112 protein-coding genes, 5 pseudogenes and 1 riboswitch (2 of these 118 only partly in view) are annotated in these 115343 nt (G+C 38.4%); of the genes and pseudogenes, 24 read left to right on the top strand and 93 right to left on the bottom strand.

Annotated elements, in window-relative coordinates; all coding sequences use genetic code 11:
- On the bottom strand, positions 1–537 hold the beginning of the coding sequence (locus SanJ4206_RS02860; RefSeq protein WP_003028174.1) for a C69 family dipeptidase. 1173 nt of this gene lie to the left of the window's left edge; 537 of the gene's 1710 nt are visible here — the first part of the coding sequence; its start codon is at positions 535–537; its stop codon lies beyond the left edge, outside the window.
- 467 nt (positions 538–1004) lie between these two features.
- Here SanJ4206_RS02860 and SanJ4206_RS09910 point away from each other — a divergent pair.
- Positions 1005–1351 (top strand): annotated as a pseudogene (locus SanJ4206_RS09910) (ISL3 family transposase); the annotation flags it as partial.
- Between the two features lie 132 nt (positions 1352–1483).
- Here the strand turns inward: SanJ4206_RS09910 and SanJ4206_RS02855 are convergent.
- The 10 genes and pseudogenes from SanJ4206_RS02855 to SanJ4206_RS02810 all read right to left on the bottom strand — a co-directional run bounded on the left by SanJ4206_RS02855 (position 1484) and on the right by SanJ4206_RS02810 (position 11587).
- Complete coding sequence (locus SanJ4206_RS02855) at positions 1484–2818, bottom strand: dipeptidase (protein WP_003028178.1); 1335 nt, start codon at positions 2816–2818, stop codon at positions 1484–1486.
- 24 nt (positions 2819–2842) lie between these two features.
- On the bottom strand, positions 2843–4345 hold the full coding sequence (locus SanJ4206_RS02850; RefSeq protein WP_022525370.1) for a YfcC family protein: 1503 nt from the start codon (positions 4343–4345) through the stop codon (positions 2843–2845).
- 237 nt (positions 4346–4582) lie between these two features.
- Positions 4583–5530, bottom strand: a complete 948-nt coding sequence (arcC, locus tag SanJ4206_RS02845) for a carbamate kinase (protein WP_003028182.1) — start codon at positions 5528–5530, stop codon at positions 4583–4585.
- Between the two features lie 289 nt (positions 5531–5819).
- Complete coding sequence (argF, locus tag SanJ4206_RS02840; protein ID WP_003028184.1) at positions 5820–6836, bottom strand: ornithine carbamoyltransferase; 1017 nt, start codon at positions 6834–6836, stop codon at positions 5820–5822.
- Between the two features lie 23 nt (positions 6837–6859).
- Positions 6860–8089: an arginine deiminase gene (arcA, locus tag SanJ4206_RS02835; RefSeq protein WP_003028185.1), complete on the bottom strand. Its 1230-nt coding sequence runs from the start codon at positions 8087–8089 to the stop codon at positions 6860–6862.
- A gap of 309 nt (positions 8090–8398) precedes the next feature.
- Positions 8399–9085: a Crp/Fnr family transcriptional regulator gene (locus SanJ4206_RS02830; RefSeq protein ID WP_003028187.1), complete on the bottom strand. Its 687-nt coding sequence runs from the start codon at positions 9083–9085 to the stop codon at positions 8399–8401.
- 133 nt (positions 9086–9218) lie between these two features.
- Positions 9219–10274 carry a serine hydrolase gene (locus SanJ4206_RS02825; RefSeq protein ID WP_022525371.1) on the bottom strand — a complete coding sequence of 352 codons (1056 nt, stop codon included), beginning with the start codon at positions 10272–10274 and terminating at the stop codon, positions 9219–9221.
- A gap of 214 nt (positions 10275–10488) precedes the next feature.
- Positions 10489–10818: a hypothetical protein gene (locus SanJ4206_RS02820; RefSeq protein WP_003028191.1), complete on the bottom strand. Its 330-nt coding sequence runs from the start codon at positions 10816–10818 to the stop codon at positions 10489–10491.
- A gap of 51 nt (positions 10819–10869) precedes the next feature.
- A complete protein-coding gene (locus SanJ4206_RS02815) occupies positions 10870–11121 on the bottom strand; it encodes a hypothetical protein (RefSeq protein ID WP_022525199.1) in 252 nt (83 codons plus the stop codon).
- A 181-nt stretch (positions 11122–11302) separates the two neighbouring features.
- Positions 11303–11587, bottom strand: a pseudogene (locus SanJ4206_RS02810) (bacteriocin immunity protein).
- A 247-nt stretch (positions 11588–11834) separates the two neighbouring features.
- On the opposite strand from SanJ4206_RS02810, the gene SanJ4206_RS02805 reads away from it, so the two are divergent.
- Positions 11835–13985 (top strand): peptide cleavage/export ABC transporter, encoded by a 2151-nt coding sequence (locus tag SanJ4206_RS02805; protein ID WP_003028194.1) that lies wholly within the window; start codon positions 11835–11837, stop codon positions 13983–13985.
- 10 nt (positions 13986–13995) lie between these two features.
- On the top strand, positions 13996–15357 hold the full coding sequence (locus SanJ4206_RS02800) for a bacteriocin secretion accessory protein (protein ID WP_003028197.1): 1362 nt from the start codon (positions 13996–13998) through the stop codon (positions 15355–15357).
- A 273-nt stretch (positions 15358–15630) separates the two neighbouring features.
- Here SanJ4206_RS02800 and SanJ4206_RS02795 read toward each other — a convergent pair whose 3' ends face one another.
- The 10 genes from SanJ4206_RS02795 to rplK all read right to left on the bottom strand — a co-directional run bounded on the left by SanJ4206_RS02795 (position 15631) and on the right by rplK (position 26516).
- Entirely contained in the window at positions 15631–16236 is a 606-nt protein-coding gene (locus SanJ4206_RS02795; protein WP_022525198.1) for a superoxide dismutase, read from the bottom strand.
- Between the two features lie 70 nt (positions 16237–16306).
- A complete protein-coding gene (gene holA, locus SanJ4206_RS02790; protein WP_157622023.1) occupies positions 16307–17344 on the bottom strand; it encodes a DNA polymerase III subunit delta in 1038 nt (345 codons plus the stop codon).
- An 81-nt stretch (positions 17345–17425) separates the two neighbouring features.
- The gene (cvfB, locus tag SanJ4206_RS02785) at positions 17426–18280 is read right to left on the bottom strand and encodes an RNA-binding virulence regulatory protein CvfB (protein ID WP_003028203.1); all 855 of its coding nucleotides are present in this window, start codon (positions 18278–18280) and stop codon (positions 17426–17428) included.
- A 351-nt stretch (positions 18281–18631) separates the two neighbouring features.
- Positions 18632–19189 carry a ribosome recycling factor gene (gene frr, locus SanJ4206_RS02780; RefSeq protein ID WP_003028205.1) on the bottom strand — a complete coding sequence of 186 codons (558 nt, stop codon included), beginning with the start codon at positions 19187–19189 and terminating at the stop codon, positions 18632–18634.
- A 3-nt stretch (positions 19190–19192) separates the two neighbouring features.
- Entirely contained in the window at positions 19193–19933 is a 741-nt protein-coding gene (gene pyrH, locus SanJ4206_RS02775; RefSeq protein ID WP_003028206.1) for a UMP kinase, read from the bottom strand.
- Positions 19934–20103: 170 nt separating this feature from the next.
- The gene (gene icd, locus SanJ4206_RS02770; protein ID WP_187152430.1) at positions 20104–21306 is read right to left on the bottom strand and encodes an NADP-dependent isocitrate dehydrogenase; all 1203 of its coding nucleotides are present in this window, start codon (positions 21304–21306) and stop codon (positions 20104–20106) included.
- A complete protein-coding gene (locus tag SanJ4206_RS02765) occupies positions 21293–22411 on the bottom strand; it encodes a citrate synthase (protein WP_157622021.1) in 1119 nt (372 codons plus the stop codon). Before SanJ4206_RS02765 ends, icd begins: the two co-directional genes overlap by 14 nt.
- Positions 22408–25077, bottom strand: coding sequence for an aconitate hydratase AcnA (acnA, locus tag SanJ4206_RS02760; protein ID WP_003028211.1), 2670 nt, complete (start codon positions 25075–25077; stop codon positions 22408–22410). The genes SanJ4206_RS02765 and acnA overlap by 4 nt, the downstream gene beginning before the upstream one ends.
- A gap of 233 nt (positions 25078–25310) precedes the next feature.
- On the bottom strand, positions 25311–26000 hold the full coding sequence (rplA, locus tag SanJ4206_RS02755; protein ID WP_003028216.1) for a 50S ribosomal protein L1: 690 nt from the start codon (positions 25998–26000) through the stop codon (positions 25311–25313).
- A 90-nt stretch (positions 26001–26090) separates the two neighbouring features.
- Positions 26091–26516, bottom strand: a complete 426-nt coding sequence (gene rplK, locus SanJ4206_RS02750) for a 50S ribosomal protein L11 (RefSeq protein ID WP_003025466.1) — start codon at positions 26514–26516, stop codon at positions 26091–26093.
- A 161-nt stretch (positions 26517–26677) separates the two neighbouring features.
- On the opposite strand from rplK, the gene SanJ4206_RS02745 reads away from it, so the two are divergent.
- Positions 26678–27031 (top strand): DUF3397 family protein, encoded by a 354-nt coding sequence (locus SanJ4206_RS02745; protein ID WP_003028219.1) that lies wholly within the window; start codon positions 26678–26680, stop codon positions 27029–27031.
- Positions 27032–27075: 44 nt separating this feature from the next.
- Here the strand turns inward: SanJ4206_RS02745 and SanJ4206_RS02740 are convergent, their stop codons facing one another.
- The 4 genes from SanJ4206_RS02740 to SanJ4206_RS02725 all read right to left on the bottom strand — a co-directional run bounded on the left by SanJ4206_RS02740 (position 27076) and on the right by SanJ4206_RS02725 (position 32842).
- Complete coding sequence (locus tag SanJ4206_RS02740) at positions 27076–29427, bottom strand: HAD-IC family P-type ATPase (protein WP_003028221.1); 2352 nt, start codon at positions 29425–29427, stop codon at positions 27076–27078.
- Positions 29428–29774: 347 nt separating this feature from the next.
- A complete protein-coding gene (locus tag SanJ4206_RS02735; RefSeq protein ID WP_003028222.1) occupies positions 29775–32072 on the bottom strand; it encodes a DNA translocase FtsK in 2298 nt (765 codons plus the stop codon).
- An 86-nt stretch (positions 32073–32158) separates the two neighbouring features.
- On the bottom strand, positions 32159–32368 hold the full coding sequence (locus tag SanJ4206_RS02730; protein ID WP_022525195.1) for a PspC domain-containing protein: 210 nt from the start codon (positions 32366–32368) through the stop codon (positions 32159–32161).
- Between the two features lie 108 nt (positions 32369–32476).
- Positions 32477–32842 carry a DUF2798 domain-containing protein gene (locus SanJ4206_RS02725; RefSeq protein WP_022525194.1) on the bottom strand — a complete coding sequence of 122 codons (366 nt, stop codon included), beginning with the start codon at positions 32840–32842 and terminating at the stop codon, positions 32477–32479.
- Between the two features lie 307 nt (positions 32843–33149).
- Between SanJ4206_RS02725 and SanJ4206_RS02720 the strand changes: the two genes are divergently transcribed.
- Entirely contained in the window at positions 33150–33953 is an 804-nt protein-coding gene (locus SanJ4206_RS02720; RefSeq protein ID WP_003028228.1) for a peptidylprolyl isomerase, read from the top strand.
- Between the two features lie 189 nt (positions 33954–34142).
- Here the strand turns inward: SanJ4206_RS02720 and SanJ4206_RS02715 are convergent, their stop codons facing one another.
- The 13 genes and pseudogenes from SanJ4206_RS02715 to SanJ4206_RS02655 all read right to left on the bottom strand — a co-directional run bounded on the left by SanJ4206_RS02715 (position 34143) and on the right by SanJ4206_RS02655 (position 44244).
- Positions 34143–35684, bottom strand: a complete 1542-nt coding sequence (locus SanJ4206_RS02715) for an ABC-F family ATP-binding cassette domain-containing protein (protein ID WP_003028230.1) — start codon at positions 35682–35684, stop codon at positions 34143–34145.
- Positions 35685–36014: 330 nt separating this feature from the next.
- Positions 36015–36707, bottom strand: coding sequence for a 5'-methylthioadenosine/adenosylhomocysteine nucleosidase (locus SanJ4206_RS02710; RefSeq protein ID WP_022525193.1), 693 nt, complete (start codon positions 36705–36707; stop codon positions 36015–36017).
- A gap of 53 nt (positions 36708–36760) precedes the next feature.
- The gene (macP, locus tag SanJ4206_RS02705) at positions 36761–37069 is read right to left on the bottom strand and encodes a cell wall synthase accessory phosphoprotein MacP (protein ID WP_003028238.1); all 309 of its coding nucleotides are present in this window, start codon (positions 37067–37069) and stop codon (positions 36761–36763) included.
- A 10-nt stretch (positions 37070–37079) separates the two neighbouring features.
- Entirely contained in the window at positions 37080–37631 is a 552-nt protein-coding gene (locus tag SanJ4206_RS02700) for an NUDIX hydrolase (RefSeq protein WP_003028241.1), read from the bottom strand.
- Positions 37632–37639: 8 nt separating this feature from the next.
- A complete protein-coding gene (gene glmU / locus SanJ4206_RS02695) occupies positions 37640–39019 on the bottom strand; it encodes a bifunctional UDP-N-acetylglucosamine diphosphorylase/glucosamine-1-phosphate N-acetyltransferase GlmU (RefSeq protein ID WP_157622020.1) in 1380 nt (459 codons plus the stop codon).
- Positions 39020–39112: 93 nt separating this feature from the next.
- Positions 39113–39553 carry an ASCH domain-containing protein gene (locus tag SanJ4206_RS02690; RefSeq protein WP_157622125.1) on the bottom strand — a complete coding sequence of 147 codons (441 nt, stop codon included), beginning with the start codon at positions 39551–39553 and terminating at the stop codon, positions 39113–39115.
- A complete protein-coding gene (locus SanJ4206_RS02685; protein WP_022525191.1) occupies positions 39553–40242 on the bottom strand; it encodes a hypothetical protein in 690 nt (229 codons plus the stop codon). The genes SanJ4206_RS02690 and SanJ4206_RS02685 overlap by 1 nt, the downstream gene beginning before the upstream one ends.
- A gap of 11 nt (positions 40243–40253) precedes the next feature.
- Positions 40254–40586, bottom strand: coding sequence for a DUF7716 domain-containing protein (locus tag SanJ4206_RS02680; protein WP_003028249.1), 333 nt, complete (start codon positions 40584–40586; stop codon positions 40254–40256).
- A pseudogene (locus SanJ4206_RS02675) lies at positions 40583–41320 on the bottom strand (GNAT family N-acetyltransferase). Before SanJ4206_RS02675 ends, SanJ4206_RS02680 begins: the two are co-directional and overlap by 4 nt.
- Positions 41321–41340: 20 nt before the next feature.
- A complete protein-coding gene (locus tag SanJ4206_RS02670; protein ID WP_003028257.1) occupies positions 41341–42039 on the bottom strand; it encodes a 3-oxoacyl-ACP reductase in 699 nt (232 codons plus the stop codon).
- On the bottom strand, positions 42032–42268 hold the full coding sequence (locus SanJ4206_RS02665; protein ID WP_003028259.1) for a DUF2829 domain-containing protein: 237 nt from the start codon (positions 42266–42268) through the stop codon (positions 42032–42034). The genes SanJ4206_RS02670 and SanJ4206_RS02665 overlap by 8 nt, the downstream gene beginning before the upstream one ends.
- 95 nt (positions 42269–42363) lie before the next feature.
- A complete protein-coding gene (locus tag SanJ4206_RS02660) occupies positions 42364–43509 on the bottom strand; it encodes a tyrosine-type recombinase/integrase (protein ID WP_022525189.1) in 1146 nt (381 codons plus the stop codon).
- A gap of 120 nt (positions 43510–43629) precedes the next feature.
- The gene (locus tag SanJ4206_RS02655; protein ID WP_080554321.1) at positions 43630–44244 is read right to left on the bottom strand and encodes a helix-turn-helix transcriptional regulator; all 615 of its coding nucleotides are present in this window, start codon (positions 44242–44244) and stop codon (positions 43630–43632) included.
- A gap of 232 nt (positions 44245–44476) precedes the next feature.
- On the opposite strand from SanJ4206_RS02655, the gene SanJ4206_RS02650 reads away from it, so the two are divergent.
- The 12 genes from SanJ4206_RS02650 to SanJ4206_RS02595 all read left to right on the top strand — a co-directional run bounded on the left by SanJ4206_RS02650 (position 44477) and on the right by SanJ4206_RS02595 (position 52533).
- Positions 44477–44659, top strand: a complete 183-nt coding sequence (locus SanJ4206_RS02650) for a helix-turn-helix domain-containing protein (protein WP_003028264.1) — start codon at positions 44477–44479, stop codon at positions 44657–44659.
- 17 nt (positions 44660–44676) lie between these two features.
- Positions 44677–45294 carry a Rha family transcriptional regulator gene (locus SanJ4206_RS02645; protein WP_003028265.1) on the top strand — a complete coding sequence of 206 codons (618 nt, stop codon included), beginning with the start codon at positions 44677–44679 and terminating at the stop codon, positions 45292–45294.
- Positions 45295–45296: 2 nt separating this feature from the next.
- Complete coding sequence (locus SanJ4206_RS02640) at positions 45297–45581, top strand: hypothetical protein (RefSeq protein WP_003028266.1); 285 nt, start codon at positions 45297–45299, stop codon at positions 45579–45581.
- Between the two features lie 313 nt (positions 45582–45894).
- On the top strand, positions 45895–46293 hold the full coding sequence (locus SanJ4206_RS02635) for a hypothetical protein (RefSeq protein ID WP_003028267.1): 399 nt from the start codon (positions 45895–45897) through the stop codon (positions 46291–46293).
- On the top strand, positions 46286–46486 hold the full coding sequence (locus SanJ4206_RS02630; protein WP_003028269.1) for a hypothetical protein: 201 nt from the start codon (positions 46286–46288) through the stop codon (positions 46484–46486). Before SanJ4206_RS02635 ends, SanJ4206_RS02630 begins: the two co-directional genes overlap by 8 nt.
- Before the next feature lie 480 nt (positions 46487–46966).
- Positions 46967–47290, top strand: coding sequence for a MerR family transcriptional regulator (locus SanJ4206_RS02625; protein WP_003028271.1), 324 nt, complete (start codon positions 46967–46969; stop codon positions 47288–47290).
- 2 nt (positions 47291–47292) lie between these two features.
- Positions 47293–47823 carry a hypothetical protein gene (locus SanJ4206_RS02620; RefSeq protein WP_003028274.1) on the top strand — a complete coding sequence of 177 codons (531 nt, stop codon included), beginning with the start codon at positions 47293–47295 and terminating at the stop codon, positions 47821–47823.
- Between the two features lie 82 nt (positions 47824–47905).
- A complete protein-coding gene (locus tag SanJ4206_RS02615; RefSeq protein WP_037582589.1) occupies positions 47906–49357 on the top strand; it encodes a DNA primase family protein in 1452 nt (483 codons plus the stop codon).
- A 312-nt stretch (positions 49358–49669) separates the two neighbouring features.
- Positions 49670–49828, top strand: a complete 159-nt coding sequence (locus tag SanJ4206_RS02610) for a DUF2292 domain-containing protein (protein ID WP_003025520.1) — start codon at positions 49670–49672, stop codon at positions 49826–49828.
- Positions 49829–49910: 82 nt separating this feature from the next.
- A complete protein-coding gene (locus SanJ4206_RS02605) occupies positions 49911–50594 on the top strand; it encodes a head maturation protease, ClpP-related (RefSeq protein WP_003028282.1) in 684 nt (227 codons plus the stop codon).
- A 23-nt stretch (positions 50595–50617) separates the two neighbouring features.
- Positions 50618–51514 (top strand): hypothetical protein, encoded by an 897-nt coding sequence (locus SanJ4206_RS02600; RefSeq protein WP_003028283.1) that lies wholly within the window; start codon positions 50618–50620, stop codon positions 51512–51514.
- An 815-nt stretch (positions 51515–52329) separates the two neighbouring features.
- Positions 52330–52533, top strand: a complete 204-nt coding sequence (locus SanJ4206_RS02595) for a cold-shock protein (protein WP_003028284.1) — start codon at positions 52330–52332, stop codon at positions 52531–52533.
- 144 nt (positions 52534–52677) lie between these two features.
- Here SanJ4206_RS02595 and SanJ4206_RS02590 read toward each other — a convergent pair.
- The 17 genes and pseudogenes from SanJ4206_RS02590 to SanJ4206_RS02515 form a co-directional block, all read right to left on the bottom strand.
- A pseudogene (locus SanJ4206_RS02590) lies at positions 52678–53311 on the bottom strand (RpiB/LacA/LacB family sugar-phosphate isomerase).
- Positions 53308–53769 carry a GNAT family N-acetyltransferase gene (locus SanJ4206_RS02585; RefSeq protein ID WP_003028287.1) on the bottom strand — a complete coding sequence of 154 codons (462 nt, stop codon included), beginning with the start codon at positions 53767–53769 and terminating at the stop codon, positions 53308–53310. Before SanJ4206_RS02585 ends, SanJ4206_RS02590 begins: the two are co-directional and overlap by 4 nt.
- Positions 53770–53781: 12 nt before the next feature.
- Entirely contained in the window at positions 53782–54210 is a 429-nt protein-coding gene (locus tag SanJ4206_RS02580) for a GNAT family N-acetyltransferase (protein ID WP_003028288.1), read from the bottom strand.
- A gap of 60 nt (positions 54211–54270) precedes the next feature.
- Complete coding sequence (locus SanJ4206_RS02575; protein ID WP_022525187.1) at positions 54271–55212, bottom strand: S41 family peptidase; 942 nt, start codon at positions 55210–55212, stop codon at positions 54271–54273.
- Positions 55213–55326: 114 nt separating this feature from the next.
- Positions 55327–56715 (bottom strand): APC family permease, encoded by a 1389-nt coding sequence (locus SanJ4206_RS02570; RefSeq protein ID WP_003028290.1) that lies wholly within the window; start codon positions 56713–56715, stop codon positions 55327–55329.
- A 146-nt stretch (positions 56716–56861) separates the two neighbouring features.
- Positions 56862–58850 carry an ABC transporter permease gene (locus SanJ4206_RS02565; RefSeq protein ID WP_003028291.1) on the bottom strand — a complete coding sequence of 663 codons (1989 nt, stop codon included), beginning with the start codon at positions 58848–58850 and terminating at the stop codon, positions 56862–56864.
- Positions 58843–59610 (bottom strand): ABC transporter ATP-binding protein, encoded by a 768-nt coding sequence (locus tag SanJ4206_RS02560; protein WP_022525185.1) that lies wholly within the window; start codon positions 59608–59610, stop codon positions 58843–58845. Before SanJ4206_RS02560 ends, SanJ4206_RS02565 begins: the two co-directional genes overlap by 8 nt.
- A gap of 139 nt (positions 59611–59749) precedes the next feature.
- Entirely contained in the window at positions 59750–59878 is a 129-nt protein-coding gene (locus SanJ4206_RS10040) for a hypothetical protein (protein ID WP_003028293.1), read from the bottom strand.
- A 164-nt stretch (positions 59879–60042) separates the two neighbouring features.
- Positions 60043–60447 carry a DUF3021 domain-containing protein gene (locus SanJ4206_RS02555; protein ID WP_003028294.1) on the bottom strand — a complete coding sequence of 135 codons (405 nt, stop codon included), beginning with the start codon at positions 60445–60447 and terminating at the stop codon, positions 60043–60045.
- Between the two features lie 12 nt (positions 60448–60459).
- Positions 60460–60915 (bottom strand): LytTR family DNA-binding domain-containing protein, encoded by a 456-nt coding sequence (locus tag SanJ4206_RS02550; RefSeq protein ID WP_022525184.1) that lies wholly within the window; start codon positions 60913–60915, stop codon positions 60460–60462.
- A 24-nt stretch (positions 60916–60939) separates the two neighbouring features.
- Complete coding sequence (locus tag SanJ4206_RS02545; protein ID WP_003028297.1) at positions 60940–61803, bottom strand: ABC transporter permease; 864 nt, start codon at positions 61801–61803, stop codon at positions 60940–60942.
- Position 61804: 1 nt separating this feature from the next.
- Positions 61805–62671: an ABC transporter ATP-binding protein gene (locus SanJ4206_RS02540; protein ID WP_003028298.1), complete on the bottom strand. Its 867-nt coding sequence runs from the start codon at positions 62669–62671 to the stop codon at positions 61805–61807.
- 152 nt (positions 62672–62823) lie between these two features.
- Positions 62824–64800: an FtsX-like permease family protein gene (locus SanJ4206_RS02535; RefSeq protein WP_003028299.1), complete on the bottom strand. Its 1977-nt coding sequence runs from the start codon at positions 64798–64800 to the stop codon at positions 62824–62826.
- Entirely contained in the window at positions 64781–65560 is a 780-nt protein-coding gene (locus tag SanJ4206_RS02530) for an ABC transporter ATP-binding protein (protein ID WP_022525183.1), read from the bottom strand. Before SanJ4206_RS02530 ends, SanJ4206_RS02535 begins: the two co-directional genes overlap by 20 nt.
- Before the next feature lie 202 nt (positions 65561–65762).
- A complete protein-coding gene (locus tag SanJ4206_RS02525; RefSeq protein ID WP_003028303.1) occupies positions 65763–66521 on the bottom strand; it encodes a TraX family protein in 759 nt (252 codons plus the stop codon).
- A 122-nt stretch (positions 66522–66643) separates the two neighbouring features.
- Positions 66644–67624, bottom strand: a complete 981-nt coding sequence (locus tag SanJ4206_RS02520) for a sensor histidine kinase (RefSeq protein ID WP_003028304.1) — start codon at positions 67622–67624, stop codon at positions 66644–66646.
- Complete coding sequence (locus tag SanJ4206_RS02515; RefSeq protein WP_022525182.1) at positions 67608–68294, bottom strand: response regulator transcription factor; 687 nt, start codon at positions 68292–68294, stop codon at positions 67608–67610. The genes SanJ4206_RS02520 and SanJ4206_RS02515 overlap by 17 nt, the downstream gene beginning before the upstream one ends.
- A gap of 93 nt (positions 68295–68387) precedes the next feature.
- On the opposite strand from SanJ4206_RS02515, the gene SanJ4206_RS02510 reads away from it, so the two are divergent.
- Positions 68388–69569, top strand: coding sequence for a DUF2974 domain-containing protein (locus tag SanJ4206_RS02510; RefSeq protein ID WP_003028307.1), 1182 nt, complete (start codon positions 68388–68390; stop codon positions 69567–69569).
- A gap of 478 nt (positions 69570–70047) precedes the next feature.
- Here SanJ4206_RS02510 and metG read toward each other — a convergent pair whose 3' ends face one another.
- Positions 70048–72045 carry a methionine--tRNA ligase gene (gene metG / locus SanJ4206_RS02505; protein WP_003028308.1) on the bottom strand — a complete coding sequence of 666 codons (1998 nt, stop codon included), beginning with the start codon at positions 72043–72045 and terminating at the stop codon, positions 70048–70050.
- A gap of 241 nt (positions 72046–72286) precedes the next feature.
- On the opposite strand from metG, the gene SanJ4206_RS02500 reads away from it, so the two are divergent.
- On the top strand, positions 72287–72547 hold the full coding sequence (locus SanJ4206_RS02500; protein ID WP_003028309.1) for a SemiSWEET family transporter: 261 nt from the start codon (positions 72287–72289) through the stop codon (positions 72545–72547).
- Between the two features lie 352 nt (positions 72548–72899).
- Here SanJ4206_RS02500 and SanJ4206_RS02495 read toward each other — a convergent pair whose 3' ends face one another.
- The 5 genes from SanJ4206_RS02495 to SanJ4206_RS02475 form a co-directional block, all read right to left on the bottom strand.
- The gene (locus tag SanJ4206_RS02495; RefSeq protein ID WP_003028311.1) at positions 72900–73532 is read right to left on the bottom strand and encodes a DUF421 domain-containing protein; all 633 of its coding nucleotides are present in this window, start codon (positions 73530–73532) and stop codon (positions 72900–72902) included.
- On the bottom strand, positions 73529–73984 hold the full coding sequence (locus SanJ4206_RS02490) for a DUF3290 family protein (protein WP_003028312.1): 456 nt from the start codon (positions 73982–73984) through the stop codon (positions 73529–73531). The genes SanJ4206_RS02495 and SanJ4206_RS02490 overlap by 4 nt, the downstream gene beginning before the upstream one ends.
- A 189-nt stretch (positions 73985–74173) precedes the next feature.
- On the bottom strand, positions 74174–74809 hold the full coding sequence (locus tag SanJ4206_RS02485; protein ID WP_003028313.1) for an SdpI family protein: 636 nt from the start codon (positions 74807–74809) through the stop codon (positions 74174–74176).
- Complete coding sequence (locus SanJ4206_RS02480) at positions 74796–75077, bottom strand: autorepressor SdpR family transcription factor (RefSeq protein WP_003028314.1); 282 nt, start codon at positions 75075–75077, stop codon at positions 74796–74798. Before SanJ4206_RS02480 ends, SanJ4206_RS02485 begins: the two co-directional genes overlap by 14 nt.
- 206 nt (positions 75078–75283) lie before the next feature.
- On the bottom strand, positions 75284–75532 hold the full coding sequence (locus tag SanJ4206_RS02475; RefSeq protein ID WP_003028315.1) for a hypothetical protein: 249 nt from the start codon (positions 75530–75532) through the stop codon (positions 75284–75286).
- Between the two features lie 115 nt (positions 75533–75647).
- On the opposite strand from SanJ4206_RS02475, the gene SanJ4206_RS02470 reads away from it, so the two are divergent.
- Positions 75648–76475, top strand: a complete 828-nt coding sequence (locus tag SanJ4206_RS02470) for an exodeoxyribonuclease III (protein WP_003028316.1) — start codon at positions 75648–75650, stop codon at positions 76473–76475.
- Positions 76476–76499: 24 nt separating this feature from the next.
- Here the strand turns inward: SanJ4206_RS02470 and nth are convergent, their stop codons facing one another.
- The 7 genes from nth to tmk all read right to left on the bottom strand — a co-directional run bounded on the left by nth (position 76500) and on the right by tmk (position 81078).
- On the bottom strand, positions 76500–77123 hold the full coding sequence (nth, locus tag SanJ4206_RS02465; protein ID WP_003028317.1) for an endonuclease III: 624 nt from the start codon (positions 77121–77123) through the stop codon (positions 76500–76502).
- Between the two features lie 323 nt (positions 77124–77446).
- Positions 77447–77800, bottom strand: a complete 354-nt coding sequence (locus SanJ4206_RS02460) for an arsenate reductase family protein (RefSeq protein WP_003028318.1) — start codon at positions 77798–77800, stop codon at positions 77447–77449.
- Between the two features lie 19 nt (positions 77801–77819).
- Positions 77820–78326, bottom strand: coding sequence for a methylated-DNA--[protein]-cysteine S-methyltransferase (locus SanJ4206_RS02455; RefSeq protein ID WP_022525179.1), 507 nt, complete (start codon positions 78324–78326; stop codon positions 77820–77822).
- 2 nt (positions 78327–78328) lie between these two features.
- Positions 78329–79195, bottom strand: coding sequence for a 16S rRNA (cytidine(1402)-2'-O)-methyltransferase (rsmI, locus tag SanJ4206_RS02450; RefSeq protein WP_003028320.1), 867 nt, complete (start codon positions 79193–79195; stop codon positions 78329–78331).
- Between the two features lie 2 nt (positions 79196–79197).
- Entirely contained in the window at positions 79198–79515 is a 318-nt protein-coding gene (yabA, locus tag SanJ4206_RS02445) for a DNA replication initiation control protein YabA (RefSeq protein WP_003043534.1), read from the bottom strand.
- Between the two features lie 34 nt (positions 79516–79549).
- Complete coding sequence (locus SanJ4206_RS02440) at positions 79550–80443, bottom strand: DNA polymerase III subunit delta' (RefSeq protein WP_003028322.1); 894 nt, start codon at positions 80441–80443, stop codon at positions 79550–79552.
- On the bottom strand, positions 80440–81078 hold the full coding sequence (gene tmk, locus SanJ4206_RS02435) for a dTMP kinase (protein ID WP_003028324.1): 639 nt from the start codon (positions 81076–81078) through the stop codon (positions 80440–80442). Before tmk ends, SanJ4206_RS02440 begins: the two co-directional genes overlap by 4 nt.
- 154 nt (positions 81079–81232) lie before the next feature.
- Here tmk and SanJ4206_RS02430 point away from each other — a divergent pair, with 154 nt between their 5' ends.
- The gene (locus SanJ4206_RS02430) at positions 81233–82096 is read left to right on the top strand and encodes a YitT family protein (protein ID WP_003028325.1); all 864 of its coding nucleotides are present in this window, start codon (positions 81233–81235) and stop codon (positions 82094–82096) included.
- Between the two features lie 66 nt (positions 82097–82162).
- Here SanJ4206_RS02430 and SanJ4206_RS02425 read toward each other — a convergent pair whose 3' ends face one another.
- From SanJ4206_RS02425 to SanJ4206_RS02360, 13 genes are all read right to left on the bottom strand, one after another.
- Positions 82163–82819 (bottom strand): CBS domain-containing protein, encoded by a 657-nt coding sequence (locus tag SanJ4206_RS02425; RefSeq protein ID WP_003028326.1) that lies wholly within the window; start codon positions 82817–82819, stop codon positions 82163–82165.
- Positions 82820–82965: 146 nt separating this feature from the next.
- Complete coding sequence (locus SanJ4206_RS02420; RefSeq protein ID WP_003028327.1) at positions 82966–83676, bottom strand: ABC transporter ATP-binding protein; 711 nt, start codon at positions 83674–83676, stop codon at positions 82966–82968.
- Positions 83676–84440 (bottom strand): ABC transporter ATP-binding protein, encoded by a 765-nt coding sequence (locus SanJ4206_RS02415; RefSeq protein ID WP_003028328.1) that lies wholly within the window; start codon positions 84438–84440, stop codon positions 83676–83678. Before SanJ4206_RS02415 ends, SanJ4206_RS02420 begins: the two co-directional genes overlap by 1 nt.
- The gene (locus tag SanJ4206_RS02410; protein ID WP_003028329.1) at positions 84440–85390 is read right to left on the bottom strand and encodes a branched-chain amino acid ABC transporter permease; all 951 of its coding nucleotides are present in this window, start codon (positions 85388–85390) and stop codon (positions 84440–84442) included. The genes SanJ4206_RS02415 and SanJ4206_RS02410 overlap by 1 nt, the downstream gene beginning before the upstream one ends.
- Before the next feature lie 3 nt (positions 85391–85393).
- On the bottom strand, positions 85394–86263 hold the full coding sequence (locus SanJ4206_RS02405) for a branched-chain amino acid ABC transporter permease (RefSeq protein ID WP_003028330.1): 870 nt from the start codon (positions 86261–86263) through the stop codon (positions 85394–85396).
- Between the two features lie 390 nt (positions 86264–86653).
- Positions 86654–87817: an ABC transporter substrate-binding protein gene (locus SanJ4206_RS02400; protein WP_003028331.1), complete on the bottom strand. Its 1164-nt coding sequence runs from the start codon at positions 87815–87817 to the stop codon at positions 86654–86656.
- An 82-nt stretch (positions 87818–87899) separates the two neighbouring features.
- Positions 87900–88169, bottom strand: a complete 270-nt coding sequence (locus SanJ4206_RS02395; RefSeq protein ID WP_022525177.1) for a YlbG family protein — start codon at positions 88167–88169, stop codon at positions 87900–87902.
- A 91-nt stretch (positions 88170–88260) separates the two neighbouring features.
- Positions 88261–88875, bottom strand: coding sequence for an ATP-dependent Clp protease proteolytic subunit (locus SanJ4206_RS02390; protein ID WP_223349572.1), 615 nt, complete (start codon positions 88873–88875; stop codon positions 88261–88263).
- Between the two features lie 88 nt (positions 88876–88963).
- A complete protein-coding gene (gene upp / locus SanJ4206_RS02385) occupies positions 88964–89593 on the bottom strand; it encodes a uracil phosphoribosyltransferase (protein WP_003025639.1) in 630 nt (209 codons plus the stop codon).
- 97 nt (positions 89594–89690) lie between these two features.
- Positions 89691–92345, bottom strand: coding sequence for a magnesium-translocating P-type ATPase (gene mgtA / locus SanJ4206_RS02375; protein ID WP_003028333.1), 2655 nt, complete (start codon positions 92343–92345; stop codon positions 89691–89693).
- A gap of 260 nt (positions 92346–92605) precedes the next feature.
- Positions 92606–92758: riboswitch (M-box (ykoK) riboswitch) on the bottom strand.
- 68 nt (positions 92759–92826) lie between these two features.
- Positions 92827–93993 carry a MalY/PatB family protein gene (locus SanJ4206_RS02370; protein ID WP_003028334.1) on the bottom strand — a complete coding sequence of 389 codons (1167 nt, stop codon included), beginning with the start codon at positions 93991–93993 and terminating at the stop codon, positions 92827–92829.
- Between the two features lies 1 nt (position 93994).
- The gene (locus SanJ4206_RS02365) at positions 93995–95089 is read right to left on the bottom strand and encodes a cystathionine gamma-synthase (RefSeq protein WP_003028335.1); all 1095 of its coding nucleotides are present in this window, start codon (positions 95087–95089) and stop codon (positions 93995–93997) included.
- 233 nt (positions 95090–95322) lie between these two features.
- Positions 95323–96951 (bottom strand): putative polysaccharide biosynthesis protein, encoded by a 1629-nt coding sequence (locus SanJ4206_RS02360; protein ID WP_003028336.1) that lies wholly within the window; start codon positions 96949–96951, stop codon positions 95323–95325.
- Positions 96952–97036: 85 nt separating this feature from the next.
- On the opposite strand from SanJ4206_RS02360, the gene SanJ4206_RS02355 reads away from it, so the two are divergent.
- Positions 97037–98482, top strand: a complete 1446-nt coding sequence (locus SanJ4206_RS02355) for a UDP-N-acetylmuramoyl-L-alanyl-D-glutamate--L-lysine ligase (RefSeq protein ID WP_003028337.1) — start codon at positions 97037–97039, stop codon at positions 98480–98482.
- A gap of 113 nt (positions 98483–98595) precedes the next feature.
- Here SanJ4206_RS02355 and SanJ4206_RS02350 read toward each other — a convergent pair whose 3' ends face one another.
- From SanJ4206_RS02350 to treP, 8 genes are all read right to left on the bottom strand, one after another.
- The gene (locus SanJ4206_RS02350) at positions 98596–99354 is read right to left on the bottom strand and encodes a CPBP family intramembrane glutamic endopeptidase (RefSeq protein ID WP_003028339.1); all 759 of its coding nucleotides are present in this window, start codon (positions 99352–99354) and stop codon (positions 98596–98598) included.
- Between the two features lie 101 nt (positions 99355–99455).
- Positions 99456–100127, bottom strand: a complete 672-nt coding sequence (locus tag SanJ4206_RS02345) for a DUF1803 domain-containing protein (RefSeq protein ID WP_003028340.1) — start codon at positions 100125–100127, stop codon at positions 99456–99458.
- Entirely contained in the window at positions 100120–100632 is a 513-nt protein-coding gene (locus SanJ4206_RS02340) for a YiiX/YebB-like N1pC/P60 family cysteine hydrolase (RefSeq protein WP_003028341.1), read from the bottom strand. The genes SanJ4206_RS02345 and SanJ4206_RS02340 overlap by 8 nt, the downstream gene beginning before the upstream one ends.
- A gap of 49 nt (positions 100633–100681) precedes the next feature.
- A complete protein-coding gene (locus tag SanJ4206_RS02335) occupies positions 100682–101617 on the bottom strand; it encodes a manganese-dependent inorganic pyrophosphatase (protein ID WP_003028342.1) in 936 nt (311 codons plus the stop codon).
- A gap of 140 nt (positions 101618–101757) precedes the next feature.
- A complete protein-coding gene (pflA, locus tag SanJ4206_RS02330) occupies positions 101758–102555 on the bottom strand; it encodes a pyruvate formate-lyase-activating protein (RefSeq protein WP_003028343.1) in 798 nt (265 codons plus the stop codon).
- A gap of 168 nt (positions 102556–102723) precedes the next feature.
- Positions 102724–104934: an endonuclease/exonuclease/phosphatase family protein gene (locus tag SanJ4206_RS02325; protein WP_022525176.1), complete on the bottom strand. Its 2211-nt coding sequence runs from the start codon at positions 104932–104934 to the stop codon at positions 102724–102726.
- 159 nt (positions 104935–105093) lie between these two features.
- Positions 105094–106725: an alpha,alpha-phosphotrehalase gene (gene treC / locus SanJ4206_RS02320; RefSeq protein WP_022525175.1), complete on the bottom strand. Its 1632-nt coding sequence runs from the start codon at positions 106723–106725 to the stop codon at positions 105094–105096.
- Between the two features lie 206 nt (positions 106726–106931).
- Positions 106932–108944: a PTS system trehalose-specific EIIBC component gene (treP, locus tag SanJ4206_RS02315; RefSeq protein ID WP_003028346.1), complete on the bottom strand. Its 2013-nt coding sequence runs from the start codon at positions 108942–108944 to the stop codon at positions 106932–106934.
- A 177-nt stretch (positions 108945–109121) separates the two neighbouring features.
- Between treP and treR the strand changes: the two genes are divergently transcribed.
- On the top strand, positions 109122–109832 hold the full coding sequence (gene treR, locus SanJ4206_RS02310; protein WP_022525174.1) for a trehalose operon repressor: 711 nt from the start codon (positions 109122–109124) through the stop codon (positions 109830–109832).
- 152 nt (positions 109833–109984) lie between these two features.
- On the opposite strand, the gene SanJ4206_RS02305 is transcribed toward treR, so the two are convergent.
- The 4 genes and pseudogenes from SanJ4206_RS02305 to SanJ4206_RS02290 all read right to left on the bottom strand — a co-directional run bounded on the left by SanJ4206_RS02305 (position 109985) and on the right by SanJ4206_RS02290 (position 114996).
- A complete protein-coding gene (locus tag SanJ4206_RS02305; protein WP_003028348.1) occupies positions 109985–111325 on the bottom strand; it encodes a hemolysin family protein in 1341 nt (446 codons plus the stop codon).
- A gap of 113 nt (positions 111326–111438) precedes the next feature.
- Positions 111439–113088 (bottom strand): phosphoenolpyruvate carboxykinase (ATP), encoded by a 1650-nt coding sequence (locus SanJ4206_RS02300; protein WP_106382580.1) that lies wholly within the window; start codon positions 113086–113088, stop codon positions 111439–111441.
- A 221-nt stretch (positions 113089–113309) separates the two neighbouring features.
- On the bottom strand, positions 113310–114434 hold the full coding sequence (locus SanJ4206_RS02295) for an AI-2E family transporter (protein ID WP_003028351.1): 1125 nt from the start codon (positions 114432–114434) through the stop codon (positions 113310–113312).
- Positions 114435–114558: 124 nt separating this feature from the next.
- Positions 114559–114996: pseudogene (locus SanJ4206_RS02290) on the bottom strand (GNAT family N-acetyltransferase).
- Between the two features lie 63 nt (positions 114997–115059).
- On the opposite strand from SanJ4206_RS02290, the gene SanJ4206_RS02285 reads away from it, so the two are divergent.
- Positions 115060–115343, top strand: the 5' portion of a protein-coding gene (locus SanJ4206_RS02285) for a MarR family winged helix-turn-helix transcriptional regulator (RefSeq protein WP_003028354.1). It continues 130 nt past the right edge of the window; the window shows 284 of its 414 coding nt (coding positions 1–284); the start codon lies at positions 115060–115062; its stop codon lies off the right edge, out of view.

Raw genomic sequence — 115343 nt, 5'->3', positions numbered from 1 at the left:
TTCAGCAGAGCCTTTTTCTTCGATAGCCTTAGCGACAATTTCAATTCCTTCCCGAGCTGTTTTAGCACGAGGTAAAACTAAATCAATCATCGATGCTTCAGGCAGCCCGTCTTTCACAAGCGGGTCAGCCTTCAAGACCTTGTCATTTGGTGTCGCAGAAACGGTTCCTGTCATTGATACACCAACTTCATTAAAACCATGAGCTCCAAAATTACCGTTGCTACCGTCTCCACGCGCTGCATCATAGGTTGCTGTATATTTCATCTCATTGGCCAAATGTGGATAAGTAAATCCATTTGACTCATCTTCGATCTTATCGCCTTCTTTATAAGTTGCAGCTGGCACAACAACATAGTTCTGATTATGTTTACCTCCATCTGGCGGATAAGGATAATCTTCCGTACGACCATAGAGAGTAGAACCATCTGCGGTTAGTCCCTTACCTACAATGAAACCGGAGCAGGCCTGTGCTACCTGAATAGGTAATAAGGACAGCAACATAACACCGAACATCAGTTTTAGTAAAATTTTCTTCATAGTCTATCTCCTTTTTGACTATAAACAAAACTAAGAATATCTTAGCATAAACAAATTGAACCGTAATACCAACATTTCGTCTTAAGTATATCCTTTCAACACAGGAATTGCAAGCGGTTACACAATGTTTACAAAAAATCTTTTTTATGTAGAATATGTATGCTGAAAGACCAAAAGCATAAGAAATATCTATAGATTATATGAAAAAAAATAAAGTTCTATAATTTCTGTAGGGGTCACTCTACTTCAGAAATTATGGAGCTTTTTTAAACACAAAAAATGTCCTATATGACCTATCATGAAAGCAACTAAACTGACAATAAAAAGCATCTTAGGTATAGTCCCTGCCTAAGTAGCCATTTCCTTGCGCTTTCATCATTCTGAATTGTTTCTAAATTATCCAGCAGGACAGTCGGAAATCTTAATCATAAACGGTGTTATAGCCTCGCTTTTCGAATGTATAAATCCTCAACAAATTACTCTGCTATTCTGATTAATTCAGACAGCTCTATAAGCTTTATTCAGCTCCTGCTCTTTCATTTCCAGAAGAAACAAGCCAAGCATTTCTTCGAGCTCGTTGAAGAAACTCTTTCAGACAGTCTTTCGGAATTTTTTAAAAGATAGAATCAAGTTTATCAACACTCTTACCTTGCCCTACTCCAATTTCCAACAACCTCATCAAGGTTATTCAGCTAAACGCATTTAGTTTTAAGAACTTTTGAAGACTTTTCCCATTCTCATCGCTTTCAACATCAAAAGAGAGAGAATGAAGACATCCTCTCTTGTTGTTCGCAGAGTCAACCCACTACAATGACATTGAACTACCTTTGTTCAATCTCAGCTTTTCGCTATCAAAACCACATTGACGCAATGATTGATTGCTAGTTAGGTGGAAAATAAACTCTTGTGCAATTTACAAGTTCTTCTCATTCCCACTTTCTTCTAACTATTTTCCAGCTAAGCGATAAATCGTTTCAGCATAGATATCCATTGCTTTATACAAATCCTCAATCACAGTTCGTTCATTAGCTTGATGTTCTGTTTGCAAAGCACCAGGGAAAAGTGCGCCAAAGGCCACGCAATTTGGCATGGTGCGAGCAAATGTAGCACCACCAGAGGACACAGCAGGTCTGTCATCATTGGTTTTTTCTTTATAGACAGCCATTAACGTGCTGACCAATTCACTATCAAGCGGCACATATAATGGTGCAAGATAGTCAAACTCTTCATAACACAATTGATATTTTTCAGCAATTTGGCTTAATTCTTGTACTAATTTATTTTTGTCTGCAAGAACTGGAATCCGCATGTCAATCCGAATTTCAGACTTGTCTGGATTTATGGTTAATCCAGAGATATTGAAGGACAAGGTTCCTGAAGGCTCATCTGAAATTTCACCAAACAAGCGGCTGCCTGTGGCAACTTCCCCAACTACTTCAGCGATAAATTGAATGGCAGAGTGTTGAACAAGCGGATTTAGTCCTGTAGTCAAACGTACAATGGCGTTCACTCCTTCAGCCGCATCTTTTGAATGCTTAGGAACACCGATGACAGTGACTGTATCGCCTGACCGTTCATATTCAAATGTAGCTTTTTTTAACTCTGCTTCTAACGAATCTGCTAAATTTCCCGTATAGCTTGCTTTTGCAGGTACAACATTAAAGGCTTCTCCTGCCTCGATAGCAAGCGCTTGTGAACCAGGACCATGCAATTTAATTTGCAGCAATCCTTTTTCGGCATAGGTTAATGGAAAAGATGAGTCAGGCGCAAAACCAAGTGTTGCTGTTTCTTCTAGCTCATTGTAACGAGCCATACAGCGCCACAGCGTTTCTTCGTCTGTACCATAGATAAAACGAATCCGCTTGTTAAATGTCACACCCGCATCCATCAGTGCTTTGACAGCATAAAGTGCAGCTAGGGACGGACCTTTATCGTCCTGGACCCCACGCCCATGTATCCAACCATCTTTTATCGTCGCTTCAAATGGAGGAGTTTCCCAATCAGACAAATCTCCCGCAGGAACAACGTCTAAATGGCAGAGAACGGCCAGGAGTTCTTCTCCCTGACCGATTTCTGCATATCCATAATAGCCTTGAGGATCAATGTAAGTTTTAAAACCTAAACTCCTAGTGATCTCTAGCATTTTTTCTAAGACGTTTTGAATAGATTGTCCGAAAGGTGTTCCGTTTTCTCCTTCATTAAGAACTGATGGGTAGGAAACGATTGTTTTCAGCGATTCTAAATAATCAGACTTAATTTCTTCGGTTAAAAATTGTTTCATAAAGAACACCTCGTTATTTTCCTATTATAAGAACGTTCCTAAAATAAGAAGTAGAATACTTACTACAAAGATTCCTGCAACCAATTTTGCAACGAATTTCCACCAAGTACCCAAATCAATACGTCCAAGAGCAAGTGCCCCCATAACGATACCAGATGTTGGAGTAACAAGGTTCAAAAGACCAGAAGCAGATTGGTAAGCAGTGATAATCAAGCTTGCTTGCACATTGACGAATTTTCCAAGAGGTGCCATGATACCCATTGTTGCACTGGCAAGACCAGATGTTGATGGGATAAGGAATGACATTGGCAGATAGAAAATGTAAGTCAATACGATAAATACTTGAGATGATAGACCTTTCAGTCCTACTTCACCCCAGTGAAGGATTGTAGCCGTAATCATACCATCGTTCATGATGACTTGAATACCACGAGCAACAGCTACGATAAGCGCAACACTTAGAAGATCAGCCGCACCATTGATAAAGACAGTGATAAAGCGGCTTTCTTTCATGCGGTAAACAAAACCAATGATGATACCCATTACCATAAAGAGCATTGCCCCTTCTGGGAAGTACCAAGTACCCAAAGCAGATGTTGAACTACCAACAATCTTACCAATGAACGGAAGTCCAACCAACCATTTATTGAAACTTTCAAAAATAGTTACCTTCAAGTCTGTCCATGGAATGAAACTCATAATCATGAGAACAAAGGTCAAGACAAAGAGTACCAACACTTGTTTTTGTTTCTTGCTAAGAGTGGATTCTACATTAGCAACTGCATCTACATTAAAGTGCTTCAAATCTTCTTCACGATGACTGTAAACCAAAGATTTTGTAGGATCTTTTTGAATCTTATCTGCATAACGATATACGAAATAAGTACCCAAAGCTGTCATCACAACAAAGAAGATTAACCGAAGAACGATACCGTCACCAGTACCTACACCTGCTGTCGCAGAAGCTATACCTGTAGCAAATGGATTCAGAGTAGAAGCCAAACATCCAATTTGAGAACCAAGAAGGATAATAGCCACCGCAGTCAAACTATCAAATCCTACTGCCATCATAACTGGCACAAGAAGTGGATAGAAAGCCATGGTTTCTTCACCCATACCATAAGTTGATCCACCAAGGGCAAACAAAGGCATCAAGACTAAAATCAACATCTTTTCGCGACCCTTGTACTTCTTGACGATAGAAGCAATCCCTACATCAAGGGCACCTGTTTCATTCACTACTCCAAGGAAACCACCAACCATCAAGATAAAGAAGGCGACATCAATCGCTGCTGAAGTTGGTTCTTTTCCAAGCATAGCACGAATAGGAGCCATCAAGACATCCCAAATCCCTTGTGGATTTTGAGCAACGGTCTTGTAAGTTCCTGTAATCAGATTACCAGCTTTATCAGCATCGTATTGACCTGCTGGGATAATCCAGGTCAACACAGCCATAATTGCAATGATAATCATCAAAACGGTATAAGATGACGGCATCTTAAACCCTTTTTTTGCTTTTTCACTCATTTGTTTTCCTCCTAAATGTAACAAATTGTAAAAATTTAACCGAATCCCATTTTCAGAAAGCGCTTCCTTTGACTATATTTTAACATATTCATCTGGAAAAAACTAGTAATTTCCAAAAAAATTATCATTTCACAACAGTAAAATAGATCAAAAGAAAGCAAATCTAAAAATAGGAAACACTAACGTTGTTTTAAAAAGTTTTATTACAATTTTAAACGAAGCAATAATAACACTCTGTTATCCTTTTTCAATAATCGTTCCGCTTTCAGACTCAATTAAAGCGCCTAAGTTTTCAAGAGAAGTAATGACCGCTTCACCTTCTGGTCGATCATTTACAAAGGCAATAGCTGCTTGCACTTTAGGTAACATACTTCCTGGGGCAAATTGATTTTGCTTGATGTATTCTTCCAACTGAGCTACATTGACACGCTCTAACTTGGCTTGATCTGGTTTATTGTAGTTGACATAGACATAATCTACACCGGTCAAAACGATGAAGAGATCTGCTTCGACCAATTCCGCCAGACATTGTGAAGCAAAGTCTTTGTCAATTACTGCTTCTACGCCTGCAAGATGACCATTGTCTTCCTTGATGACGGGAATACCACCACCACCAGCAGCCACAACGACGTGTCCTGCATTGATGAGTGTACGAATGGTTTCAATTTCTTTAATTCCAACTGGTTTTGGTGACGCAACTACTTTTCTCCAGCCACGTCCAGCATCCTCTTTAAAAGTAGCTCCGCTCTTTTCAGCTTCTGCTTTTGCTTCTTCTTCTGTGTAGAATGGTCCGATTGGTTTGCTTAAATTTATGAAAGCAGGGTCATTTTTATCAACCACTACTTGTGTCACAACAGAAGCAACTTCTTTTTCAATTCCTTCTTCATGAAGTGCATTTTGTAGAGCGTTTTGCAACCAATAGCCAATACTTCCTTCTGTCATTGCAACAAGCGAATCTAACGGAAATGCTGGATTTTTTTCAGAATCTGCCGCTAAATGTTGCAACAAAAGATTTCCAACTTGCGGTCCATTTCCGTGAGTGATAATCAAGTCATCACCATTTTTAATCAGTTTTACAAGATGACTTGCTGTTTCTGCTAATGCTTCTTGTTGTGCTTTTGCTGACGGATCAGATGAAAGGATGGCATTCCCTCCCAAAGCCACAACGATTTTCCGATTTGCCATAAATAATTAGCCTCCTTAGAGTTTTCTCATTATAGTGTTTCAATTTCATTTTAGTAGTCCAAGATAGAATCCAGCTGCAACAAACGTAGGAATGAGGTTAGAATAGCATTGTCTCAGACTACATTTCTCTGAGAGTGACTGCATCAGTAATTATGGTTGTTTGTTCTATCGCCTTTTTCCTCTATTAACATCATACTAAAATGAACACGAGCACTATCAAAAATGAGGACTGGACTAAAGCTATTAGTCGCAGCCCTCATAGCTGTTGGTAAACGGTTTTGGTTTTAAATTATACTTTTGGAATATAAAGGTTACCAAGAGTTGCTGCCATAACTGCTTTAATAGTATGCATACGGTTTTCAGCTTGGTCAAATTGGCGAGCGTATTTGCTGCGGAATACTTCGTCAGTTACTTCCATTTCTTCAACACCGAATTTTTCAGCAACATCTTTACCATAAACAGTATTTGTATCATGGAAAGCTGGTAAGCAGTGTAAGAAGATCAAATCTTCATTGTCAGCTTTCTTAATCAAATCCATATTTACTTGATAAGGTTTCAACAGTGCAACACGTTCTGCGAATTTGTCTTCTTCACCCATAGATACCCAAACGTCTGTGTAAAGGACATCTGCACCTTTAACAGCTTCATCTGCATTGTCAGTAATTAAGACATGTGCGCCACTTTCTTTTGCATATCCTTCTGCCAATTTCACGATATCTTCAGCAGGGAAGAGTTCTTTTGGAGAGAAGATGTGCACATTCACACCAAGGATAGCACCTGTTACAAGAAGGCTGTTTGCAACGTTATTGCGTCCGTCACCACAGTAGACAAGAGTCAAGCCTTCCAAACGACCAAAGTTTTCTTGAACTGTCAAATAGTCAGCTAACATTTGAGTTGGATGCCATTCGTCTGTCAAACCATTCCATACAGGAACACCTGAGAATTCTGCTAATTCTTCTACCATGCGTTGGCTGAATCCGCGGAATTCAATTCCATCAAACATACGTCCTAATACTTTAGCTGTATCTTCAGTAGATTCTTTCTTGCCAAGTTGGATGTCGTTAGCTCCTAGGTATTCTGGATGAGCACCAAGGTCAATCGCTGCTGTTGTGAAAGCTGCACGAGTACGAGTTGAAGTTTTTTCAAACAAGAGAGCAATATTTTTACCTGCTAAGTAATGATGTTCAATATTGCGCTTTTTCAAATCTTTCAAATGAGCTGCTAAACCGATAAGATATTCTAATTCTGCACGTGTAAAATCTTTTTCTGCCAAGAAGCTGCGTCCTTGGAACACTGAGTTTGTCATTCTAATTATTCCTCTTTCTAATCTTAAAGTTCTTCACGTTCAAATGGCATTGACATACAACGAGGTCCACCACGACCGCGAACCAATTCACTTCCGCGAATCTTAATCAAACGAAGTCCGTATTCTTCAAGAATCTTATTTGTAACAACGTTACGGTCATATACCACTACCACGCCTGGTGCAATTGTAAGGGTATTTGAACCGTCGTTCCATTGTTCACGAGCAGCAGCAACAGTATTTCCACCACCACAACGAATCAAATGAACTTTGTCAATACCAAGATTCTTAGCTAACAATTCAGCCAAATCGCCTTTTTCTTCTGCAATATGAAGTTTTTCATTTTCATAAGTAACAGAGTAAACGCGAAGGTCGCCTTCAATTTCTGGGTGAATCGTAAATTTGTCATAGTCAACCATTGTGAAGACTGTATCTAAGTGCATGAATTTACGATTATTAGCAAATTCAAATGCAATCACTTTCTTGAAGCCAACATTCTTCTTGAAAATGTTAACCAAAAGTTTTTCAATAGATGCTGCGTCTGTACGTTGTGAAATACCTACTGCAAGGACATCTTTAGAAAGAACGAGTTCATCTCCACCTTCGATACGAGTTGTTTCTTCACGGTTATAAACCAAGTCAACATTGCCACCATATACTGGGTGGTATTTGAAAATGTATTTACCATAAAGTGTTTCACGATTACGTGTATCTGAGTACATGTGGTTCAATGACACCGCATTACCAATTGTAGCAAATGGGTCACGTGTGAAGTACAAGTTTGGCATTGGGTCAATCGCAAATGGATAGTCGGATTCTACCAAGTCTGTCAAGCCTTTAGCTTCTTCAGGAATTTCTGGCAATTCTGCTTTTTGGAAGCCTGCCATTGTCTTTTCAACCAATTCAAGGTTGTCTTCTATACCATGAAGAATGTCGCGAATAGCAACTTTGGTTTGTGCCCCGCGAATATTTGCTTCATCAAGATATTCTTCAATAAATTCGTTACGAATTTCTGGAGAAGTCAATGATTCAGCGGCCAACTTTTCAAGGTAAAGAACTTCAATACCTTCTTTACGAAGAGCGTCTGCAAAAGCATCATGTTCTTTTTGAGCGTCTTCCAAAAATGGAATATCGTCAAAAAGCAGACGTTCCAAGTGATCCGGCATCAAGTTTTCCAACTCTTTACCAGGACGATGTAGCATAACTTTTTTCAGTTTTCCTATTTCTGAGAAAACATGAATAGGATGTGTAGACATCTTATGTCCTCCTCTTTTTCTTTGTGACTTAAGTTTCCTTAAGTTCTATTTACATGTTATATTGTAATATCTTTTGTTTGCGCTTTCACAATCAATTGTACATTCAAAATGCCAAATCCTTTGCTTTTTTTAAAAGAAATTCTAATATTATTTCAAAATAAAACGCTTTCTATAAATATTTTATGCATTTTATTGGTTTTATGAATAATTATTTTTTAGAAATAAATCAAATTCTTAAGCTCATATTTGTCTAAATGAAAAAGAGGACAAGAAATTGCATTTTCGACTGCAATTTCGCCCTCTTTTGCATTACATATCTTCAAAATATTTTAAAAAGTATTCTTTATTCAAAAAGACAAGTTTCTTTCGTTTATATTGAATAATGTTTTCTTCTGTTAATTTTTTCAACACTTGATTAACTGTTTCACGAGTAGTTGCACCTAGTTTAGCTAGTTCTTTCATACTAAGTGCAAAAGGAATATCATCTCTATCTTGGCAAAAATCAATACATAAAATTGAAATCGCTTGAATAACTCGCTCTGTCGCACTAGCCAAAACAGAGTTTCGCAAGCGTAATTCATGGAAACGCAAAATATTTGATAACTTATGTGTAATGAATAACGTTTGCTTTATAGTTTGCTTAGAATAATATTCATACAAGTCAACAGGAATTGAAAAATATTCCAAATCTGTCACAGAAATCCCAGAATAATGATAATCTTTATCTTCAAACATACCACCATAAGGAAACATGGTATTTTCTTTCACATAATCAATGTAATTAAATGAATCTGTCTGGTCGTACTGTTCAATCCGAACATAGCCCTTATAAATCAAAAAAAGTCGCTCTCGTTTGTCTCCAGAAAAGAAAATAATTTGCCCTTTTGGCACTTTGCGAAATTGAATCTCAACCGCTATTTTATCAAAAAATTCAACTGGTAAATTTTTAAAAGCAGGATGTTCTCTAATGTAACGATAATGCTCTTTGTTAATCATGATATTCTTGTAGTCCTCTTTACATTCTGTTTTTATTATAACATAAAAGGCCCTCCTCTAAAAGAGAGCCTTTACATTTTTAATAGAACCTTATCTTTTGCAGCACAATTTTTGGAATTTGCGTCCATTCGCTTTAATTCATATTCACACGATGCCATTCATTGATAACATAAGCTAATTGACCAACTTGTGTAATACCAACACCGCTAATTTCATTACTCTCAGGAGTTGTCCCACCCAGCCCCGCTGTATAAAGAGCAATCAAATAAGGCTTTTCTTCACATACAATTGCGTCTATATTCAGGGCTTCTGCAACATAACCTGGCTTTTGATAAATTGGAATATCTCTTACATACCGTTTATAGTATTCGTTTGGAAAAGATTCACCGATATAATACAAAAGATCTTTATACTTTTCCTGATGTTTCCAAAGGTAATCCAAAACCTGAATATAATAGTCAGTCGTGGTTTGATTTTGTTGGTTGATCGTCTCAACGTCCCCCTTGCCTTTTCCATAGTGCTGATACATTGTATAGGCTTTATCCAAGCCACCTAAGCGCTCAGCTAAGGCATAAGCTGGCGTATTTTCAGAATAAAGAAGGGAATACTCCTGCATTTCAGGGATGCTCATGGTCCCATTAAATGCTGCTACATAGTTATTATGTTCACCGATATACTCATAGCGAGTATGGGTAATATCAAACCGCTCGGTCATTGATAAATTTCCTTTTTCTACCTCATCAACGACCAACATATTTAATGGCAATTTGTAAGTCGAGCCCGCTGTCATCGGTTGCGTTTCATTCATAGCGTAGATTTGTCCACTCGTTAAGTCCTTATAAGAAAATGCAACCTGCGAATGCTCTATTCCCATCTCATCTAGATAAGCCTTTACAACTTGAACCAAATTTAGATTAGCATAATCATAATATAAACCATAGGCTTCCATTACAGGCAAATCAGATTCCATGACTTTCTGCTTTTCTTCCATACTCTTTGACGAAACACGAGTGACTAATTTCGATTCTTTTGACGAATTTTTTGGCTTTTCTTGACTGGTAGGATAATTTGCAGCTACTTTCGTAGGATGTGCCTTTCTAGCTTGTCCAGAGTATACAGCACTTGATACTAATACACCACACATCATAAAGCAACCAATCAAACAAAGAATCATTGTCTTTCTACTCACGCACTCCTCCTAACTTATATACCTCATTATATAGGAAGAATAAAAAAATAACAAGATATGATAAACAGAATCATTAACTATTTTCAACTTCCTTTATTGTATATATACAGTATAAACTAATAATTCTAGTTCATTTAAAAAAATCCTAAATGATAGCTCTGATCCCTTGAATGGTAAAACTATCTCAGCTAGTCTGCTAAAAAGTGATAAAAAATCAATTTATTTTAAAATTTTCTTGAACATGATACTCTTTTTCAAATGTTTTTTGAGAGACGACTCGGTGATTGGTTACATCCAAATAATCATCAATATACCCTAGCACATACATGCCATAACCAGCAAATCCACCGCCTACTGTTCCAAGTGCGCCAATTTTTAAATTTTCTAGCGTAGAAGGATTTAGTCCTGCCATTAAAATCCGAAGATGATCATCCAACCAATATAAATAATTTTTAGCAAAAGCTTCTTTCACCCAATCAGGCTGTTCAGTTTCTTTGCCAATTTTCCAAACATCAGCTACTTGATTTTTATATATTGCTTTCATGGTATTCTCCACTTTTTGATTTATTCTTACCTTAATAAAAGTCTTCCATTTTTATAGGATAAATTGAGGTAAAAAATATAAGCAAACAATCATCACTACAACCGACAACATAACAGCCGACAGCAATGTGAGCCTCTCATTAAACTTCAATATTTTTATGCAGATAAATGTATAGACTGAACTCATCACATAAGTCGCAACAATAGCATAAAGCTGCTTTAAATCGTGTGACCAATAGTCTAAAAGCAAGGTTCCTATTAAGCCACCTAAAATCCATAGTTGTAGTTTCTTTAAATAAGTCATATATTCCTACTTTCTAATCATCTCATCTTTTACGTTTCCAGTACATCATTTCACAGACGTAATTAATCATATCACTAAGAGATTGCTATTTACTGTTACAAATCAAACTGTCTATATGAAGCAATGAAAAAGTTATTATTCGTGTTCTAATACATTTTTATATAGGTTTATATTAGCTAGGTTAAAATATATACCGTATATTTGATAAACTTATTAATCTCTTCAACTGATTAGACTGAACTTCTGATAAATGAATATTCTTCTCAATCAGCTTTTGAGAAAGAGCAAGATTCATACGACTTAATATCAATGGAGTTGCTATTTCCTGCTTTTTCAACTCTTCACGATAAGATAACAAGACTTTCTTCAAATCAGGATTCGTCAAATTTGAAAGCAGATCGTCAATAATAGTGACTGCTTCATCTCGTCTCTCTTTGCCACCTGAAAACTAGTTTATCTCTACCATCAGATTTTCCTCTTTCAATTTATAAGATTGACTTTTAAAATTGTTCAATTGAAATTATCTTGAACATAATTTAAGTATAACCATTTTCTTGGTTTTGTAAATATTAAATTCTTAAACAGTAGCTTTGACATCTTGAATGGTATTTTTTAATCATTTAAGACATCAGAACGACCATTTAAGATTAAAATGCTCTTTTTCTTGCGCTTTTTGAGAAAATAACATTACAAAACGAAAGGAAAACATTATAGTGAATTTTAAAAAATCATTTGTTCCGCAAATAGATGCTAGAGATTGTGGTATTGCTGCTCTGGCTTCCATTGCTAGATACTATGATTCAAATTATTCTTTAGCACACTTGAGAGAGCTCGCAAAGACAGACAAAGAAGGGACAACTGCACTTGGAATTGTCAAAGCAGCAAAAGAAATGGGCTTTGAAACCCGACCAATCCAAGCAGACATGACATTGTTTGATACAGAAGAGCTTCCCTATCCTTTCATCGTACATGTCAACAAGAATGGCAATCTTCAGCACTATTATGTCGTTTATAAAAACGAGAAAAAGCACTTGCTTATCGGTGATCCTGATCCAACTGTCAAAATAACTAAGATTAGCAAAGAACAATTTGTAAAAGATTGGACTGGTGTTGCTATCTTTCTCGCACCGAAACCTAGCTATGAACCTCATAAGGATAAGAAGAACGAGCTTGCTAGCTTTTTACCACTCATCTTTAAACAGCGTTCTTTGATTTTTTATATTGTCTTAGCTAGTTTGCTCGTGACCCTCATCAACATTGTGGGCTCCTATTATCTGCAAGGTGTTTTGGACGAATACATCCCAAATCAGATGAAATCAACTCTTGGGATTATTTCAATTGGGCTTATCATTGCCTACATCTTACAGCAAATGATGAGTTTTTCAAGAGACTACCTGCTAACAGTGCTCAGTCAACGATTAACAATTGATGTGATTTTGTCTTATATTCGGCATATTTTTGAATTACCAATGTCCTTTTTTGCGACGAGACGCACTGGGGAGATTATTTCTCGTTTTACAGATGCCAACTCCATTATTGATGCTCTAGCTTCAACTATCCTGTCTCTCTTTCTTGATTTGTCCATTGTGATGATTGTCGGCAATGTTCTTTTACTGCAAAATACCAATCTCTTTTTACTCACCTTGCTTGCAATTCCTATCTACGCTCTCATTATTTTTGCTTTTATGAAGCCTTTTGAAAAAATGAATAACGATGTTATGCAAAGCAATGCTATGGTAAATTCTGCCATTATCGAAGATATCAACGGAATTGAAACCATTAAATCTTTAACCAGCGAAGAAAGCCGTTACCAAAAGATTGATAGCGAGTTTGTTGATTATCTGGATAAGACTTTCAAATTAAGTAAATATTCCATTATGCAAACAGCTCTCAAACAAGGAGCACAACTTATTTTGAATGTGGTCATTCTCTGGGTTGGAGCTTCTTTAGTCATGTCTCAAAAGATTTCAATTGGTCAGCTGATTACTTTCAATACTCTCCTTTCATACTTTACTAGTCCACTTGAAAGTATCATCAATCTTCAAACCAAACTGCAATCAGCTAAAGTTGCCAATCATCGACTGAATGAAGTTTATCTGGTAGAATCCGAATTCAAAACCAAGCAAGTCCTTACGGAGAAAAAATTCTTAGCTGGAGATATTACTTTCCATAACGTCTCCTATAAATACGGATTTGGACGAGATATTTTATCAGATATTAGTTTGACTATCAAGAAGGGAGATAAAATTAGTCTTGTTGGCGTCAGCGGTTCGGGAAAAACAACACTTGCTAAGATGATTGTTCATTTTTATGAGCCTTATCAAGGACAAATTCGCCTCAATGGAAATGACCTCAAGACAATTGATAAGAAAGTTCTTCGGCAATATATCAACTACTTACCTCAGCAAGCTTACATCTTTAGTGGTTCCATTCTAGACAACCTCACATTAGGAGCCGATCAAACAGTTTCTCAATCAGATATTCTTCGTGCCTGTGAAATTGCAGAAATTCGTTCAGATATCGAACAAATGCCCATGGGATACCAGACAGAATTGTCTGACGGAGCTGGATTATCTGGTGGACAAAAGCAACGAATTACACTTGCACGCGCTCTGCTGACGAAATCTCCCATTCTCATTTTAGATGAAGCAACGAGTGGATTAGATGTTCTAACAGAGAAAAAAGTCATTGATAATCTCATGAAATTACCCGACAAAACCATTATTTTTGTTGCTCATCACCTCAGCATTTCAAAGCGTACAAATCAGATTATTGTCCTTGACCAAGGAAAAGTGATTGAAACTGGTTCTCATACTGAATTGATAGGAAGAAAAGGTTTTTATTATCATCTATTTAATAAATAAGGAGTAAATTATGAATCCCAATCTGTTTAAAAGTGCAGAATTTTATCATCGAAGATACCACAACTTTGCGACTGTTCTCATTCTGCCTTTGGCATTCTTCATTCTATTTCTTGTCCTCTTTTCCTTTGTCGGGCAAAAAGAAGTGACTGTCAAATCCATTGGCGAAATCACACCAACGAAAGTCATTGCCATGATTCAGTCAACCAGTGACAATACGGTTCTGACCAATCATTTAGCTGAAAATAAGACCGTCACCAAAGGAGAGTTGTTGGTTCAATATACAAAAAATATGGAAGCTTCCCAACAAACAGCCATTGAAACGCAACTTGCCACTTACCAGCGCCAAAAAGCAGAATTAGAAACATTAAAGAACAGTTTACAGCAGGGAACAAATCTTTTTACAAACAAAGATGAGTTTGGCTATGCCAACACATTTAACAATTTTATCAAACAATCAGAAGATTTAACTATCGGCATTTCAAAAAATAATTCCGAAGTTAGTAAACAAGCTTCTTTAACCAACCATACGATTGCTGCTATTGATGATCAAATGAACGAATTAACAAAACAAATGAATGATTATCATGAACTGTATCATGCCATTTCTAGCAACGCTTCAAATTTGCCCCAAAATAATCCTCATCAAGCAACCTTTAACCTATATAAAAATGAATATCAAGTCAAACCTGATCCGTCAACTACAAATCAATACCTATCTCAGATTAATACGAATATATCCAACCTCAAATCTTCCCTAGCCAATCTAAACATTCAAAAAGCTGGTACTGGAACTGCAACAACCTATGATAATAGCCTTTCGACTAAAATTGAGGTGCTTCGCACACAATTTATCCAAACAGCAGACCAACAGTTAACAAGCCTTACGACCCAAATTACCGATTTGCAAAATCAATTGAACCAAGCAAATGCTCAACTTCAAAATAATCAACTGACTGCTCCCGAAACAGGGATTCTTCATATCAGCAGTGCGCTCAAAGGGAAGTCTTTACTCCCCAAAGGAACGGAAATTGCTCAGATCTATCCAGATATCACGAAAACAAAAGAAGTTCTTATCACCTATTACGTGCCTTCAGCCTATATGACCAATTTAAAAAAGGGACAAACTTCCCGACTTATCTTAGAAAAAATTGGAAATCAGACAATCACTATTATCGGTAAAATTAATAGCATTGACACTTCTGCTACTGAAACAAAACAGGGAAACCTGTTTAAAATCACTGCAAAAGCTTCCGTATCTAAAAAAGATAGCCAGATCTTGAAGTACGGTTTGCAAGGACGAGTAACGAGTGTCATTGCGAAAAAATCATTCTTTCATTACTACAAAGATAAACTGCTCAATAATGTCGAATGACTGTTTAAGGATTTTACTCATCAGAAGATTGTCTTATATGATAAGACATTTTACAAAGAGGAAAAATTATTATTGTCGGAGAAAATATTGATTATGAGCTATTATTTAAAAATCATTATCTCGTTTTTGGCGTGATTGACAGAACAAACGATCATTCTCTGAATTTCCTCAAACAACAAATCTGGTTTTATTTGGAAGAAATTTATAGGTAATTTTACTATAACAGAAAAAACGAACCTTATCAGATTCGTTTTTTCTATCTCATGGCACACCTTATTTTGCTGCTACGTACAATTCATTGACCTTGTTCCAGTTGATGACTGAAAAGAAGGCTTTGATGTAATCTGGACGAACATTGCGGTATTTCACATAGTAGGCATGTTCCCAAACATCAATTCCTAAAATTGGTGTCTTTCCTTCAGAGATTGGTGTGTCTTGATTAGCAGTTGAAGTCACTTCTAATTTGCCGTCTGGATTGACCACTAGCCAAGCCCAACCTGAACCAAAGCGACTTGTCGCAGCTGTTGTAAATGCTGCTTTGAAGTCCTCAAATGAACCAAATGTTGCTTCAAGGTCTGCTGCTAATGCTGCTGACGGCTCTGTCTTTTCTGGTGTCATCAATTCCCAGAAAAGAGCATGGTTGAGATGACCACCACCGTTATTGATAACAGCTTGACGAATATCCGCTGGAATGGTTTCTACATCTGACAAAAGTTGCTCCAAATCCTCACCGATTTCAGGGTGTTTTGCCAGAGCCGCATTTACATTATTGACATAAGTATTGTGGTGTTTGTCATGATGCAAGTGCATCGTTTCTTCATCAATATATGGTTCCAAAGCATCGTAAGCATAAGGTAGATCAGGTAAAATAATTGCCATTGGTTTGTTCCCCTTTTTCATTTTATATGAAAATGATAACGTAGACCAACAAAATTTTCAACTTATTTGCTTATAAGTTGTGGGTAGCAATCTTTAATAAAGCCAAGTCAAAGAGGTAACCTTTCTCATAAACTCCAGACTTGATTTGGTAATCTGTTTCAATCAAGCAAGCAAGTGCTTTTTTCAGAAAATCAAGCTGTAAAGAACGCACATCACGCAAAGCATATTTGATTTGAAAAGGATTCACCTTTCGTCCCAAATAACTGGACAAATCCGCTACAATCTGACTTTTGTTACGTCCATTTTCAAAGAGAATTTTCACTTGTGTGAATATGCGGAACTGTCCCAGCATAATCGCAATCAACTTGATTTCGTCTTCACCTTGCAAGGTCAAATCTCGTACTAGGCTTCTTGCCGCATCTACCTTTTGCTGCAAAATCATCTGGGTAAGATCAAAAATATTATCCTGTAAAGTTTTTGGAATTGCTTCAGCAATGTCATCGCTTGTAATGATGCCATCTTTTTTATAATCCTTTAAAAAAGCTAAGTTTTTACTAATTTCATTAAAATCGGAACCAGACTTAATAAGCAATTCTTCTAAAACTTGCGAACGAAGTTCTAACCCCTGTTCTTGAACTTGCTTACTAAAGTAGGTGCGTAATTCTTGTTCTTTGGGCTCACTTGCTTCAAAAATTTTACCATCTCGCTTGAGCAATTTTACAATTCGCCGCTTACTGTCTAACTTCCCTTCTGCAAAAATGACTAATTTTGTCGTATCTGCAGGATTTTCCAAATATTGCTCAAAAGATTTTAGCTCATCATCCGTCAAATAGCGTTTTTTAGTTGTTGTCACATCCAAAAAATGATCCAAAATGACGATCTTCTCTTCAGAAAAGAAGGGCAAACTCACTAAATCAATCTCCACATCTGGATAAACAGCTTCTTTCATATCAAAATAAGCCATATTTAAATCTGCCGCATTATATCGAATTTGGCGTAAAAATTGTGATTTCATTGCTTCAAATTGACCTGTATCATCACCACTTAAAATCGTCAGATTAGGTAAATTTGTCACATTTACTGTTTTAATCTCTTCAATCGCTAACACAATGACCTCCTTTTATGAGGTTTCTTTTCTAACATACCTTTTATTCTATCAAAAATCTTAAAAATAAGATAGATTAGTATCTCAAACCAACTCCGTCCCAGTCACATCCTGCTTAATCTTACCAGCTTTCATGAGTCCACCAAGAGCTTTCTTAAACTGTCCCTTGGAAATACCGAAAGTGGCCTTGATGTCCTCCGGAGCTGACTTATCATTGAGGGTCATGAAGCCGCCATTGGTCTCCAGATAAGTCAGAATCATCTGGGCGTCATTTTCCAGCATCTCAAAAGAGCGAGGTTTGAGCGAAAGGTTTAAAGTCCGATCCACCTCTCTAAAACCAATGACACGCGCATCCAAGACCTGACCTAAACGCGGCTCTGTGTAACGCTCGCTGGGGTGGATAAAGCCCAGCATATTATTTTCAGGCAGATAGACAAAGGTTCCAGATAACTTCAAACGATAAACAATAGCCGGCCAATTTTGATTTTGCATATTATTATAAGCTGGACGAGCTAATTTCTGGAAATCTTCTTGGTAGGCTAAAAGCCCCCAAATGCGATCTTTTTTGTCTACATCCAGACGAATATAGAGGCAGTCGCCTTTTTTAGGCCAAAGTTCTTTTATTTCTGGCAAAATGTCAAGAGACACTACAATTTGCTTATCTGGAAGTCCTGTGTCAACAAAAACACCTAAGTCCTTGCGAACATCAGTCACTGTTCCCCAGCCAAAAGTCGTCTGGGTCGCTGTTACATCAAGAGTCGTCAAGCGAAGTTTCTGCTTCATGTCGCTGTAGGCAAAGCCCTTGACCGATTCGCCCAACTGATGCTTACCCTCTTCTTTAGCTAAAGCATACGTTTGCCCGTCTTTTTGGACAAAGTAAAAACGATCATTTTCATCGGTTACAAGACCTGTTATAAATGTTGCAAGATTTGTATTCATTTTTTATCTTTCTATCGTTTGAAGTAGATATGAAACATGTCTTCCCACTTCAAAAGAAGAAGCTGGAACAAAAGTGTTCAGCTTCCTTTGTTTATATAGTTATCATTCTAAGACGCAGTAGTTTGGAGAAACTATGTTGACTTTAGTCAATTAGAGTTTCCCATACACAATTAATGGCACTTTAGTGCCTAATCAATCACTGCTGAGTGAGCTCTAACTCATTGATCAATCAACTTTTACAGCCCTACTCGACTTTACGGAGATGGGACGACAAAATCAAGTTTCTAGGAAACGACTGATTTCTGTCCCATTCTCTTTGCTTTCTATTTTTTACTACATATAGAGAAAAGCTTACACTTCAATCAATTCTTTTTCCTTGCTGGCAGTCATTTCATCAATATGCTTAACTGCTTCATCTGTCACCTTTTGAATATCTTTTTCAAGTGTTTTCAATTCATCTTCAGTAATTTCTTTTGCTTTTTCTTGCTTTTTAGCTTCATCCATGGCGTCACGGCGGATATTACGAATAGCAATTTTAGCATTTTCGCCGACTTTCTTCACTTCCTTAGCAAGATTACGGCGAGTTTCTTCTGTCAAAGCAGGAATAACCAAACGAATAACTGTACCGTCACTCGCAGGAGTAATACCAAGGTCAGAAGCATTGAGTGCATGCTCAATATCCTTGATAGAAGATTTGTCAAACGGCGTCACCAAAAGGACACGCGCTTCAGGAATCGTGATAGACGCGATTTGATTGAGTGGAGTTTCCACTCCATAATACTCAACTGAAATCCGATCCAAAAGGCTGGCGTTCGCACGACCAGCACGAATGCTGCCAAATTCACGCGCTAAACTTTGATGTGATTGGGTCATTCTTTCTTTCGCTTTTTCTACAATTGCATTTGCCATAAATTATTCCTCTTCTTTATCTACATTATTTGAAACGGTTGTTCCGATTTGCTCACCAAAGACAACGCGTTTGATATTACCAGGTTCGTTCATATTAAAGACAACAAGGTCAATGTCATTATCCATTGAAAGAGTTGAAGCTGTTGAATCCATGATACGAAGACCTTTGTTAATCACGTCACGGTGAGTTAATTCATCAAATTTCACCGCAGTCTTATCTTTCTTAGGATCAGCGTTATAAACGCCGTCTACACCATTTTTTGCCATAAGAATTGCATCAGCTTCAATCTCAGCCGCGCGAAGGGCAGCTGTTGTATCTGTTGAGAAGTAGGGAGAACCAACTCCAGCACCGAAAATAACGATACGTCCTTTTTCCAAGTGTCGCAGAGCGCGTCCACGAATATAAGGTTCTGCTACTTGCTGCATAGCAATCGCTGTTTGTACGCGCGTATCCACCCCCACTTGTTGAAGTGAATCCGCCATGACCAAGGCATTCATGACTGTTCCTAACATTCCTGTGTAGTCAGCCTGCACACGATCCATTCCTGCTTCTGCCGCAGGCTCTCCACGCCAGAGATTTCCACCGCCGATAACAAGGGCGATTTCAATACCTAAATCATGTACTTCCTTGATTTCCTCTGCCATTTTTTGAACGGTTGAAATGTTAATTCCGATCCCTTTCTCACCAGCAAGAGCTTCACCTGATAATTTGATTAAAATACGTTTATATTTCGGGGCCACCATTTTTATTCTCCTTATTTTATCTGTACTATTTTACCATATTTTGAGATTTTTATATAGTCAAATTCTGTAAAAAATAAAAATTTCGAAAAAAAAGTAACACTCACAGGATTTAAAAAAACTCCATCCGAAGATAGAGTCCCACGATTTGTTTCATGTGTAAAAATCAGAACCTAAGCTAAAAAATCTAATAAAACCTGAGTGAAATCACTCGTTGAAAGCGCAGGAACACCTTCTATCTGACTAGCAAAATCATCTGTCATCTTTTGAAGTGCTAACGCTTTTTCAATCGCTTTTATAATAACTTGCGCAGCTTCGGACCACCCAATGTAATCAAACATCATGCAGGCAGACAACAAGAGTGAACAAGGATTTGCTTTATTTTGATTTGCGATATCAGGAGCTGTTCCATGCGTTGCTTCAAAAATAGCATGACCTGTTTCATAATTGATATTAGCTCCAGGAGCAATACCAATGCCACCAACTTGAGCAGCCAGAGCATCACTAACATAATCTCCATTCAAATTTGTCAAAGCTACTACTTGAAATTTTTCAGGATTTAATAGAATTTGTTGTAAAAAATTATCTGCAATCACATCTGTCACAATCAATTTCCCAGCTGCTAATTCCTTTGCAAACTCCTTCTCTGAAAGCTCATAGCCCCATTTTCTGAAACCACCTTCTGTAAATTTTTGGATATTCCCTTTATGAACCAGAGTTACGTTTTTTACATTGGCAGATAGAGCATAATGGATCGCTGCACGAATCAACCGTTCACTTCCTTGGCGTGAAATTGGTTTAATGCCAATAGCACTTGTCTTCGGAAAACGAATTTTATCAATTCCCATTTTCTCTTGCAAAAATTGTATCACTTTTTGAGCCTCATCAGACTCACTTTCCCATTCGATTCCTGCATAAATATCTTCGGTATTTTCACGGAAAATTGTCATATCCGTCTTTTCAGGATGTCGTAGTGGGCTAGGAACGCCCGCAAAATACCGTACGGGACGTACACAAGCGTAGAGATCTAGTTCTTGACGCAAGGCAACATTTAAAGAACGAATGCCACCACCAACAGGAGTTGTAAGAGGACCTTTAATCGCAACTAAATGATGATGAATTGTCGTTAAAGTCTCTTCTGGCAACCATTCTCCTGTCAAACGAAAGGCTTTTTCTCCCGCCAATATCTCTTTCCAAAAAATCTTTCTACTGCTTCCATAAGCTATCTCCACCGCTTTATCCAAGACAAGTTGTGCATTTTTCCAAATGTCATGTCCAATTCCATCACCTTCGATATAAGGGATAATGGGATTATCAGGAACGAGCAACTTTTTATTCACAAGACGAATTCTTTCTGCCATTTTATCTCCTCCCAATAGGAATATAATGTAAATTTTGAGCGCCAACATAATGAGAGCGAGGTCTAATCAACTTATTATTTTTGCGCTGTTCTTGAATGTGGGCAATCCAGCCAGACACCCGACTCATTGCAAAAATCAATGTATAGATACTACTGTCAATACCTAAAACATGGTAAACCGTTGCTGAGTAAAAATCTACATTCGGTATTAAATGCTTGGTGTGCTTCATATAACGTTCGATTTCTTCTGAAATCTGGTACCAAATTTCTTTTTCTGTTCCCTTTGTCAATTCCTCTGCCATTTCTCGCAAATATTTTTCACGAGGATCCTGTGTTTTATAAACACGATGACCAAAGCCCATGATTTTTTCATGTGAGGCTAATTTTCGATCCAAATATGCATTCGTATCGCCCTCTGCTTTAATTTCCTTTAACATGTCAAAGACGCATTCATTGGCTCCTCCATGAAGTGACCCTTTTAACGCACCGATTGCCGCCGTCACACAAGAATAAATATCGGTTAAAGTGGAAGCACAGACCCGCGCTGCAAAAGTGGAAGCATTTAGCTCGTGATCTGCATGAAGAACCAAAGCACGATTGAAAACTCGAATTTCTAATTCTGTTGGTTCCTGCCCATTTAACATATATAAAAAGTTCGCTGCAAATCCTAAATCTTTTCTCGGTTCAATCGGAGTTTGCCCCGATCTCAACCTTGTAAATGTTGCAATAATCGTTGGAATCTTAGCCATCAATTGAATACTTTGTTCATAAGTTGCTTCTAGAGACGTCTCTTCAGCATGGATATTATAAACTCCTAAAAGACTAACTGTAGAACGCAATACACTCATTGGATGCAGATGCTTGCGCGATTGGATGAGAATACATTGTTCCACTGCATCACTAATGGCATAATTGGCACGTAAATCGTTCACAAAATGTTTCAATTCAATCTGAGTTGGCAAATGCAAATTCCAAAGTAGGTAAATGACTTCTTCAAAACTTGCATTATTCTCCATCAATTCGGAAATATTATAGCCTGCATAAGAAAGAGTATCATCTATAATCTGACTGATACGAGTCTCACAGGCAATCGTATCTTTTAAACCATTGCTTTGTGTCATTGTTTCACCTCTTGCAATTTCTTTCTAACCACCATTGGTAAAATTCCCCCATTTTCATAATAACGAATATCCGCGTCTGCATCAAAACGAAGACGTGCTTTAAATCGTGTGATTCGATCGCCTTCTTTTGCAATAACCGTTATGATTTGCCCTACCTGTGGCTCTTTCGGCAATTGAATATCAAACGTTTCTTTTCCAGTTAATCCAAGATTTTGAGCATTTTCGCCGTCCAAATATTGAAGAGGGAGAATACCCATCATGACTAAATTAGAGCGGTGAATTCTTTCAAAACTTTCAGCTAAAACCACTTTAACACCCAAAAGATTTGCTCCTTTAGCTGCCCAATCACGACTAGAACCCATACCATAATCGCGACCTGCCAAAATAATCGTATCCACTTTTTCTTTCTTATAACACATAGCAGCCTCATAAATCGGCATCAGTTCATCTTTATACTTTGTATAACCACCAAGTTTTCCAGCTGCTAGTTCATTTTTTATCCGAATATTGGCAAAGGTGCCTCTCATCATCACTTCATGATTCCCGCGACGACTACCATAAGAATTAAAGTCTTGATAGCTTACACCATGTTCCTCTAAATATGATGCTGCTGGACTATTTCTAGCAATATTTCCTGCTGGAGAAATATGGTCTGTCGTAATTGTATCTCCAAATTTTGCTAAAACAGCCAGATTTTTCAACGGTTGAATGCTTGTATCATCTACCAAGCCATCAAAGTAAGGAGGATTTTGTATATAAGTAGAGGCTTGATTCCAGTGATAGATTTTCGATTTTGTCGTTGGAATTTGATTCCATTTTTCACTATCAGTAAAAACATGCTCATACTCTTTTTTAAACAAACTACTGGTAACGTATTTTTGTACATAATCTGCTACCAAATCATGATTTGGCATAAGATCCATGAAGTAAACAGGTAGTCCATTCCTATCATATCCAAGCGGTTCACTTGTTAAATCAATATTTGTATTCCCAGCTAAAGCATAAGCGACCACCAGTGGCGGACTAGCTAAAAAATTTGCTTTAACCAAAGGATTGATTCGTCCTTCAAAATTCCGATTACCTGATAAGACTGCACTAGCAAGTAAATCCGTATCCATAATTGCTTTTGCCACTTCTGGTAACAAATTTCCAGAATTGCCAATGCAAGTGGTGCAGCCATATCCAACAACATTAAAACCTAATTTGTCCAGATAGACTTGGAGACCACTCTCCTTCAAATAAGCCGTAACAACCTTACTGCCTGGTGCAAGTGACGTTTTGACTGTTTTTGAAACACGCAATCCTTTTTCCACAGCACGTTTAGCTACTAAGCCTGCCGCCATTAAGACATATGGGTTGGAAGTATTGGTACAACTAGTAATTGCTGCAATAGCGACATGACCCGTTTTAATTTCTTCTTCATAATCGTCAAACAATACCGTCGCTGTTTTCCTCAATTCCTCTCTCGGCAAACCAAAACCTCGAACACCCGCTTCTCGGATAAGACTCGCTTGAAATTCTTGCTTAGCATTTGTCAATTCAATTAAATCCTGTGGCCGTTTGGGACCAGAAATACTTGGAACAATGGTGGACAAATCAATCTCAACAACTTTTGAATAAATTGGCTCCACTTTTTCATCATAAAATAGATGATTCTTTTGAGCATAGAGCTTCGTTAACGCAATATGTTCTTCTTTCCGATTTGTTAGTCGCATATAACGAAGTGTCTCTTCATCAATAGGAAAGTAACCGCAGGTTGCTCCATATTCTGGCGCCATATTTGCAACTGTTGCGCGGTCTGCCAAACTAAGTGTTGCTAGTCCTTCCCCAAAGTATTCTACAAATTTTCCAACTACATTTTCTTGTCGTAATCGTTGCGTGACTTTTAAAGCTAAGTCTGTTGCCGTTGCAATCTTAGGCAATTTCCCAACTAAGCGTACACCAATCACTTCTGGAACTGGAAAATAAGAAGCTTCTCCCAACATAGCAGCTTCTGCTTCAATTCCTCCAACTCCCCAGCCAAGAACCCCTATTCCATTGATCATTGTTGTATGACTGTCTGTTCCAAACATTGAATCTGGATAAAGCATGCCGTCTTTTTCAATAACAACATCACTAAGGAATTCAATATTAACTTGGTGAATAATCCCAGTTGCAGGTGGAACTGCACGATAATTATCAAAAGATTGCTCAGCCCATTTCAAAAATTCATACCGCTCATTATTACGTGAAAATTCTTTTGTTATATTTTCTTCCAAAGCAGTCTCACAGCCATAACAATCAACTTGCACACTATGGTCAATGACTAAATCCACAGGAATTTCAGGATTGATAAGTTCTGGATCTCCCCCATTTGTTACAACTGCATCGCGCATACTTGCCAAGTCAACAACAACTGGTACTCCCGTAAAATCCTGTAAAATAACACGACTTGGTTTAAAGGGCACTTCACCTCTCGGTTTAACAGCTTGATAGTGCATTAGATTCTCTATGTGATGTTTTCTTACAACATCGCCATCTTCTTTTCGCAAAAGACTTTCTAATAATATGCGAATAGAATAAGGAAGATTGTCTAAGTCTCCACTCATATCTAATGCAGCTTTTTCGAGATCAATATAGCTATATTCTCGCTTATCTTGATATAATATAGATTTATATGTTAGCATGAGAAACCTCCCATTAGGAATAATTATTTTATATTATACAATTTTACGAAAATTCATGCAATAGTTTTTTGAAAAATATGTTATAAAATATAACATAAAAGATTTTTGTTTTAAATATTATTTCCCTGCAAACTTTATTCCAAATATAAAAAGCGATGAATTTCATCACTCCATCGCTATTCGTTTCGTACAAAAGAAAAACTCCATCCGAAGATAGAGCTTTAGATTCTAAATTAAAGTGAGTTAACATCAACCTTAATACCCACACCTTGAGTAGTGGTGATAGTAAGATTTGTCATGTAAGTTCCTTTTACTGTAGCTGGTTTAGCTTTTGCAATCACATCGTGGAATGCTTTGAAGTTTTCAACCAACTTATCAGCATCAAATGAAACTTTACCAATGATAGCTTGTACGTTACCTGCACGATCTGCACGGTAAGTAATTTTACCACCTTTAGACTCTTCAACTGCTTTTGCAACATCCATTGTTACAGTACCAGTTTTAGGGTTTGGCATCAAGTTACGTGGCCCAAGGATACGTCCAAGACGTCCGACAAGTGCCATCATATCAGGTGTAGCAATTACGACATCAAAGTCAAGCCAGCCACCGTTGATTTTTGCAACGAGATCATCTTCACCAACGAAGTCTGCACCAGCAGCTTTTGCTTCTTCTGCTTTTGCACCACGTGCAAAAACAAGCACACGTTGAGTTTTACCAGTTCCGTTTGGAAGAACCATTGCGCCACGGATTTGTTGATCCGCTTTTTTTACATCAATGTTCAAGTTATAAGCAACTTCTACAGTTGCGTCAAATTTTGCAAAGTTTGTTTCTTTTGCAAGTGCTACAGCTTCTTCTACACTGTATGCTTTTGTGCTGTCGATTTTTTCAAGAGCAGCACGAAGTTGTTTGCTTTTTTTAGCCATTTTCTATTCTCCTTGTAAGTGGTTCAATCGATTTTCATCTCCCACGTCCTTCTCGAAATGATGAAGTCTTGCGGGTTTGGGTGTTATTGATTAGTCAACAACAGTGAATCCCATAGAACGAGCAGTACCTTCGATCATACGCATTGCAGACTCAAGGTTTGCAGCGTTCAAATCTGGCATCTTAGTTTCAGCAATTTCTTGTACTTGTGCACGAGTAACTGTTGCAACTTTTGTTTTGTTTGGTGTACCTGATCCTTTTTCAACACCTGCAGCTTTTTTCAAAAGAACAGCAGCTGGTGGTGTCTTTGTTACGAAAGTAAATGATTTGTCTTCATATACTGAGATAACAACTGGGATAATCATACCAGCTTGATCAGCTGTACGAGCGTTGAACTCTTTCGTGAATCCCATGATGTTGATACCGGCTTGACCAAGCGCAGGACCAACTGGTGGAGCTGGAGTAGCTTTACCAGCAGGGATTTGCAATTTTACAAGTTTTTCGACTTTTTTAGCCATCTTTAAATCCTCCTTTGTGGTTTTGGCGGTAATGTAAGATTTTTACCTCCCACAATTATGCTTCTTGCATACCTTTCTATTATACACTAAAACGACTAAATTGCAAGAAAAAATACTAAAAAATTCTCTATCTTTCTCGATTTTTGTGGTAAAATATGTGTATGACATTATTAAAAATCGCATCTATTTTATTTATCTTTTTAACTATTATTTTAACCATTATTATTACTAAATTACTTCGCTTGAAACGATTTGGCTTGAATTTTGCAGATTTGGCTTTTCCACTTTTTGTGTTGGAATTCTATGTCATCTCTGATAGAGCTTTCTACCACAGTTTCTTGCCAGAATTAGCATTAGCCCTTTCTGCCTTAGCAATTGCCATTACTGTCTACTTTCTTCGAGTTAAACGCAGTTTTTACTATCCTAAGTTCTTTAAATTTTTCTGGCGAGCTGGTTTTATTTTGACCTTCTTTCTCTACCTCGCCATGGTGATTGGCTTATTTTTAACAAAATAATAAAAAATATCGGACAGACTCATCTGCTTCCGATATTTTTATATTTAATATTTTGTTGAGAACTTATCAAATAGAGCAAATAACTTATTTGTTATGAATTGGAACAGTCTCATGAGTGATTCTAACATTAAGGAGAGAATGACTGTGAGGATAATGGTAATCGGTGAGATTTTGGATAACAAAAAAATAGAGTGAAATAACAAGCCCGAAATCACTAAGCCGATGATGTTAAAGAGTACGACAATAGTTTTCATTCGATTGAGCGGCTGAATAAGCTTGATGATGATAATGAAACCAACCACTGCTAATAAGATAACAGATGATGTCGCCACTTCTTGCGTGGATAATCGAAAAATCCGACCACAAGCCATGACAATCAAAACGGCCAATAAATCAACAAAAGCTGCTGGTATCGCATTCTGTAAAACCGTTCTGATGAAACGCCCTCGAATGCGCTGCTTGTTGGGCTCCAAAGCTAACATAAATCCAGGTATACCAATAGTGAACGCACTAATCAAGGAAACCTGTGATGCTTGCAAAGGATAGGTAAAAGCAAACAAACTGGACAAAATAGCTAGTGAAATGGAAAAGATATTTTTTACAAGAAATAAACTAGCGGAACGCTGAATGTTATTGACAACCCTACGTCCTTCTGTCACAATATGCGGCATATGCGAAAAGTCAGAATCCAGCAAAACAACTTGTGCAATCTGTTTGGTAGCACCGTTGCCTGACTCCATAGCAATGCTGCAATCTGCAGTCTTCATTGCTAAAATATCATTTACACCGTCACCTGTCATTGCAACTTTATGTTGGTTAGCTTGAAGTGCTTGGACAAATTTTTGTTTCTGTTGAGGGGTTACCCGACCAAAGACCGTATATTTTTCAACTGCTTGAGCGATTTTCTCATCAGTATCCAAGTTCTGCGCATCTACATAATTTTCAGCATGTGGAATCTCTGCTTTGGTAGCAACCGCAGCAACTGTAACGGGATTATCTCCTGAAATAACTTTGACTTCAACACCTTGAACATTAAAATATGAAAAGGTCTCGGCTGCATTTTCTCGAATCGGATTTTCTAATAAGATGAAAAGTAAGGGCTCTACCGTTTGAATCAAAGTGCCTGTAATTAACGGCTCTTTTGATTCAGCAAAAACAAGAACCCTTGAGCCACTTTCTGCATATTGTTGAAAATAGCTGCGATATTCTTCCAACTTTTCTTTTAATACAAACTCTGGAGCACCTAAAATGAAATTACCCTCTTTGAAAGAAATAGCACCAAACTTGGTCTTTGAACTAAACGGAAGGGTCTTCACTACGGTCCAAGCCTTTTCTACTACTTCTGAAGCAAAAAAGTCTCGAATTGCTACAATCGTCTCATTTTCATCTGGACTTGCTACCAAATATTGTTTAAGAGCTTCCTGTGAGGCATTCTTATCTTGCTGAACAGAGAGTACTTGTGCAACTTTCATCGTATTTTCCGTAATGGTTCCTGTCTTATCTACACACAAAACATCTACACGAGAAAGAGACTCAATCCCTTTCATACTATTTAATAAAACCTGCTGTCTTGCTAGACTAGCTGCTCCCAAAGCCAGCGCCAGAGTCATCAAAAGATAAAGCCCCTCTGGAATCATACCGATAATAGCTCCTACCGTGGAGACAATACTAACTTGAAAACTTTCGTGATTGGTCACATAACTTTGGAAAAATAGAAGAAGCCCTAAAGGAATAATCAAAAATCCAATCACTTTAACCAGATTATTGACCGAACGTACCATTTCCGATTCTTCTTTTCCAGAGACTTCTTTTGCTTTCAATGTCAGTTGATTGATGTAGGATTCATCGCCTACTTTTTCCAAGCGAGCATAGGCTTTACCAGATACGACAAAACTGCCTGACATGACAGTATCATCTATTTGCTTTGCGATTTCATCTGCTTCTCCTGTCAACTGTGATTCATTGACTTTCAATTCACCTGATACAATCTTAGCGTCTGCATAGATTTGGTCTCCTGTCGAGAAAAGAACGATATCATCTTGTACTAAATCTTTTGTCTCTAGTTGGATTTCTTTACCGTCTCGCACGACAATCGCTGTATAGTGATGAAGCAACTGCATATTGCTCAATATTTTGCGCGCTCTAAGCTCTTGAACAATTCCAATCAAAGAATTGATAATAACAATCGGCAAAAAGAGTAGATTGTTCCACGATTGTACAATTATCAACAATAGAGCAAGAACAAAAAAGATGAAATTAAAGTAAGTAAAGACATTGGATTGAATGATTTGCCAAGTTGTCTTCTCCGTACTAACCGTTACTTTATTGACGAAGCCTTTTTGAATTCGTTCTTCAACCTCTTGTTGGCTAAGCCCTGTGTATATCTGTTCTGACATATAGCCTCCATTCACAAATCATATTAGTATTCTATCAAAAAAGTCCGGTTTAAGTCATAGAAAACTTACAGAATTGAAAAATGTGAGATTTTCTATACCTTTTCTACAAAACTTTCAAAATAAAACAGCTACAGAAAAAGAGGCTGGGACAAAAGTCCTTAACCTCGTCAGATTTTTATGAGTTTCTTGCAAGTCGCAGTGATTGAGTGGGTTCTATGCGGTTGATAAATCAACCTTTACAGGCCTACTCAACTGTGCGGGGGTGGGACGACAAAATCAAATTTTTTCGAAATTACCGATTTTTGTCCCACTCCCAAGGATGTTACATTTTTTAAACAGCACCTATTTTAGTTATTCAATAAAACTTTTCTTGGCTTGGTGCCTTCTGCTGGACCGATGACACCTGCAGCTTCCAACTCTTCCATCAGTCGAGTCGCACGATTAAATCCGACGGACAATCGACGTTGGAGCATTGAAGCACTCGCTTTTTGCGTCTCTATGACCAAAGCCTTGGCTTCTTCAAAGAGTGGATCACCTTGTTCACTCTCACTACCTGAATCCATATCATTTTCCGATACTTCTCCTGGGTCAAAATTATCATCATAATCTGCTTCGGCTTGATTTTTAACAAAAGTGACAATGCGCTCTACATCTTCATCAGAGATGAACGATCCTTGTAGACGAACAGGATGATTTTCATCAATCGGCTTAAAGAGCATATCCCCACGTCCCAAGAGTTTCTCAGCGCCATTTTCATCTAGAATCGTTCGGCTATCGGTTCCGCTAGATACAGCAAAAGCAATTCGCGATGGGACATTTGCCTTGATGAGCCCAGAGATAACATCAACAGACGGTCGCTGAGTGGCCAAAATCATGTGAATACCAGCCGCTCGAGCTTTTTGTCCCAAGCGAATAATGGCGTCTTCCACTTCTTTGCTGGCTACCATCATGAGGTCTGCCAACTCATCCACAATAACCACAATCAAAGGAAGAGGAATTTGTTTATATTCTGGTTGACTAGCATTGTACTCGGCTACTTTGGCATTGTAACCTGCAATATTGCGAGCACCAACCTTAGAAAAGAGCTCATAGCGATTTTCCATTTCATCGACCACTTTTTGCAAAGCCCGACTCGCTTTGCGAGGATTGGTCACAACAGGGATCAGTAAGTGAGGAATATCATTATAGACAGACAATTCGACCATTTTAGGATCGACCATCATGAACTTGACTTCATCTGGTCGTGCTTTCATGAGAATACTAGCAATAATACCGTTGACTGCAACGGATTTCCCTGAACCAGTCGAACCTGCTACTAGCAAATGAGGCATTTTTGCCAAATCAAACGTCCGAACAGAGCCATTGACAGCCTTTCCTAAAGGAATTTCGAGTAATTTCTTATCATCTGTCTTAGATTGCTCCCAGAGTTCACGGAAAGTGACCATTGCAATCTCGGAATTTGGTACTTCAATTCCGACTAGAGATTTTCCCGGAATAGGTGCTTCAATCCGCACATCTTTAGCTGCCAAAGCCAGAGCTAAATCGTCAGCCAGATTGGAAATGCGATTGACCCGCACTCCGACAGCTGGCTTGACCTCGTACTTAGTCACAGACGGTCCGATTTCAGCACGTTCAACGCTAGCACGAATGCCAAAGCTAGCAAATGTTTCTTCTAAAATCTTGATATTTTCGCGAACAATTTTCTTTTCTTTGGATTGATTTTTAGGCTTGTCTGGCGCAAACAAATTGATTGTTGGAAGTTTGTAATCTAAACTTTCTTTGGGGGTGAAATTAACCTCAACATCTTCATCTGTGTTATCTTGCTGCTCTTCTTTGTGTTGTTTCTCAGACAAACTCTCATCATAATCATAAATTTCTGGTTCTGCTTCTTCAAACTGAATCGGCGTATGAGCTAAGACCTCATCATCTAAAATTTCTCCCGTTTCGGGATCAATTTGTGGCTCGTCTTGCTCTACTTGAATAGCACTCATCGCTGCTTGCGCAGCTTTTTCTTCTTTTTCGATAAAACGTTGCTGACGCCTTGCTTCTCGCTTTTCACTCCAAGCATGATAGGTTTCACTTAATTTTTCAAAAATATCATAAATCGAATATGGACCGATGAGTAGCGCCCCTAGCAATATTAAGAGGAGCCCGATAAAGTAGGTGCCAATATTTGAAAATAAAAAGGCTATAGGAGTATAGAGTGTCGCTCCTAATAAACCACCACCAGCAAAAGCACTGACTTTAACAGCTGTCAAATCCGTTAAAATCCGTGACAAGGTTGTACTTAGAACCTGTCCTTTTAAATTTAAAACATTTACAAAATAAGCTTGAAACATAAGCAGCAAGCCAATAAAAATACTGAAAAAGCCTGATTTATACCCTTCATGCTTATTGACCCACTTAAAAAAGAAAAGATAAATGAGACTGGCTATAATAACTACATAAGCTAAACTTCCTACCAATAAGCGAATGAGATTGTAAAGAGTGATCCCAACGGCACCCCATTTTAATGCTGCAAAAAGAAGCAAAAAAGCGATACCGAAAGTTGCGAGCATCCTCCGAATGGCTTTCTGCCGCTCTATTTCTGCTTTTGTAGGTCGTCTCGTTGTCCGACCTTTTTTACTATTTTTCTTACTTGCCATAAATTTTATTATACCACAAATTGAACACTAATCCAATGCAAGAAAAAAGCAGAAGCTCCATGCTTCCACTTTTGAAACAACATTGCTTACTTCCATATCACATCATCATTCCCATCATCTTCTGGCAAGACAAACCACAAAATCAAATAAGGGATTAGACCGATTCCATATACAAAAAATGCTACTCCCCAGATCAGTCGTACAATGGTAGGATCAATGTCAAAATAATTTGCTATACCTGCACAGACACCCGCAATTTTCTTATTTCGCACATCTCTTGTCAATCGTTTAGCCATTCTCTGTCCCTCCTTTATAAATCTATTATAACATAAATTTTTTACCATTAAATAAATATCATAAAGAATTTCCATGAACCAATTGTCAAACGTTCATCGTCAGCAAGATTAAAAAAGTTGCTGTTGCAGTTGACCTAAAATAAAGCGAGAAATTGGTCCAACAATCAGAAAATTCAAGGGAAAAGCTACAATAAAATTGGTCAACCAAGCTCCAAGGTAATTGGTTACTGAAAGCGGCACGCCGTTAAAAAGCATATCATAAAGAGACATCAATGAAACCATACCACCTGAAACAACGAGGATCTTCTGCCAAGGTTTATGGCGTTCTGTTAAAAATTTAAAAGCAACTCCCTTCACAACTGGTCCTGCCACAAGAAGGTCTAAGAGAAAAGCGGTAATCAATCTAGGAACATATCCCATTGCTAGATGAGCCCATGAAAAATATCCTACAACGGACAGGTTCCAAATGCTCATTCCAAATACCATCATGCTGCACATAAGGGCTGTAAAAAAATAATGATTCCTTAAAATTCTTCGGCATAAAAACTCCATTTCTTTGTTGATAAACGCTATTTTAGCACAAAAAATTTTTTCTCGTAAGCAAATTTACAAAACTTTTCATAAGAAAATGTTTTCATACTTTAAACGATTGAACTATCTTTACATCAAAAAAGTAGCCCGATAGTGCCTTTCAGTTAGCATGGACAAACTCTCAAAAGGTTTGAAAAAGGCTTTTATTTATAGTAAAATGTGAATAGTTCAACATTCAGAAAGGAAATCTATGAAAAAATTACTTATCTTAGGACTGGCTGCTGGTTTATTTTTGACAGGCTGTACAAACTTACAAAGAGCTATTAGAGGAAATGACTATGTAGACTCCAGCCTTGCTTCCGAATCCAGCTCAAGAGCAGCGGAAAAACAAAAAGAAGAGCAAAAAGCTGCTTTGAGCGATAAAAATGCTAACTTTCCACAGCTGTCTGACAAGGTCGCTGACGATGAAGCGGAAGTGAAAATAACCACAACTGAAGGTGCTATTTCTATGAAGCTTTTTCCAAAATATGCTCCACTTGCAGTTGAAAATTTCTTAACGCATACTAAGGAAGGTTATTATAACGGCGTGACTTTCCACCGTGTCATTAAGAACTTTATGATTCAAACAGGAGACCCTAAGGGAGACGGTACTGGTGGTGAATCCATTTGGAAAGGCAAAAATTCTAAGATCGACTCTGGAAGTGGCTTTAAAACAGAGATTTCGTCTTATCTCTACAATATCCGTGGCGCATTAGCCATGGCTCGTTCTTCCAATCCAAATTCCAACGGTAGTCAATTTTTCATCAACCAAAATACCAAGGACAGTTCTAATCAGCTCTCTAGTACAACTTATCCTGAAAAAATCATTGAAGCCTATAAAAAAGGTGGAAATCCAAGTTTAGATGGAAATTACACTGTCTTTGGGCAAGTCATTTCTGGCATGGAGGTCGTGGATAAAATCGCTGCTACCGAGACTGGCGAAAACGACAAACCCAAAAAAGAAATTAAAATTGAGAAAATTGAAGTCATCAAGGACTATACATTTAAGAAATAATCACAAAACGAGTCTGGGCAAAAATGTTCCAGACTCGTTTACTTTCTAGAATAAAACTCATTGAGTGGTCTCTAATGTGCTGATGCTATCAGCTTTTACAGCCCTACTCAACCTTACGGAGTGGTGGGACGACAAAATCGATTTCTTACGAAATACTGATTTTTGTCCTACACCCCGTTTTCTTTACGCCTACGTTAATTGATTAAAATCCCAAATCTGATCTACCCATCCTTTGTAGAAGTCAGGCTCATGGCAGACCATGAGAATACTGCCTTTGTATGCTTGAAGAGCGCGCTTGAGCTCATCTTTGGCATCCACATCGAGGTGATTCGTAGGCTCATCCAGTACTAAGACATTATTTTCTCGGTTCATGAGGAGACAAAGTCGAACCTTAGCCTGCTCACCTCCTGAGAGAACCTGAATCTGGCTTTCAATATGCTTGGAGGTCAGCCCACAACGAGCCAGAGTAGCACGAACTTCCGCTTGATTGAGTGACGGGAAAGCATCCCAAACAGCTTCCAAAGGGGTCTGGCGATTACCACCAGCTGTCTCCTGCTCAAAATAGCCCAATTCCAAATAGTCTCCACGCTCTACTTGACCAGCAAGAGGAGGAATGATTCCAAGCAAACTTTTTAAAAGAGTTGTCTTCCCGATTCCGTTGGCTCCGATAATGGCAACTTTCTGATTGCGCTCAAAGGTTAGATTAAGGGGCTTTGTCAAAGGACAATCGTAACCAATTTGCAACTCTTCTGCTTGAAAAATAAAGCGCCCTGGTGTACGAGCTATTTTGAAGCCAAAGGAAGGCTTAGACTTCTCACCCTGCAATTCAATCAGCTCCATTTTGTCTAATTTTTTCTGGCGGGACATAGCCATATTGCGGGTAGCCACCCGAGCTTTGTTGCGCGCTACAAAGTCTTTTAAACCGGCAATTTCCTTTTGCTGGCGCTCGTAAGCTGCTTCCAACTGAGATTTCTTCATCTCATAAACTTCTTGGAATTGATAATAATCACCAGAATAGCGGGTCAAGTTTTGATTTTCTACATGGTAGACGATATTGATTACATCGTTTAAGAAAGGAATATCATGGGAAATGAGCACGAAAGCATTTTCATAATTTTGCAGATAGCGCTTGAGCCAATCAATATGCTCTGCGTCCAAATAGTTGGTAGGCTCATCTAAGAGCAAGATGTCTGGTTTTTGAAGGAGAAGTTTTGCTAAGAGCACCTTGGTTCGTTGACCTCCAGAAAGAGCGGTGACATCCGTTTCCATACCGTAATCCATAACCCCTAAAGCACGAGCTACCTCATCAATCTTAGCATCTAAAGTATAAAAGTCTCGACTTTCCAATCGCTCCTGCAATTCACCCACTTCTTCCATAAGGACATCAATATCAGCTCCGTCTTCTGCCATAGCTAGATATATCTCATTGATTCGAGACTCAGTCTTGAAAAGTTCATCAAAAGCCGTCCGCAACACATCACGCACGGATTGACCTTCTTTCAACACAGCGTGCTGATCCAAGTAACCAGCTGTCACATACTTGGACCACTCAACCTTGCCTTCATCTGGCAACAATTGACCAGTTACAATGCTCATAAAGGTGGATTTCCCTTCACCGTTTGCTCCAACTAAACCGATATGCTCACCCTTAAGCAAGCGGAAAGATACATCCTCAAAAATAGCCCGGTCACCAAAACCGTGGCTCAAATTTTTCACTTCTAAAATACTCATTCTTATAAAACTTTCTGATTTATTGAGCGTGAGATAGAATCTGCACTTCAAAAATTATATCATCTTCTTGGTCAAATTGGCAAGGACAGAAAAAATAGTCTGGAATAACAGTATTCCAGACTCGATAAAGCTCAATGCACTGTAGTTGAATACCTTCTAATGCTGATACTATCAGCTTTTTCAGACTTACTCAACCTTGCAGGGCTGGGACAACAAAATCAATTGCTGACAAAACGCTGATTTTGTTCCATTCTTATTTCATAATGTTAAACAGCCAACTATAAAGCCTGATAAAGCCAAGCTCTCCATCTACAACTGCTAACTCATTCTTTAAATTAATTCTTTCAAAAACGCTATCAAGGTCTCAGCTGATCGCCTGCCAGCTTCATGGATAAATTCGTCAAAGCTGATATTTGCGTCATGAGAAGCTGTATCACTCATGGCACGAATGACCATAAAAGGCAGACCGATAGAATGGGTTGCTTGCGCAATGGCTGCTCCTTCCATTTCTACTGCTAAAACATCTGAAAAATGCTGCTTAATGGCTTGAATCTTGTCTTGTCCCGCAATAAAACTGTCTCCTGTTGCAATCAAGCCAACGCGACTTGTCTGATGTGTCTTTTCTAAAAGCTTCCTCATCTCAGAAACCAAATAGCGGCTCGCTTCAAAATACAGTGGCTGGCGCGCCATTTGTCCGTATTCATAGCCAAAAGCTGTTACATCTACATCGTGGTACACTAGCCGGTCAGCCACTACAACATCGCCGATTTGCAAGCCTTCGGCTACCGCCCCAGCAGAACCTGTATTGATGACAGCTGTCACTTTAAACTCATTGACCAAAACAGCCACGCTCATAGCAGACATGACCTTTCCGATCCCGCTTTCCACCAGCACGACTTCATGACAACCGATACTTCCCGTATGATAAACATGTCCCAAACGTAAGTGCTTTTCAGCATTTTCCAAGTTTTCCACTAAGATTTTTAGTTCCTCAGGCATAGCCGCAATAATTCCGATTTTCATGTTTTCCTCTCGTTCTATCATAAAAAAAGCGAAAGTCTAAGCTTCTCGCTTTTTTATAGCCAAATAATAGCAGCAATCAAAGCCATCAAAAGCAGGACAATCCAAAATAGAATTTTGTTTAATTTCGCTTGGAATACTCCACGTTTTGCATTTTCAATGCGTCGGCTTTTGGTCACCGTTGGTTCTACATCAATTTGCAGCGTATCTTGATTGAAACCGCTAGTTGGAGAAGAATCACCAAACTGACTTCTAGTCGTTTTTAAAATTTTGGTTTCTTCCTCATCATGCAAAGGTGGACCTGAAATATCTTCACCACGATTTGCCCGTTCAATCATTTCATCTGTTAATAAAGGTCTTCCCATGAGCGTTTCCCTATCTTCGATTCATTTTCATTTCCCAATATTGGAGTGCAATAATGGTTTTTGCATCACAAATATCACCACTAGCAAGGAGAGCTTTCGCTTCTTCCAAGGTCACTTCATAGAGTTCTAAGGTCTCGTCCTCATCTTGTGGACGAGGATTTTCAACTTTTGTTAAATGGCTAGCGCTATAAAGTCTGATTCGCTCATTGCAAAAGCCAATCGCCGAATAGAAATCATAGAGCAATTCCAATTCACCTGTATAGCCGGTCTCTTCTTCCAATTCACGCAAAGCTGCAGCCTCAGGATCCGCATTTTCACCGACTTCTAACTTGCCTGCCGGAATTTCATAAGAGGTTGCTTCAATAGCTTTGCGGTACTGCTTGACCAAAATCAGTTTATCTTCTGGTGTTAGCGCGATAACTGCCACCGCTCCATTATGGAAAATCAAATCACGGTAAGCTGTTCCTTTTCCTGCTGGCAACTGAACTTCGTCTTTTACAAGTTTAAAAATAGGACCTTGGTAAATTTCTGTTCGTTTTAGTGTTTTTTCTTCAAAATCCATAGCAATTCCTACTTATTATCTGGATGATGCGGCAAGCGTTTAGCGTATTCTTCTTTATTGATCTGACGACCACGACCAAGAGCAATCGCATCAGCTGGCACATCCTTGGTAATGGTTGAGCCTGCACCTACAAGAGAATTGTCCCCAAGTTCTACCGGCGCAATAATGGTTGAATTAGAACCTACAAAGACATTGTTCCCAATGACGGTCTTAAATTTGTGCTGTCCGTCATAATTAACTGTAATCGTTCCAGCGCCAAAATTGACATTCGCACCCACTTCAGAATTACCAATATAGGTCAGATGCCCAGCTTTGGTATTTTCACCGATAGAAGAACCTTTCACTTCAACGAAATTACCAACATGTACATTTTTAGCAAGGCTTGAATCTGGGCGAACATGAGCGTAAGGTCCCACCGTTACACCGTCTGCAACTGTAGACTCTTCAATCATCGAATTGGTAATAACCGTTTGTTCACCAATAACAGAGTCAACAATATACGTACCATTTGTCAGAATGCTGCCTGCACCAATTTTCGTTGTTCCTTTCAAGGTAACATTGGCTTCAATTTGGACTTCTGGTTCAATCTGTACGTCTACATCAATATAAGTCGTTTCTGGATTTACAAAACTAACGCCATTCACCATGTGAGCTTGATTGATTCGACGACGCATAATACTTTCTGCCGTTGCCAATGCCACGCGGTCATTGACACCAAGACTTTCATCAAAGTCTTTCAGAGTATAAGCGCCGACTTTTTCGCCATTCTCACGGAAAATGCCGATTACATCTGTGATGTAATATTCTCCTTGCGCATTGTTGGTATTGATATTTTTCAAGGCTTCAAAAAGACGAGCGTTATCAAAAACATACGTTCCTGTATTGATTTCCTTGATTTGCTTTTCAAAATCCGAAGCATCCTTTTGCTCCACAATTTTGATCACTTCTTCATGCTGATTACGGACAATCCGCCCATAACCAAATGGATTTTCCGCTTCTGCTGTCAAAATCGTTGCAACATTTTTGTGGTTGACATGAAAGTTAATCAAATTTTTCAGGTTTTCTCCTGTGATTAAAGGAGTGTCTCCTGCAATGACTAATGTTTGCCCTGCCAAACCTTCCAGCACAGGCTCTGCCATCATCACAGCATGACCAGTTCCTAATTGTTCCGTTTGACGAACAAACTCTGTCTGCCCCGCCAATACCTGCTCCACCAGCTCTGCCTTGTGTCCGACCACTGTCACAGTCTTTTCTGGTGCAATGGCAGCAACACTTCTAAATACGTGTTCTAACATCGAAATTCCAGCAACTTTGTGAAGCACTTTTGGTAAATCTGATTTCATGCGAGTGCCTTTTCCAGCTGCTAAAATAATTGCATAGTTTGTCATAATAGTTCCTTTTATCAAAATAAATTTATTTTATTATAGCATTTTTTATATCATTTGTTAAGATTCTCTCTGTAATGCTTTAATCCGCATCTTTTATATCGGATAAACCTTGCAAAACTCCTCCAAGACCACGCCCGTCTCCTCTGAGAAAGCTAAGCCGGCTTCAGCCATCCATTCCGTGAAGAGTTCCTCATGCACCTGCCGCCAGTAAGCCAAAGATTTATCTCCCTCTCCTTCTTTAAAAGCGTGCTCTGCAAACACTTGATTGAAAGGGACAACCGTTACCTTGGTCACTTTAATGATGCAGACAGCTTGACCTTGACCGTCTAAAATCACATCAAGGGTTCCTACCTGCGGCACGGGCTTATTTTCAAGCTTATAGAGCTCATAGGCCGAAGCCGTCGCTGTCTTTTCACCACGAAGCACTAAGTCGGCAAGCTGATCTGCCAAGGTACCGAAGGCCCAGGCATTAATCTCGTCGCCAATTTCTGGATTGATTTTCTTATATGCCTGCCACATTTCTTTTGGGGTCATCATTTCTCCTGTGTATTCTCATATTTTGTAACATTTCTCCAAAATGATTTAATTAAACGACAATAATCGTTAATCATTTCGGCAAATATTTTTTCATCTTCAATTAATAACGGTCGTTCTGAATGCATAATTATGTTTCTATAACTATTTCCGAATTTATTCTCTTTAGAATAATATCTTTCTTGTATATCCTCCAAAATTTTTCGTAAGTTTATGATATAGCCATTTTTATCAAAACGTGATACTATTAGACGTTCTTTAGGGATACCCCATTCTTGGGAAACATAATCTTTTGCAATATTTATTAGATCTTCAGCATCTGCCTCAGCTAAAATACTCATGGAATTTTTTGAAGTCTGTTCACCAATCTGATAAACAATTTTAGAATTTATATTTTTTAACGGGGAATCATTTGATAGCAATTTCTCCAAAATATTTTTGGGATAAACTTTTTTATTATTATCAATTTCAATTATTTTTTTAAGAATAGATTCCATACTTACCAATATGAATGGAATAAAAATATTATTAGGGTTCCTAATTCCTTCCCACTCTTTTACATACATTTTCTTCATATCTTTAAAATACGTTGGATTTTTTTCAACATTGCCTTCAAAATATAAATTTTTATATAATTTCTCCTCATTCTTAATTATTATATCAAACGTATTATCTAAATCTTGACGCATTTTCACACTCCTCATAAATAATCCATAAAGTCATCACGCTCATAATAGTAAAGCAAAGCCTGTAAACACTCTTGATCAGTCGCTTCTGCTTTCTGCTCCATAACTGACAAGAGAACATCCGCAAAATCTTCACCGTAATAAATCAGCTCCATCTCTTGCTCCCTTACCTGTCTAGGGTAAACATCCCTATTATCCACTATTTGAGGATAATCAGCAAGCAAGTAGCTGTCCTGAAAATTCAGTTCTCCATTTTCCTTAGCATACAAACAGAAATCATCATCTAGCTCTTCCGATTTTACAGCCTCAATGATGTCTTTTAAGAAATAGGTTTGGTTTTTCTTCATTGGTCAAAAGTCCCTTTCCATTCATAAGCCGGATAAACTCCTAGACACTGATAGCCCGAGCTTTCTGCAACCTTCTTGGAAGCTTCATTGTGCGCATCCCAGAGAGGAAAGTGTGAGCGTCTTTGAGCTTCTAAAATCATCTGGGCACCCAAGATTTTGACCAAGCCCTATCTTTGGTAGGTTGGCTTGGTAGCAATTTCAATCTCAAGAGCTCCATGATAGACCAATCCTGTCGATACGCCAGCGATGATTTCCTCTCCTAAATAGAGTAAAAAACCAAAGCCACCCGCCGCTTGAAAATGGTCAAAATCGGAAAAATCACCCTGCAAATCCTGAGACTAGGCTTCCTCAGCCAAACGCTCATAACTCTCCGTATCAATCGGACAAAGGTAGTAGTTTACAGGTAGCCTGCTCTGCCATTTCTCCAAAGCCTCTGTGTCAAAGGCAACCTTGTCCGCAAAAGCATAACGAGTAAACTTGCCCAGCTCACTCTGACTATCTAGAAACTCTTGCCAACTGGGCTCCTCAGAGATAATGACCTTGTCAGCCAAGCTGTATTTTGTGCTATAATCCTGCCAAAAATCCGAATCCGCCTGACCAGCCGGAAAGATGAAATTTCCTAATTGGTATAGGCAGGCTGTCTCAGATTCGTTCATGAAGAGCTTTCCTAGGCCAGCATCCAAGCCGTAAACAACCATGTTTTTAGACCAAGAGTAAAAATACTTAGTCTTCATTGCTTTCACCTTTGATTTCCTCACTTCAAGCTCCAACCACCGTCGATTTTGAGAATCTCGCCCTGCATAGCAGCTGCCTTGCCACTGGCTAGAAAAAGGGTGACATCAGCCACTTCTTGAGGATCTAACCAGCGCTTGATCGGCGTTTCTTCAGCAACCCAATCTGCTAAGCCACCTGGTTCAAAATCTGCCGCAGTCATGCCCGTTTTGACCGCACCGGGAGCAATCCCAAAAACCTGCACTCCCTGCTCCGCATAGTCTAGTGCCAACTGCTTGGTAAATCCTGCTAAAGCATGCTTAGAAGAGGTATAAGCATGCCCGCCACCACCAGCTAAACTCGATGCAATAGAGCACATATTGATGATGATGCCTGACTGTTTCTTCAGCATCTGCGTCAGATAATAACGAGTTAACTCTACTGGTGTTACATAGTTAATCTCGAAAATTTCTTGGATCTCCTGAGCGGATTGCTCAAGAAGTGGCTTGTAATCATCCAGCACTCCAGCTGTATTGCAGAGGACATCCACCTGCGGGCACCAGTTAAAAACTGACTGAAGCGCCAGCGTTAAATCTTGTTGAAGAAAATGAAAATCTCCTGTCAGGTTTGGTTTTTTAGACTGGTCTACACCATAGACGCGCCAGCCATTTTCCAAAAAGAGCTGTGCCTGTGCTCGTCCAATCCCTGAACTGACTCCCGTCACCAGTACTGTCTTAGTCATGAACTTCCACCCAGTCATCTGCTAAGACATCACAAGGAGTTGGGCTCCACATGGAAAAGCCTTCCCCTTCGCCTGACACGTTGATAAGAAAGTACGGAGTCACATCAAGTGTCACTCCATTTTGTTCAATACTGTCAAAAAGCTGGATGTAGTTCTCTGCCCCACCCCAACCAGTACGAACGTATTTCTTCTTAGCTTTCAGACCTGGTAAAATTTCTTCAAATGTCATTGTTTTCTCCTTTATCGTTTATAAACGTTGATTTAACAAGGTTTCTTGAACCATGTAATGAGTTATTTTATGAATTTGTTCCCTTTTTTGTGGACTTATAAATTATTTATAGCCTTTTCGTAATATGAAACGGCTTCTTTTTCTTTGTCCTTTGATAGGTGACTATAAATATCCATAGTCGTAGCTAGGGTAGCATGACCTAAGCGATACTGTAATTCTTTGTAACTGATCCCAGCATTTAGCAATAAACTAGCGTGAGTATGGCGAAAAGCGTGAAAGGTAAATCGTGGACAGTTAATTTCTTTCAAACGTCTATCTAAACTCTCTTGCCTGGTAGCCATATTTTGATATTCCTTTGTTGGAGTTGCAAAGACTACGGTCGGAACTTGTGAATCAACTTCTAGGAATAATTGCCTTTGTCTATTCTTATAAAGGCGTAACATGTTGACCGTTTTCTTGTCTATGCTGATTACTCTAACTCCTGCTTTACTCTTTGGTGTACCTATGAGCTTTAACAGTCTATTATAGTTCTTTGTAATACTAATAGTCTTTTCCTTTAGGTCAATATCTGACCATTCTAGCGCTACCACTTCACCAAAACGACAACCCGTGGCAAGTAAAACACTATATAACACATAGTCGAGATAATAACCATATTTTTGATTAGAAAGACTTTCCATATAATCCATTAAAGCCTTTATGTTCTCTGGAGCTATGAATTTGATAACCTTATTTTCACGTTTTGGCACTTTAGGTAATATAACATCTCTAGCAGGGTTGAATGGCAACAACTGCAGAGATACACCATACTGTAAAACACGCCTATTTATTGAGTGTACTACACTATAATGAACTAACTCCTTTGATAAATCATTGATAAAGTCTTGAATATAGTAAACTGTTATCTTATTAGGTTTCATAGTCCCAAATGCTGGGATAAGATGATTATAGAGCATTCTTTGGGTAGCCCTAAAAGTTTGAGGTTTGACCGTAAGTTGGTAACTGCGTAACCATAAGTCAGCGAGTTCCTGATAGGTTCTGACTTGCATCTCCTTTTTAACTGTTGATCCATTAAGTTTAAAATCTATCTGGGCTTGTTGAGCTTTTGCTTTAACCTCTTTTCTTGTCCGTCCTGTCACGCTGGTTTTTACTTTCTTACCTGTTACCTGGTCAACACCGAGATAAACACTAGCACGGTACACTGTTGTACCGTTTTTCTTTTTGACTTCTGTTATTTTCATGATGATACCCCTTTCCATCAGCAGGCAAGCCGTAAAAGTTTTAGATTGGGTTTACATCATAAGAATGCGTCTATTCTATAAGAAACCGAGGCTTAAATGAGTTTTATGGGGTTATCTGCTTTAGTTATCCTTCTGTGTTTTTTGCTGGCTTGAATAATCTTTATGCATAACTGGATTATCGGCTAGAGATATTATAATTTGACTAACGGCTGCTTTATCTTTATCTTCTAAGGTTAGAAAATCAACAATGGGTATTTTTAATTCATCAGAAAGGGACATTAAACCAGCTAGGAAACGCCCTATTATATTATCTGAATAGTCTTTTAGGCTTTCCAATATTTCAGCCCGTCGTTCTTCATCCCATTTTTCTGCTTCTTTTCTGTTCAGTGCTCGCTCCCCATAGTAGTCTGTGGCGTGTCTAAGAGCTTCTATAACTTTATCCTGCACTTCTGTCCCTCGTGTCAGTGCTAGAAGGCCATACCCACCAAAATCAGCAGGGTTTTTCATGCTCTCTTCGTACTTTTTTATCATTGATGATAAATAGTCATCTTCATACCCCAACAGATACCTAACACTCACTCCGAAATAATCCGCTAGTTGCTGGGCTTTATCTTGTTTTATTTGACGTTCGCCCTTCTCCCAGGCTATTATAGTTCTTTTTGTTACTCCTATTTTATTGGCTAACTCTTCTTGTGTTAGCTTTTCTTTTTGACGTAACTCTTTAATCCTATTCAATTTAATCACAACCTTTCAACGGTCATTTTATCATATTGAGAAGTAAAAGTATAGAAAAAGTGAAAAAAAATATCATAAAACTATTGACAATATTAAAAAAAGTGATATAAAATAACACTATAACTTTAAAGTGATGAAAAACTTCACTTAAAGTTGGGAGGCAGACAAATAAAACCACAACCTTTTAACCGTCTACCTTTTACTTTTTTATTAACTTGTGAGGAGGTATAGAATGCTAATTACCGAAGATATGGCTCAACGTGTACGGGTAAAACGTGCTATTGAGCGTATTACAGCAAAAGAACTTGCTGAAAAGTTGGGAACAACTCACGTCACCTTGTCCAAAGTAGAACGCGGTGATTATGATGCGCCGCGCCGAATTTACACCGCGGTTATCTCATGGCTAGAGGAATAAGAAAGGAGTAGGCACACATGGAATTAGTTTACATGGACGGCAAGAGAGAGCCGTATACACTTTCAAGCATTATTGCAGAATGTGCAGAGGTAAAACATAGGCATTTGAAAATATTACTGAATAAGCACCGAGCAGACTGTGAGAAGTTTGGAAAGGTGACATTTAAAATTTCACCTTCAGAGGCTGGGCAAAATGTACGTGACTATATTCTGAATGAGCAACAAGCTACGTTGTTAATCACTTACTTACGTAACACCGAGCCAGTTAAAGAATTTAAAACAAATCTAGTCAAAGCATTCTTTGAAATGCGGGACGAGCTAGCACAGTTTAAGCTGCAGCGTGCTTTAGAACTGCCCAAAAGAAAAAGCCTACATGAGGCTATAGAACATTGGGAGAATGCCCCTAAGCACGCTCACAGTACAGTAAATAATCTTTTACTAAAGGGTGCTAGCGGTATGAATAAGCGTCAACTTATGGTAGCACGTAATGGACATAACGGTATTAATAGCTTAACTAGTGATGAACTTATCAGATACCAAGCATTAGAAGATATGGCTATCGCTATGATTAACCTAGATATGACCTACCAGGAAATAAAAACCATAGTCTTTAGAAAACAGACACAAGGAGGATAAAAATGTATCTACCAGAAGAACGTGAGACGGTTATCCGTTACGATGAACTAGATAATTGTTGGTATTTTGAAAGTAATGTGCGGCGACACGTTACGAAGATTTTGAAAATGGAACACGCTTTTGAAAGCATCAAAAAAGAATTTGAGAATAATTTTTGCATCTCTGTACGAGCTAAATTATCAAATCTTAATGATTTTTCTGTCAATCCATTTGTCAGAAAAAAAGCAAAAATGACAGAAGAACAAAAACGAAGGAACGCAGAGCGTTTAAAATCGATTTTAAGCTAATTTTCGCCCAAGTAAAATGGGCAAAAACGAAACTGAAATATATCGCAGGTATAATTATACCCCCAAACAAAAATAAATTGTTAAAACAAACAAGAAGCAGCATTACAGAGAAACAACAAAAAAGCCTTAGCAGTCGGCAAACTTACAAGGCTTTTCACACAATCAACTAAAATAATACAGCAGGCAAGCCGTAAGGGTTTTAGTTATTTTATATTTAGATTATACCATAATCTAGCAGATATTGCCATATATAAAAATAAATAGAAAATCTAAAATAAGGATTCCTTAACTTAGAATAGAAAGAGGATTAAGCATGAAAAAAGAAAACATCTCTATATTAGCCAAATTTAATGTTGATAATCAAGAATATAAACCTATTAAAAATGCAATATCAGAAGAATTGCAAGACGTAATTAGTAAAGTTTATCAACTGGATCCCAATACGGGAAGAACACTGCACTTCTTAACTGATATTATGATGAAATATTTTCATGAAGACGTGAAACGGGTGTTACAGGGCGAACTTTCTCCCATTGAGCATGCTTTGAATGGAATGAAATCAAATATTGAAAAAACTCGTTTAGCTTTATTCAAAGACGGATACAATGATAACGGAACCGCAGACAATCCTATGTGGTACTTACAACTGGCACTATTTGACTTTGAACATATTAAAAAATTAGCAAAGAAAGAGAAGTTGCGTCATGAATGAGTTAGATTTAACACCAGAACAAACGATTATACTGATTTTCTTCTTTAGTTGGTTGCTTTGGAAGTTATGGAACTTTGAAAGTTATTTTAAGCTCGATTTTGAAATAAAGACAAAGCGAGAGGAAAAAGATACAGATAAGTTAAACCCTCACTATGGGGCTTATATACAACTTGCAGGGAAAAGATATAACTAGAATACAGCAAAAACTTAAAATCGTTCAACATTGAACGATTTAGAAACATCAGCATTTTACCAAATCTCTCAACGTTGAAACATTTAATTAAGTTTAGAAATTTCCCGACGTTGGGAAATGTAGACAACGTTGTCCACATTTTAGCGATATGTTGGCACATACCAACATCTAGGAATGAACATAAATGCAGGGTTGAATCGGAATGTCGAAACGTTACGACATTTAAAGCTACTTGCTCTCTTTCGAATTACTCAACGTTGAGAGATTTGGTAGCTATTGGTCTTAAAGAAAATCCCCAAAACGGCCACATGGTCGCATTTGGGAAGCTAACAGAATGATGAAGGTTGCAAGAGAACTTCCAAATTCTGACACATGGCAGAATTTAAGCAGTCGAACCCCTATACCTTATAGCCACTCTATCGAACAAAGTAAAGCGAGAATACCTTAAAAAACAAGATAAATATTTGAAAGGCGGTTAATATGGCATTATTTAGCTTAGATACAGAAACACAATTAAAGACGGAAGCCTTAACCTTGCTTTCTAACTTTCTGCAGTCTTACACGCAACCAAAGCCAAGACAGCTCGGACTAATGACAGCCCAACAGGTCAAGGAAGAATTAGGAATAAAATCCAAAACCTTGGCACGTTGGGAAAAAGCAGGTTTAAAACGATACCGCCCGCCACTAGAAGATACTAGAAAAGTTTTCTATAAAGCTAGTGATGTTCTGATATTTTTGGGGGTTGATAACCATGAAAAAAATAATGCACACTTAAAGCATTTGAAAAAGCAAAGAAAGGATTAGATATGTATGAAATTATTGAGTTAACTTTACATACTAATAAGCTAGGATTATTTGGATTTTTGAAGCATAATCCTACCAAAGTTTTAAAGAATGGAGATTTTTACAAATTTTTATACTTTGCCCCCTTAGGTCGTGAGTTGATAGCTTTTTCTTATACGGACATCATAGTAAAGACGACAACCGACGATCCGTCCAAAAGTGACACCAAAAAAGGTTGGATATTGGTAAGGGATAAGAAAATAGCACTGGCTAGTGCTGATCTTTTGGAAATTTTGCAAGATTTGGAATCTACCAGACTGGTAGAGAATCGACAAGGAACATGGATAGAATTAAAAGGAGAGATATTGGATATTGTTTCACAGGGTATCTATACAAGGCGTGAAGTTGCCTATTTTATTCGTTTATTATTTTTACATGGCTATGATTTTGATACCGTCTTAGAGTTATTTACAAATCTTGTAAAACGCGCTGACCTAGCAGGCTTTTTTCTTGATACTATTACAAACATTTATAAGGGGGAGAAAATTGGATAAAAACGGAATTTTAAAAGAAATTTACGGAAATGAAGAGAAAACACAGCTACTAGATAAGACAGAAATACCAGCACCGCAGACTATGAAAGAACTTTATAATACTTTACATGAAGCGGGGAAAAAATGGCGGGAAGCTAACACCGTGACCGAATTTTACACTAATGGAGAGAAAAAAGGACAGGTAAAAAGTAAAAAAACAGCATTACCTAGACCGCTTGATGTGGCTAATATTCTAAAAAAAACTTGTTACTTTGTCTTTATCGGAAGAGGTATTACAACAGATCAGAACTTACTTTACTTGTATAATTTGGATGAGGGTATCTATATAGCTAGTGTTGATATTTTTAACAAGTTATGTATCGAATTTGACAGTCGTCTGAGGAGTAAGCACTTTAGAGAAATTCAGATTGTTTTGCGCACGATGACAAAACTAAAAGAACCGTTATCAGATAGAAACCTGATACCTGTGAAAAATGGTATCTTTGATTTGAAAAGAAAGGCTCTGCTACCGTTTTCTCCTAGTTATATCATAAAAAGTAAAATCAATACAGCATACCATGATAAACCTATGAAGCCAATTCTAGACAAGTGGTTTGATTTTGATGAGTGGTTAAAATCTATTGCTTGTAATGATGAGGATATTGTTACTCTATTATGGCAGATTATGAATGAAGCTATTAACCCTAACTACACAAGAGGAAAGATGGCGATTTTGTACGGTGAAGGAAACAACGGAAAAGGGACGTTTCAATCTCTTTTAATAAATTTAATAGGCGCTAAGAATATCAGCAACCTTAAACCCAATCAATTTGAAGAAAGCTTTCAACTAAGTGCTCTTGAAGGAAAGGTCTGTAATATAGGAGATGATATTTCTAACAAGTATCTTGATGAAGTAAGTGACCTTATGAGTGTAGTCACAGGCGATAGTGTACATGTTAATCCTAAGCACCAACAACCCTATGAAGCAGTGTACAAATGCTTCTGCTTGTTTTCTGGAAACGAATTGCCAAAGGCGAGAGCTAAAAATCAAGGATGGTATAGGCGTTTGTGTATCGTTCCCTTTAATGCAGATTTTAATGGACAAAAAGAGAAACCAGAAATCAAAAACCAATATTTAAAAGATGAGCGCCTGCTTGAATGGGTACTTTATCGCATATTGAACCTTGAAAAGTTTGATAAATTCATAGAACCCCAAGCAGTAAAGGAACTATTAAGCGAATACAAAATAAATAATGATTTTTATTTTTCATTTGTCACCACATTCTACATACCTAACGGCTACCACGAATTGCAACATGTCCCACTAGCAATCATTAAAGATTGGCTAAAAGACTTTACAAGCAATGAAGGCATTAACGACCCCAATCTTTACGGGCATGGTCAGAAAGTAACAGCAATATTGAACAAGGAAACAAAGAATAAATACACTGTAAAGAGTTTTAGAGTATCTGAAAAAGACAAAAAGAGAATAGCCCCTCAAAGCTGGCAAGAAAAAAGCCTGATCGGGTCAGTCAAGGGAATATACAAACAATAAACCGTGACCATGTGACTGTCTTGTTGTCCTACTTGGATAAGTTGGTAACAGGGTAAAAACATTGATTTAAAGACTTTTTCATGGATTATTTTTAGACTTGTGACTTTGTGACTGTGTTTTTTATTATATTACGTAAAAAATATTTTATAAAAAAACATTATATATAAAAAATAAAATTTAAAAGACGGTCACAACATAATAGATTAAAAAAAGTCAGTATTATCAGGGGTTTTCCCCGTGACCGTGTGACTATTGAACATAGTCACAAATTGGATGATTTTACATAATTTAATTAAAGAAAGAGGAAGACTAATGGAAAATGAATTTACACAAATGTTAAAAGAGGGCTTTATCTTATTTATAAAAAATGATAAAATAGATACAGAGTTACCTCCCAAGTTTGGGAAAATAACTTTACATTTTCAAGAAGGGAAATTAACCTATCTTGAAAAAACAGAAACTAAAAAATAATAGTCTACTGAAACAATCAGGGACATCAGAAAGTTCAATACTTTTTGGTGTCCCTTTTATGTTGTAGACCAAAGGAGGAACAATGCAAAAAATAGAAATCAAAGGCGTTATTATCCCTAAAAGTTCTATACCAGAGTATAAAAAAGATGGTAGGGAGTATACTTCACTAGAAGATATAAAAATCCCTTTTCCATCTGAACCTCTTGAAGTCCGAATTAACTCAAGCGGTGGGGATGTGTATACAGCTAATGAGATATATGCAAAATTGAGAGGGCATAAAGGAAAAGTAACTGTAAAAATTGTAGGACTGGCCGCTAGTGCAGCAAGCGTGATAGCTATGGCTGGGGACGTAATAGAGATGAATCCTATAGCACTGATGATGATTCATAATGTATCAACCCTAACTTACGGGAACAGTCAGCAACTTAAGCGTCAAATAGAAACTATGGACGTAGCAAACGATGCATTAGCTACCGCCTATCAAGAGCGAACAGGGCTAGCAAAAGAAAAAATCAAAGAAATGATGGAGCGCGAGACATGGTTATCTTGCGATACTGCCATTTCTTTAGGATTTGCAGACAAGAAGATGTTTGTTAAAGATATTGATACCACAATGGTTAAACGAATTGTCGCAAGTTTACCACCTATAGGTGCATATGAATACACAGAGAAGACCATAAAACCTTTATTAGGGTTGGATAAGCTGGCAAGCATAACGAAGAAGAAAACTACAGACAACTTAGGGGACTATCTCCCTACATTTTAAAACAAAGAAAGGTTAAAAAACACATGGCAATTTTAGAAATTAAAAACACATTGACAATTAAAGAAGCACGCAGTATTTATTTTGATTTAAAACAAGAACTAGGTTTAATTAAAGGAACACTATCCTTTAACAACTCTTTTACAGATAAAGAAATTTTGATATATGTTGTTCCGTTATTATCAGGTATGGATCATCAGGAAGCGAGTTCACATCTAAAAAGTAACAACGTTTTAATTGAAAAATTGATAGAAAAAATCCAACAGGTAACTGTTAATCGTTATCTAACGGATAAAGAAAAAGAAGCATTATATCTGGATATTCGCAAAAAGTATAATCAGCTACTTTCTGATAAAGCTAAAGATTTTACTAAAGCATTTAAACCGAGTGTATCTGACGCACTAAAACGGATACAACTAACAATAGACACATTAAAAGAAGTTTATGATAATAGTTATCTAAAGATATTAAACTCCGTATTTTTGAAACTGCAGTATATCAATAATGATTTTAAAAATAGAGAACAGAATATTTTCTTTAACGGTCGTTTTACTGAAGTAGCTGATGTATTGGATACACTGCTTCCACTTTTTCCTGAATTGTCAGCACGAGACGAAAGTTATTATAATAAACGTTTTGTATATAATAATTCAAAATACTATGAAGCCTTATCAAGTTACTTAAAAGCGCAAGGGCTGCCCGTAAAATATATTTATATTGATACTGAAGCTGAAAAGGCTGGAAAAACTCCAACAGCTTATCGCGCCCAAATTATTGAACAATGGTTAGAGGATAATCAACGTCAAACTATTCAGCTTGAATATGCCAAAAGCAAAATAAACGAAATTGCCAGCGGTTCAAATTTTGAAACACTAGAAGAATATAAAAAGAAATTCAAAGATAGCTTATTAGAGAATGATTAGATAAAAAAATAAATCTTTAGTTTTCAATACATTTTTAAAAACATAAATGATATATAACAAAAAAATGTTGCATTGTATATTTAAAAAATAGACTAATCTATTAGAAAATATAGCAGTTAAGCTGTATTTAAAAATGCAACACTTTCTAAGATATGTGACATTAAAAACGAACGATACACCCCCCTACCAAATAAATGTGCGTTTTTATCCGAAAACCGTAAACCGATGGATGCTCAACTAACCAAAAATGTACGCTATTTTTACATATTAGGGGGGTGGTTTTAGGTAAAACACGAACAAATAAGTTTTAAAGGTTGACAAATTCTTTAGAAAATCATAGAATAATAGCGTTAATATTAGGTCTTTCATCTTCTTTTTTCATCATTTAAGAGGAGGAAAGAAACAAAAAAAGCGCACCTTATGGCTGCGCTAATTTCTTGCCTGCTGAACTCGTGATCAATAGACCTTTTAGGTCTATTTTTATACTCCCTTTTGTGGACTTTGAGAGGTTTTCCAATGAATACTAATGATATATGATATTTTACAAACCTTATAATACCAAGCTTTAGGGAATACAATGGGTTACTAATGACAATGAGAAACGAAAATTTCTTCAAATGTCATGATATACCTCTTTCTGCTTTTCATATAACTAGTATAGCAAAATATGATGTCCTACGCTGTTTTTTCCTTGCTTTTTGCTGCTACTTCTGTTAGACTTGCAAGAGTAAATGAATTTTGAGTGAGTATTTTTGTTTTTCATCTTTACTTTTTCTATTTTTTACGCAACATTTTAGAGAAAGGAAGTAAGATGTATGGCACAAGGTACAGTAAAATGGTTCAATGCTGAAAAAGGCTTCGGCTTTATTTCACAAGAAAACGGACCAGACGTTTTTGCTCACTTTTCAGCGATTCAATCCGACGGATTCAAATCACTGAATGAAGGTGACAAAGTAATGTTTAACATTGAAAAAGGTCAGCGCGGTCTTCAAGCAGTCAATATTACAACATTAGCATAAAACAAGACAAGACTGGGATTTCCAGTCTTGTCTTGTTTTAAAATGACGTTATAATGTCAAGCTCAATTTTTACCATAAACAGTCAAAATTGCAAAGATAATGAAATGTATAGGGACATCTACTTAGTACCTCCGCTTTTTCATTTCACTTTTTACCTATTTTTGATTTCAGCAAACGGATGAACTCTTCATTGGTTCCATTCGTTATAATAGCATTCATCACTATCTTTCTTTGCAACAATTTAGTGAAAGTATCAGTTGGAAGTTGTTCTACTAATTCTTCCCAATTGCGTTTCGTTAAACGGTTCAAATCCTTTAGGGCACTTGCTTCCAACCTTTTTCTTTCCGCTTCATTTTCAGGATAGCCCATACCAAACTCACCATCAAATAATTTATCCAATGTATATTGCAGGTTCAATTCTCCTTGCCAACCAAAATTCAACCCTAATGGCAGGGAAGCAACATTTCCTCCATTGATTCGTCCAAAGAGGAAAGCATCTTGTGGGGTCTCTATATAGCCACACAAAAGACCTGGTAAACTATTACAGGCAAGCATCATCCCTTGACCAGAAGAGCAACCTGTTACAACACACTGCTCCACTTTCTATTAAGAGACTAATCATCATCGCTATCTCAACATAAGAATACTGCTCGTTCTCCTCCTCGAAAATACCAAAATTCAGCACTTCGTCAGACGATTGGACTGCTTTTTTTACAGATTCAAATAGCAACGAATTCATATTTCTTCGAGTAGTTCCTTGGATAACCGCAACTCTCATTTCAACTCCTTTTCCATTTTGACAAAAAGGTAAATATCGCCATTGCTTTCCTGAGGCTGCCGTCCGATTACGTTGAAACCACAGCGAAGATAGAGCTTTTGAGCTCTTTGATTAAAATCTGCAACTGAGAGAGTTAGGCTTTTTACTGAGATATTTTCTTCAATAAACTGCAGAATGGTTTGTAAAAACTCTTCCCCTTGACCTTTACCACAATACTCTGGCTTCATCCCTAAACCTAGCTCTTGCTTGTCTTTGCCAACTGGGAAAAGACAGAAAAAACCATACAATTCATCATTTTTGAGAATTTGATAATAGTGATTGCCACGCGCTTCAGGAGATAAAATTTCTTCATAATCCTCAGGATCCGCTTGCATATCATAAAAAGTATAGATTCCTTCGTAATGCCAATGATTAGCAATTTCTTCTGCATTGCTTTGACTTAATGGTTCAATTTTCATAGATTTCCTTTCTTAAAATTCCCAATAAAAACGTTTCTGATCAGCTTTTTCCTCACAACCCAATTTTCGATAAAACTCATGAGCCTTCATTCGTGAAATACCAGAGTTTATTCGAATACCTGTGTAACCAGCTGCCACGCCCTCTTCACGAATAGCCTGCATCAAAGCTTTGCCATATCCCTGACCTTGAAAATCTGGAGCAACAGCCAAAGCCAGCAAATTGAGCAAAGACGGAAAATATAAGCAATCATAGCTAGCTGCGTGGGCACCGCCGACAATTTGACCTGCTGCATTTTCAGCTACCAAGATAAAATGATCAGACCTATCCAACAGCTCTGATAGTTTCTGACGAGTTTCTATCAAGCCAAAATCATAGCCGAGAGCAGTTGCATTGATTTCCTGAATAGCCACTGCATCTGAAAGTTCTGCAGATCGTATCATATTCGCACCTCTTTTTCTTTCTATGTATAGCAAAAAACAGCGGTAATCGCTATTTAGAGATTATTTCGATATTTGCTCTAGTAACCAAGTTCTAGCATCATTCAATGGTGTGGTTGTAGCAATATCTGGCTCGATTGGAGTATTTTCATAACGATTACCCTTTCGGTCAATAATCCGAGAGACCGTCAGCTGAATTGTTGCCCCGTCATAAAGAGAATAAACCATATTTCCTGTTGTATAGCCAGCTGTTGGCTTGCCAAAAATTTTAACGTTTGGTAAGCCTTTGAAAGCTAATGTCGTCATTTCACCAGAGCTAGCTGTATTACCGTTAACTAGAATTGCTATAGGAATTGTTTTAGAACTATTTTTTTCTTCTGTCTGCTTGCTTGCCAATATTTGTGATAAAGTAGTACCTATTTTTTGCCCATTTGCATATTCAAATTGAAAGAGAGTTCCATTAGACAAAATAGCAGCTAATCCACCAATCATAGGATACATATTGCCACCGCTATTATTCTCCAAATCCACAATTACTCCCTTGTAAGTTTCCTTCGTCAATGCCTGATGTAGCATTGTACGATAAGCCTTAGCCTCTTTCTCGTTTCCCATAAAAGGAGGTAATTTCAAGTATAGAATATCATTCTCATTTTTTATGACAGGAAGCCGGCTCTCTTCCTTTGGTGAAGTTTTAAATTCCTTCGGTGTATAAAAATAAGAATGTTTTCCTCCTGATAGTTTTGTCATTCTCTTTAGAACTGGATAGGTATCTACATACGTTTTGGCAGATTTGACTTCTTTTAATGCTTTTTCCTTTTCTTGTGACCAATTTTCATCAATATAAAGAGCAGAATTCATCTTATTTAGAGCAGATTTTGCGTATTGCTCAGGACTAGGTGGTAAAAGATAGATATCATAATTAGGACCAAAATATAACACTGCTCCTAATACCGCTAAAAACAATACTCCTAGCACACCTAGACAACCAATGCATCCTTTTTTCATTTTTTCCTCCATCACTTACTTTATTATCACTATTATATGGAAAAATAGAGCCAATTGCCTTAGCTCTATCTTACAATTTACAATTATTTCTTACATTTTTGTAAGGTAAACTCATCAATTGATTTCCGAATGTTGATATCCATAGATAAAATAGATAATTGTTCCAACTAGTAAGGCAAGCCCGAATGCTAGCCAAGTATCAGAGCCATATTGGCTCATGAAAGACAGGCAGATAATAATGGATAAGACAGGCGTCAGAGGTACAAAGGGAGTTTTAAATTCCCCTGCTTGAGGAAGTCCTTTATCCTTGCGCAACTTCAAAATAGCCACTGCTAACAAAATCAGATAAGCCAAGGTGCAGATATTTAGAAAGGATGCGATACTGGCTAGCGGAAAAATCCCCGCACAAACTGCTGCGGCTATTCCTACCAAAATCGTAGCATTTCTCGGTACACGACTAGTAGCAGTTAATTTTCTAAAAGACTTTGGCAACAAACCGTCACGCGCAATGCTGTAAATCATGCGCGACAGAGCATAAGTCATGGAAATGCAGACAGTAATCAAAGTCAAAATAGCCACCACTGACACATAATTAGCTGCCCAGCTAAGCCCCGCACTGCGAAGCGCAAACGCGACAGCATCTGCCACATCTAGCTTGCTGTAGTGAACAATCCCTGTCAGAACCAGTGTCACCAATATATAAAGTACCGTTACAATGGACAAAGATAGCACAATTCCTCGTGGAACATTTTTTTGTGGCTCCTTAATCTCGTCCACTGCCATAGAAATAGACTCAAAACCCAAAAAGGCAAAGAACATCAGAGAGGCGCCAGCCATAATTCCAACATTGCCACCATAGAGTTTACCAAAGCCAAACGGAGCAAAATGAGACCAATTTTCAGGCTTAATAAAGAAAATCCCTACAAAGATAAAAAGGGCAAGCGCCGAAAACTTCAAGATAACCAAAGCGGAATTAAATCGCAGAGCTGCTTTGGAATTTAACAGCACTACACCAGTCACAAATACCAAAACAAGAATCGGCAGTAAGTCTACATAAGTTCCTGCCTGCGGATTGAAGGTTCCATTGAGCGCTTTTGGCACACTCAACCCCAATCCGCTTAGCAAGCCTTTCAAATAGGAAGCCCAACCAGAGGCAACGCTAGATACCGCCGTCATAAATTCCATAATGGTCAGCCAACCTGCTATCCAAGCTGGAAACTCACCAAGGACAGCATAGAGATAGCTATAAGCACCTCCATTTGCAGGAATTCTTGATGCAAATTCTGCATAAAAGAAAGCAGAAATACTCACGCAAAGAGCAGAAATAATAATCGAAATTACCAAAGCGGGACCAGCTAGAGTTGCAGCCGCCGTTCCGGTAATCGTGAAAACACCCGTTCCCACCATAGCGCCAATTCCTAACAAAATCAAATCAAGCAATCGTAAATGACGACGCATACCAGTCCGATCTCGACTGACATCTTTTTTCCGAAAAATATTCATCCTAAACTCCAATTTATTAGATTGAATTATTCTACCATAAAAGCAATCAAAAAGGAATCAAACGTCCCTCTTTTTTGTTAAATAAATTGAAAAAGGAGCAAGAATAGCCCTACTCCTTTTCGCGATTATCTATACTTATCACTAACTTACATCGACACAATTCTACGATAACTGCGTGATGTAATCAGAAAGACGAGTATATAGACGATAAGAAAAACAGCACAAACGCCAAGTGTAACTTCCAACATCAATGTAGCATTTAAGACACCCAGAACTTTCAGCATAAGGCTCAGCATATGATAAGCAAAAGCCAGATGAACAAAGGCAAAGATGAGTGGCAAGAAGAACACCGTCAGAATTTGCTTGCGAATGGTTCGCTTGGTCTGCTTTTCATCCAGTCCCACCTTTTGTAAAATCACAAAGCGATCACGGTCTTCATATCCTTCTGAAATCTGTTTGTAGTAAATTACTAAAACCGTTCCTAGCATAAAGACAATAGATAGGAAAATTCCGATAAAGAAAACCCCACCGAGCATGCTCATGATTTCCTGCATACCTTGGATTCTTGTATAACCATACACACCGGCATTATCGGGGAGCGTCGTATTGAACTGTTTCAACTTCTTCTGATAAGTTGTATCCAAATCCCCTTTTTCCTTATCAGAAGCCTTAATATTCAATCCACCATATAATTCTGTATTAATTGTGTAGTGCTCCTTTTGTGCATCTACTATCTTTTGTGGATCATTGACAACCATAAAAAGTGACTGCGGTACAACGATATTATACTGATCCGCGACATTTCCAAGAACAAAGTCATCTTTTAAAAGTTCTTTCACTGTCAATTCTTGCTCAATCAGCTTAAGAGGTTGATCTTGCCTTACAGATATTCCTTTTGCAAAGATGGCTGTCTCATTGTCTTTTAAGTCCAACGTTTTGCCAGTCATCTTTTGATAATCAGCAGCTGAAAACAGAAGAATGTAAGCTTGTGGAGAAACTCGTGTTTCTCCTTTTGGATAAATGTCAAGCTGATTACTGTCTTGTTTTTTAATTCCCATAGAATAATATTGATAGGCATTTTTCTTAGTAACTTTTAGATGATTTTCATTTGCAAACTCTGTCAATGCTTGTTCCAATTGGGCAGCTGATACTTCTCTTCCCTTTATAGTATAGTCTTGAGGATACATCGCTTTTTTCAAATAATCAGCACCTGCATAAATGTTGATACCACCAGCTAAGGTGACTAAGACCATGGTTGACAAAATCGAAATCGTTGCTAAGCCAATCGCATTTTTCTTCATCCGAAAAATGAGATTAGAGACAGAAATCATATTGTTTGGTTGATAGTAATATCGTTTATTTTTCTGGAGCAACTGCAAAAATACCGTAATCCCTGCATTGAACAGCAGATAAGTCCCTAAAATAACAAAAAGAACCGCTATAAAAAATATACCAATTGCTGTCAATGGATTTTTGACACTCAGAGCTAGGTAATAAGCATAGCCTAAAGAAATCGATCCAATAATCGTTTGAATCAGAAGAAATCGTCCTTTTCTTTCACCGCTATTCTTTTCCTTGGCCAATTGCAAAGCATTAAAACGTAGAATCCTCAAACCGTTGACAAGCACCAAGCCCGCAAAAATAACGCCATAGATGACAACAACTGAAATAAGAACTAACCATTGAAACGTGGATACTAGAACAACTTTTAACCCCATCAATTTCAGTAAAAAGGCATAAATCAGTTTATCAAATACAATACCAAATCCAAGACCAATCGTGACAGTCGTCGCTCCTAAAATCAATAACTCAATGAACACCATTGTAAAGAGATGACGTTTATTAAGCCCTAGCATTCCATAAAGGCCTAGCTCTTTCGAACGGTTTTTCATGACGAAGCTATTAGCATAAAAAACGATAATCGCTGCAGCAATCGTCACAATAATCACTCCAAGAGCCAAGACAAATGAAATAGAACTTGCCCCCTGCATTTTTTGTAAATGAGGATTAAACGTTAAAGAATTAAACATATATGAAATAGCGACGACTAAACAAGTTGCCAACGCAAACGGATAGTATAATCTACGATTTTTCACTAGGTTAGAAATCGCTAGTTTTCCTGCTAATCTAAACACCTTGACTCACCTCACTTGCCATGACCGTTAAGGTATCTGAAATTTCTTGGAACATCTGCCGCTCGGTCTTATCTCCTCGGAAGATTTGATTGTACAAAATTCCGTCCTTGATAAAAAGTACGCGCTTAGCACGGCTTGCTGCAGAAGTCGAGTGCGTTACCATGAGAATTGTCTGTCCGCGGTCATTAATATCATCAAATACATCTAAAAGTGCCGCAGAAGACTTAGAATCGAGCGCCCCTGTTGGCTCGTCTGCTAGCAGAATTTCTGGATTGGTAATAATAGCACGCGCTACTGCCACCCGTTGCTTTTGACCGCCTGAAATTTCATAGGGAAACTTTTCCTGCAATTGGTTAATCCCCAATTCATTACAAGTCGTGACCAACTTTTGCATCATTTCTGTAATCGAACGGCGTGATAAAACGAGCGGCAGTAAAATATTGTCTTTCACAGACAAGGTGTCTAACAGATTGAAGTCTTGAAAGACAAAGCCGAGTTTTTCCCTGCGAAAACTAGAAGCTTGATTGTTTTTAATCGTTGCGGTATCGGTGCCATTAAGAAAGACGCGTCCTTCGGTTGGCTTATCCAGCATGGCAAGGATATTCAAGAGGGTGGATTTCCCAGAACCGGATTCCCCCATAATGGCGACGTAATCGCCTTTTTCCACTGTAAAATGAATATCTTTCAGTGCTTCCACTTGATTGCCTTGAAAGCGGGTTTTGTAAATTTTCTTCACATGTTGTACGTCTAATAGTGTCATCATTTTCTCCTAACAAATTCTTATATATCTATCATACTGAAAAGAAAAGCAACTTTCCATACTTTAACCTTTCATTTTTCACTTTTATCTTACATTTTTGTAAGATTGATGAACATGATTTTTTAATTTATCCAATCTTTTAATGACTATACTGCAACCAGAAATAGTATTGACTAGAAGCACAGCCAATTTTTGTCTTTTCAATTTCTTCTTTGGAAATTTTTGCAGTTTTTGGCATTGATTTTTTGTGAAATAAAATTGTTTTCATGATGCTTCTCCTTTATTTTTCTTTACACTTATATAATACAAAACTCTTGGCAAAGCTACCATAACATAACCTTTCATTTGATGCATATAACCTTACATTTTTGTAAGAAAAAAGGCTTGGACAAATGTGTCCCCAGCCCTCTGGATATAACTACAAGACCTAAGCTATTCTTTTGTACGGTTTCTTCTTAATTTTACAAGTGATTCATTGATTTTCTTTGTTTTTAGATAAATGTCTAAACGAACGAACAGCCAAATTAAAATGTAGATAACAATAAAATCCAACCAAAATTCAGTCCGTGCCAAATTAAAAGCCCAACCATTATAGACCATCATGACACTAACCACCATTAAAGTAGGAAAAAAATGAATCGTCAACTGCACTAAATAAGAAAAACGTTCAATTTCAAACAGCAAGGAAAACAAGCCAATCAAAGCACTCATTATCAAAATACTGAGAATGTTAGAAGTCGTAACAGGTGATTCTTGGATTCGAAAAGCCAAAACAAGTAAATACGCTAAAGAACCCGTACGCAGGCCTTCTAACATAGACACTACAATTTTTTTCATGTTTGTTCCTTTCTACAAACCGAGATAATCCATCAACAATCTGACGTATTTTCGACTGACACTTGACTTAATTTTGTTTGTCAATCTAGCCGTCATATTTCCTGAAAAGCTATCCGATAATGATAACAAATGGTCAATATTGATGACAGCGTGTTTTGAAATTTGAATAAAGTTTTTACGATTAACTCGACTTTGAAAATGTGTGAGTGTTTCGGTCGTCGCATAGATACCATCCACACAATACACCATCAATGTTGTCTGATTGATGTCTGCCAAAATAATCTGATCCGTCTTTACCATAACAATTTTATCATCTGTTTTAATGGGAACAGCATTCACATAAGACGACTTGTACTGATGTAAATATTCAAAAATTTCTTTGGCTTCAGCTTCTAACTCGTCCGCTTGAATCACAACAAGTGGATCATTTGAAGGAATGGTTGGATTCATTTTGAATTTAGTCTGCAAAAAATTTCTCTAACTTTCTATCAATTAAGCAGTTTTAGTCCACCGATTGGTAGCAAGCTGTTGGATTGTCCAAATGACAAGCAAGGCAACTAAAACTACTACAACTATATAGTATGTTTCTTTCATTGTCAATAGAGATTCCCACTTTAATTGAATGCCCATCATCTTTTCAAAATAATCTTGCGCTGCTGTATTATGATGAAAAGCAGTAGCTAAGCTATCTTTCATCATTACTTGTCTAAAGAGAGAAGCAATATATGTGGAGGGAGTACATTTCATTATCGTTTGAGCAAATGACGGAAGAACCCCTATTGGAATATAGGTCCCAACTAAGAAACCCGAGGCAGCTCCGATAATCGTTGCTAGCTTTCCAAGCGTATCTACTGATTTGAAGCGATTCACAAGAATACCATTGAAAATCGAGCATAAGAGTGCATTGAGCACCATAATAAGGAGAACCTGAGGAAGCAAAGTCCAATCAAAGATAATCTGATCGTCCCAGATAAAGTAGCCTTCCATGACAGCAAACATAATGATTTGCATCAAAAATCCAATGATGGCAGTACTCAGAAGGTAACTGATAGACAAGCCCCAGCGTCCCAAATCTGTCAGAATTAAATCTTGTGTTACGTTACTTTCTCTATCTTTTGCTAGTTGGGAAAAACTAGAAAAGGTTGTGGTTAATCCTGTAATGGCAAGCGTTCCACCAATCAACCATGAATCCAATAACTGATTAGTGTGAGGGACTTGACTCCAAGAGGTCTTGATATTTGCTTTCAAAAAGACCAAGTACAAAATAAAGGAAATCATTGCCCCAAGAAGGGAGAAAAGAACCCCACTACGATTACGAAAATATAGTAAAAAATTTCTTTTAATAAGCATTATCATTTTAACGTACCTCTCTTCCTGTCAACGCCATAAAAGCATCGTCCATTGTTCCTGGTCGAAATTCAAATTGTCGAATAAAAGAGCGATCACACGTTAGAATCTCTAAAGCCTTTTCTGTCGTTTCTGGGTGAATCAACAGTTCATTCACTCTTACTTCCTCAAAAGGAATCTCTTCCTTCAAAATTTCTTTAAAATCAGCAGTATCAGTCACGAATACCTTGAGAAAATTCTGAGCATACTGCTCTTTAATCTGATTAGCAGAGCCTTTAGCAATCACTTGACCGTGATCCACAATATAAATCATATCTGCATCATCTGCTTCATCTAAATAATGAGTGGTTAAGATAACCGTCATCTTCTCTTTTATTTGCAACTGGTGAATCAGCTCCCAAATGGCTTTCCTAGTTTGAATATCTAAACCCGTAGTTGGTTCATCAAGAAAGAGAATATCTGGGCTATTCAGCAGAGCACGGGCAATATCCACTCGTCGTTTTTGTCCACCTGATAAAGTCCCATATAATTGCGTTGAGAAATTTTGCAATCCCAATTGATTCACTAAGTTATCAACTTTTCCTTTATCAATATCCTTATATTGACCTGCTCTGATTTCTAAATTTTCTTGCACCGTTAGCATATCATCTAAAACACTGTTTTGGAAAACAACACCTAATTTAATAGGGTTATCATACAGTATCTCTCCTGCCGTAGGTTGCAAAAGCCCTGTCAACATTTGAATCGTTGTAGACTTTCCAGCACCATTTGGTCCTAAAATAGCGGTAAAACTTCCTGTTTCAATCTGAAGATTCAAATCATTCACAGCTTGCTTATTATCATAGACTTTGCTAAGATGGCGTGTTTCTAGTAGCATAACGTTCCTCCAATAATTTATTTTACGAACTTATCATACTCCTCACTTTTAAAAAAATCTCGCACTTTTGGATAAGAGGTTCTACTAACTAGATAAGAAGTCAGATTTACAAGATAAAAACCACTCGCCAAAAGACGAATGGTTCAAAATACTTATCGTGCTACAATCTTTTGGTAGCTTCTGGAGGTTATCACAAACACTAAGATGTAAACTAAGAGGAAGACACCGCAAGTGGCTATTGTTGTTTGAATGAGTAACGGCACATTTGTTGCACCTAAGAGAGCGACAATCAGCTGCAACATATGAAAAGCAACAGCGATATGAAGAAAGGCAAAGATAAGTGGTAAGAAGAAAACTGTTAAAATTTGTTTGCGAATCGTTGCTTTCGTTTGCTTCTCATCCAGTCCGACTTTCTGCAAAATGATAAATCCTTCACGATCTTCATAACCTTCTGAAATTTGTTTGTAATAAATCACAAGAACTGTCCCAAGCAGGAAAATCGTAGAAAGGAAAATTCCGATAAATAGAAGAGTCCCAATCACACCCTGATATTCTTTTTCAATGTGATAACGCTCAGAAAGACTGATATTGCCACTTTCCTGACCTTGTTGCTGAAGAGCATTGAAAATACTTTCTTGGAGATCAACCTGTTTATTGGAAGATTGGATACCGATGTAGTAAGTATAGAAAGATTTCAGACCGACTTGACTTGGTTGATTGACAACCATGTACATGCTTTTTTCTGATACCATACCAGATGTATTGACAATCTTGCCATGTGCAAAATCCGTTGTCAAATGCTCTTTGATATTCCACGATTTTCCATTGATGGAAAGAACTTGCTTTTGATTGATTCGAAGATTTTTTGCATATAGAAGTGCTTCATTATCAGCTAAATCAACGGTTTTTCCTGTCATTTTTTCGTACTCTTGACGACTGATGACAAGGAAAGTAGCCATTGATTTTTGAGCTTCTTCTACATTTAATCTGGCTGTATTTTCAGGAATCGTTAGCTGATTGCCATTAATTTTTGAAATAGAAGAGATTTGATAACTATAATCTTCATACTTGGCATCTGTCAAGCCTTTTTCCCGTGCTACTTCTTTGACTGCTTGTAAAATTGCTGCATTTTTATCCGTCTTTGCGCTTGTAACCATGATATTATAATCCTTTGGATACAAAGTTGTCAGATAGTCTTTCCCACCCACATAGATATTAATAGAGCCAACCAAGGTCACCAGTAGCATGGTTGAAAGGATTGAAATCGTAGCTAAGCCTGCAGCATTCTTACGCATACGAGAAATCAAATTAGAAACAGAAATAAAATTCTGCGTTTTATAATAGTAGTTCTTTCTTTTCTTTAAAAATTGCAAAAGCGTAATCGTTCCAGCGTTAAAGAGGAGGTAGGTTGCTAAAACGACCATGAGAACTGCGATAAAAAAATTCAAAATCGCAGCAACTGGTTTCTCAACTGTGAGTGCGATATAATAAGCCCCAGCCAGAAATCCTAACCCCACAAGTGTCTGTAAGCCAAGAAATCGTCCTTTTTTCTCCCCAGCCTTCTTTTCTCTCATCAAATGAAGCGAGCTGTAACGAAGCAGGCGCGTGGAATTTAAAAAGAGAATCAGCGCAAAAGCCACTCCCAGACTAGCTAAAACGGTGAAGATATTCGACCATTGGAAAGTTGAGGCAATCACTACTTTCATTCCCATAAATTTCAGTAAAACTGCAAAAAGCAATTTGTCTAAAAGAAAACCCAAGCCAATCCCAAGTCCGACAGTCACTAAGAAAAAGTAAAACATTTCAAAGAAAGTCATCAGCAGCATGTGCCGCTTCTCCATTCCTAAGATACTGTACAAACCAAGCTCCCGTGAGCGATTCTTCATGACAAAACTATTGGCATAGGTGATGAGGATAAGAACTGCAATTTGAACAACCCAAATCCCAAATTGCAGGGTCATACGAGCCGCCGAGCCACCATAGCTGGCTTCCAGATTTGGACTGTAAGCGAGCGATACAAAACTATATAAAATCGCTGTTGCCACAATCGTTGCTAGAGCAAATGGATAATACAGACTGCGATTTTTTATCAGGTTTGAGACTGCTAATTTATTCGTTAGTTTGAACATAACCACTCACCTCACTTGCCATAACCGTTAAGGTATCTGAAATTTCTTGGAACATCTGCCGCTCCGTCTTATCTCCTCGGAAGATTTGATTATACAAAATGCCGTCCTTGATAAATAGTACGCGCTTGGCACGGCTTGCCGCCGAAGTCGAGTGCGTTACCATGAGAATGGTTTGTCCACGATCATTGATGTCATCAAATACATCTAAAAGCGCCGCCGAAGACTTAGAGTCGAGCGCACCTGTCGGCTCGTCCGCCAGCAGAATTTCTGGATTGGTGATAATAGCACGCGCTACTGCCACCCGTTGCTTTTGACCGCCTGAAATTTCATAGGGAAACTTTTCCTGCAATTGGTTAATTCCTAGTTCATTACAAGTCGTGACTAGCTTTTGCATCATTTCTGTGATCGGGCGGCGTGACAGAACGAGCGGCAATAGAATATTGTCCTTGACCGAGAGCGTGTCTAACAGATTGAAATCTTGAAAAACGAAGCCTAATTTTTCCCGACGGAAACTCGAAGCCTGACTGTTTTTGATTGTCGCAGTGTCGGTTCCGTTGAGAAAGACACGTCCTTCTGTTGGCTTATCCAGCATGGCAAGAATATTTAGCAGAGTGGATTTCCCAGAGCCCGACTCACCCATGATAGCGACATAATCGCCTTCATCTACTGTAAAATGAATGTCTTTCAGTGCTTCTACTTGGTTGCCTTGAAAGCGGGTTTTGTAAATTTTCTTCACGTGTTGTACGTCTAATAGTGTCATCATTTTCTCCTTTTAAAATCCAAAATATAACTGTTGCGCTGATTGACTCACTTCATAGCCAAATTGCGCTTTTTCAATATCTTTTAACACTTGGTTGAAGCAATTGCTTGTCTTGTTTCAATAAAATTTTACCATATTTATCCTCAGCTTTCTTTTTCCAATCTTCCTATTGTAGCCAATTCATCATCGTCCAATTTTTCATCTACTTGTGTACGAGGTAAGCGATACATGTAATCAACCATAAATGTGCTGGATAAAAGATATAAAAGAAATACTTGCTCCACTTGGTCGCAGGACCGCGCTCACCATTATAAAGTGAAATGAAAGGCAGTACTGTAATAAAGAGCCAATCTGAATTATAAAACATCATTAACAGCGTGTCACTCCATGACGGATAAATCTGAATGCTCATACAAAATAGGACAACCGTTAAAATACCATACAGAAGATTGCGTAGGTTTTTCTTTTCTCTGCAAGTATAGGTAATCAACATAAATGGAATAATGACCATACCACCTTCTGTCACAAAACCAGCAAGCAAGCAAACAACAATGCCTAAAATAAAGCGAATGGGCTGGCGTTTAATATCAACTGGATTGCTCGTTTGGTTTATGCCAAAAAAGATATTGAGGACAAGTACACCGCAAGCCAAGGTTAAGAAAATATTATTATATATCTGAACTCCTTTAGACTGAAACAGCAAATTGAGAATCGTATTTCCGACAAACATGATAGCTGACCATAAAAAGAGGCGTATATTATAAAGCAGACGACTTCGAGTATATAAGAAGCCTTCGACCGCTGCAAATGCAAACCAAACTGCTACACAGCGTGTTAAAGCATGAAAAATGCTCACCCATTCACCTGACAGTAAGCCTGGTATTTTTTCAAGGTGATCAAAAACCATTAAAAAAGCCATTAAGAGCTTGAGCTGAAAAGCGTTCAATCCTTTTGTTTTCATGACTGTCTCCTCTGTTAAACATCATTCATTTTCTAAACTTATGATACAAAAAAAGAAAGGCTGCTACCATAACATAACCTTTCATTTTTAGAGGCGAACCTTACAATTTTGTAAGATTGCATTTATTCAAACAATAATTTCTTTTCTTTAAAAGTAATCATAACGGTTGTGCCTTCTCCGACCACCGACTGCAAATGCAATTCATGCCCCAGTTCATCCGCAATTTTCTTAGATAAATAGAGCCCCAATCCTGATGACTGATGCGTCAGGCGCCCGTTGTAGCCAGAAAAGCCTCGCTCAAACACGCGCAGAAGATCGGCATCTTGAATCCCCAAACCAGTATCCTTCATATACAAGGTATCTTCCTTAAAGAAAATCTCAATACCACCTTGGCTGGTGTATTTGAGACTGTTTGAGAGCACCTGCTCTAAAATGACGACAAACCATTTTTTATCTGTAATAATAGTGTGTTTCAAATCATGCAAATTTAGACGAAGACCTTGCTGAATAAAGAATATCGCATACTTTTTGACAACATCTTTGACCAAGTCTTCTATATTTTCTCTTTTCACGACTAAATCATCATGAAAACTTTCCAGACGCAGGTATTGCAAGACTAAGTTTGTATAAGAATCAATCTTAAACAGTTCTTGCTCTAACTGATTTTTCAGTGTCTGCTCTTGTAAATCCTCCACCAAGAGCTTGCTCGCAGCAATCGGCGTCTTGATCTGGTGCACCCAAAGTGTATAATAATCCAATAGATCACTCTGCTTTGCTTGATGCTGTAATTGCAGCTCTTTTTTGTCCTTTTCTAAAGTTTCGATTTTGGAGAAAAGTAATGCTTCCAAGGGAGTTTTTACTTGACTTTCTCCATATAAAACAGCGCGACGAAAAGTTTGATATTGTTTAACAAAGTCAAAGACGAATCCTATCAAGCTAACCAAGAGCAAGAGCAACATGACATACTGTAAAACAGCACGTTCACTTTCAAAAAGGTAAGAAAAAGCAAACAGTAGACTATAAAAAATAAGTAGCAACAAACATAAAAACTGACGCGAACAGAAATAATATTTGAAAAATAGACGCTTATTCTGATGATCCATTGGTTAATCTGTAGCCTATACCTTTCTTTGTTTCAATGAAATTCTTGAGACCGACTTCTTCTAATTTTTTCCGCAACCGTGCCACATTGACCGACAAGGTATTGTCATCAATGAAAAAATCACTATTCCAGAGCTCTTTCATCAGGTCATCACGCGCGACAATACTGCCAGAATGCTCAAACAGCACGCGCAAAATCTGAAATTCATTTTTGGTCAAGGTAATGACTTCACCTTCATAAACCATATCCATGGACTTGAGATTGAGAATAACTCCATGATATTCCAGTAAGCTTTGATCCGTTCCAAACTCATAAGACCGCCGCAACAATCCTTGCACTTTAGCAAGAAGAACATTGTTGTCAAAAGGCTTGGTGACAAAGTCATCTCCCCCCATATTGATAGCCATGACGATATCCATTGCTTGGTATCTTGATGACAAAAACATAATGGGCACTTTAGAAATCTTGCGAATTTCTTGGCACCAATGATAACCATTAAAAAGTGGGAGACCAATATCCATTAGCACTAGATGTGGTTCTTCCTTGGCAAAAATCGTCAAAACCTGCATGAAATCCTCTACTGCAACCACTTCAAATCCCCATTGCTCCAGCATTTTTTTGACTTGTTGGCGAATGACGGCATCGTCTTCTACTAATAATATCTTGTGCATTCTATCCCTCATTTCCGCTTTCTTTCTCTATTATAACAAAGACTTGGGAAAATATGCTATACTAACAATAGATTTTCAGAAAAGAGAGCCTTTATGGGAAATATTTTTAACTATTTAGAAGATGTACAATACGACAGTATCTACGATCAGCCCTTTACAGAGCTGGATATTCTGCTTTTGACCGAGATTACGTATCTAAACTATAACACAATCGTCACGGACGGTCTTGACCTGCAAAAAGCCAGCCGTTTAACTGATGTGCCACAATATATGCCCCAAGAAAACTCCATGATGAATACCAAACACCGCTTGGCACTTTTGCAGCAGGCAGCAAGTGTCAAACGCTATAAGAACATCAAACTCTTAGGTTATGTAAATGATATTGACTTAGATGTGCAAAAACAATTTGCTGCTATGACTTATAAGATTGATTTGGATACCTTCGTCATTGCTTTTCGCGGAACGGATGATTCCATTATCGGTTGGAAAGAAGATTTTCACATGACTTATATGGAGCATGTCCCTGCGCAGCAAACTGCTGTACGCTACGTTCAAAAGGTCATGCAGGCTTTTCCAACAGCGACCTTTATCTTGACAGGACATTCCAAAGGTGGCAATCTAGCGACTTACGCTGGTAGCCAAGTGGAGCCTGCCTTGCAAGCAAGAATTTCTCAAATCTATAGTTTTGACGCTCCAGGCTTGAATCATACAGTGATTGAAACAGAGGGTTATCAAAGCATTGCTTCAAAAATCAAACGCTACATTCCTCAAGGCTCTATCGTCGGGATGATGCTGGAAACGCCTAAACAAGCTCACATCGTTAAAAGCGTAGCCATTGGTGGAATTGCCCAGCATGACACTTTCTCTTGGCAAATTGAAAATGAGCACTTTGTCTTACTTGACACGCTCAACCCAGACAGCATTCAGACAGACAAAACTCTAAAAGAATGGGTGGAAACTGTTCCTAATGACGAGCTCAAAGATTTCTTTGATGTCTTTTTCGGTCTCATTTTAGACGCTCAAATTACGTCCATTGATGAATTTTTCCAACCCAACAGTATCAAGAAAGTGCTAACTATCGTCCAAAATGCCCACGCCCTTACCGAGCAAGAAAAAGAAATGCTGAACCGCTTAACTCGGCTCCTCATTTCAATCCGTTACCAAGCTTGGATTGATGATTTTAAAACACCCAATCCAGCCACTTTTATGACCGATATGCGGGGAAATTGGGCAAGCCTGACGGAGAGATTTTCATTTTTAAATAAAGATGAATAGTGCATCATCATGTTTTATACTACAAAAGGGAGTCCTGTCTCACTCCCTTTTTTTAACTACTACTCAAATAGGTTGTCCGACCCTCGGATGAAGTAAATCTATTTTCGTGAAGGTCGTCCGACCCTCAGACGGAGCAAACTTCTTTTCAGGCAGGCTATCCGAGCCTCAAACGAAGTGAACCACTTTTCAGGCAGACTGTCCGACTCTCGGACGACGTGAACTACTTTTTAGGCAGGCTATCTGACCCTCGGACGGAGCGAACTACTTTTTAGGAAGACTATCCGACCCTCGGACGAAGTGAACTACTTTTTAGGAAAATTATCCGACCCTCAGACGTGGGGAAACAATTCTTAGATAAGCCGTTGATGTAGGTAATAGACTACCAATTTCTTTTATTCCATTGACCGGAACGATAAACAAAGCGAGGCTGAGACATTATTGTCCCAGGCTCATTTTTAATTCTAATCTTCCTGTGGGCTCACCCAATCAAGCTACCATTTGGTACATTTTGATCTACTGTGAGCAGAGTTAGTTGATTACCATATTCTGCTGAGAGGATCATGCCTTGGCTGATACGTCCCATCATCTTGCGTGGTTTGAGGTTCGCTACGATTTGGACTTTCTTGCCAACCAATTCTTGCTCGTTTGGATAGTATTTAGCAATCCCAGACAGAATTTGACGATCTTCGCCGTCTCCCGCATCCAAGCGGAATTGAAGCAATTTATCAGAACCTTCAACTTTAGAAACTTCTTTAACCTCTGCGACACGGATTTCTACTTTGTCAAAATCGTCAAACTTGATTTCCTTGCGGTTGAGTTTGAGTTCTACTTCTTCTGGCTCCCATTCCTTTTCAATGGCTGGCTTATTGGCTTCCATTTGCTCCTTGATATAAGCAATTTCTTCTTCCATATCTAGACGTGGGAAGATAGGTGTACCTTTAGCAACAACAGTCAAGCCTGTTGGCAGTTCTGCCAAATCTAGATTTTCAAGGTCAAAATCTGTACCTAAGCCAAGTTGCTCCATGATAGCATTTGATGTCGTCATCATGAACGGTTGAATAAGATGAGCTACCACACGTAGACTAGCTACCAAATGTGCCATAACTGCCGCTAATTCATCACGTTTGGCTTCATCTTTAGCCAACACCCAAGGTGCTGTTTCGTCAATATACTTGTTAGTACGAGAAATGATATTCCACACTGCTTCCAAGGCTCGTGGATAGTCCACGGCATCCATCTGTTTGTGGTAGATTGCGATATTTTCTGCTACTACTGCTGCCAAGTCCGCATCAAATTCTGTCACATTCTCTTTATAAATCGGCACTTGACCGTCAAAATACTTGTTAATCATAGCAACCGTACGGTTGAGGAGATTTCCAAGGTCATTTGCCAGCTCATAATTGATACGACCCACGTAGTCTTCTGGCGTGAAAGTGCCGTCAGAACCAACTGGAAGGCTACGCATGAGATAATAGCGAAGCGGATCCAGCCCAAAGCGTTCCACCAGTATTTCTGGGTAGACGACATTGCCCTTAGATTTAGACATCTTACCGTCCTTCATGACAAACCAACCATGGGCAATCAAGCGATCTGGCAATTTCATATCCAGCATCATGAGCATGATTGGCCAGTAGATAGAGTGGAAACGCAAGATATCCTTTCCAACCATGTGGAAGACTGTTCCATTATTCCAGAATTTTTCAAAGTTGGCATCTGCATCTTGACCATAGCCAAGAGCTGTTGCATAGTTGAGAAGGGCATCAATCCATACGTAAACCACGTGCTTAGGATTGGAAGGTACCTTTACCCCCCAAGTAAATGAGGTACGCGATACAGCCAAATCTTCCAAGCCTGGCTCAATAAAGTTCTTGATAATTTCATTCATACGGCCATCAGGCTGAATAAAATCTGGATGGGCATGGAAAAATTCTACCAAACGGTCGGCATATTTACCCAAACGCAAGAAGTAAGATTCTTCTGACACCCATTCCACTTCGTGGCCTGATGGGGCAATGCCTCCGATAACCTTGCCAGATTCATCACGAAAAACTTCTTCTAATTGACTTTCAGTGAAAAATTCTTCATCAGAAACAGAGTACCAGCCTGAATACTCACCCAAGTAAATATCATCCTGAGCCAAGAGACGTTCAAAAACATCTGCTACTACTTTTTCATGGTAATCATCCGTCGTACGGATAAATTTATCGTAAGAAATATCAAGGAGTTCCCAAAGTTCCTTAACACCAACTGCCATGCTGTCAACATAGGCTTGCGGTGTAATACCTGCTTCTTCCGCTTTCTGCTGAATCTTTTGACCGTGCTCATCAAGCCCTGTCAAATAAAAAACATCATAACCCATGAGACGTTTGTAACGAGCAAGGACATCGCAAGCAATGGTCGTATAAGCACTCCCAATATGGAGCTTACCGCTTGGATAGTAAATTGGCGTTGTAATATAAAAATTCTTTTCAGTCATAGCTTTTCCTTTCAAGGCAAATGAAACCTCATATTTGATAACACTTTATTATAACATATTACATAGTTTTTTAAATAAAAAATAGAGTTGATTTATGCTACACTCATAGTTATTAGTATATTATTCTTGCTTAAATTTTATGATTAGTATAAAATAGTGATACTGTATTAATTGTTTTACATTAATTTAGTTATAAATGAATTCTAGTTTTCTACACTACATTTTATGAGGAATTATATAAATGGACGAAAAACGAATGAAAATGATAGGATGGATGGCAACATTCATGTCTGTCATGATGTATGTATCTTATATACCACAAATTATGGATAATTTAGCTGGACATAAGGGAAACTTTATCCAACCTTTGGTAGCTGCAATTAACTGTAGCCTTTGGGTTTATTATGGTTTGTTTAAAAAAGAACGCGATTTACCACTTGCTGCTGCAAATGCTCCAGGTATTGTATTTGGATTTATTACTGTACTAACAGCAATGTTCTAACCCTGATTGAATTCTCTTACTGTTCTATCTGACAGTAAGGATTTTTGTTGACAGTTCTTACAAGAATAGAATTACAAACAAAAACTCTGATTTCCTCAAAAACAAAAGCTCTATCTGGATGGACTAGTCGGATAGGGCTTTATTTTTTATATTTGTGCCGTTTTAGAAAAAGATTTTTTAATATTTAATGCTATCTATTTTTAAACTATAATTTCAACAGCAGCTTCATTTTTCACCTTTTTATCTCACATAAGCTTCGCAGTATCTTTATCCTGATTTCATTTTTCTGCGGAACTCCTAGCAAGCTCTTCTTCTCTCTTTTGCTTTTATCTATTCAAAAAGGAAAATAGTCTTAATACGTCACAACGCTCAAGTTACCACTTTCATATTCTGCGATGAAGATATTAGAAATATCAGTATAGCCTTCCTTAGCGAGCCTCTCGATTAACCATTCTTCTGTTTTGTCAATAGACTCTAAAATATCAATCTGGACAACACCGTCTGTGATAATGGGGTATTTCGGATTTTCCTCACCTGCCTGTACGACAATAAGCTGACCGTTTTGTTCCATGACTGCTCGTTTAACTTGCTTTAGTTGAAAAATTCCTTGGCTACGCAACTTCAGAGCCACATCAGCCGCTGAAAGGCCAACGGAGCGGCAGGCTTCAGGGCTCAACTTCCCGTGCTGAATCAGGGTAGTCGGTTTACCATCAATCAAATGCTTGACTGCCCGAACATTGTTATTGAGCCATTTTAGAGTCAAGACCAAGATCGTCCACATAATGAGGATGATCGCATACTGGAGAATGTTAATAGAACTATTGTAAATCACCCCACCAATAATACCACCTAGAACATAATTTTGAATCTGGTCAATCGCGGAATTAGGTGCCAGATTTCCTTTTCCTGTCACATTGATAACAAACACGAGTGAAAACAGCCCCAACGCTAATTTAATCAAGATTTCAAGAAAATTCAATGTCATTTTTTAACCTCCACTAATTTGATATCTGTTGTCTTACGCAATTTAATTTTTTCCAGTAAGTACTTATCTGGCTCACTGCCACTCATAGCTCGATAAAAATCTTTTCCAACTTTTAAAATTGCTCCATCCGTCGCAGCTGAAGTGTTAACATAAACCTCTGACTTATCTACTCCCAAATCTTTTGAAATAACTTCAATAAAATGAAGAGAAGTTTGGAACTGGTTATTAGAGGCTTGATTCGTCTGAAAAGTGCTAATCCCAATCAGAACGATAGCAATCAAAGACAAAATGGAGATAATCGCCAATTCACGAAATTTCGAATCGCGCTTATTTCGATAAGCCTTAAAAGCAAAAAAACCTGTCACAAGTAACAACAAAATAGAAAGTCCAACCGTCACCCAGTTTTGCTGCCTGATTTGACTCAAAACATAATCATAAGAATAAAATTTCATTTTTTCTCCCTCTATTTTCTCGGCCTATTCTAGAAAATTTTTCAATATTTTTCAATATTTCTAGAAATCGTATTTTAACAAGATAATAGGAGCGAGACAAAAATCAGCAACTTAAAGAGTTCAATTTTGTCGTCCCGCTCCCACAACGATAATTAGACTAAAAAAGTTTCAAGCTAAACAGCAAATGAATCAGTGTATCCTTTTAGATAACCAGTAAGAATAAATCATTGGCACTATAATCATAATGATTAGAGTAAAAACAAGCACGAACGTAACTGCAATCTGAACGAAACCATTAAAGAAAATGATAATACCACCAATCACCCAAATTTTACCAGCCAGACGATGTGTCTTTATCCAATTATCATCATTATCCAAAGTCCATGGGAAACGTATACCAACCGTATAATTGCGACGAGTTTTTGGCATGTAATTCCCAATAGCAATAAATAGAACTCCTAAAAACATACCATTCATCAGAGCATGATTAACTGCATAACCCAAGGCTTGCGCGTAAATAGCTGTCATGACTAAACAAGATGTCAAAGGAATAATCCAATAAACCAGATGCCACATTTTCAAGCTAATATTCTTAGATTTAGGATCCTTGCTAGTCACAAATAAACAAAACCAATGTATAAGCAGCAGAAAACTAGGAATCCCAAAAACTGTAAACCCTCGACTACTGAATCCATTTACTTGATTCGAAAAATCAAAATGCGTTGCCATCGTTTCTGGTAGCCGATCCCAAAAGAAACAACCCACAAGCACAGGCAACAGAATCATAACAGTTGTTAGTCCTAATATTTTTTTATTCATTTTCATCTCTTTTACTTCCTTTCAAGTCTGCTAACCACACCATCATATCCTCCAACACAGACGTATTGAGTTCATAGTAAATAAAGTTTTTCTCCCGTGTTTCCACAACCAAATCCGCCTGCTTCAAGACATTGAGGTGATGCGAAATGGTAGCTCCTGTCAATTCAAACTGGTCTGCTATTTCCCCAGCAGACATCTTGCCCATTTTTAACAAATCTAAAATCTCTCGTCTCACAGGATGAGATAGGGCCTTGAAGGTATTAGTAAAACTCATGTTTACTCTTCCTTTCCTTTTGTAAAATGGCTAGCGCAAGAAACAATAAAGGCGAAGATACTACTCTTTTTTGACATCTTCATCACTTCTATCTTCTATTTAGATATTCTTCTAAATAGAATTATACGCTTTATTTTTAAAAAATACAATAGATATTTACTTAACTTTCTAAATAAAAAAGAAGGTTCTACACCTTCAAATGATTTCTACAAAAAGAAAGAGACTATCAAGGCAGAAAGAACAATCAGGACCGAAAGTGTCACAGCCAGACTTACCCAAAAACCAGCTGTATTCCTTGGATTGACCCCAATTCCAACACCAATTTTCTTCGGTACCCAAAATGGCTCAGAAGATGTTTGTTTTCCCCTCAAACGAAGTAACTTAATAAGGTACCAAAGAAAGAATATGAATAAGACGACTTTCAATAATAATAATAGTAATAATAATTCACCCATTTTTATCCCCTTTGACTAATATTATACACCTTACTATCCTTTTTACAACCTCAAACTCGCTTAGCCAGGCATTTTTTGATACAATAGAAAAAATAAATCTAGAAAAGGTATCCGTATGAAACTCATTTCTTGGAATATTGACTCTCTCAACGCAGCTTTGACCAGCGACTCTGCACGCGCGCAATTGTCACAAGCTGTGTTACAAACTTTAGTAAGATTAGACGCTGATATTATCGCCATTCAGGAAACTAAATTATCTGCTAACGGACCAACTAAAAAACATCTAAAAGTTTTGGATGAATTATTCCCACATTATGAAACTACATGGCGCTCTTCTATAGAACCTGCACGTAAAGGTTATGCTGGAACTATGTTTTTATACAAAGAGAATCTATCTCCAAAAATAACCTTCCCAGAAATCGGTGCACCTTCTACTATGGATTCCGAGGGGCGCATCATTACGTTGGAATTTGACAATTTTTTCGTTACACAAGTTTATACGCCAAATGCAGGTGATGGTTTAAAACGTTTAGAAGATCGACAAATCTGGGACAAAAAATATGCTGACTATCTAACAGCTTTAGACATAGAAAAACCTGTCCTTGCTACAGGGGACTACAATGTAGCCCACAATGAGATTGACCTCGCTCATCCTTCTAGCAACCGTCGCTCACCTGGATTTACAGATGAAGAACGATCCGGCTTTACCAATCTGTTAAATCGTGGTTTTACTGATACTTTCCGTTACATTCACGGCGATATTCCAAATGTTTATAGCTGGTGGGCACAACGCAGCAAGACCAGCAAAATCAATAACAGTGGCTGGAGAATTGATTACTGGCTGACCAGCAATCGAATTGCAGATAAAGTAACCAAGTCAGAAATGATTGACTCAGGTACAAGGCAAGACCACACACCAATTGTATTGGAAATTGAATTATAAAAAAAGAGGTTTCTCCTCTTTTTTTCAATCAAAATGATACAGTTGTGGATATTGGTCACATTCAGGATTTCTTGGGTGGCAGATTTCACGACCAAAGCAAATCATAGCTTGATGAGCTGGAAGCCATTCATTTTTGGGCAGAACTTCCATCACGCGTTGTTCAACTTCTAGAGGGGTAGCCGACTTTTTGACAATGTCATGATGTTTGCAAATCCGCTCCACATGAGTATCCACCGCAAAAGCCGGAATACCAAAACCAACACTCATGACCACATTGGCTGTTTTACGTCCTACACCTGCAAGACTTTCCAATTCCTGTCGTGTATGAGGTACCTGACCGTCAAAGTTATCCAGCAATTGCTGAGCACATTTTTTCAAAAACTTAGCCTTATTGCGATAAAGCCCCAGACGAGCAATATAGCTAGCAATCTCGCTTTCTGAAGCCGCAGCCATTTCCCGTGGAGTTGGATAGACTTTAAAAAGGGCTGGTGTGACTATGTTGACTGCTGCATCGGTCGTTTGAGCTGACAGCATGACTGCGACTAACAATTCAAAATGATTGGTAAAATTCAAGCTAGGTTTTGCATCTGGAAATAGGGCAATGATTTCCTCAATTACCTTTCGCGCACGTTTTTTTGATAAAACCATTTTTTCTCTTTTCGTTTTTTACTAATATTCAATGAAAATCAAACAGTCTCACAGACTGTTTAGCAACCTTGCAAGGTGAGACTATACAAAATATCTGACGGAATATGTTGTATCGGATGATTAAATCAAAAGAGCGACAATTAACATTTTCAAATTTTAGATCTATCTCACTCCCAAGCTAACAAGGTTTGAAGAAATTTTCTCAGTGTATAAAAACATTATAACACGAACAGCAATGATACCAAAATAGAGAGCTTAAAAAGAAGTGAGGCAACAATTGCGATTTTAAAGAAATCCATTTTGTCGTCTCACTTCTTTTTTATTTACAAATCTAATATTGCATATTCTGTGCGGTAGCCTATTTGCAGGATTTTTCCGTCTTTTTCTAAGATTGGTCGTTTGATAAGCATACCATCGGTTGCTAAAAGCTCTGCGGCTTCTTCGGCGGACAATCCTGATAGTTTATCTTTCAAACCTAGCTCACGATATTTGAGCCCGCTAGTGTTGAAAAAAGATTTGATGTTTAAATCAGAAGTTTCCATCCAAGTTAAAATTTCCTCTTTACTCGGTGTTTCCTTGACAATATCCACCGCTTCAAAGTCCAAACCCAAGCGGTTTAATTCAGCCTTGGCTTTGCGACAGGTCGAACATTTTGGATATTCAATAAATCGTAACATATCATTTTCTCCATTTGTATCATTTATCTAAAGCTTTCTCGCTAAGCTCTACGCCTTCATGCTCCAAGAGCCATATTTTCTTGTCTAATCCCCCAGCATAGCCAGTTAATTGTCCTTGACTTCCCAGCACTCGATGACAGGGAACGATGATTGAAAAAGGATTTTTACCCACAGCACCACCAACAGCCTGCGCCGAGCGAACATCTAACTCCTTTGCTATCTGACCATAAGTAACCGTTGCCCCATAAGGAATAGTTTGCAGATAAGCCCAGACCCGTTGTTGAAAATCCGTCCCAACAGGAGCCAAAACAAGACTCGAAAAGTCTGGACAATCTCCGTTAAAATAGCAATCTAGCAGATTCTTCGTCTCTTTTAAAACCTCATTTTCTGCTAAGAGTAAATTCTCCTCTAAACCGCGCTCAAAATATTTCTGCTTGAGAAACCAGACTCCAACCAGCCCTGTCTCATCAGCAACTAAAGACATTTCTCCTAAAGGGGAAGTATAAATTTGTTTATAAAAAGTCATTTTTACTCACTGACTTGCTCATGATAACGAGCATATAATTCACTCTTATTCCAACCATATTTTTTAGCCACTTCTTTGATAGCTTGATTTTTCTTTGCTCCTGCTGTTACTAGAAAATCAATCTCTGCCAACAAATCCGCTTCTGACTGCTCAACCACTTCTTCGCTCGCTCCTTCTACAATCAGCAAGCATTCACCCTTGAGCGGATTTTCTGAAATATGGTCTATCACTTCGGAAATCAAGCCACGTTGGTATTCCTCATAAATCTTAGTCAATTCCCGTACCAGAACAACGGAGCGATTTCCATAGATACTAAGCATATTTTCTAAAGTAGCCTTAACCCGATGAGGAGATTCGTAAAAAATCTGTGTCTCTGGGTAGGCTTTTTTATTAGAAAAAAACTCTTTTTGCTGACCGGCCTTGCGTGGCAAAAATCCATAAAAAATATGAGGTTGCGGAGCAAGACCACTAGCTATCAAAGCTGAAATACCTGCGCTGGGACCAGGTACAGTCACTACTGCGATTTCCTCAGCAATAGCAGCCTTGACTAAATCATGCCCTGGATCAGAAATACTAGGCAAACCTGCATCCGAAACCTGCGCAATATCCTGACCACTTTTCAGCAAACGAATCAAATCAGGGATTTTTTCTTTGGCATTATGCTCATGAAAGCTAATCTGCTTCGTAGCAATGTCAAAATGCTTGAGCAACAGACCAGTATTTCTGGTATCTTCTGCTGCAATGAAATCAACTTCTTTCAGAGTATTCACCATACGGATACTCATATCGTCCATATTCCCAATCGGAGTAGCCACCAGATAGAGCTTCCCATAAGGAGACTGACCTTTAAAACTTTTTTGAATCTGCATGCTTACTCCCTAAAAAGCAATTCATCACAAAACATACATTCTGCATCATTTTCACGACGTTGACCATAAAAATCCGTGCACACGTGAAATCCATCTTCATAGAGTTTGCGCAGATTATCTCGATTTCTTTTCGTTTTTGGTGCTGCTGCGTGCTCCACTTGACCTAATCGCTCTCTTAATTTATCATTTTCCAAGCGAAGCGCTACGTTTTCTTCCACCACACTTTTCAGATTTTTCTTAATCGCCTCTACCTCTGCCAAAGTAACAAGCAGATTTTGAGAAAATTCATCAAGGGCATCAAATAATTCTTTTTTATTCATCCTCACTACCATTTCCCTGTGCCAACGTAGCACATCATTCTCTTTCTTGCAACACCATATATTCTAGTGCATTTTGAAAACTAACATTGGCTTGCCACATTTTTCTTGCTGTAAATATACCTTCTAAATAGAAGCGTCCCCACGTTGTTTGCATTTCTTTTGCAAAGAGAAGCTCCAAGAGTTTCAAAACCTGTTCTTGCTTTTCCTTATCATCTGCCAGACTAGCCAACTTCGCAACCTGCAAATAAGCGGTCTCTTTTCGATTTAAACAAAGCGATGCAAAACGCTCACATTCTGCTGCCAAGTCAAAAAAAGCTGGGCTGGCTGCCAAACGTAGGGCTTCTTCTTCTGTTTGACTATAAGCAGTTAACAATTCTGCTTGTGTCTTTATCAGCCCAGCCTGCTCCAATTTTTCAAGCAAATAGGCTTGATTTTTTGGAAAATGAAATAGCTGCGCTCGGCTTTTAATCGTGGACAAAATAAGATTTTCATCCGCTGTCAACAAGAAAATATACACTTCACTTTGCGGCTCTTCAATGACCTTCAACAGCGAATTAGCTGCATTGACATGCATCTTGTCCGCATCACAAATGATAAACACTTGCTTGCTGCTTTCAAACCCTGACTGAGAAAAATTACGCACTAGTTCTCGGACACGCTCTGTCTTGATAATCTGATTGACAGGACGGACGACTGTCACATCTGAAAAATCCTCTTCCTCAATCAACCGACAATTTCGACATTCTCCACAAGGAAAAACGCCATTTTTATTGGTGCAAAACAAGCTCTGTGCCAAACATTGAGCCATTTCAAAACTGCCGAAAGCCCCTGTAAACAGATAAGCATGATTCAGCCGATGTTGCTGTAAAATGTGCTCAAAACGCTCAAACAAAACTGGCTGCAACTGAGCTAATTCTTCTATTTTCATCTTAAACTCTCAACTCGTTCTGCCAATACTGCTAAAGTATCTGCAACGACCTTTTCTAATGGCTGACTAGCATCAATCTTTCTCACACGATTTGGCTCTTTTTCAAGAATAGACAAATACCCCTCACGCACGCGCCGATGCCATTCCACACTTTCACGATCCAAGCGGTCCGCACCACGCTCTTTGCTCTTAGCAATACGAGCCAAGCCTTCCTCTGCTTCAATATCAAAATAAAGGGTCAAATCTGGCTTCAAACCGTCGGTCGCAAAATCATTCAGCCAATCAATATCAGCCACCTTCAAGCCTCGACCAAAACCTTGATACGCCACCGAACTATCAATAAAGCGATCCACCAGCACCATTTCACCACGATCTAAAGCAGGTAAAATACGTTCCACCAAATGTTGCCTACGACTGGCAATATAGAGGAGCAATTCCGTTTTTTCATCGATTTCCGTATGCTTCGGATCTAAAACAACATCGCGAATCTTCTCCGCAACTGCCACTCCACCAGGCTCACGCGTAGTGACAAACGCCTGCCCTTTTGCTTCTAAAATCGGAATCAAGGCTTCTAAAACACTTGATTTTCCTGCACCGTCTGGTCCCTCTAAAGAGATGAATATTCCTTTTGCCATACTAACTCATTTCTTCCTTTTTCTCCTTTCTATTTTAACAAAAAACTCCAGAAAAATCATTGCCAGAAAAAGTTTAAAAAAATTTTTTCAAAATGATACATAAGTTTTCAAGATTTGATACAATAGAATGTACAGAAATTATTAGGAGGTTATTATGTCTAAGTTTAAAAACTATCTAACGATTATTCTAGGAGCTGGAATTTTTGCTTTTGCAATCAATTATCTGATTATTCCGAATCATTTGTATGAGGGAGGCGCAACTGGTGTGACCCTCATTACATACTATCTTTTTAAGATTCCTGTTTCACTGATGAATCTCATCATCAACATTCCTCTTTTCATTATTGCTTGGAAAATTTTTGGATCGCGGCTTTTGTACTCTAGTATCTTAGGGACTTTTGCCGTTTCTGCTTGGCTGGCGGTCTTTGAAAAAATCCCTTTCGTGATTAACCTTGAAGGCGACCTCGTGATTGTGACGCTTCTGACAGGGATTATTGCTGGCGTTGGACTAGGAATTGTTTTCAATGCCGGTGGTACGACTGGCGGTACCGATATTATTGCTCGAATCGCTAACAAGTATACGAATATCTCCATGGGAAAATTGATGTTTACTGTAGACTTCTGCGTCCTTATTTTCGTTATACTTGTTTTTAAAGATGTTCGCTTAGTGACTTATACCTTGATTTTTGTCTTTATCGCTTCACGAGTAATTGACTTGATTGGTGAAGGCGGTTATGCCGGCAAGGGCTTCATGGTTATCACTAGCCGTCCAGAAGAATTAGCAAAGAAAATTGACGAAGATCTCGGTCGTGGAATTACTTTTATCAATGGACAAGGCTACTACAGCGAGAATGATCTGAAACTCATTTACTGCGTTGTTGGACGAAACGAAATGCAATCCATGAAAAAAGTTATTCATAGCATCGATCCACATGCCTTTATTACCATTACAGATGCCCATGAAATCCTTGGTGAAGGCTTTACCTTAGATGTCAATAAGCAACCTATTCAGAAATAATCTTGCTCCCATTATAAAAAACGCATGATCACAGTTAAAAGACTGCTCTCATGCGTTTTTGTTATTTTATAAAGCTTTTGCTGAAGTACGGGTAATGTCTTCTACCTGAATGCTTTTGTCTTCAAATTTCGCTTTTAAAGCCGGCAAATCCACATTGCCATCAATTTGAACTTCAATGATAACCTTGCCATCTTTGCGTGGAATATTAACAGCGTTAGAGATGTTGAGATTTTCTTCGACAATCAAATGCACTATCTTCTCCAACACACCGACTTCATCTTCTGTAATGAAACGCACGCGAATACCTTCTTCACCATAGCCAGCAATTTCAAGAAAGGCTCTGAAAACATCACGATCTGTAATGACGCCGTATACTTGCTGGTTGTCCACCACTGGCAAAATGCCAATTTTATTTTTCAGCATCAAGTAAGTAGCATCTTCCAAGCTAGCAAATTGTGACACCGTCACCACATCACGAATCATGACATCTTTAATTTTGGTCTTGTTTAGCAAATAATTCATCTCATAGATAGACAAGCTGGTCGCTTTTGAAGGACTTGCTTCGGCAATCGTTCCTTCAGTCACCAAACCGACCAATTGGTCATTTTCAATAACCGGAAGTCGGTGCAATCCCTGCTCACGCATAATATCCGCCGCATGCGCTACTGTCGTGTCTGGGCTAATATACACCACTTTTCGCGTCATAAAATCTTTAACTGCCATGGAAATCTCCTTTATCTCTGATTTTTCAGTTCTATTATACTGTATTTTCTAGTTTATTTCAAACGCTTTCAAGGTACTTGCTTATGTTTTCAAGAATACTATTAGTGAATAAAAAAGAAGTAGAAAACCACTTCTTTCTCCTTTTTTCACCCACCGAGATAAGCCTTGCGGACTTCATCGGAAGCTAGCAATTCTTTTCCTGTGCCAGACAAGACGATATTTCCTGTTTCTAAAACATAGCCACGGTCGGCAATTGAGAGGGCTTTGTTAGCATTTTGCTCAATCAATAGAACCGTTGTGCCTTGCTTTTGAATATCTTGAATAATATCAAAAATTTCTTGAATGAAGAGAGGAGCCAGTCCCATTGAAGGCTCGTCTAAAAGCAGAAGTTTGGGAGTAGACATAAGAGCTCGTCCCATAGCAAGCATCTGCTGCTCACCTCCAGAAAGAGTTGCAGCATCTTGATTTTTACGTTCTTCTAAGCGCGGAAAGCGTGAGAAGACTTTTTTTAGATTCGCTTGATTTTCATCACGATTTGTCTTTAGAAAAGCACCCATTTCTAGGTTTTCCAAAACAGTCAGGCCTGGGAAAACATGGCGTCCTTCGGGTACCTGAGAAAGCCCTGCTGCTACAATTTTCTGAGCAGGAACTTTTTGAATTTCATTTCCTAGAAACTTAATTTTTCCTGCACTTGGACGAACCAGTCCTGAAATGGTCCGAAGAATCGTCGTTTTTCCAGCACCATTGGCACCGATGAGAGAAACAACTTCGCCCTCATTGACTTCAAAGCTGACATCTCGGACAGCCTGAATCATGCCATAATGGACGGAAAGATTTTCAACTTTTAGCATAGACATTAGGCTTCACCTCCCAGATAGGCTTCGATAACACGCTTATCATTTTTGATCTCGTCAGGAGTTCCGTGTGCGATCAAACGACCATACTCCAATACATAAATTCGTTCCGTCACTTCCATGACTAAACTCATGTCATGCTCAATCAGCATGATTGTGATTTGGAATTCATTTTTTATGCGACGAATTAACTCTGTCAATTCTGCTGTTTCCTGTGGATTCATTCCTGCAGCAGGCTCATCAAGAAAGAGAATTTTTGGTTCTGTTGCTAGAGCACGCACAATTTCCAAACGACGTTGTTGACCGTAAGCTAAATTCTTAGCAAGTGTTTCTGCTTCACCGTCTAGGTCAAAGATTTTTAGTAATTCCAGAGCTTTCTCACGCAATTCTGCTTCATTTTTATAGAAAGCTGGCAAACGAAAGAAGCTAGCAAAAACATGTGCTTTGTGGTGATTTCCCAAAGCAATCAAGACATTCTCTAAGACTGTCAAATCTTTAAACAATCGAATATTTTGGAATGTCCGACTGAGCCCTAAAGAAGCAATCTTATAAGGAGCCTTGCCATTGAGCAAATGCCCATCCAAGGTCACGCTTCCTTCACTTGGCTCATAAACACCGGTCAGTAAATTAAATAAAGTTGTTTTTCCTGCACCATTTGGACCAATGAGACCGACTAATTCCCCATCATTCAGCTCCAAGCTCACATCGCCAACAGCAGTCAACCCACCGAAATTTTTTGTTAGATTTTTTACATCAAGAAGCGCCATTAGTTGACCTCCTTATCTTTTTTAAAGAAGCGTGATAAGCTCAATTCCCATGTGCCAAGAAGTCCTCCCGGACGGAAAATCATCACCAAAATTAAAGCAAGAGAGTAGATAATCATCCGAATGCTTGCTACATTTTGAAGCACCATGTTTAAAATTCCCAAAACAATCGCTGCAACAATGGTACCAGTCATAGAACCAAGACCACCAAATACCACAATAATCAAGACATTGATACTATTGATAAAAGTATAATCTTTCGGCACAACAGAGCCAATAAATCCTGCTTGGAGTGAGCCTGCGATACTAGCTGTCATCGCTCCAAAAACAAAGGCAATGACTTTGATTTTAGTGGTATTGACCCCCACAGATTCTGCTGCAATTTCATCTTCACGAACTGACAAGGTTGCTCGTCCAATCGGGCTGCGCAAGAAATTGATGGTTAAAATAGTTGTCATAACTACAAAGAAATACACCATTTGCCAATTGGTAAAAGCAGGAATACCCAAGATCCCTGCGGCTCCGTTGGTCAAATCGCCTCCGTTGATGATTAAAATCCGAATGATTTCAGAAACCCCAAGCGTGGCAATTGCTAGATAATCGCCCTTCAAACGAAGAGTAGGAATCCCGACAATCAAAGCGACTGCTCCTGCAATCAATGCCCCTAACACCATAGCCGCAAAAAAGGCAGGATAGGTAGCAGATTTCGAACCAATAATTGCAGCTGCATAAGCACCAATTGCCATGAAGCCAGCATGCCCCAGAGAAAATTGACCAGAAAAGCCGACAATCAAATTCAACCCTACTGCTAAAATAATGTTAATACCGATTTGCTGTAAGATTTGCAAGTAAAAATCATTCAAAACTCCAGCGCTGACAAGGAGAGTCAGCAAACCGTAACCAGCAAGAAGGAGCACAAACCATAGAATATTTACTTTTACATTCTTTTTCATCGCTTACACCTTCTCTTTCACATTCTTACCAAGAATACCTGCAGGACGGACAAGTAAAATCAAGATTAAGATACCGTACACAATCGCATCGCGGAAATCTGACATACCAAAAGCTGTCGCAAAGGTTTCTAATAGACCAATGACAAAGCCCCCCAGTGCTGCTCCGGGGATAATACCAATCCCACCAAGTACTGCTGCGACAAATGATTTCAGCCCTGGTGTCATTCCCATCAAAGGCTCAAGGGAATTATAATAAAGCGCGATGAGTACACCTGCTGCTCCTGCCAAAGCAGAACCTAAAGCAAAAGTGAAACTAATTGTACGATTGACATTGATTCCCATTAGCTGCGCTGCATCACTATCAACAGAAACTGCCCGCATGGCTTTTCCCATTTTAGTTTTTTGAACGATAACCTGCAGCAATACCATTAAAATCAAGGAAATGACCAAAATCATCAATTGGATATTTGTGAGACTAATCGGACCAAAATTATAACGAACCGTTTCAATCACTTGTGGGAACGAACGAGTATTGGCTCCCACAAAATAGACCATCACATATTCCAAGAAAAACGAAACACCAATCGCAGTAATCAAAGCTGCAATCCGAGTCGAATTTCTCAATGGACGATAAGCCAGAAACTCAACCAGCACACCTAAAACTGCCGTCCCAATCATTGCCAAAATCAAGGCAAGGAAAAAATTAAGATGAAGAGAGTTAATCAGGAAATAGCCCATAAAAGCGCCCATCATATAAATGTCTCCATGAGCGAAGTTGATGAGCTTGATAATCCCATAAACCATGGTATAGCCGAGAGCGAGCAAAGCATAGACACTCCCTAAAATTAGACCATTAACAAGTTGTTGGAGCATGGCCACCACACTTTCTAATTATAGTATAGAAGAAAGAACTATGTGATCGTTCACATTTTCTTATCTATTGTGAAAAAAGAGCGAGTCAAGTCATCATTTCAAAAAAATTGATTTTTCTCACTCATCTATTCTAAGTTTGAGCAAATGAGACCTTTAAACCTTTTAAGTCTCATTTCACGGTTGACTGATTTTTAATAGCTTAAAACATATCTAACAATCAATCACTATGTCTTACAAACCTTAATGAAATATATTCTTAAGACTAAGACTTTTATCCCGCCTCTTTTCTTTTAGCCCGTATAAAGAGAAGTAACTATCTACGATGCTTACCATAAATAGTTACTCTTTTATACACTATAAAATATATTTTAAGCAATTTCTTGCGAAGGATTACGGCTTAACCGTTTCAGCTGCTGTGACCTTCCCATTGTTCATGGTCATCATAAAGGCTGTTTTGACAGTATTATGATTTTTGTCAAAGCTGGTATCACCTGTTACACCTTCAAAATTCTTTGTCTTAGCAAGGTTGTCTTTGATGTCAACAGATGTTTTCGCACCTTTGGCAGCATTGGCAACAAGATAAACAGAGTCGTATGCTAACGCTGCAAATGTTGAAGGTTCTTCATTGTTGTATTTAGCCTTGTAAGCTTCTAGGAATTTCTTAGCTTTCGCTGAGACATCAACTGTCGAAGAAAAACCTGAGATGTAGTAGATATTTGAGGCTTTGGCTGGAGTTGCTTGTTGGACAAATTCCTCACCATTAAAGCCATCACCACCAACGATTGGCTTATCAATTCCCATACCACGCGCTTGGTTGACAATTTTACCAGCTTCCGTATAATAACCAGGAATGATAATCGCATCAAAATCTTTTCCCTTCATCTTGGTAAGTGCTGCTTGAAAATCTGTATCACCAGCGACAAACTTTTCATCTGCAACAATCTCACCTTTGTAGGCATTACGGAAAGCTTTTGCGATACCTTTGGCATAATCACTTGAGTTATCTGTATAAAGCACAACTTTTTTCGCTTTTAACTTTTCTGTCACATATTTAGAAATGATTTTCCCTTGGAAACTGTCTTGGAAAGTTCCGATGAATAAGTATTCTTGATTTTTCGTCAAACCGTCTTGTGTCGCACTAGGTGAAATCAAAGGCACACCTGCTTTTGTCGCATTGGGAACTGCCGCTGCTGTTGCACCAGAAGTTGCAGGTCCTACGACTGCATTTACTTTTGATTGGGTTACCAAGTTAGTCGTGACAGAAGCTGCTTCTGCTGTTTCAGATTTATTATCCTTGTCAACAACTTCAAGTTTCTTGCCATCAATACCACCAGCTTTGTTGATTTCATCAACAGCCAGTTGGGCACCTTTTTGTTCGGCTGTTCCATAAGCTGCTGTTGCACCAGTTTCTTCAAAGTTGAATCCGATTTTAATAGTCTTATCAGCAACTTTTGTACCAGTTGTATTGGAGCCACCTGACTTTACTTCCCCACAAGCGGCAAGAAGGGCAACACTTGCAAGGGCAACAAATGATAGAGCAAATTTTTTCTTCATATTCTTATCTCCTCGTTCCGAAATGATATGTTTAGAATATATCGAATTATCTGACAATTGTCAAGTGGTAAATGAGATTTTTTTATATGTTTACGTTTTCTTTATCTCTAAACAAGTTTCCAACAAAGTCTGTGTCCAATTCTTGAATGTGACAAACCCGTACTTGTTTGACATATTTTTCTTTAGATAACTTTTGCATCGTCTCTTCTACTTGCTCTGTCGGAACATACAACTGGAGGTAACGATGCTTTTTAGAATGGTAGACAATATCGCCAATAGTTTCTATTTTTTTCACATCTCGATTGTAATACAAATACACAATCAAACCTGTTCGTTCTTCTTTTTTAAACATGAATTTTCTTTCTAATTTAATTTTATCATTTATAAGTATATCAAAAAAATGCCCATCAGAGGACATTTTTCGTACAGTAATAAACAAATGATTAGTTTAAATTATTATTTGCCATGATTTCATCAATGAAACCATAATCCAAGGTTTCTTGAGCACTCATCCAATAATCGCGTTCTGCGTCTTTATGTACTTGCTTAATGGTTTTCCCTGAATTATCCGCAAGGATTTTCTCCAAGTTATTTCGGGTTTTCAGCAAATGCTCAGCCGCAATCGCCATATCGGTTTGTTGCGTACCGCTACCAGTTCCGCCCATTGGTTGGTGAATCAGGTATTCTGCATTCGGCAACATGAAGCGCTTGCCTTTAGCACCACTTGAAGCAATAATGGTTCCCATGGAAGCAGCCATCCCCATGACAATTGTTTGGACATCTGATTTGATGAAGTTCATGGTATCAACAATCGCTAGACCAGCTGATACAGAACCGCCTGGCGTATTGATGTAAAGATAAATATCTTTGGTATTATCCTGCGCATCAAGAAAAAGTAATTGCGCAATAATGGAATTAGCCATATTGTCCTCAACAGGACCCGTCAGCATAATAATGCGATCTTTTAATAAGCGTGAGTAAATATCGTAGGAACGTTCTCCACGGCTTGTTTGTTCAATAACTACAGGAATCATTGTATTCTCCTTTTCATCTGATATTTTAATCTGACTAACAATTTTTAGTGAGATTTTTCAAATATGAGACTATTATAGCCTTTTGGTCAAAAAAGGTCAAACATAAAACTCATTATTTTGTACCAAAAAGACGATCTCCTGCATCTCCCAATCCTGGAACGATATAGCCGTTTTCATTCAAATGATCATCAAGGGCTGCTGTAAAGATTTCCACGTCTGGGTGAGCTTCTTGTAAGGCTTTCACACCTTCTGGCGCTGAAACAAGACAGACAAATTTAATATTGTGCGCACCGCGTTTTTTCAATGAATCAATGGCTAAAATAGCTGAACCACCTGTCGCCAGCATGGGATCTACCACAAAGATTTGACGTTGGCTAATGTCTTCTGGTAACTTCACAAGGTACTCAACTGGTTTTAGGGTTTCTTCGTCGCGATACATGCCAATATGTCCGACTTTAGCAGCTGGCACAAGGCTCAAAAGACCGTCCACCATACCGATACCTGCACGTAAGATTGGGACAATGGCTAATTTTTTACCAGCCAATTGTTTTTGAACCGTCTTTGTAATGGGCGTTTCAATTTCCACATCTTCTAATGGTAAGTCACGTAAAACTTCATAGCCCATCAGCATAGCAATTTCATTTACTAACTCACGAAAAGCCTTAGTAGAGGTATCCGTACGACGTAAGATAGACAATTTATGCTGAATGAGCGGATGTGCGATCACTTGAAATTTTTCCATGATTGGTTTTCCTTCTTTCAATTTATTCTTCTTATTATATCAAAAAAACATAAAAAAGGCTCGTGACAAACAAGCCTTTTCAAAGATTGTCAATTGCTTACAACCATTCATGGTATTTCTTAATATAAAGATGCTTCACAAACGTAACACTTACCATATACAAAATCATGACAAGGATTAAGAATAAGAAATAAGTACCGTTTAATGGAGCCACTTTTAAAAGCGTAGCAAAAGGACCGTAGGGTAATAAGGTTACAAAGAACACGGCTGCTAGGGTTGTCATGACTACGGACAAAGCCGGCCTGCTTTGAATAAACGGCAGTTTAGGTGAGCGCAGCATGTAGATAACCATGGTTTGCGTCCACATGGACTCAATAAACCAACCTGTTTGGAAAATGGTGATGAACTCGCTAGACATCCCATGATGATAAACAGAACCTGTCATCATCGGTGCAATGATAAAGAACAAAATCAAGAAGGTCATACAGTCAAAAATAGAACTGATTGGACCAATCCAAGCCATGAAGCGCGTGATGGATTTGGCACTCCAAATGCGCGGTTTTTGCAAAAATTCACGGTCGACATTGTCAAATGGTAAAGCGATACAAGAAATGTCATAAACCAAATTCAACACAATCAAATGAATCGGTGCCATGGGCAAAAATGGTAAGAAAATACTTGAGATTAGCAAGGAAAAGATATTTCCGAAGTTGGAACTCACTGTCATCTTGATGTACTTGGTCATGTTGGCATAGACTTTTCGACCTTCCACTAAGCCTTTTTCAAGCACCAATAAGTCTTTATCTAACAGAATAACATCAGCTGTTTCTTTCGCAATATCAACAGCTGTATCAACCGAAATCCCTACATCAGCTACTTTCATAGAAGGTGCATCATTGATGCCGTCTCCCATATAACCAACCTTGTGCCCATTTGCTTTCAGCTGCAAAATGATACGCGCTTTTTGGTCGGGAGATAATTTCGCAAAAACAGTTGTGGTTTCAACAACTTTGCTCAATTCGTCATCCGACATCGTTTCAATCACAGAACCAAGTAGGATATGTTCTGCATCTAACCCAACTTTCTCACAGACCGCTTCTGTGACTTTTTCATTGTCACCTGTCAAAATTTTGGTGGCAACACCATATTCTGCTAAAGCCTTGATAGCAGGCGCTGCAGAAGGTTTTGGCGGGTCAAGAAAGGCAAGATACCCTGTCAAAATCATGTCTGACTCATCTTCTACTGTGTATTCATAGTCAGCATCTAAGTCTGAGCGATAGCTGACGCCCAGCACACGCAATCCTTGTTCATTTAACTGTGCAACTTCTGCTAAAATTTCTTGGCGAATCTCTTCTGTCAAAGGAAGGATTTCCCCTTTGTCTTCGACATAATTTGAAATAGACAGCATTTCCTCCAGAGCACCTTTTGTCACCATGCTGACGACATTCTCATCATCTCGAACCAACACACTCATACGACGACGCTCAAAGTCAAAAGGTAATTCATCAATCTTCTTAAAAGTTTGGTCCAAGTTGCGAACAATTTCGTGCTTTTCAGCTTCTTTTTCCGTCCGATTGATAATAGCACGATCCATCAGATTTTTTAGCCCTGTTTGATAATACGAATTAAGATATGCTCTGCGAAGAACAGCTAAATCAAGCTCTCCATGAATATCAAGCGGATATTCCAAAACGATCTCATCTTGTGTCAGCGTTCCTGTTTTATCCGTACAAAGAATATCAATCGCTCCCAAATCTTGAATAGCATTAAGTTTCTTGATAACAACTTTTTCTTTTGCCATAAGAATGGAACCCTTAGCCAAGCTCGCAGTGATGACCATAGGCAACATTTCTGGTGTTAAACCGACACCAACACTTAATGCAAATACACCAGCCTCCAGCCAATCTCCGTCTGTCAGACCATTGATAAGAAAGACAATGGGTACAAGTACCAACATGAGACGAATGAGCAACCATGAAATGCTGTTCATTTCCCGCTCAAATGAAGTTGGTTCATCATAAGTATTGAGCGTTTGCTCAATAGCACCCATCTTGGTATCATCTCCAACGACCAGAACAAGGGCAATGGCACGACCAGAAATCACATTAGTTCCCATAAAGCCAAGGGCTTCAGATTCAAGCAAGCTATCTGCCTCTTTTGCCTCGCATTTATCCAGCGCCATTTTTTCAACAGCATCACTTTCGCCTGTCAAGCCTGACTGTTGCACGAAGAAGTCGCGCGAATCCAAGATTAGCACATCTGCTGGCAACATATCTCCTGCACTCAAGCGAATAATGTCTCCTACCACTAATTCTGTAATTGGAATTTCTTGCTCTTTTCCCTCACGAACGACTGTCACTGTATTGACAATCATACGTGAAAGATTGCTGGCTGCTTTGTCACTCCGCAATTCTTGCACAAAGCGAATACTCCCAGACAACAAGACAAGGACAACAATAATGATAAACGTTGTCGGATCTTCCTGACCTGGTTTTGCCAGCCAAACATTGGTAACCAAGGACACCAATGCAATGAGTAAAAGAATAACGGTAAATGGGTTGATAATAGACTCATAAATTTTTTTAACAATTGAATCTTCTTGCCCTTTTGTCAATTCATTTTCACCGTATAGATCACGATTTTCTTCTACTTGCTCCTCTGTCAAACCCAATCTAGATGTGTTGAAAAATGTCATCGTATCCACTACAGACATACGAAGAGCATCTGTTAATCTTTCTTTTGCTGTTTTCACTGATTTTCTCCTCTATCTAAGATACATCCGAGTGACAAAATAACTGCATACAGCCTTTTTACTCAGATGTCATTCATTTGCTAGAGTCGATTCCAAGGGAGCGTGAGGAATGCTCAGATATGGTAATCGACTGTTTTCCTGTTGACTCGGGTGATCATCATTCGGCATATTCTCCACCCCTTTCCCTTGCATTTTTTCTTTAAAAAATCAGCTCAAAACGATAAAATCCTACCATGAAAAACATGGCAGGACTGTATGTCTTGTGTTACCGTTCAAGCTTTAACTCCGTAGGGCAGTGAAATGACATTAGTCAAAACCTTAGCGATCTCAACTGCTAACCAGCGCATAGTGTCTCCACTACTTTGCGGTAGTCATCCGTATCCCTATGGTAGCCTCACCTACCGATTTTTCATACTAACTATACTCCTCTTAAGAACGATTGTCAACCAAAAGTGACTGTTTTCGAACATTTCTTTTTATTTTATTTGGGCAAGCAACACACGATTCTCTTACAAATCTCTTCTACCAGTGACTTAGGCGCCGCAATATTTAGTCTCGCATGCAGCTCACCCTCACTTCCATAATCACTTCCCCGATTGAGAATGACTTTTGCTTGGTCATGCAATAAAGTAAAGAGTGCATCATCTGTCAAACCATAGTCACTGAAATCAAGCCAAATCAGATAGGTCCCTTGTGGTTTCATAACCTTTAAACGCGGAGCTTCTTGGGCAAAATACTCTACTGCAAATTGAATATTTTCTTCTAACACAGCTTTTAATGCCACTAACCAAGGTTTCCCATAACGATAGGCCGTTTCTGTCGCAATGTAGCCTAAACTTGACACCTCATGGTGGTTATTAACAAGTTGCTGGTGTTTAAACTGTGCACATAGCGTAGGATTTTCAATAATGGCATAGGAATTTTTGGTGCCTGCAATATTAAAAGTCTTGGTAGCACTAGAAAGTACCAGAGCAAAGTCTTTAAAATCCGGTGAAACAGTGTTAAAGGAAACATGTTCATGGCCAAATAACGTCAAATCTTGATGAATTTCATCTGATACCAAGATAACATGGTGTTTTTGACAAAGATGACCTATCTGTTCTAAAACTTCCCTTTCCCAAACACGTCCCCCTGGATTGTGCGGATTACAAAGAAGATAGAGTTTCACATCATTTTCAACAATATCGTTTTCCAATTGTTCAAAATCAATTTGAAACAAACCATTTTCTTCTTTGAGAGAATTAGATACCAATTTTCGATTGTTTAAGCGAACGCTACGAGCAAAAGGTGGATAAACAGGAGAATTGATTAGGACCGCTTCTCCTTCTTTGGTAAAGGCTTGAATCGCAATGGAAATAGCTGGCACAACACCTTCTACAAAAACGATATCTTCTTTATCAAACGAATATTGATGTTCGCTCTTTTCCCAATCCAGCACCGCTTGGAGCAACTCATCACTCGCATAAGTATAGCCATAAACCAACTGCTCTGCATAGTCATGAATCGCTTGTTTTACTTCCGGCATGACCTCAAAATCCATATCTGCAATCCATGCCGGCAGTAATTGAGGATCAGTCTCTGTCTCTTTCCACTTATAAGTGTGATGAGATAAGCGATTCGGTGCTGTTTGAAAATTGTATTTGCTCATATTATACCTCCAAAGCAAATTTTAAATCTGTGATTAAGTCTTGGCTGTCTTCGATTCCAATGGATAAACGCAACAAGTCATCTGTTAAACCGTAGGATTTCCGCACTTCTGCTGGAATATCTGCATGCGTTTGTGTCGCAGGATAGGTAATCAAGCTTTCTACACCACCTAAGCTTTCTGCAAAGGTAAAGACTTTTAGTGTGTTTAACAAATGTGGAATAACTGCTTCATTCTTGACTTTAAAGGAAATCATGCCGCCTTTTCCCGGATAGAGAACCTCTTTTACTGCTGGCGAATCTTTCAAGAAAGCTGCTACAGCTTGTGCGTTTTTTGTTGAACGCTCCATACGCAGAGACAAGGTTTTCAAACCTCGAAGCAAGAGATAACTATCAAATGGAGACAAAACAGCTCCTGTCGTATTGAGATTGTAGAATAGATTCTCATAAAGCTCTTTGTCACTCGTCATAAGAGCACCAGCCAGAACGTCATTATGTCCTCCTAAATACTTGGTCGCCGAATGCAGCACAAGATCTGCTCCATTTTCCAAAGGACGTTGATAAATTGGAGTATAAAACGTATTATCTACAATAACCTTTGCACCTTTTGCATGAGCTTTTTCTGCGATAAATGCAACATCAAACTCAAGCATTAACGGATTGGTCGGGGTTTCCAGATACACTACATCTATATCCTCCGTTAAAGCCGCAAGCAATTCTTCTTCCGTATTTGCATATGTAAAGTGAAAGCGCCCTTCTTGCTCCACTTGATGAAACCAGCGAAAAGAACCGCCATAAAGGTCACGAACCGCTATAACTCTACTCCCAACCGGAAAAACGCTAAAGGCTAGCACAATAGCACTCATTCCTGAACTGGTCGCTAACGCATAATCCGCACTTTCAATAGCAGCTAAGGTTTTTTCCAAGCTACTTCGCGTTGGGTTTTTCGTGCGCGTATAGTCATATCCAATGGATTTTCCAAATTCTGGATGCTGATAGGTCGTTGAAAAATGCAAAGGTGTTGTCAAGGCACCTGTTGCTTCATCCGTTTTAATACCAGCATGAGCTAAAATCGTGTCTAATTGTAACTTTTTATCCATAATAAATAACCTCCACAAGATAAGAGCGGAATCAAGCAATTCTTATATTTTCTAAGTGATTCTATTGTATCATCTTACGAAAGCACTGTGTTTTGTTCTTTTCAAGACCTAGATATAGTTTTAAACTATACTGACTATTCAAAAAATTATAGAACTTGATTGCAAGAATAGCTATTTTCATTATAGCTTAATTTTTATAATTTTTCTACAACATTAAAAAGCCTTACAGCCTTTTAATGAATATGAAATTTTTGACGTAAGGTTTGAGCTTTCTCACCAATAAAGCGGTCTAACAAACGGACTCGCAAAGCCATTGCTCCATAAATAGCGATGCCCAAGCCACCGATGATAACCAAATAAAGCATACTCGAAATGCGTCCACTTGGATGAAAAACAAAGCCAAGTACGACTTCCACAATGGCAATCAAAAGAGCCATAACTGCCGTTAAAATTCCAATCAACAAACTCCGTTTGAAGAGAATGGTTTGATTGAGCCCAGTTACTTGACGAATGTGTTGGTACATCAGAATGATTGGAACAATAAGTCCAATAGTAGTCGCAAGCAAGGGGCCGTAAGCTCTGAACAGATAAATAAATGGAATTTGCAAAATGAGCTTAACAAGAACTCCATAACCAAAATAGATAATTGCTTTACGATTTTGGAAAAGCGCCTGAATCATTGGCGATAAGACAGTATAGATGCCAAGAATAGTCGTCTGTAACATAGCAAAAATGAAGAGCCCCAAGGCCAAACTATCTGGTCGTCCGTAGAAAATCGTGTATAATGGCCGCGCTACTAAGACAGAACCAATCGTTGCTGGTAAAAGAAACAGCAGTAACATACTCAAATTATCTTGAACTAAGCGCGCAGCCGCCTTTAAATCACCTTTGACATAGTTTTCTGTCAGCAAGGGAATCCCCACACCGCCGATCGAAGTTGCTACTGCAATCAAAATCATGGTAATCTTATTTGGATTGGCAGAGAAATAACTGAACATAACCACCAGCTGAGAATTGCTATAATTGGTGAACCATTTCATCGTATTGATAAATGTCATCTGGTCAATGATTTGGAAAAGCTGAATAGCAGAACCCGTGATGATAAAAGGAATGGCTTCACGAATCGTATCCACCAGCAAAGCACGGCTGTTGATTTCAGCACTATTAGCCGGTTTGTGTAAGATAGATGTCAAGAGATTGGTCTTCCAAAGAAAATAAACCAAAACCGCCATACTGGCAAACATACCGACAAAGGCTGCAAAAGTAGATTGGGTCACTGCAGCAACATAATCTTTAGTGCCCAATTTCATAATGAAGAATGTTGCAAGTAACATCCAAATCACACGAATGACTTGTTCAGCAATCTGGCTCATGGCATACGGTTTTAAATTGTTAAAACCTTGGAAAAATCCACGAATAACACTCATGGCTGGAAATACTAGCACAGCCCACGACAAACTTTGCATGACCGGAATCAGCTCTTTCCCAACTCCTGATACATGCGCAAAGAACGGTGATAAAAGATACATCACAACTGCAAAAATGACTCCCAACAAGAGCATGAATTTCAAAAATTCACGAATGAGAGTAAAACTATGATCTTTTTGATCAATCGTATTGTACTTGGCGACTTGCTTGGCGACTGCAACTGGAACTCCTGCCGTAGAAATCAGAAGAAACCAAGCATAAATATTGTAGCCCATAGTAAACAATCCATTGGCTTCTGCACCGTGTTTCCCCATCCAGATATACCAAGGAATAATATAAATTGCCCCTAAAAGGCGGCTGATAAAGTTACTAGCTGTCAGCCACGCTGTCCCTAGAAGCATTTGTTTTTGTTGATTTGTTGTTTGTTGGTCCATACATAACCTCTAAAAATAGTCTCATCTTATTATAAACTTTTCCTTTCCGCTTGTAAAACCTCGCCATTAAGTTTACAATAGAAGTATGATAACAATTGAAAACGCATTAAACATTTTAAAAAACGATCACAATTTCCGCGAGATCATCGACAAGGGACAATATTTTTATCATTATCGTGATCTTGTTTTTGAAAAAATCAGCTACGACAGCCGTGAAGTGGATGCTTCCACTCTTTTCTTTGTCAAGGGTGACAATTTTAAAAAAGAATTCTTGGAAAAAGCAGTGACAGCGGGTCTACAGCTTTATATCAGTGAAATGGATTTTGAAGTGGGAATTCCTGCTCTCATAGTCAATGACGTAAAACAAGCCATGAGCCTTCTTGCCATGGAATTTTATGGCAATCCACAAGATAAACTCAAGTTACTCGCTTTTACAGGAACCAAAGGAAAAACTACTTCTGCTTATTTCGCCTATCATATCCTCCAACAAAGTCACAAGCCAGCTCTCTTGTCTACCATGAACACGACGCTGGACGGAGAACATTTCTTCAAATCTGCTTTGACAACACCGGAAAGCTTGGATTTGTTCAAAATGATGGCGACAGCTGTTGAGAACGGACGAACTCATCTTATCATGGAAGTTTCTAGTCAAGCCTATCTGAAAAAGCGGGTTTATGGTTTGACCTTTGATGTTGGCGTTTTCCTCAATATTAGTCCTGATCACATCGGACCAATTGAACATCCAACATTTGAAGACTATTTTTATCATAAACGGCTTCTCATGGAAAATAGCCTAGCTGTGGTGGTCAATAGCGAAATGGACCATTTTGAAGTTTTGGCTGAGCAAGTTGCTTCCATGGAGCATGATTTCTACGGACAGCATTCAGACAATCAAATTCGTCACTCGCAAGCCTTCTCTTTTGAAACCAGCGGAAAGTTAGCAGAGAAATTTGACATTCAGCTGATTGGTCGTTTTAACCAAGAAAATGCGCTTGCCGCTGTACTTGCTTGTCTCCGCTTGGGTGCTTCCGTTGCGGACATCAAGAAGGGAATCGCAAGCACACGTGTACCTGGACGTATGGAGGTGCTGACCCAACAAAATGGTGCCAAAGTATTTGTGGATTACGCACACAATGGTGTCAGTCTCGCTAATCTCCTATCGGTCGTTCAAGAACATCAAAAAGGTAAGATTATTTTGGTGCTCGGTGCAACTGGAAATAAGGGCGAGAGTCGCCGCAAGGACTTTGGCCTCTTGCTGAATCAACATCCTGAACTAACGGTGATTTTAACCGCAGATGATCCAAATTACGAAGATCCAATTGCCATCGCAAAAGAAATTGCTTCTTACATATCCTTTGATGTTGATATAATTGCTGATCGCAAAGAAGCCATAAAAATAGCCCTTAGCTTAACTAACAGAGAAGGCGATGCTGTCATTTTAGCTGGTAAAGGCGCAGATTGTTACCAAATTATCAACGGAGAAAAAGCAGACTATCTAGGTGATTATGCCATCGCTGAAAAATATTTATAGAAAATAATAAAGGTCGAGACAAACGTTTTCGACCTTTAATTATTTAAGAAAATTTATACTAGCAAGGAGAGATGAGCACAATTCTTCAGAAATCAAAATCTTGCTTTATGACTTTACTTTCTCCAACTAATCAAAACATACATCAGACTTGACCCAAACATATCTGCAAGTGCATGCACGAGGAAGAATGGTAAGAGGTTTTTAACATTATATTTGTAAAGAAAATAATAGAGAATTCCAAAGCCAACACCAATTGTCAGTGCCCAGAGCATTCCTTGATAGGTATGGAAAGAAACGCGAATAATCGTCGAATAAAGAAGAACCCACCACTTATATTTATCTTTCACTGAGGTCAATAAACCTAAGAAGAAAAATTCTTCATAGAAGCCATTGAGCAAAGCATAGAGAATAGCCATAGGTGTCAAATCAATAAATTTGCGGAAAATTTCCGTCAAATCAATATATTTCCACAATTGCGGATCAAAATAATTGTATTCTCCGCTAAGGGTCGTCACTGTATCCGCGAGAATCCCCATAACCGCAAAGATAAATGGAACCCAAAAGAGTACAGACCACGATAAACGAATTGGCAACTGCTTAAAGTCAAAACGGCGAAGTATTAAATAGGCTATCGTCAAAGCTAACATGAGAAGCTGCAATTCTAAATTACTGGAATAAGCTGCTCCGTCACTTGCTATTTTACTAGCTGTATCTGTTACTGCTGCCGTAGTGGACGGTGACAAGCTCGCAAGATAAAGTTCTGTTGAACGATAAATAAATTGTCCAAACAACAGAGCTGTCACAATGACAATATCAAACCATTTCAAATACTTCAACGGCTGAGACGGACGAATTTTTGCTAAAAGATTCACGATACATTCCTTTCATGAAATGATTTAGTGACTACCAAATCTTGCTAAACTTAAACCTTATACTTATAAATCTATCAAATAAACCTTAAAATTTTATTATTCTAAGGTTTATCTAATGCTTTCTTTACACGAAAGGTCAATGTTTCCTTATCAAAATCCAATTTTAATTCATATTTCCCTGCTTCGTTAGGCGCAATATAACCTAAAATCACTAGAGCATCTACAAAAATATCACGCCGTTTCTGCATCAGCTCAGTTTTGCGACCATATTTTAAGAGGAAGGTCGTCATATATTTTAAAGCATACTCAGGATTCACATCTCCTACCAAATCATAGAGTTTTTGTTGCTGATTGGTCAATGGATATTGTTGTTTCAACCTATAAAAATAATCGGAAAGCGTCAACTGCTCTCTGAGAAAATCCGTTTTTTCTACTAAAATAGCTTGGTTTGTTTGATTGGTTAAATGTGTCTCAAAACGCATATTCAGCAATTCTTGATAAAGAGGACTGTCATCTCGCACAAAGACTTCCTGATCCAAAGACAAATCCGTCACATTTTCCAATAGAGGAACGCTTTGACGATAGCGTTTATTTTCCCGAAGTACATATCCTGCTTTGATATATTCCTCCATGGAGCGATCAATATTGGAAAAGTTTGCAAATTCATGCTTTATCTCTCGCAAAGTAACATCGTCATGTCGGTCTAAGTAATTTATCAATTTATGAAAAAAGGGCTGACGTGTCAAACGACTGGGATTGATTACTTTAATCATCTAATCTTCCTTTATAAACTAATTTTTCGGATTGAGCCAATTGACTAGGATTGGTTCCCGGCTGATGAAGAGGAACAGCTAGCCCCAATTCCTTGTAATACTGCTGCCAAAAAGGAGCAATTTTCTCATCTTCATCACCGAACTGCATAGCAATAGTTTCAAAAATGGGGAGAATTTCCGCAATATATTCAGAACAGTAAAAACCTGTCGCATTTGGATAAAAGCTATTGTTATAAGGCTTGTAAAGGTGTTGTTCTGCTCTTTTCCAGACAGCTTTCGCATCTATATCAGGGAAAACATAGACACCATAACATTCATCGTCCTGTAAAAATTCCTCTATCGGCAGTTTTATGACTCCCCGCTCGCTTGTCGCATGGTAAATCCAGCCGTCAAAAAAGATCGCCACATGATTATACCGCCCAGTTGATCGCTGAATAGCTTCTGCCATATCAGATTGACTGGACACAAAAAGCAAATCCCCATTTTGTAAATCTTGAATTTTCATAGAACTATTGTATCAAAAAAGGAGCCGAAACTCCTTTTTTATTCTATTCTTAAGCATTAAAACTTTCTGTTAATTGCGGAACGACTTGTTTCTTACGAGAAACAGCACCAGCAAGGAAAGCGTGGTTGTTTTCAAGAACAAAATTGAAAGCTGCTTCTACCTTATCCATATTGCGACCGATTGCCAGGATTTCTGAGTTTGAGTTGACAATGTCGGTAATCATCAAAACGAAGTCAGAATAACCATTAGCTGCGTTTGCTTTTTCAATAGCTGCTTCCAGTTCACCTTGACGTTCCAAAACTTCTGCAATATCAACTGTGTTGACCTGTGCCACACGAACTTGATTTCCGTTTAATTCAAATGTTTTAGCATCAATATCAATCAGTTCTTCTGCTGTTTTGCTGGCTAAGTTCGTTCCAGCTTTAAGCATAGCCAAACCGTATTCTTCCAAATTCACACCAGCCAATTCAGCCAATTCTGGAGCAATGACTTTGTCACTTGGATGTGTAGTTGGTGATTTCAAAAGAAGGGTATCTGAAATCAAACCGGAGAGCATCAGACCAGCCAGTTCTTTTGGTACAGCTACGCCAGCTTCTTTAAACATGCGGTAAACGATAGAAGAAGCTGAACCGACAGGTTCCAAACGCATATACAATGGACTTGCCGTTTCAAAATTCGCTACACGGTGATGATCCACAACACCGTACACTTCTACTTCTGTAATGTCAGAAATAGATTGTTGAAATTCATTGTGGTCTGTTAAAATGACTTGCTCAACTCCTTCTGCCTTTGCAGATGTCACCACACGCGGTGCTTTTACACCAAAAGTATCCAAGACAAACGCTGTTTCTTCATTTGGTTCTCCCAAAGCAACCGCTTCTGTATCCAATCCATAAGCCTCACGTGCAAGGTAAGCAAAGGCTACAGCTGAACCAATCGCATCTGAATCTGGATTTTGGTGACCGAAAACTAAAATTTTAGACATGATAGTACCTCATAAACTTTTTATACACCCTATTTTAGCACAATTTTAAGATTTTCACAAAGAGAGTAATAGAAAAGCACCCAATTGTCAGCTTTTCTGGCTAACTCCTTGAGTGCTTATTAACATTTCACTTTTTTGTATCAACTATTGTGTACGCGGTTCATGTACTCGGTATAGGATTCTGTTTTCATAAGCTCTTTGGCATTTTTTACTCGATCAGCAGTTGGTGGTTTTATGCCTTCTAATGGATAAGGAATACCCAATTCACGCCATTTGAATTCTCCCATTGTATGATACGGCAGCACTTCAAATTTATCAACTGTTTTTAAGGTTTTGACAAACTCACCTAACTCTTTTAAGTCGTCATCACGGTCTGTCAAAGTCGGAACCAAAACATGACGAATCCACATTGGAACACCTTTATCAGATAGATATTTTGCACATTCCAAAATATTTTTATTGGTATGTCCTGTTACAAATCTATGCTGGGCATCGTTGATTTCTTTAATATCCAGCAACACTAAATCAGTCACTTCAAGCAGGCGATCAAAAACTTTGAGATACTCTGGCGTATTGCGGAAAGGCATCGCACAAGTATCTAAAGTGCAATGAATCCCCAGCTCTTTAGCCTTGGTAAAGAGAGCCGTCACAAAATTAATCTGCAAGAGGGCTTCACCACCACTTACTGTAATCCCACCTTTTTTACCCCAAAAACCACGATAACGAAGCGCTTCTTGCAAGATGTCTTCCACCGTTCGCTCTCTTGAATTATTTGTTTCCATTGCCCATGTATCTGGATTGTGACAATATTGACAACGCATCTTACAACCTTGTAAAAAGACAATGAAACGGATGCCAGGCCCGTCAACAGCTCCAAAGCTTTCAGTTGAATGGACCATTCCTGTTACTTTTCCATAATCAATTACTTCTTTTTCCATCGTCTTATCCTCTTGAAAACGTTTTATAATACTATTATAACACTTCTTTTCTAGATAGAGGGACAATTTGTCTATTTTTTAGAAAATAATCTGTTTTTCAGTTTCATTTTCAATATTTTTCAAAAAACGAGAGAAGTCTAAAACTCTATCGTTTATCATCTATTCCTTTTAATCCGCCACTTTCTTTCGCCAAAGGAGGGTTGCGTTTAAGATGACACTCCCTACAACAGCGACTTCAGCGCCTGTTGTTCCTGTAGATGGTAAAATCCTCTTTTTAGTTAGTTTATCATCTTTATTTGGTGGCATTGTGGTGTCACCAGAAGGTTTTGGTTCATTTGGTTGTGTCAGTGTCGTATTACCTTTCTTCTGACTAAAATCAAGCTGTGCAATAACGGGATCGTGATCTGACGCCCGACCGTGTTCTTCCATAAAGGAAGCATTGATATGAACTGGTGAGAATACTGTTTTATCCGCAATATTTTTTGAAACAAAGATATTGTCTAAACTTTGATTGCTGCCACGGTAGAAGTAAGAATACCGATCAGCTGCATCATGATTGAGCATCATATTTACCAATTCATTACCAGCAACTGCTTTTGCTGTCTCTGAAAATTCAAAATCATTGAAGTCACCAGTCAAAACAAATTTCAAATTAGGATTTTGTTTCAACCCTTCTTTGACAAAGGCATTCAACAACTTAGCTTGCTCAATCCGCTGCGCTAATGTATTTTGCACTGCAGGCTGTTTTGAACCATAGACCGCATCGTCCCCGAGCTTGGATTTCAAATGATTGGCGATCACGACAATCCGTTCGCCTTTAAATTCAAACTCTGCTGCTAAAGATTTTCTAACTTTTTCAAAGACTGGATTAGCTGGGTCTATTCTGGCAGGATTTTTCACCAAATGACCGTCCTTGAAAGCAGCCGTTTCTGTGCTACTTCCTGCTTCACGTTCTACTAGCTTCACTCGTTGAGGATTGTACAAGAAAGCTACACGAATATTGGAGCCAGGTTTTCCTCCGTCTGCACCGTCAACAGGAGCTACTTCGACATACTTATACTCTTTGCCGCCTAATTGTTTAATCTTAGCAGCTAACTTTTCCCCACTTTCAACACCACTTACTGTGCCGTCATTGACACTTCCGTTATTATCTTGAACTTCTATGAGTGTGATAATATCTGGACTATGGATTTCATTGATAAAGGATTTGGCAATTTTCTCCACTTTTGCGTCAGGTGTTTCGCCCGTTGCATTGTTCGCCGAGAAGTTTTCGATATTGTAAGAAGCAATCGTCAATTTATCTTCACTTGGGTAAAGTTTAGAAACCTCTCTTTGCAAACCACCGTCTTGCAAAGCTGGCAATTGGGTTGGCTCCAACTTAAAGACTTTACTGCGATAACTCACGACTCCAACAACATCTTCATTAAAGTAATCTTTGGCTTTGGCAACAAACTTATTTCCCACATAAACTGGAATGGTTGCCGTATTTTGTACATTCGGACGTAAATTGACGCCACCGATATTATTTAACGGTAATTCTTGATAGCCAGCAGGCAACAGGTAGATATCCCCGCGATATTGTGGTCCAAGCACATGAGGTTTTTTAACTGTTGTCAACATGCCTTCAAGACTTTCCCAATAGTCCAAGGCGTCATGCTCTGGATCATAGACAGTCGGAGTATTGTCTACGATATCTTTTGGCATACGCTCTGAAATATTGACAGGAGCTGGCAATACCGCTGTTCCGTCTTTTGCTACCTTTGAAGCTATCAATTGCGTGACAGTCAAGCTACCAGCCGGCTTTTGAAATTGTTGTCCCGGACGGATGCTGAGCGACTCCATGTAACCTTCTTTAACTTCACCTTCAATCGTCAATCGGTCTCCAACAGCTACTTTTTCCTTTGAAACTACATAGATAGCATCTGAAGTCTTTGTGTTCCCGTCAGCTTTGATATCTTGTACATAAAAGCCATATTGATCCGTTTTAGTGACGACTACATTTGACACACGCACCTTTTTCCCATTATAAGGCGATTCATGCGCTTCGCCTTGAATTTGACCAATATTGGCTACCTCGGTAAATTCAGAAGTAGTGGCTCTTGCTTCACTGCTTGAAGCTTCTGTCTTAGGTGTTTCTTCACTTGTGCTACTCGGCTCATTCGTACTACTCGTACTGCTTGCTGAACTTTCAGAAGTTATTTCTGATGATTGCGACTGTGTTGTCGAAGCAACAGAACTAGACTCTGAAGTCATTGTTACAGAAGTTTCTGAACTTGAAGAGCTCGCCTCATTTGCTTGAACAACAGGACTTAGAACGCTACTAGCTAACAAAATAGCTGTCGCAAACAATACAGGCAATTGTTTTGAAGTTTTTTTCATATATTCTCCTTTACATCATAATTTAGAAATCAAATTTCCTTGAGATGTATTTCTACCGTAATTATTATAAATAAAACAAAAGGATAATACAAGCGCTTTCTCTCGGGTTTTAAAAAATCGGCTGAACAATTCAGTCGATTTTAGGATTTATTGCTGCATTTAGTGTTTATTTACAATAATTGCCAAACTTTCATAAGGTCTTAAGGTTACAACTTCTGCTGTTTGAGCTTCTTCATAATTGGAAAGGAGCACTTCGCCATTTTGATACTCTGGTAAAATATCTATCGTAATCGGATCTGGATAAAAGTTATTGAGTACCAGAAGTCTTTCGTCACCTAATTGACGCTCGAAAGCATAAACTTGCTGACTGTCTTCATAAACTGGTCGATAGCTGCCTTCGGCAATGATAGGAAGCTCCTTGCGAAGGGCAATCAGTTTTTGATAGAAAGTGAAAATCGGTCCTTGCATCTCATTTTCAACATTGATTTCAGGATAAGATTTCCCTGCTTTAAGCCAAGGACTGCCTGTCGTAAAGCCAGCATTTGCTGAATCACCCCACTGCATGGGAGTGCGAGAATTATCGCGAGATTTGGCCTGAATAATTGCAAAAGCTTCTTCTGGTGTTTTGCCTTGCTCCAGCAGCATCTGATAGGCATTGATAGACTCCACATCCACATAATCTGCCATAGAGTCATAGTCTGGATCCACCATGCCGATTTCTTCTCCCATATAAATATACGGCGTGCCGCGAGATAGATGAATGCTGGCCGCAAGCATGGTTGCTCCTTCATTGCGGAAATGCTGAACATCAACAAAACGATTTAAGGCACGTGGCTGGTCGTGGTTGTTCCAAAATAGAGCACTCCAGCCATCATGGTCACTCATTTCCTTGCCCCACGTATGGAAAAGACGCTTGAGTTCCTCGAAATCAAATTTTTTCAAGCTCCATTTTTGACCATTTTCATAATCCACCTTCAAATGATGGAAATTGAAAGCCATAGACAATTCGTGACGTTCCGGATCTGTATAGAGAATGCAGTTTTCAATAGTAGTCGCACTCATTTCTCCGACAGTTATAAATGAGTCAGCCTGTCCGAAAGTCGCTTCATTCAGCATGTGCAGGTAGTCATGTACAATGGGCTTGTCCGTATAGGCAGGCTTACCATCATTTTCCGGACAGTTTTCCAACACCTCATCTTTTCCAATCAGATTGATGACATCAAAGCGAAAACCCTTGACACCCTTGTTCCGCCAAAAATTGACAACTTTGAAAAGTTCTTCACGGACATGAGGATTGCGCCAGTTAAGATCAGCTTGCGTCACATCAAAAAGATGCAGGTAGTACTTGCCCATTATTCCAAAAGGTGCCCAGGCGCTGCCGCCAAACTTAGACAGCCAGTCTGTTGGCTCATCGCGCAGAAAGAAAAAATCTTGGTAGTACGGATCACCAGCTAAAGCTTTTTGAAACCATTCATGCTCGGTCGAGCAATGATTTAAGACCATATCCAGCATGAAGTCAATGCCGTATTCTTTCCCAACTTGGACCATCTCTTCAAAGTCAGACATCGTCCCAAAAAGAGGGTTGACAGCCGTATAATCTGAAATATCATAACCATTATCACGCTGCGGGCTGGGATAGAAAGGATTGAGCCAGACCATATCCACTCCTAATTCTTTGAGGTAAGGAATTTTCTCAATAATGCCTTGAAAATCTCCTATCCCATTGCCGGTCGTATCTTTAAATGATTTTGGATAAATTTGATAGACGACTTTTGTCTTATCTAATGCCATTTGTCTTCCTTTTCTATTTCTAAAAGAAAGAGGCGGGGCTTGCGCTCCTCCCCTTTATCGTTACTTTTATTCTTTGCTACGAGCCTTTGTGCCTCTCGTTAAGAGATTGCTGCTTGGATTTCCAGCAGTGAAGCAAATGGATTACTGAGATAAATTTGTCTATTCGTTAGATAAAATCCTGCTCACCATAGCTCGTATCAAACATTTTACCCGATTCGAGTAGCTGTCATCAGCTTATCTCCACGTCTAACAGTTCGCGGTAATGTTCCCTGTTCATCAGCCTGAAATTGCTCTTGATTTGTGATAATCACAGGTGTTTCAGTCACTAAGCCAGCTTCCTGAATAGCTGCTATATCAAAACTAACCAGTTTCTGACCTACGCTCACTCTGTCTCCTTGAGCCACATGAGCTTCAAAACCTTTTCCGTCGAGATTAACAGTGTCCATACCGATATGCATGAGCAATTCGACACCTTCATCTGACACGATTCCAACAGCATGATTGGTTGGGAAAAGCACTGATACCGTCCCGTTCACAGGGGCCACTAGTTCTCCCTCACTTGGAAGAATGACAACTCCTTGTCCCATCACGCCTTGAGCAAAGACAGGGTCGGTTGCTTGGCTTAATTCTTTGACTTCTCCAGCAAGCGGGCTGACAATTTCTGCAAAATCCACTTTTGCTGCTGCTTCTTTAGCTTCGTCAATGGCTTCAATTTGCGGTGATTTGACACTTTCATCTTCTGTCTTTGTAAACATGCCTGTCTTGCGGAAGAAGAAAGTCAAAATCATCGGTACTGCAATAGCTACTAACATAATAAGGAAGAATGGAAGCATGTATTTAGCTTGGATAGATAAGATACCTGGAATTCCACCGATTCCGATAGCATTGGCTGTTACGTTAAAGGTTACGGATAAGAGACCTGCGATAGAAGAACCAATCATCCCTGCCACAAATGGGTAGACGTACTTCACGTTGACCCCGAAAAGGGCTGGTTCTGTAACACCTAGATAAGCAGAAATCGTTGCTGGCAGAGAAATCTGTGCTTCACGTTCATTATGACGGTTCATCAGATAGTAAGCAAATACAGCTGAACCTTGAGCGATATTGGACAAGGCAATCATTGGCCATAGCGCCGTACCGCCTGTATCTGCAACCAGCTGTGTATCAATGGCATTGGTCATGTGGTGCAGACCAGTGATAACAAACGGAGCATAGAGGGCACCAAATATCGCACCAAAGAGCCATTTAACAGGACCAGTCAAACCAGCAAGCACCGCTGTTGACAGCCATTGTCCAAGTGTCCAACCAATTGGACCAAGGACTGTATGCGCTAGAATCAAAGCTGGAATCAAGGATAAAAATGGCACAAAAATCATGGACACAACTTCTGGAATGCGTTTGCGCCAGAAGATTTCAAGATAAGATAGCGACAATCCTGCAAGCAGAGCTGGAATAACTTGTGCTTGGTATCCAATTTTTCTAACTGTGAAGAAACCAAAATCCCATACCCAGTTTTTAGCAATTTCTGAAGCTGGCGTACCAGCTACTGCATAAGCGTTAAGTAACTGAGGAGACACCAGACAGATTCCCAAAACGATACCGAGGATTTGACTGGTTCCCATTTTACGAGAAACAGACCAAACAATACCAACAGGTAAGAAGTGGAAAATCGCTTCACCCGGTAGCCACAAGAATGAGTTTACCCCGCTCCAGAACTGTGATACATCCACAATTGTATTGTAAATCGGAGTACCGTCTTTAGCAAACTGAGCAACACCGTCAACCATTTTTTGACCGAGTGCCTGAATCTGTACACCTTCCAGAATATTGCGGAAACCGAGAATCAGCCCCCCAACGATAATGGCTGGAATAATTGGAGTGAAAATTTCCGCCAGCATTGTCATGACACGTTGTACTGGATTCTGATTGCTTTTGGCAGCGGCTTTAGCTGCTTCTTTTGATACTCCTTCAATCCCTGAAACAGCTGTAAAATCATTGTAGAAAATCGGCACATCATTTCCGATAATGACTTGAAACTGCCCTGCATTTGTAAAAGTTCCCTTTACAGCTGGAATGGCTTCAATTGCTTTTACGTCTGCCTTCTTTTCATCTGCCAATACAAAGCGCATCCGAGTTGCACAATGGCTGACAGCTGAGACATTTTCCTTGCCGCCGATAGCCTCTAATAGGGTCTTGGCGTCTTTTTCAAATTTTCCCATTTTCTGTTTGGCTAGGCTTAACCTAACACTCTCCTTCTTTTTTCATCATTGTACAATTGATTGATACATTTATTGTAAACGATACCAAAGATGTCTGCAAGTTGTTTGTGCAAAAAAGAGCCTTTTTTGGTAAAATTTATTTAGTTGTATGCTAAAAAGAAAACAAGTGAGGATATCATGAAAAAATATGAACAAATTTTTAAACTCTTAGAACAAGATATTCTAAACGAGAAATATCAGATGAATGATTATCTTCCTAGCGAACACGAACTTGTCCAGACCTACAAGGTCAGCCGTGACACGATTCGTAAATCGCTTGATTTGCTTCAAAAAGCTGGTCTCATTCAAAAAATGAGAGGTCAAGGCTCTAAAGTCATCCAACAAGAACAGATTGACTTTCCCGTTTCCAACCTAACTAGTTACCAAGAACTTGTCCGGCAACATGGAATGAATTCTAAAACCAATGTCATACAGTTAGAAAAAATTACAGTTGATAAAAAATTATCCAGTCTTACTGGTTTTCCTGAATACCGTCTGGTGTGGCGGATTATTCGCCAAAGGGTCGTTGACGGGATTGCCTCCGTCTTGGATATTGATTACCTTGATAAGAGTTTTGTCCCTTCTATTAGCCGTGAAATTGCAGAGCATTCAATTTATGCTTATTTAGAAGATGAACTGGGACTACACATTTCTTACGCCCAAAAAGAAATCACAATTGATCCAGCCACCAATCGCGATAAAATATTGATGAACATTGGAAATGACCACCATGTCGTCTCTGTCAAATCCAAAGTTTATCTTGCAGACGGACAGCAATTTCAGTTTACAGATAGTCGTCATAAACTCGAAAAATTCCGTTTCGTTGACTTTTCCAAACGGCAAAAATGATCATGACCCTTCACAAAATTCACTCTTCAATATTAAAAATAAAGGAAGAATGTCGTTGTCATCAATCTGCTTCCTTTATTTTTAATGTCATTCACATATTTATAAAAAGTAAAGTAAACTTATCAATTTTTGAAAAACGAAAGAAGCTGAGACTATTTCTCAACTTCTTCCTCTTCTTCTACTATTTCAGAAACTTCTACTTTGAGCTTTGTCACACGTCCATTTTTTACCTTATCATTGGTTAAAATGAGCTTTTTGCCCTGACTTTCCACTTCATAACTCAAACGCTCTTTCACGTCGGGTATCGAACCTACGCCCGTCAAATAATAACCCGCAATGGTATCAACGTCATCACTTTCCAGTTCAACTTCAAAATACTCGTTAAAGTCATTCAAACTCATGGTTCCAAGGACGAAATAAATATGGTCAGAAACCTGATACACCTCTACTTCAGCCTTATCTGTTTCATCATCTATCTCACCGACAATTTCTTCCAGTAGGTCTTCCAACGTTACCAGACCAGACATACCACCATATTCATCTAACAATATCGCCATTTGATTTTGCGTATTCCGCAACTCTGTCAGCAAATCATCCACGAAAATTGTTTCTGGCACAAAGAGCGGTTCCTGCAAAATTTTTCGTAGTACAATATTATCAAAACCATTAGTAAACGCCTCATTTAATAGACGCTTGGTGTGAATCAGTCCAATAACATTGTCTTTATCATCATCATAAACCGGAATCCGTGAAAAGTTCTGCTTCAAAATGCTTTCAATAATTTCCTTGGTATCATCATTGATGTCCACCATAAAAGCATCGGTACGAGGAACCATTACCTCACGCGCCATCATCTCATCTAGCGAAAAAATCCCCTGCAGCATTTCAATTTCATCTGCATCCAATGTTTCTTCACTATTGGTCAGCATATACTCAATCTCATCACGTGTCATTTTCTCATCTGCATCATCAAAGGTCATGGGAGTGATTCGACTGAGCAGATTGGTAGAGGCTGATAAAAGCCAAACAAAGGGACTGACAATTTTTCCCAAGAAGATGATAACTGGCGCTGTACGAACCGCTAAGGAATCTTTGAGGTTCAGAGCGATTCTCTTTGGATACAATTCACCAAAAACAATCGAAATATAAGTCAAAATAGCAACAGATAAAAAGCTTGCAATGGCTCTTGCAGTCTCGGAATTTCCCATCCAAGAAGCAATTTCCTGACCGAGTGTATTGGCCAAACTAGCCCCTGACAAAATCGTAATCAAAGTAATCCCAACTTGAATAGTGGACAGAAAATGATTAGGATTTTCCAAGACTTTTAACAAACGAATGTATTTTGCATCGCCTTCTTCAGCTTTTTGCTCTACACGAGCGCGATTTAAAGATACCATCGCCATCTCTGCTGCTGAAAAAAAGGCATTTAAAAGTGTTAAAACTAGTAATAGTAAAGCTTGCAGTAACAAGGTCTGACTGCTAGGGTCTTCCATGAATGTTCTCTCCTCATATATAAGTAATCTTAATTATAGCATACTTTTTGACTTCTTGCACAGGGAGTGTTAAAAAGAAAAATTTGGAGGGAAATTACAAAGAAAATGATTTATTAAGATTCTAGATTTTGCAGAACTGTTTCCAAGCGTGAAATTGCATCAACAGGAAGTGCCGTTTTAGGGTATTTTTGATTAAAGGCAAGCAAGAAGTTCAGCCGTACTTGCATTCTTTCTCTAAGTAATTGTTTGTAGCGAGCATCAAAATTCGGAATCGGATACCCTTCACATTCCATGTATTCAAAACCCTCCAATGGCCCAAATGGTTTAAATTCTGCTTCTTCATCAACAATTTTTTCAATAATACTCAGACTAATCTCTTTTGAAATCCCTTTTCCCATATAAAATCCAGTATTAATGATATAACAGTCGACACCAGATTCAAAAAGGCTGCAAAATTTCCGATAGTCTTCTACCAATGGATACACTCTAAATGGATTAGCATAAGGTTCAATAACCAAATCATCATGCTTACCAGTCACATTTTCAGCATTGGAACGCTTGGTCATCAATGTACACCCCATCGTAGAAGCCATCAGCGGATCATTGATTTTAACTAAAGGCGGGAGAGAATCGTCTTTCATAATCCAGAAAATGGCTTGGATAGGTTCATCAATTCGATCGACCCGATTTGGCGTTGCAAAACGAGACTTAACTGTCCGACCATTTCCATTTCGAATATCCTCTGTCACCAATTTTTTTAGACCATTGTCATCCAGTGTCACACCACAATTCTGAACTGTTACAAAAAAGTCCTGCTCCCTATGTCCAATGGAATAGTCATTCGTTTTATCAAAATAGGATGGTTCCAAAGCAATGGAAGACCCATCTTTGACAGAAATAATAAAGGCATCATCATGCAAAACCTTAATATCATATTTTCCATTGTGTTTGGCATGTGTCAGTGTGGATTTCCCTGAACCAGATAAACCAAAGAAGGAGGCTACATAGTCTTGCTTTTCAGCCTCTTTTTGTTTAAAGATTTTCAAGCCACCGTGACAAGCTACATATCCATTTCTAGCAGCGGTTGCCCAAGCTAAGGTTAAGGTCGCTTTTTTCAACTCACCAAAGTAATTTAAACCCAAAATAATGACACAATTGTGCTGAGTATCAAAATAAACCAACCCTTCAGGATAATCTGGATGCTTCCATTTGGGGTCAAAAAAGACAAATATATCATTTTCATCGTACTTTTTAGAAACTCTCAAACGATTTTTAAACTCTTCATCCAAAATTTGAAAGTTTAAAAGCCAAGAATAAAGATTGTTGATTTCATCCTCAGGAACCATGAGATGAGCACAAGCCATAAAGTCTTCATCTAGCCCTACAACTGCATCTGCCTTATAAAATTTTCGATGATGAGCCTGATAAATTGCACTGCGTACTATCGAAAGCAACTTTTCATCTTCCTCACTGTCCCTACCAAAAATCCGTCGAGCTTTAGCCGTTCGACCAACGACTGCTCCAGAATTCGTTAATAAAACGCGAGCATAAGAAGGCAAGCCCAGTTCCTTTGTATGAATGACAGGCATATCTAAGACAACTGTCCCAGCAGCTGCGGAAGCCAATTGATACGCTTCTTCCACCGTTTTTATTGCAACAACCTGATTTTCATAAAAAGCTGTTTCAATGATTGCCTTCAAAGGAGAGAAATAAGAAGAATCTTTTCTTATTTCCTGCGGAGAATATTTACGACGTGTTACCATAGGTGTACCTCCTCTATCTTATTAGTTCTATTTTAGCATAAAAATACACTTATGGTTTTAATAAAACGTATTAGAAAAAAAGGAGTGGAATTCCAAACTAAATTTTTGTTGCATTTAGTTTGCTTCCACTTCCCTATATTCATCATTCTAAAACATTAAGACATAGTCCTTCTGAATGTCTATTCATCTTTCAGACTTTGAAATTATTCAGCGTCCTGCTCTTATTTATTAATAATTCCGTACTCCTCATTTTTCTTTTGCTCCTGTGCAGCTCGATGATTATCATATAAATTCGCTAGGAATTTTGCAATTTCTTTCAAAATAGAATAAATCGGAATCGCTACAATCATCCCAACAATCCCATAAATATTACTTGACAAAAGCAAGAGAACCATAATGGTAATTGGATGCACCTTCATCACGCCACCTACAATCCGTGGATAGAGAATATTTCCGTCAATTTGCTGCACAATTAACATATATATAACTGCAATCACCATTTTTTTCGGATCAGCAATCAGATAAGTGATAATCATCGGAATCAACCCAATGCTTGGACCCACATAAGGAATAAGATTAGCAATCATAGAAAAAATAGCAAATATCAAAGCATATTTCAGACCAATAACACTATAGCCAATGAAAGCCAACGTTCCAATAATAAACGCATCAATCGAAATCCCACTAATATACCGAGCAATCGTTGCATTAAGATTGGTCAATAATTTCGTGATGTTGAGCTTATCCCGCTTCAAAACAGTTCTTTCCAACATGGGCAGTAATTTATCCCCGTCAATTAAGAAATAGACCAAAAAGATCGGCGTCATGATGAGAATCAAAAATGTATTCACTACTGCTGAAACGACACTCCCCAGACTATTGGTGACACTATTTAAAATATTTTGCAAAATATCCACATAAGACAAATTTAACTGCTTAATAATAGACTGGATATTCAGATTTTTAAAGAGAGAGTGCTGCGATAGCTGGTTAATCCAATTTTGCAATTCTCCATAAACATTTTGACTAGAAGAAATCAAACTTGTCAACTGCGTAATCAAAATAGGTAGCAGATAAATAATGCCCAGAGCAATAATCCCAAACAAGAGAACCAAGGTAATCAAAATTCCAAAAATCCTCTTAATTTTCAGCTCTTTCTCCAGGAATTTCACTAAAGGATTCGTCACATAGTACAAAAATCCCGCAATTAGAAAAGGAATTAAAACCGTATTTAAAACGCTCACAAAAGGGGAAATCAAGCCGTCCATTTGCCGCCAGATAAAAAAGATAATGGTTAGTAGTAAGACTTCTGTTGTCCAAAAAAATAACTTACTTTTATGAAACATACTGTTCCTCCTATCAGCTATTCTATCATATTTTCCACTAAAATAGAGTGCTTTTCTTAAAATGGCTTAAATTATTTTAGGAACAGACTCTTTCGTTTCCCATTATCAAAACTTATTTTCCCATTTATTCTCGTTTGTAAACCATTTTCACATGTACTCGTGATTCTAAGATGAAGGGTTCACTAACAGCTTCAAATCCAAATTTCTCATATAAGCCCACCACCTGCTCTTGCGCCTCTATGTAGATCTCTTTTTCAGGCCATTTTTCAGCACAAGTCTCCATAATAGCTTGGACCAACTTACGACCAAGCCCTTAACCGCGAGTAGAAGCCGCTGTTACGACACGTCCAAAATGAATAGTAGTGCCCGTTTCAAATACTCTCGCATAAGCATCTACCTCGCCTACTTCATTTTCATGAAAAATATGGATAGCTTCTAAATCGTGCTCGTCCAAATCATTATAAACACTATTTTGCTCTACGACAAACGTTTCCAAACGCAATTTTAAACATTTATAAAATTCTAAGGTGGTTAATTCCTCAAATGTCCTTTTATACCACATACTTGTTTTCCCCTCTTCTTTATTATATAATAATTGTAAATGCAACTATAAAAGGAGCCTTTTATGGATTATCGTCATCTCTTTCGTCAAATGGGCATAATTTCTCGTCAAGCCATGATGAATATGAATCATGAAGCCAGCCAATACAACCTAGATAATAATCTTTTTCTTATCCTTATCCGCATTGTTGAGCATGAAGGACTGAATCAATCTCAACTTTCTCATATGGTAAAAATTGATAAAACAACACTTAGTCGCTCCCTTAGAAAACTAGAGGAAAAAGGATTTATCACAAAGAAAGTCAACTCTCAAAATAAGAAATTTAAAGAGCTTTTCCCTACGACGAA

The organism is Streptococcus anginosus, from assembly GCF_001697145.1.
Lineage (GTDB): Bacteria > Bacillota > Bacilli > Lactobacillales > Streptococcaceae > Streptococcus > Streptococcus hominis.
The sequence above is the reverse complement of the archived record's forward strand: the minus strand, read 5'-3'. Positions and strand labels throughout refer to the sequence as shown.

What these genes read in the sequence shown, in the direction of transcription:
- SanJ4206_RS02855 (WP_003028178.1), bottom strand. Translation starts at nt 2,818, where the DNA reads ATGAAACAATTTTTAACCGAAGAAATTAAGTCTGATTATTTAGAATCG.
- SanJ4206_RS02850 (WP_022525370.1), bottom strand. Translation starts at nt 4,345, where the DNA reads ATGAGTGAAAAAGCAAAAAAAGGGTTTAAGATGCCGTCATCTTATACC.
- arcC (WP_003028182.1), bottom strand. Translation starts at nt 5,530, where the DNA reads ATGGCAAATCGGAAAATCGTTGTGGCTTTGGGAGGGAATGCCATCCTT.
- argF (WP_003028184.1), bottom strand. Translation starts at nt 6,836, where the DNA reads ATGACAAACTCAGTGTTCCAAGGACGCAGCTTCTTGGCAGAAAAAGAT.
- arcA (WP_003028185.1), bottom strand. Translation starts at nt 8,089, where the DNA reads ATGTCTACACATCCTATTCATGTTTTCTCAGAAATAGGAAAACTGAAA.
- SanJ4206_RS02830 (WP_003028187.1), bottom strand. Translation starts at nt 9,085, where the DNA reads ATGATTAACAAAGAGCATTATCGTTACATTAGAGAACATCCTGCTTTT.
- SanJ4206_RS02820 (WP_003028191.1), bottom strand. Translation starts at nt 10,818, where the DNA reads ATGAAAGCAATATATAAAAATCAAGTAGCTGATGTTTGGAAAATTGGC.
- SanJ4206_RS02815 (WP_022525199.1), bottom strand. Translation starts at nt 11,121, where the DNA reads ATGACTTATTTAAAGAAACTACAACTATGGATTTTAGGTGGCTTAATA.
- SanJ4206_RS02800 (WP_003028197.1), top strand. Translation starts at nt 13,996, where the DNA reads ATGAATCCCAATCTGTTTAAAAGTGCAGAATTTTATCATCGAAGATAC.
- SanJ4206_RS02795 (WP_022525198.1), bottom strand. Translation starts at nt 16,236, where the DNA reads ATGGCAATTATTTTACCTGATCTACCTTATGCTTACGATGCTTTGGAA.
- cvfB (WP_003028203.1), bottom strand. Translation starts at nt 18,280, where the DNA reads ATGAATACAAATCTTGCAACATTTATAACAGGTCTTGTAACCGATGAA.
- frr (WP_003028205.1), bottom strand. Translation starts at nt 19,189, where the DNA reads ATGGCAAATGCAATTGTAGAAAAAGCGAAAGAAAGAATGACCCAATCA.
- pyrH (WP_003028206.1), bottom strand. Translation starts at nt 19,933, where the DNA reads ATGGTGGCCCCGAAATATAAACGTATTTTAATCAAATTATCAGGTGAA.
- SanJ4206_RS02765 (WP_157622021.1), bottom strand. Translation starts at nt 22,411, where the DNA reads ATGACACAAAGCAATGGTTTAAAAGATACGATTGCCTGTGAGACTCGT.
- acnA (WP_003028211.1), bottom strand. Translation starts at nt 25,077, where the DNA reads ATGCTAACATATAAATCTATATTATATCAAGATAAGCGAGAATATAGC.
- rplA (WP_003028216.1), bottom strand. Translation starts at nt 26,000, where the DNA reads ATGGCTAAAAAAAGCAAACAACTTCGTGCTGCTCTTGAAAAAATCGAC.
- rplK (WP_003025466.1), bottom strand. Translation starts at nt 26,516, where the DNA reads ATGGCTAAAAAAGTCGAAAAACTTGTAAAATTGCAAATCCCTGCTGGT.
- SanJ4206_RS02745 (WP_003028219.1), top strand. Translation starts at nt 26,678, where the DNA reads ATGACATTATTAAAAATCGCATCTATTTTATTTATCTTTTTAACTATT.
- SanJ4206_RS02740 (WP_003028221.1), bottom strand. Translation starts at nt 29,427, where the DNA reads ATGTCAGAACAGATATACACAGGGCTTAGCCAACAAGAGGTTGAAGAA.
- SanJ4206_RS02735 (WP_003028222.1), bottom strand. Translation starts at nt 32,072, where the DNA reads ATGGCAAGTAAGAAAAATAGTAAAAAAGGTCGGACAACGAGACGACCT.
- SanJ4206_RS02730 (WP_022525195.1), bottom strand. Translation starts at nt 32,368, where the DNA reads ATGGCTAAACGATTGACAAGAGATGTGCGAAATAAGAAAATTGCGGGT.
- SanJ4206_RS02725 (WP_022525194.1), bottom strand. Translation starts at nt 32,842, where the DNA reads ATGAGCATTTGGAACCTGTCCGTTGTAGGATATTTTTCATGGGCTCAT.
- SanJ4206_RS02720 (WP_003028228.1), top strand. Translation starts at nt 33,150, where the DNA reads ATGAAAAAATTACTTATCTTAGGACTGGCTGCTGGTTTATTTTTGACA.
- SanJ4206_RS02715 (WP_003028230.1), bottom strand. Translation starts at nt 35,684, where the DNA reads ATGAGTATTTTAGAAGTGAAAAATTTGAGCCACGGTTTTGGTGACCGG.
- SanJ4206_RS02710 (WP_022525193.1), bottom strand. Translation starts at nt 36,707, where the DNA reads ATGAAAATCGGAATTATTGCGGCTATGCCTGAGGAACTAAAAATCTTA.
- macP (WP_003028238.1), bottom strand. Translation starts at nt 37,069, where the DNA reads ATGGGAAGACCTTTATTAACAGATGAAATGATTGAACGGGCAAATCGT.
- SanJ4206_RS02700 (WP_003028241.1), bottom strand. Translation starts at nt 37,631, where the DNA reads ATGGATTTTGAAGAAAAAACACTAAAACGAACAGAAATTTACCAAGGT.
- glmU (WP_157622020.1), bottom strand. Translation starts at nt 39,019, where the DNA reads ATGACAAACTATGCAATTATTTTAGCAGCTGGAAAAGGCACTCGCATG.
- SanJ4206_RS02690 (WP_157622125.1), bottom strand. Translation starts at nt 39,553, where the DNA reads ATGACCCCAAAAGAAATGTGGCAGGCATATAAGAAAATCAATCCAGAA.
- SanJ4206_RS02685 (WP_022525191.1), bottom strand. Translation starts at nt 40,242, where the DNA reads ATGCGTCAAGATTTAGATAATACGTTTGATATAATAATTAAGAATGAG.
- SanJ4206_RS02680 (WP_003028249.1), bottom strand. Translation starts at nt 40,586, where the DNA reads ATGAAGAAAAACCAAACCTATTTCTTAAAAGACATCATTGAGGCTGTA.
- SanJ4206_RS02670 (WP_003028257.1), bottom strand. Translation starts at nt 42,039, where the DNA reads ATGACTAAGACAGTACTGGTGACGGGAGTCAGTTCAGGGATTGGACGA.
- SanJ4206_RS02665 (WP_003028259.1), bottom strand. Translation starts at nt 42,268, where the DNA reads ATGACATTTGAAGAAATTTTACCAGGTCTGAAAGCTAAGAAGAAATAC.
- SanJ4206_RS02660 (WP_022525189.1), bottom strand. Translation starts at nt 43,509, where the DNA reads ATGAAAATAACAGAAGTCAAAAAGAAAAACGGTACAACAGTGTACCGT.
- SanJ4206_RS02650 (WP_003028264.1), top strand. Translation starts at nt 44,477, where the DNA reads ATGCTAATTACCGAAGATATGGCTCAACGTGTACGGGTAAAACGTGCT.
- SanJ4206_RS02645 (WP_003028265.1), top strand. Translation starts at nt 44,677, where the DNA reads ATGGAATTAGTTTACATGGACGGCAAGAGAGAGCCGTATACACTTTCA.
- SanJ4206_RS02640 (WP_003028266.1), top strand. Translation starts at nt 45,297, where the DNA reads ATGTATCTACCAGAAGAACGTGAGACGGTTATCCGTTACGATGAACTA.
- SanJ4206_RS02635 (WP_003028267.1), top strand. Translation starts at nt 45,895, where the DNA reads ATGAAAAAAGAAAACATCTCTATATTAGCCAAATTTAATGTTGATAAT.
- SanJ4206_RS02630 (WP_003028269.1), top strand. Translation starts at nt 46,286, where the DNA reads ATGAATGAGTTAGATTTAACACCAGAACAAACGATTATACTGATTTTC.
- SanJ4206_RS02625 (WP_003028271.1), top strand. Translation starts at nt 46,967, where the DNA reads ATGGCATTATTTAGCTTAGATACAGAAACACAATTAAAGACGGAAGCC.
- SanJ4206_RS02620 (WP_003028274.1), top strand. Translation starts at nt 47,293, where the DNA reads ATGTATGAAATTATTGAGTTAACTTTACATACTAATAAGCTAGGATTA.
- SanJ4206_RS02615 (WP_037582589.1), top strand. Translation starts at nt 47,906, where the DNA reads ATGAAAGAACTTTATAATACTTTACATGAAGCGGGGAAAAAATGGCGG.
- SanJ4206_RS02610 (WP_003025520.1), top strand. Translation starts at nt 49,670, where the DNA reads ATGGAAAATGAATTTACACAAATGTTAAAAGAGGGCTTTATCTTATTT.
- SanJ4206_RS02605 (WP_003028282.1), top strand. Translation starts at nt 49,911, where the DNA reads ATGCAAAAAATAGAAATCAAAGGCGTTATTATCCCTAAAAGTTCTATA.
- SanJ4206_RS02600 (WP_003028283.1), top strand. Translation starts at nt 50,618, where the DNA reads ATGGCAATTTTAGAAATTAAAAACACATTGACAATTAAAGAAGCACGC.
- SanJ4206_RS02595 (WP_003028284.1), top strand. Translation starts at nt 52,330, where the DNA reads ATGGCACAAGGTACAGTAAAATGGTTCAATGCTGAAAAAGGCTTCGGC.
- SanJ4206_RS02585 (WP_003028287.1), bottom strand. Translation starts at nt 53,769, where the DNA reads ATGAAAATTGAACCATTAAGTCAAAGCAATGCAGAAGAAATTGCTAAT.
- SanJ4206_RS02580 (WP_003028288.1), bottom strand. Translation starts at nt 54,210, where the DNA reads ATGATACGATCTGCAGAACTTTCAGATGCAGTGGCTATTCAGGAAATC.
- SanJ4206_RS02575 (WP_022525187.1), bottom strand. Translation starts at nt 55,212, where the DNA reads ATGAAAAAAGGATGCATTGGTTGTCTAGGTGTGCTAGGAGTATTGTTT.
- SanJ4206_RS02570 (WP_003028290.1), bottom strand. Translation starts at nt 56,715, where the DNA reads ATGAATATTTTTCGGAAAAAAGATGTCAGTCGAGATCGGACTGGTATG.
- SanJ4206_RS02560 (WP_022525185.1), bottom strand. Translation starts at nt 59,610, where the DNA reads ATGACACTATTAGACGTACAACATGTGAAGAAAATTTACAAAACCCGC.
- SanJ4206_RS10040 (WP_003028293.1), bottom strand. Translation starts at nt 59,878, where the DNA reads ATGAAAACAATTTTATTTCACAAAAAATCAATGCCAAAAACTGCAAAA.
- SanJ4206_RS02555 (WP_003028294.1), bottom strand. Translation starts at nt 60,447, where the DNA reads ATGAAAAAAATTGTAGTGTCTATGTTAGAAGGCCTGCGTACGGGTTCT.
- SanJ4206_RS02545 (WP_003028297.1), bottom strand. Translation starts at nt 61,803, where the DNA reads ATGATAATGCTTATTAAAAGAAATTTTTTACTATATTTTCGTAATCGT.
- SanJ4206_RS02540 (WP_003028298.1), bottom strand. Translation starts at nt 62,671, where the DNA reads ATGCTACTAGAAACACGCCATCTTAGCAAAGTCTATGATAATAAGCAA.
- SanJ4206_RS02535 (WP_003028299.1), bottom strand. Translation starts at nt 64,800, where the DNA reads ATGTTCAAACTAACGAATAAATTAGCAGTCTCAAACCTGATAAAAAAT.
- SanJ4206_RS02530 (WP_022525183.1), bottom strand. Translation starts at nt 65,560, where the DNA reads ATGACACTATTAGACGTACAACACGTGAAGAAAATTTACAAAACCCGC.
- SanJ4206_RS02525 (WP_003028303.1), bottom strand. Translation starts at nt 66,521, where the DNA reads ATGAAAACAAAAGGATTGAACGCTTTTCAGCTCAAGCTCTTAATGGCT.
- SanJ4206_RS02520 (WP_003028304.1), bottom strand. Translation starts at nt 67,624, where the DNA reads ATGGATCATCAGAATAAGCGTCTATTTTTCAAATATTATTTCTGTTCG.
- SanJ4206_RS02515 (WP_022525182.1), bottom strand. Translation starts at nt 68,294, where the DNA reads ATGCACAAGATATTATTAGTAGAAGACGATGCCGTCATTCGCCAACAA.
- SanJ4206_RS02510 (WP_003028307.1), top strand. Translation starts at nt 68,388, where the DNA reads ATGGGAAATATTTTTAACTATTTAGAAGATGTACAATACGACAGTATC.
- metG (WP_003028308.1), bottom strand. Translation starts at nt 72,045, where the DNA reads ATGACTGAAAAGAATTTTTATATTACAACGCCAATTTACTATCCAAGC.
- SanJ4206_RS02500 (WP_003028309.1), top strand. Translation starts at nt 72,287, where the DNA reads ATGGACGAAAAACGAATGAAAATGATAGGATGGATGGCAACATTCATG.
- SanJ4206_RS02495 (WP_003028311.1), bottom strand. Translation starts at nt 73,532, where the DNA reads ATGACATTGAATTTTCTTGAAATCTTGATTAAATTAGCGTTGGGGCTG.
- SanJ4206_RS02490 (WP_003028312.1), bottom strand. Translation starts at nt 73,984, where the DNA reads ATGAAATTTTATTCTTATGATTATGTTTTGAGTCAAATCAGGCAGCAA.
- SanJ4206_RS02485 (WP_003028313.1), bottom strand. Translation starts at nt 74,809, where the DNA reads ATGAAAATGAATAAAAAAATATTAGGACTAACAACTGTTATGATTCTG.
- SanJ4206_RS02480 (WP_003028314.1), bottom strand. Translation starts at nt 75,077, where the DNA reads ATGAGTTTTACTAATACCTTCAAGGCCCTATCTCATCCTGTGAGACGA.
- SanJ4206_RS02475 (WP_003028315.1), bottom strand. Translation starts at nt 75,532, where the DNA reads ATGGGTGAATTATTATTACTATTATTATTATTGAAAGTCGTCTTATTC.
- SanJ4206_RS02470 (WP_003028316.1), top strand. Translation starts at nt 75,648, where the DNA reads ATGAAACTCATTTCTTGGAATATTGACTCTCTCAACGCAGCTTTGACC.
- nth (WP_003028317.1), bottom strand. Translation starts at nt 77,123, where the DNA reads ATGGTTTTATCAAAAAAACGTGCGCGAAAGGTAATTGAGGAAATCATT.
- SanJ4206_RS02460 (WP_003028318.1), bottom strand. Translation starts at nt 77,800, where the DNA reads ATGTTACGATTTATTGAATATCCAAAATGTTCGACCTGTCGCAAAGCC.
- SanJ4206_RS02455 (WP_022525179.1), bottom strand. Translation starts at nt 78,326, where the DNA reads ATGACTTTTTATAAACAAATTTATACTTCCCCTTTAGGAGAAATGTCT.
- rsmI (WP_003028320.1), bottom strand. Translation starts at nt 79,195, where the DNA reads ATGCAGATTCAAAAAAGTTTTAAAGGTCAGTCTCCTTATGGGAAGCTC.
- yabA (WP_003043534.1), bottom strand. Translation starts at nt 79,515, where the DNA reads ATGAATAAAAAAGAATTATTTGATGCCCTTGATGAATTTTCTCAAAAT.
- SanJ4206_RS02440 (WP_003028322.1), bottom strand. Translation starts at nt 80,443, where the DNA reads ATGAAAATAGAAGAATTAGCTCAGTTGCAGCCAGTTTTGTTTGAGCGT.
- tmk (WP_003028324.1), bottom strand. Translation starts at nt 81,078, where the DNA reads ATGGCAAAAGGAATATTCATCTCTTTAGAGGGACCAGACGGTGCAGGA.
- SanJ4206_RS02430 (WP_003028325.1), top strand. Translation starts at nt 81,233, where the DNA reads ATGTCTAAGTTTAAAAACTATCTAACGATTATTCTAGGAGCTGGAATT.
- SanJ4206_RS02425 (WP_003028326.1), bottom strand. Translation starts at nt 82,819, where the DNA reads ATGGCAGTTAAAGATTTTATGACGCGAAAAGTGGTGTATATTAGCCCA.
- SanJ4206_RS02420 (WP_003028327.1), bottom strand. Translation starts at nt 83,676, where the DNA reads ATGTCTATGCTAAAAGTTGAAAATCTTTCCGTCCATTATGGCATGATT.
- SanJ4206_RS02415 (WP_003028328.1), bottom strand. Translation starts at nt 84,440, where the DNA reads ATGGCGCTTCTTGATGTAAAAAATCTAACAAAAAATTTCGGTGGGTTG.
- SanJ4206_RS02410 (WP_003028329.1), bottom strand. Translation starts at nt 85,390, where the DNA reads ATGAAAAAGAATGTAAAAGTAAATATTCTATGGTTTGTGCTCCTTCTT.
- SanJ4206_RS02405 (WP_003028330.1), bottom strand. Translation starts at nt 86,263, where the DNA reads ATGCTCCAACAACTTGTTAATGGTCTAATTTTAGGGAGTGTCTATGCT.
- SanJ4206_RS02400 (WP_003028331.1), bottom strand. Translation starts at nt 87,817, where the DNA reads ATGAAGAAAAAATTTGCTCTATCATTTGTTGCCCTTGCAAGTGTTGCC.
- SanJ4206_RS02395 (WP_022525177.1), bottom strand. Translation starts at nt 88,169, where the DNA reads ATGTTTAAAAAAGAAGAACGAACAGGTTTGATTGTGTATTTGTATTAC.
- upp (WP_003025639.1), bottom strand. Translation starts at nt 89,593, where the DNA reads ATGGAAAAATTTCAAGTGATCGCACATCCGCTCATTCAGCATAAATTG.
- SanJ4206_RS02370 (WP_003028334.1), bottom strand. Translation starts at nt 93,993, where the DNA reads ATGAGCAAATACAATTTTCAAACAGCACCGAATCGCTTATCTCATCAC.
- SanJ4206_RS02365 (WP_003028335.1), bottom strand. Translation starts at nt 95,089, where the DNA reads ATGGATAAAAAGTTACAATTAGACACGATTTTAGCTCATGCTGGTATT.
- SanJ4206_RS02360 (WP_003028336.1), bottom strand. Translation starts at nt 96,951, where the DNA reads ATGGACCAACAAACAACAAATCAACAAAAACAAATGCTTCTAGGGACA.
- SanJ4206_RS02355 (WP_003028337.1), top strand. Translation starts at nt 97,037, where the DNA reads ATGATAACAATTGAAAACGCATTAAACATTTTAAAAAACGATCACAAT.
- SanJ4206_RS02345 (WP_003028340.1), bottom strand. Translation starts at nt 100,127, where the DNA reads ATGATTAAAGTAATCAATCCCAGTCGTTTGACACGTCAGCCCTTTTTT.
- SanJ4206_RS02340 (WP_003028341.1), bottom strand. Translation starts at nt 100,632, where the DNA reads ATGAAAATTCAAGATTTACAAAATGGGGATTTGCTTTTTGTGTCCAGT.
- SanJ4206_RS02335 (WP_003028342.1), bottom strand. Translation starts at nt 101,617, where the DNA reads ATGTCTAAAATTTTAGTTTTCGGTCACCAAAATCCAGATTCAGATGCG.
- pflA (WP_003028343.1), bottom strand. Translation starts at nt 102,555, where the DNA reads ATGGAAAAAGAAGTAATTGATTATGGAAAAGTAACAGGAATGGTCCAT.
- SanJ4206_RS02325 (WP_022525176.1), bottom strand. Translation starts at nt 104,934, where the DNA reads ATGAAAAAAACTTCAAAACAATTGCCTGTATTGTTTGCGACAGCTATT.
- treC (WP_022525175.1), bottom strand. Translation starts at nt 106,725, where the DNA reads ATGGCATTAGATAAGACAAAAGTCGTCTATCAAATTTATCCAAAATCA.
- treP (WP_003028346.1), bottom strand. Translation starts at nt 108,944, where the DNA reads ATGGGAAAATTTGAAAAAGACGCCAAGACCCTATTAGAGGCTATCGGC.
- treR (WP_022525174.1), top strand. Translation starts at nt 109,122, where the DNA reads ATGAAAAAATATGAACAAATTTTTAAACTCTTAGAACAAGATATTCTA.
- SanJ4206_RS02305 (WP_003028348.1), bottom strand. Translation starts at nt 111,325, where the DNA reads ATGGAAGACCCTAGCAGTCAGACCTTGTTACTGCAAGCTTTACTATTA.
- SanJ4206_RS02300 (WP_106382580.1), bottom strand. Translation starts at nt 113,088, where the DNA reads ATGGTAACACGTCGTAAATATTCTCCGCAGGAAATAAGAAAAGATTCT.
- SanJ4206_RS02295 (WP_003028351.1), bottom strand. Translation starts at nt 114,434, where the DNA reads ATGTTTCATAAAAGTAAGTTATTTTTTTGGACAACAGAAGTCTTACTA.